General features: G+C 72.0%; 102 protein-coding genes and 2 tRNA genes (1 of these 104 cut by a window edge). 45 read left to right on the top strand and 59 right to left on the bottom strand.

Annotated features, from left to right (window positions below):
* Positions 1–4 precede the first annotated feature (4 nt).
* From CP981_RS32890 to CP981_RS32880, 3 genes are all read left to right on the top strand, one after another.
* Positions 5–466 carry a universal stress protein gene (locus CP981_RS32890; RefSeq protein WP_085922471.1) on the top strand — a complete coding sequence of 154 codons (462 nt, stop codon included), beginning with the start codon at positions 5–7 and terminating at the stop codon, positions 464–466.
* A 99-nt stretch (positions 467–565) separates the two neighbouring features.
* Positions 566–781: a dodecin gene (locus tag CP981_RS32885; protein ID WP_085922472.1), complete on the top strand. Its 216-nt coding sequence runs from the start codon at positions 566–568 to the stop codon at positions 779–781.
* A gap of 125 nt (positions 782–906) precedes the next feature.
* Positions 907–2,358 carry an amino acid permease gene (locus CP981_RS32880; RefSeq protein WP_085922748.1) on the top strand — a complete coding sequence of 484 codons (1,452 nt, stop codon included), beginning with the start codon at positions 907–909 and terminating at the stop codon, positions 2,356–2,358.
* A gap of 75 nt (positions 2,359–2,433) precedes the next feature.
* On the opposite strand, the gene CP981_RS32875 is transcribed toward CP981_RS32880, so the two are convergent.
* Complete coding sequence (locus tag CP981_RS32875) at positions 2,434–2,910, bottom strand: hypothetical protein (protein ID WP_085922473.1); 477 nt, start codon at positions 2,908–2,910, stop codon at positions 2,434–2,436.
* Positions 2,911–3,160: 250 nt separating this feature from the next.
* Positions 3,161–4,165, bottom strand: coding sequence for an ArsR/SmtB family transcription factor (locus CP981_RS32870; RefSeq protein ID WP_085922474.1), 1,005 nt, complete (start codon positions 4,163–4,165; stop codon positions 3,161–3,163).
* Positions 4,166–4,264: 99 nt separating this feature from the next.
* Here CP981_RS32870 and CP981_RS32865 point away from each other — a divergent pair, with 99 nt between their 5' ends.
* Both CP981_RS32865 and CP981_RS32860 read left to right on the top strand, forming a co-directional pair.
* Positions 4,265–5,539, top strand: a complete 1,275-nt coding sequence (locus tag CP981_RS32865) for an MFS transporter (RefSeq protein ID WP_085922475.1) — start codon at positions 4,265–4,267, stop codon at positions 5,537–5,539.
* A 148-nt stretch (positions 5,540–5,687) separates the two neighbouring features.
* Complete coding sequence (locus CP981_RS32860; protein WP_085922476.1) at positions 5,688–6,425, top strand: class I SAM-dependent methyltransferase; 738 nt, start codon at positions 5,688–5,690, stop codon at positions 6,423–6,425.
* Positions 6,426–6,471: 46 nt separating this feature from the next.
* Here the strand turns inward: CP981_RS32860 and CP981_RS32855 are convergent, their stop codons facing one another.
* Complete coding sequence (locus tag CP981_RS32855) at positions 6,472–7,413, bottom strand: LysR family transcriptional regulator (protein WP_085922477.1); 942 nt, start codon at positions 7,411–7,413, stop codon at positions 6,472–6,474.
* A 119-nt stretch (positions 7,414–7,532) separates the two neighbouring features.
* On the opposite strand from CP981_RS32855, the gene CP981_RS32850 reads away from it, so the two are divergent.
* Positions 7,533–7,973, top strand: coding sequence for a tautomerase family protein (locus CP981_RS32850; protein ID WP_085922478.1), 441 nt, complete (start codon positions 7,533–7,535; stop codon positions 7,971–7,973).
* Between the two features lie 328 nt (positions 7,974–8,301).
* On the opposite strand, the gene CP981_RS32845 is transcribed toward CP981_RS32850, so the two are convergent.
* Entirely contained in the window at positions 8,302–8,763 is a 462-nt protein-coding gene (locus CP981_RS32845; protein ID WP_085922479.1) for a glycine-rich domain-containing protein, read from the bottom strand.
* Between the two features lie 107 nt (positions 8,764–8,870).
* Between CP981_RS32845 and CP981_RS32840 the strand changes: the two genes are divergently transcribed.
* From CP981_RS32840 to CP981_RS32830, 3 genes are all read left to right on the top strand, one after another.
* Positions 8,871–9,608, top strand: a complete 738-nt coding sequence (locus tag CP981_RS32840; protein WP_341873694.1) for an NsdA family TPR-like regulatory protein — start codon at positions 8,871–8,873, stop codon at positions 9,606–9,608.
* Positions 9,609–9,622: 14 nt separating this feature from the next.
* Positions 9,623–10,105 (top strand): hypothetical protein, encoded by a 483-nt coding sequence (locus tag CP981_RS32835; protein ID WP_085922480.1) that lies wholly within the window; start codon positions 9,623–9,625, stop codon positions 10,103–10,105.
* 353 nt (positions 10,106–10,458) lie between these two features.
* Positions 10,459–12,837, top strand: coding sequence for a GH92 family glycosyl hydrolase (locus CP981_RS32830; RefSeq protein ID WP_085922481.1), 2,379 nt, complete (start codon positions 10,459–10,461; stop codon positions 12,835–12,837).
* Here CP981_RS32830 and CP981_RS32825 read toward each other — a convergent pair.
* Positions 12,808–13,446: a LysE family transporter gene (locus CP981_RS32825; protein WP_085922482.1), complete on the bottom strand. Its 639-nt coding sequence runs from the start codon at positions 13,444–13,446 to the stop codon at positions 12,808–12,810. The genes CP981_RS32830 and CP981_RS32825 overlap by 30 nt on opposite strands.
* A gap of 113 nt (positions 13,447–13,559) precedes the next feature.
* Between CP981_RS32825 and CP981_RS32820 the strand changes: the two genes are divergently transcribed.
* Complete coding sequence (locus CP981_RS32820; protein WP_085922483.1) at positions 13,560–14,519, top strand: LysR family transcriptional regulator; 960 nt, start codon at positions 13,560–13,562, stop codon at positions 14,517–14,519.
* Positions 14,520–14,528: 9 nt separating this feature from the next.
* On the opposite strand, the gene CP981_RS32815 is transcribed toward CP981_RS32820, so the two are convergent.
* The 4 genes from CP981_RS32815 to CP981_RS32800 form a co-directional block, all read right to left on the bottom strand.
* Complete coding sequence (locus CP981_RS32815) at positions 14,529–14,741, bottom strand: EF-hand domain-containing protein (protein WP_042160858.1); 213 nt, start codon at positions 14,739–14,741, stop codon at positions 14,529–14,531.
* 82 nt (positions 14,742–14,823) lie between these two features.
* Positions 14,824–17,277, bottom strand: a complete 2,454-nt coding sequence (uvrA, locus tag CP981_RS32810; RefSeq protein ID WP_107429485.1) for an excinuclease ABC subunit UvrA — start codon at positions 17,275–17,277, stop codon at positions 14,824–14,826.
* Positions 17,278–17,395: 118 nt separating this feature from the next.
* Complete coding sequence (locus CP981_RS32805; RefSeq protein WP_085922485.1) at positions 17,396–18,565, bottom strand: CapA family protein; 1,170 nt, start codon at positions 18,563–18,565, stop codon at positions 17,396–17,398.
* A 108-nt stretch (positions 18,566–18,673) separates the two neighbouring features.
* Positions 18,674–19,762 (bottom strand): tetratricopeptide repeat protein, encoded by a 1,089-nt coding sequence (locus tag CP981_RS32800; protein ID WP_085922486.1) that lies wholly within the window; start codon positions 19,760–19,762, stop codon positions 18,674–18,676.
* Between the two features lie 216 nt (positions 19,763–19,978).
* On the opposite strand from CP981_RS32800, the gene CP981_RS39290 reads away from it, so the two are divergent.
* On the top strand, positions 19,979–20,110 hold the full coding sequence (locus tag CP981_RS39290) for an alpha/beta fold hydrolase (protein ID WP_280117050.1): 132 nt from the start codon (positions 19,979–19,981) through the stop codon (positions 20,108–20,110).
* A gap of 58 nt (positions 20,111–20,168) precedes the next feature.
* Here CP981_RS39290 and CP981_RS32790 read toward each other — a convergent pair whose 3' ends face one another.
* Positions 20,169–22,247 carry a restriction endonuclease gene (locus CP981_RS32790; RefSeq protein ID WP_085922487.1) on the bottom strand — a complete coding sequence of 693 codons (2,079 nt, stop codon included), beginning with the start codon at positions 22,245–22,247 and terminating at the stop codon, positions 20,169–20,171.
* A gap of 570 nt (positions 22,248–22,817) precedes the next feature.
* Between CP981_RS32790 and CP981_RS32785 the strand changes: the two genes are divergently transcribed.
* Positions 22,818–24,926: an alpha-galactosidase gene (locus tag CP981_RS32785; RefSeq protein WP_085922488.1), complete on the top strand. Its 2,109-nt coding sequence runs from the start codon at positions 22,818–22,820 to the stop codon at positions 24,924–24,926.
* Positions 24,927–25,505: 579 nt separating this feature from the next.
* Positions 25,506–26,348 carry a nitroreductase/quinone reductase family protein gene (locus CP981_RS32780; protein WP_085922489.1) on the top strand — a complete coding sequence of 281 codons (843 nt, stop codon included), beginning with the start codon at positions 25,506–25,508 and terminating at the stop codon, positions 26,346–26,348.
* Positions 26,349–26,378: 30 nt separating this feature from the next.
* Here CP981_RS32780 and CP981_RS32775 read toward each other — a convergent pair whose 3' ends face one another.
* Positions 26,379–27,941 (bottom strand): AMP-binding protein, encoded by a 1,563-nt coding sequence (locus CP981_RS32775; protein ID WP_085922490.1) that lies wholly within the window; start codon positions 27,939–27,941, stop codon positions 26,379–26,381.
* A gap of 308 nt (positions 27,942–28,249) precedes the next feature.
* Between CP981_RS32775 and CP981_RS32770 the strand changes: the two genes are divergently transcribed.
* Both CP981_RS32770 and CP981_RS32765 read left to right on the top strand, forming a co-directional pair.
* Complete coding sequence (locus CP981_RS32770; RefSeq protein ID WP_085922491.1) at positions 28,250–30,079, top strand: alpha-L-fucosidase; 1,830 nt, start codon at positions 28,250–28,252, stop codon at positions 30,077–30,079.
* A gap of 121 nt (positions 30,080–30,200) precedes the next feature.
* Positions 30,201–30,776 carry a TIGR03086 family metal-binding protein gene (locus CP981_RS32765; RefSeq protein ID WP_085922492.1) on the top strand — a complete coding sequence of 192 codons (576 nt, stop codon included), beginning with the start codon at positions 30,201–30,203 and terminating at the stop codon, positions 30,774–30,776.
* 53 nt (positions 30,777–30,829) lie between these two features.
* Here the strand turns inward: CP981_RS32765 and CP981_RS37940 are convergent, their stop codons facing one another.
* Positions 30,830–31,000: a hypothetical protein gene (locus tag CP981_RS37940; RefSeq protein ID WP_158092607.1), complete on the bottom strand. Its 171-nt coding sequence runs from the start codon at positions 30,998–31,000 to the stop codon at positions 30,830–30,832.
* 391 nt (positions 31,001–31,391) lie between these two features.
* Between CP981_RS37940 and CP981_RS32760 the strand changes: the two genes are divergently transcribed.
* Positions 31,392–32,816 carry a lipase maturation factor family protein gene (locus CP981_RS32760; RefSeq protein ID WP_085922494.1) on the top strand — a complete coding sequence of 475 codons (1,425 nt, stop codon included), beginning with the start codon at positions 31,392–31,394 and terminating at the stop codon, positions 32,814–32,816.
* Here the strand turns inward: CP981_RS32760 and CP981_RS32755 are convergent.
* Positions 32,710–33,798, bottom strand: coding sequence for a tetratricopeptide repeat protein (locus tag CP981_RS32755; RefSeq protein WP_085922495.1), 1,089 nt, complete (start codon positions 33,796–33,798; stop codon positions 32,710–32,712). The genes CP981_RS32760 and CP981_RS32755 overlap by 107 nt on opposite strands.
* Positions 33,799–34,094: 296 nt before the next feature.
* Here CP981_RS32755 and CP981_RS32750 point away from each other — a divergent pair, with 296 nt between their 5' ends.
* Positions 34,095–35,297 (top strand): lactonase family protein, encoded by a 1,203-nt coding sequence (locus CP981_RS32750; protein ID WP_085922496.1) that lies wholly within the window; start codon positions 34,095–34,097, stop codon positions 35,295–35,297.
* Positions 35,298–35,407: 110 nt separating this feature from the next.
* Here the strand turns inward: CP981_RS32750 and CP981_RS32745 are convergent, their stop codons facing one another.
* Positions 35,408–36,676 carry an aspartate aminotransferase type Ic gene (locus CP981_RS32745; RefSeq protein WP_085922497.1) on the bottom strand — a complete coding sequence of 423 codons (1,269 nt, stop codon included), beginning with the start codon at positions 36,674–36,676 and terminating at the stop codon, positions 35,408–35,410.
* Positions 36,677–36,976: 300 nt separating this feature from the next.
* Between CP981_RS32745 and CP981_RS32740 the strand changes: the two genes are divergently transcribed.
* Positions 36,977–38,395, top strand: coding sequence for a hypothetical protein (locus CP981_RS32740; RefSeq protein WP_085922498.1), 1,419 nt, complete (start codon positions 36,977–36,979; stop codon positions 38,393–38,395).
* Between the two features lie 259 nt (positions 38,396–38,654).
* On the top strand, positions 38,655–40,061 hold the full coding sequence (locus tag CP981_RS32735) for an alpha/beta hydrolase family protein (protein WP_085922499.1): 1,407 nt from the start codon (positions 38,655–38,657) through the stop codon (positions 40,059–40,061).
* 73 nt (positions 40,062–40,134) lie between these two features.
* On the opposite strand, the gene CP981_RS32730 is transcribed toward CP981_RS32735, so the two are convergent.
* A complete protein-coding gene (locus CP981_RS32730) occupies positions 40,135–40,908 on the bottom strand; it encodes a PaaX family transcriptional regulator C-terminal domain-containing protein (protein ID WP_085922500.1) in 774 nt (257 codons plus the stop codon).
* A gap of 83 nt (positions 40,909–40,991) precedes the next feature.
* Between CP981_RS32730 and CP981_RS32725 the strand changes: the two genes are divergently transcribed.
* The 5 genes from CP981_RS32725 to CP981_RS32705 all read left to right on the top strand — a co-directional run bounded on the left by CP981_RS32725 (position 40,992) and on the right by CP981_RS32705 (position 46,532).
* Positions 40,992–42,656: an acyl-CoA dehydrogenase family protein gene (locus tag CP981_RS32725; RefSeq protein WP_085922501.1), complete on the top strand. Its 1,665-nt coding sequence runs from the start codon at positions 40,992–40,994 to the stop codon at positions 42,654–42,656.
* Complete coding sequence (locus CP981_RS32720) at positions 42,656–43,507, top strand: crotonase/enoyl-CoA hydratase family protein (RefSeq protein WP_244329888.1); 852 nt, start codon at positions 42,656–42,658, stop codon at positions 43,505–43,507. Before CP981_RS32725 ends, CP981_RS32720 begins: the two co-directional genes overlap by 1 nt.
* 113 nt (positions 43,508–43,620) lie before the next feature.
* A complete protein-coding gene (locus tag CP981_RS32715; protein ID WP_085922502.1) occupies positions 43,621–44,130 on the top strand; it encodes a DUF1990 family protein in 510 nt (169 codons plus the stop codon).
* Between the two features lie 237 nt (positions 44,131–44,367).
* A complete protein-coding gene (locus CP981_RS32710; RefSeq protein WP_085922503.1) occupies positions 44,368–45,591 on the top strand; it encodes a metallophosphoesterase in 1,224 nt (407 codons plus the stop codon).
* A 98-nt stretch (positions 45,592–45,689) separates the two neighbouring features.
* Positions 45,690–46,532 carry an SMI1/KNR4 family protein gene (locus CP981_RS32705; protein WP_085922504.1) on the top strand — a complete coding sequence of 281 codons (843 nt, stop codon included), beginning with the start codon at positions 45,690–45,692 and terminating at the stop codon, positions 46,530–46,532.
* A gap of 56 nt (positions 46,533–46,588) precedes the next feature.
* On the opposite strand, the gene CP981_RS32700 is transcribed toward CP981_RS32705, so the two are convergent.
* Positions 46,589–47,020, bottom strand: coding sequence for a DUF2000 domain-containing protein (locus CP981_RS32700; protein ID WP_085922505.1), 432 nt, complete (start codon positions 47,018–47,020; stop codon positions 46,589–46,591).
* Between the two features lie 333 nt (positions 47,021–47,353).
* On the opposite strand from CP981_RS32700, the gene CP981_RS32695 reads away from it, so the two are divergent.
* Positions 47,354–49,498, top strand: a complete 2,145-nt coding sequence (locus CP981_RS32695; RefSeq protein ID WP_085922506.1) for a SpoIIE family protein phosphatase — start codon at positions 47,354–47,356, stop codon at positions 49,496–49,498.
* A gap of 285 nt (positions 49,499–49,783) precedes the next feature.
* Here the strand turns inward: CP981_RS32695 and CP981_RS32690 are convergent, their stop codons facing one another.
* The gene (locus tag CP981_RS32690) at positions 49,784–51,181 is read right to left on the bottom strand and encodes an NADP-dependent succinic semialdehyde dehydrogenase (RefSeq protein ID WP_085922749.1); all 1,398 of its coding nucleotides are present in this window, start codon (positions 51,179–51,181) and stop codon (positions 49,784–49,786) included.
* 479 nt (positions 51,182–51,660) lie between these two features.
* Here CP981_RS32690 and CP981_RS32680 point away from each other — a divergent pair, with 479 nt between their 5' ends.
* Positions 51,661–52,542 carry a L,D-transpeptidase family protein gene (locus tag CP981_RS32680; RefSeq protein ID WP_341873693.1) on the top strand — a complete coding sequence of 294 codons (882 nt, stop codon included), beginning with the start codon at positions 51,661–51,663 and terminating at the stop codon, positions 52,540–52,542.
* A gap of 142 nt (positions 52,543–52,684) precedes the next feature.
* On the opposite strand, the gene CP981_RS32675 is transcribed toward CP981_RS32680, so the two are convergent.
* The 3 genes from CP981_RS32675 to CP981_RS32665 all read right to left on the bottom strand — a co-directional run bounded on the left by CP981_RS32675 (position 52,685) and on the right by CP981_RS32665 (position 57,689).
* A complete protein-coding gene (locus CP981_RS32675) occupies positions 52,685–53,974 on the bottom strand; it encodes an MFS transporter (protein WP_085922507.1) in 1,290 nt (429 codons plus the stop codon).
* Positions 53,975–54,140: 166 nt separating this feature from the next.
* Entirely contained in the window at positions 54,141–55,541 is a 1,401-nt protein-coding gene (locus CP981_RS32670) for a glutamine synthetase family protein (protein ID WP_085922508.1), read from the bottom strand.
* Positions 55,542–55,625: 84 nt separating this feature from the next.
* On the bottom strand, positions 55,626–57,689 hold the full coding sequence (locus tag CP981_RS32665; RefSeq protein WP_085922509.1) for a SpoIIE family protein phosphatase: 2,064 nt from the start codon (positions 57,687–57,689) through the stop codon (positions 55,626–55,628).
* Between the two features lie 205 nt (positions 57,690–57,894).
* Between CP981_RS32665 and CP981_RS32660 the strand changes: the two genes are divergently transcribed.
* The 6 genes from CP981_RS32660 to CP981_RS32635 all read left to right on the top strand — a co-directional run bounded on the left by CP981_RS32660 (position 57,895) and on the right by CP981_RS32635 (position 62,480).
* A complete protein-coding gene (locus CP981_RS32660) occupies positions 57,895–58,764 on the top strand; it encodes a TetR/AcrR family transcriptional regulator (protein ID WP_085922510.1) in 870 nt (289 codons plus the stop codon).
* A gap of 50 nt (positions 58,765–58,814) precedes the next feature.
* Entirely contained in the window at positions 58,815–59,702 is an 888-nt protein-coding gene (locus CP981_RS32655; RefSeq protein WP_085922511.1) for a beta-keto acid cleavage family enzyme, read from the top strand.
* A 61-nt stretch (positions 59,703–59,763) separates the two neighbouring features.
* The gene (locus CP981_RS32650) at positions 59,764–60,735 is read left to right on the top strand and encodes a 3-hydroxyacyl-CoA dehydrogenase NAD-binding domain-containing protein (protein WP_085922512.1); all 972 of its coding nucleotides are present in this window, start codon (positions 59,764–59,766) and stop codon (positions 60,733–60,735) included.
* The gene (locus tag CP981_RS32645) at positions 60,732–61,202 is read left to right on the top strand and encodes a thioesterase family protein (protein WP_085922513.1); all 471 of its coding nucleotides are present in this window, start codon (positions 60,732–60,734) and stop codon (positions 61,200–61,202) included. Before CP981_RS32650 ends, CP981_RS32645 begins: the two co-directional genes overlap by 4 nt.
* A gap of 112 nt (positions 61,203–61,314) precedes the next feature.
* Complete coding sequence (locus CP981_RS32640; protein ID WP_085922514.1) at positions 61,315–61,647, top strand: DUF427 domain-containing protein; 333 nt, start codon at positions 61,315–61,317, stop codon at positions 61,645–61,647.
* A gap of 245 nt (positions 61,648–61,892) precedes the next feature.
* Entirely contained in the window at positions 61,893–62,480 is a 588-nt protein-coding gene (locus tag CP981_RS32635) for a DUF309 domain-containing protein (RefSeq protein ID WP_085922751.1), read from the top strand.
* 53 nt (positions 62,481–62,533) lie between these two features.
* Here the strand turns inward: CP981_RS32635 and CP981_RS32630 are convergent, their stop codons facing one another.
* The 6 genes from CP981_RS32630 to CP981_RS32605 form a co-directional block, all read right to left on the bottom strand.
* The gene (locus CP981_RS32630; RefSeq protein ID WP_244329886.1) at positions 62,534–63,694 is read right to left on the bottom strand and encodes a D-alanyl-D-alanine carboxypeptidase family protein; all 1,161 of its coding nucleotides are present in this window, start codon (positions 63,692–63,694) and stop codon (positions 62,534–62,536) included.
* 209 nt (positions 63,695–63,903) lie between these two features.
* Complete coding sequence (locus tag CP981_RS32625) at positions 63,904–65,127, bottom strand: cytochrome P450 family protein (protein WP_085922516.1); 1,224 nt, start codon at positions 65,125–65,127, stop codon at positions 63,904–63,906.
* A 154-nt stretch (positions 65,128–65,281) separates the two neighbouring features.
* The gene (locus CP981_RS32620; RefSeq protein ID WP_085922517.1) at positions 65,282–66,502 is read right to left on the bottom strand and encodes an MAB_1171c family putative transporter; all 1,221 of its coding nucleotides are present in this window, start codon (positions 66,500–66,502) and stop codon (positions 65,282–65,284) included.
* Entirely contained in the window at positions 66,495–67,103 is a 609-nt protein-coding gene (locus tag CP981_RS32615; protein WP_085922752.1) for a hypothetical protein, read from the bottom strand. The genes CP981_RS32620 and CP981_RS32615 overlap by 8 nt, the downstream gene beginning before the upstream one ends.
* 79 nt (positions 67,104–67,182) lie before the next feature.
* Positions 67,183–67,671 carry a helix-turn-helix domain-containing protein gene (locus CP981_RS32610; RefSeq protein ID WP_085922518.1) on the bottom strand — a complete coding sequence of 163 codons (489 nt, stop codon included), beginning with the start codon at positions 67,669–67,671 and terminating at the stop codon, positions 67,183–67,185.
* Positions 67,672–67,978: 307 nt separating this feature from the next.
* A tRNA-Pro gene (locus tag CP981_RS32605) sits at positions 67,979–68,052 on the bottom strand.
* A 161-nt stretch (positions 68,053–68,213) separates the two neighbouring features.
* Here CP981_RS32605 and CP981_RS32600 point away from each other — a divergent pair.
* From CP981_RS32600 to CP981_RS32590, 3 genes are all read left to right on the top strand, one after another.
* Positions 68,214–68,507, top strand: a complete 294-nt coding sequence (locus CP981_RS32600; protein WP_085922519.1) for a YiaA/YiaB family inner membrane protein — start codon at positions 68,214–68,216, stop codon at positions 68,505–68,507.
* Between the two features lie 83 nt (positions 68,508–68,590).
* A complete protein-coding gene (locus CP981_RS32595; protein WP_425282182.1) occupies positions 68,591–69,334 on the top strand; it encodes a transketolase in 744 nt (247 codons plus the stop codon).
* A gap of 52 nt (positions 69,335–69,386) precedes the next feature.
* Positions 69,387–70,295, top strand: a complete 909-nt coding sequence (locus CP981_RS32590) for a transketolase family protein (protein ID WP_085922520.1) — start codon at positions 69,387–69,389, stop codon at positions 70,293–70,295.
* 48 nt (positions 70,296–70,343) lie between these two features.
* Here the strand turns inward: CP981_RS32590 and CP981_RS32585 are convergent, their stop codons facing one another.
* A complete protein-coding gene (locus CP981_RS32585) occupies positions 70,344–71,267 on the bottom strand; it encodes an alpha/beta fold hydrolase (RefSeq protein WP_085922521.1) in 924 nt (307 codons plus the stop codon).
* A 600-nt stretch (positions 71,268–71,867) separates the two neighbouring features.
* Between CP981_RS32585 and CP981_RS32580 the strand changes: the two genes are divergently transcribed.
* Positions 71,868–73,202 (top strand): acyl-CoA dehydrogenase family protein, encoded by a 1,335-nt coding sequence (locus CP981_RS32580; RefSeq protein WP_085922522.1) that lies wholly within the window; start codon positions 71,868–71,870, stop codon positions 73,200–73,202.
* 117 nt (positions 73,203–73,319) lie between these two features.
* On the opposite strand, the gene CP981_RS32575 is transcribed toward CP981_RS32580, so the two are convergent.
* From CP981_RS32575 to CP981_RS32550, 6 genes are all read right to left on the bottom strand, one after another.
* Positions 73,320–73,925, bottom strand: coding sequence for a GAF domain-containing protein (locus CP981_RS32575; RefSeq protein WP_085922523.1), 606 nt, complete (start codon positions 73,923–73,925; stop codon positions 73,320–73,322).
* Positions 73,922–74,542: a GTP-binding protein gene (locus CP981_RS32570; RefSeq protein ID WP_085922524.1), complete on the bottom strand. Its 621-nt coding sequence runs from the start codon at positions 74,540–74,542 to the stop codon at positions 73,922–73,924. The genes CP981_RS32575 and CP981_RS32570 overlap by 4 nt, the downstream gene beginning before the upstream one ends.
* Positions 74,520–74,918 carry a DUF742 domain-containing protein gene (locus CP981_RS32565; protein ID WP_085922525.1) on the bottom strand — a complete coding sequence of 133 codons (399 nt, stop codon included), beginning with the start codon at positions 74,916–74,918 and terminating at the stop codon, positions 74,520–74,522. The genes CP981_RS32570 and CP981_RS32565 overlap by 23 nt, the downstream gene beginning before the upstream one ends.
* 2 nt (positions 74,919–74,920) lie before the next feature.
* Entirely contained in the window at positions 74,921–75,370 is a 450-nt protein-coding gene (locus CP981_RS32560; protein ID WP_018088399.1) for a roadblock/LC7 domain-containing protein, read from the bottom strand.
* On the bottom strand, positions 75,360–77,477 hold the full coding sequence (locus tag CP981_RS32555) for a sensor histidine kinase (protein WP_244329885.1): 2,118 nt from the start codon (positions 77,475–77,477) through the stop codon (positions 75,360–75,362). The genes CP981_RS32560 and CP981_RS32555 overlap by 11 nt, the downstream gene beginning before the upstream one ends.
* Before the next feature lie 303 nt (positions 77,478–77,780).
* Positions 77,781–78,719 (bottom strand): GlxA family transcriptional regulator, encoded by a 939-nt coding sequence (locus CP981_RS32550; RefSeq protein WP_085922526.1) that lies wholly within the window; start codon positions 78,717–78,719, stop codon positions 77,781–77,783.
* A gap of 218 nt (positions 78,720–78,937) precedes the next feature.
* Here CP981_RS32550 and CP981_RS32545 point away from each other — a divergent pair, with 218 nt between their 5' ends.
* From CP981_RS32545 to CP981_RS32535, 3 genes are read left to right on the top strand one after another with little or no spacing between them, the layout of a single operon-like run.
* Positions 78,938–79,621: a DJ-1/PfpI family protein gene (locus CP981_RS32545; protein ID WP_085922527.1), complete on the top strand. Its 684-nt coding sequence runs from the start codon at positions 78,938–78,940 to the stop codon at positions 79,619–79,621.
* A gap of 49 nt (positions 79,622–79,670) precedes the next feature.
* Positions 79,671–80,153: a DUF2269 family protein gene (locus CP981_RS32540; protein ID WP_085922528.1), complete on the top strand. Its 483-nt coding sequence runs from the start codon at positions 79,671–79,673 to the stop codon at positions 80,151–80,153.
* A 2-nt stretch (positions 80,154–80,155) separates the two neighbouring features.
* Positions 80,156–80,443, top strand: coding sequence for a DUF3817 domain-containing protein (locus CP981_RS32535; RefSeq protein WP_085922529.1), 288 nt, complete (start codon positions 80,156–80,158; stop codon positions 80,441–80,443).
* 11 nt (positions 80,444–80,454) lie between these two features.
* On the opposite strand, the gene CP981_RS32530 is transcribed toward CP981_RS32535, so the two are convergent.
* Positions 80,455–81,645, bottom strand: coding sequence for an FAD-dependent oxidoreductase (locus tag CP981_RS32530; protein ID WP_085922530.1), 1,191 nt, complete (start codon positions 81,643–81,645; stop codon positions 80,455–80,457).
* A 233-nt stretch (positions 81,646–81,878) separates the two neighbouring features.
* On the opposite strand from CP981_RS32530, the gene CP981_RS32525 reads away from it, so the two are divergent.
* Positions 81,879–82,499, top strand: coding sequence for a TetR/AcrR family transcriptional regulator (locus tag CP981_RS32525; protein ID WP_085922531.1), 621 nt, complete (start codon positions 81,879–81,881; stop codon positions 82,497–82,499).
* A 3-nt stretch (positions 82,500–82,502) separates the two neighbouring features.
* On the opposite strand, the gene CP981_RS32520 is transcribed toward CP981_RS32525, so the two are convergent.
* Both CP981_RS32520 and CP981_RS32515 read right to left on the bottom strand, forming a co-directional pair.
* Positions 82,503–83,366: an alpha/beta fold hydrolase gene (locus tag CP981_RS32520; protein ID WP_085922532.1), complete on the bottom strand. Its 864-nt coding sequence runs from the start codon at positions 83,364–83,366 to the stop codon at positions 82,503–82,505.
* A gap of 117 nt (positions 83,367–83,483) precedes the next feature.
* Positions 83,484–84,659 (bottom strand): MBL fold metallo-hydrolase, encoded by a 1,176-nt coding sequence (locus CP981_RS32515; protein WP_167536174.1) that lies wholly within the window; start codon positions 84,657–84,659, stop codon positions 83,484–83,486.
* Positions 84,660–85,492: 833 nt separating this feature from the next.
* Here CP981_RS32515 and CP981_RS32510 point away from each other — a divergent pair.
* A complete protein-coding gene (locus CP981_RS32510) occupies positions 85,493–86,509 on the top strand; it encodes a carbohydrate kinase family protein (RefSeq protein WP_085922534.1) in 1,017 nt (338 codons plus the stop codon).
* A gap of 41 nt (positions 86,510–86,550) precedes the next feature.
* Here the strand turns inward: CP981_RS32510 and CP981_RS32505 are convergent, their stop codons facing one another.
* From CP981_RS32505 to CP981_RS32495, 3 genes are read right to left on the bottom strand one after another with little or no spacing between them, the layout of a single operon-like run.
* Positions 86,551–87,456 (bottom strand): SAM-dependent methyltransferase, encoded by a 906-nt coding sequence (locus tag CP981_RS32505; protein WP_208853014.1) that lies wholly within the window; start codon positions 87,454–87,456, stop codon positions 86,551–86,553.
* The gene (locus CP981_RS32500) at positions 87,453–87,731 is read right to left on the bottom strand and encodes a DUF397 domain-containing protein (RefSeq protein WP_085922535.1); all 279 of its coding nucleotides are present in this window, start codon (positions 87,729–87,731) and stop codon (positions 87,453–87,455) included. The genes CP981_RS32505 and CP981_RS32500 overlap by 4 nt, the downstream gene beginning before the upstream one ends.
* 3 nt (positions 87,732–87,734) lie before the next feature.
* The gene (locus CP981_RS32495) at positions 87,735–88,601 is read right to left on the bottom strand and encodes a helix-turn-helix domain-containing protein (protein WP_085922536.1); all 867 of its coding nucleotides are present in this window, start codon (positions 88,599–88,601) and stop codon (positions 87,735–87,737) included.
* 110 nt (positions 88,602–88,711) lie between these two features.
* Here CP981_RS32495 and CP981_RS32490 point away from each other — a divergent pair, with 110 nt between their 5' ends.
* Positions 88,712–89,200, top strand: a complete 489-nt coding sequence (locus CP981_RS32490; protein WP_229893787.1) for an ATP-binding protein — start codon at positions 88,712–88,714, stop codon at positions 89,198–89,200.
* Between the two features lie 69 nt (positions 89,201–89,269).
* On the opposite strand, the gene CP981_RS32485 is transcribed toward CP981_RS32490, so the two are convergent.
* Positions 89,270–90,070, bottom strand: a complete 801-nt coding sequence (locus tag CP981_RS32485) for an SGNH/GDSL hydrolase family protein (protein WP_085922538.1) — start codon at positions 90,068–90,070, stop codon at positions 89,270–89,272.
* Positions 90,071–90,325: 255 nt separating this feature from the next.
* Here CP981_RS32485 and CP981_RS32480 point away from each other — a divergent pair, with 255 nt between their 5' ends.
* On the top strand, positions 90,326–91,135 hold the full coding sequence (locus CP981_RS32480) for a tyrosine-protein phosphatase (RefSeq protein ID WP_085922539.1): 810 nt from the start codon (positions 90,326–90,328) through the stop codon (positions 91,133–91,135).
* A gap of 407 nt (positions 91,136–91,542) precedes the next feature.
* Here CP981_RS32480 and CP981_RS32470 read toward each other — a convergent pair whose 3' ends face one another.
* From CP981_RS32470 to CP981_RS32400, 15 genes are all read right to left on the bottom strand, one after another.
* Positions 91,543–92,925, bottom strand: a complete 1,383-nt coding sequence (locus CP981_RS32470; RefSeq protein WP_085922540.1) for an aspartate aminotransferase family protein — start codon at positions 92,923–92,925, stop codon at positions 91,543–91,545.
* Between the two features lie 110 nt (positions 92,926–93,035).
* Complete coding sequence (gene hpnH, locus CP981_RS32465) at positions 93,036–94,061, bottom strand: adenosyl-hopene transferase HpnH (RefSeq protein WP_085922541.1); 1,026 nt, start codon at positions 94,059–94,061, stop codon at positions 93,036–93,038.
* Between the two features lie 5 nt (positions 94,062–94,066).
* On the bottom strand, positions 94,067–94,744 hold the full coding sequence (locus CP981_RS32460; RefSeq protein WP_085922542.1) for a phosphorylase family protein: 678 nt from the start codon (positions 94,742–94,744) through the stop codon (positions 94,067–94,069).
* On the bottom strand, positions 94,744–96,762 hold the full coding sequence (shc, locus tag CP981_RS32455) for a squalene--hopene cyclase (protein WP_085922543.1): 2,019 nt from the start codon (positions 96,760–96,762) through the stop codon (positions 94,744–94,746). Before shc ends, CP981_RS32460 begins: the two co-directional genes overlap by 1 nt.
* A 107-nt stretch (positions 96,763–96,869) precedes the next feature.
* Positions 96,870–97,991: a polyprenyl synthetase family protein gene (locus tag CP981_RS32450; protein ID WP_085922544.1), complete on the bottom strand. Its 1,122-nt coding sequence runs from the start codon at positions 97,989–97,991 to the stop codon at positions 96,870–96,872.
* Positions 97,988–99,445 (bottom strand): hydroxysqualene dehydroxylase HpnE, encoded by a 1,458-nt coding sequence (gene hpnE, locus CP981_RS32445; protein ID WP_085922545.1) that lies wholly within the window; start codon positions 99,443–99,445, stop codon positions 97,988–97,990. The genes CP981_RS32450 and hpnE overlap by 4 nt, the downstream gene beginning before the upstream one ends.
* Before the next feature lie 100 nt (positions 99,446–99,545).
* Positions 99,546–100,499: a presqualene diphosphate synthase HpnD gene (gene hpnD / locus CP981_RS32440; RefSeq protein WP_425282181.1), complete on the bottom strand. Its 954-nt coding sequence runs from the start codon at positions 100,497–100,499 to the stop codon at positions 99,546–99,548.
* Positions 100,496–101,362: a squalene synthase HpnC gene (gene hpnC / locus CP981_RS32435; protein ID WP_085922547.1), complete on the bottom strand. Its 867-nt coding sequence runs from the start codon at positions 101,360–101,362 to the stop codon at positions 100,496–100,498. The genes hpnD and hpnC overlap by 4 nt, the downstream gene beginning before the upstream one ends.
* 449 nt (positions 101,363–101,811) lie before the next feature.
* Positions 101,812–102,615, bottom strand: coding sequence for an ABC transporter ATP-binding protein (locus tag CP981_RS32430; RefSeq protein WP_085922548.1), 804 nt, complete (start codon positions 102,613–102,615; stop codon positions 101,812–101,814).
* Entirely contained in the window at positions 102,608–103,537 is a 930-nt protein-coding gene (locus tag CP981_RS32425) for an ABC transporter permease (protein WP_085922549.1), read from the bottom strand. Before CP981_RS32425 ends, CP981_RS32430 begins: the two co-directional genes overlap by 8 nt.
* 78 nt (positions 103,538–103,615) lie before the next feature.
* The gene (locus CP981_RS32420) at positions 103,616–104,488 is read right to left on the bottom strand and encodes a glycosyltransferase family 2 protein (RefSeq protein WP_085922550.1); all 873 of its coding nucleotides are present in this window, start codon (positions 104,486–104,488) and stop codon (positions 103,616–103,618) included.
* A 14-nt stretch (positions 104,489–104,502) separates the two neighbouring features.
* The gene (locus tag CP981_RS32415) at positions 104,503–105,282 is read right to left on the bottom strand and encodes a CDP-alcohol phosphatidyltransferase family protein (protein ID WP_085922551.1); all 780 of its coding nucleotides are present in this window, start codon (positions 105,280–105,282) and stop codon (positions 104,503–104,505) included.
* Positions 105,260–106,321, bottom strand: coding sequence for an iron-containing alcohol dehydrogenase family protein (locus CP981_RS32410; protein ID WP_085922552.1), 1,062 nt, complete (start codon positions 106,319–106,321; stop codon positions 105,260–105,262). Before CP981_RS32410 ends, CP981_RS32415 begins: the two co-directional genes overlap by 23 nt.
* Positions 106,309–107,046: a phosphocholine cytidylyltransferase family protein gene (locus CP981_RS32405; protein WP_085922553.1), complete on the bottom strand. Its 738-nt coding sequence runs from the start codon at positions 107,044–107,046 to the stop codon at positions 106,309–106,311. The genes CP981_RS32410 and CP981_RS32405 overlap by 13 nt, the downstream gene beginning before the upstream one ends.
* Positions 107,043–108,848: a DUF5941 domain-containing protein gene (locus CP981_RS32400; protein ID WP_085922554.1), complete on the bottom strand. Its 1,806-nt coding sequence runs from the start codon at positions 108,846–108,848 to the stop codon at positions 107,043–107,045. The genes CP981_RS32405 and CP981_RS32400 overlap by 4 nt, the downstream gene beginning before the upstream one ends.
* Positions 108,849–109,395: 547 nt before the next feature.
* Between CP981_RS32400 and idi the strand changes: the two genes are divergently transcribed.
* Complete coding sequence (gene idi / locus CP981_RS32395; RefSeq protein ID WP_085922555.1) at positions 109,396–110,007, top strand: isopentenyl-diphosphate Delta-isomerase; 612 nt, start codon at positions 109,396–109,398, stop codon at positions 110,005–110,007.
* Here the strand turns inward: idi and CP981_RS32390 are convergent.
* The 3 genes from CP981_RS32390 to CP981_RS32380 form a co-directional block, all read right to left on the bottom strand.
* Complete coding sequence (locus tag CP981_RS32390; protein WP_085922556.1) at positions 109,982–110,473, bottom strand: ATP-binding protein; 492 nt, start codon at positions 110,471–110,473, stop codon at positions 109,982–109,984. The genes idi and CP981_RS32390 overlap by 26 nt on opposite strands.
* 215 nt (positions 110,474–110,688) lie before the next feature.
* Positions 110,689–110,762, bottom strand: a tRNA-Met gene (locus CP981_RS32385).
* Between the two features lie 86 nt (positions 110,763–110,848).
* The gene (locus tag CP981_RS32380) at positions 110,849–112,492 is read right to left on the bottom strand and encodes an ABC-F family ATP-binding cassette domain-containing protein (protein WP_085922557.1); all 1,644 of its coding nucleotides are present in this window, start codon (positions 112,490–112,492) and stop codon (positions 110,849–110,851) included.
* 54 nt (positions 112,493–112,546) lie between these two features.
* On the opposite strand from CP981_RS32380, the gene CP981_RS32375 reads away from it, so the two are divergent.
* Positions 112,547–113,317 carry an enoyl-CoA hydratase/isomerase family protein gene (locus CP981_RS32375; RefSeq protein WP_085922558.1) on the top strand — a complete coding sequence of 257 codons (771 nt, stop codon included), beginning with the start codon at positions 112,547–112,549 and terminating at the stop codon, positions 113,315–113,317.
* A gap of 35 nt (positions 113,318–113,352) precedes the next feature.
* On the opposite strand, the gene CP981_RS32370 is transcribed toward CP981_RS32375, so the two are convergent.
* A protein-coding gene (locus CP981_RS32370; protein WP_085922559.1) for a DJ-1/PfpI family protein crosses the window boundary here: on the bottom strand, positions 113,353–113,680 show its 3' portion. It continues 317 nt past the right edge of the window; the window shows 328 of its 645 coding nt (coding positions 318–645); its start codon lies off the right edge, out of view — the gene reads right to left on this strand; the stop codon is at positions 113,353–113,355.

Genomic DNA, 113,680 nt, shown 5'->3' with positions numbered 1-113,680 from the left:
TGGTGTGGACGAGAACACAGCCGCGCAGTTCGAGCGCGGAACGGACGGCCCGAAGGTCATCGTCGTCGGTATCGACGGCTCCGACTCGTCGTGGCGCGCCGCCGCCTATGCGGCGGGACTGGCCAGGCGCCAGGCCTCGAAGCTCGCCCTGGTCTACGTCCAGCCGGTGCTGCCGGCCGGTGCGTCGATGGGGGCTCCGGTGGTGGATGCCACGAACGAGGTGGCCGAGGAGCTGATGGCCGAGATCCGCAGCGCGACCGAGCGGCTCCAGGGGATATACCAGGTGCGCTGGGAGTTCCACACCCTGCGGGGCGACCCGTACAACGGCATGGTGCAGATGGCCGACGACCTGAAGGCCGATGCGGTGGTGGTCGGCGCCTCGGAGTCCGCCGGGCACCGCATCATGGGCTCGGTCGCGGTGCGGCTGGTCAAGGCCGGCCGCTGGCCGGTCACCGTCGTGCCGTAGATCCCCGGGCCCGCCCGCCGCTCCGCTGGTGGGCTGCCGCGCCCTGATGCACGGTGGAAAGTGGACGGGCGGAGCGCCGCCCCGGCGAGGGAGACCACCGTGACCGACCGCACCTATCGTGTGACCGAGATCGTCGGTACGTCCCAGCAGAGCATGGACGCCGCGGTCAAAAATGGCATCAAGCGCGCCTCGGAGACCCTGCGCAATCTCGACTGGTTCGAGATCACCCAGGTCCGCGGGCATATCGTCAACGGCGAGATCGACCATTACCAGGTCGGCCTGAAGGTCGGTTTCCGGCTGGAGGACGCCGATTGAACACCTCTCCCGTGTACGTCTCCCGGCGAGTCCCGACAGTACTAGGGAGTCGCCTTCCTTAGTCGCCCCCGAGGGTCCATGATGATCCGCCGTCGGACCACGACGGAGCGTACGGAGGGATGACGATGGGCCTGCGCGCGGGACAGGGCGTATTGCGCCGTAAACCGATCGAACACATTGAAGAGGCGGAAGGCACCGCGAGCGAGCAGCTCACCCGGGCGCTCGGCCTGTGGCAGCTGACCGCCATCGGCGTCGGCGGGATCATCGGCGCGGGAATCTTCACACTGGCCGGCACCGTCGCGAATGAGAAGGCCGGACCGGCGGTGCTGATCTCCTTTCTCATCGCGGGCATCGCGAGCGCCGCGGCGGCGTTTTCCTACGCCGAATTCGCCGGGCTGATCCCGAAGGCGGGCTCGGCCTACACCTATGGCTATGCGGTCCTCGGTGAGGTGGCGGGCTGGTTCATCGGCTGGGATCTGCTGCTGGAGTACACCGCGATCGTGGCGGTGGTCGCGATCGGCATCTCCGGCTATTTCGGCTTTCTGCTCGGCGAAATGGGCGTCGATCTGCCCGCCTGGATGCTGGGCGCGCCGGGAACGGGGCCGGGGCACCGGGTGGACCTTTTCGCCGCGGTGCTCTGTCTGCTGATCGCCTATCTGCTGACGCTGGGCATCAAGAACGCCGCACGCTTCGAGACGATCGTGGTGGGCCTGAAGGTCCTGGTGGTCATCGTGGTGATCGCGGTCGGCTTCTTCCACATCAACACCTCGAACTACCACCCGTTCTTCCCGTTCGGGGTGACCGGTGCCTTCACCGGCGCGGCCACCGTCTTCTTCGCCGTCTTCGGCTATGACGCGATGAGCACCGCGGCCGAGGAGTCCAAGGACGCCCAGCGCCATATGCCGAAGGCGATCATGTATTCGCTGGCGATCTCGATGGTGCTGTATGTCCTCGCCTGCCTGGTGCTGACGGGTATGCAGAACTACAAGGACATCGACCCGGAGAGCGGATTCTCGTCGGCGTTCAAGTCGGTGGGGCTGAGCAGCCTCGCGGATGTCATCGCGGTCGGCGCGATCATCGGCATTCTGACCGTCATGTTCACCTTCATGCTCGGGGTGACCCGGGTGTGGTTCTCGATGAGCCGCGACGGTCTGCTGCCGAAATGGTTCGCCAAGACGAGCCCCAAGCACCATGTGCCGACCAGGGTGACCTGGATCGTCGGCTTCGCCTCCGCGGCCATCGCGGGCTTCCTGCCGATCGGTGAGGCCGCCGAGCTGACGAACATCGGCATCCTGCTCGCGTTCGTGGTGGTCTGCATCGCGGTGATCGTGCTCCGCTACAAGCGCCCCGACCTGCCGCGGACGTTCCGTACGCCGGGTATGCCGGTGGTGCCGGCGATCGGGGTGTGCTTCTCGATCTGGCTGATCACGTTCCTGGCGTGGCAGACCTGGGTCCGGTTCGCGGTGTGGTTCGTGATCGGCATGGTCATCTACTTCACCTACTCCTACCGCCGCTCGAACCTGGCGCGGGCGGAACGGGAGGCCTCCGGCGCGGGGGACGGCCCGGGGATGCTGTGAGCCACGCCCGCTGACCGGGCGGCGGTCGTACGGCGGGGGCCGGCGGGCGTGGGTCCGCCGGCCCCCGCCCGTCTCTCAGAAGACGAACGGTCCGGGCGACTGCTTGGACGTGGCGTTGCAGGTGGCCGTGATGCCCAGCACCACGACCTTCAGGGACGTGGCCTCCAGGCGGTCGCCCGCGGCGACCGTACCTTTCAGCGGTCCGGTGGAGACCGGACTGCCGGCCGGGATCGCCGGGTTGGCCTTGCCGGTGAACTGTGTGGTCCCGGAGCCGTTCTTGGTGAGGGTGAGGGTGGACGCCACCGAGTTCGCACCGATGGGTATGGGTGAGGTGATCGCCGAGGTGGAGAGGCTGATGGTCGCGGCCGTGCCGTTCTGGGTCGCGGTGAGCGTCCCCGTACCGGAACCGTAGAAGCCGCAGTTGAAGGAGAGGGTGGCGGTGCCGGGGGTCACCGCGGGGGCGGCCGGTGCCATCGCGAGGGTGCCCGCGGTGGCGACGGCGACGACAAGTGCCGTACGGAAGCCGAATCTGCCGGGTCTGAGGTGCTTCATAGGGGGGTTACCGCCTTCATGAGGGGGGTGCAGGTCCATGGCACCGGCCGTCGAGGGGTGCGGGAGGAACGACAGGCAGCCACCCGGGGGCCGCGGTCGGACCCCGTGCCGACACACCGTCCAGATCTGACGGACGGTCAGCGACCTGAATCGCTGCCCATTGAGGCACGCGCCCCTGAAGAGAGCAAGGCAGAACCCCATGATTTTCGGGGTGCCGGGCCCATGGGACGACGCGGCAGGAACACCCTTCTCATGCGTCACACTGCGCTGCCACCAGGGCCTCGCCGACCGCCGTCCGGAAGTAGAGCACGGACCGTCCGGCCCGGCGGCGGCCGACCAGCCGGGCCTCCGACAGCACCTTGAGGTGCCGGCCGACCGACCCCAGCCCCTGACCGGTCAGCGCCACCAGCTGAGTGGTGCTCTTGGGCGTGCCGAGGAGGACGAGAACGCCCGCCCGCGCGGGGCCCAGCAAGGCACCCAGCTGCTCGGGCGCCGCCACCCGGCCGGTCCCGGCCAGCGCGCCCGAGCAGGGATACACCACGGCGGAACGGTGTCCGCCCGCGGCCGGGCGCACGTCCCACGAGACCCAGCTCTGACGCGGGGTGACCGGGACGAACAACAGCTGCGCCCCGGCGAGTTCCCGCGGCGGGTGGTCGTCGGCCGCCGTGATCTGCAGCCGGTTCGCGCCGAGCCAGCGCATCCCGGGGCGCATCCCGTCCAGCGCCGCGGTCCAGCCGCCCCGGCTCAACTGCGCGCCGCGGGCGAGGACATCGGCCTCCAGGACCCGCCGGCGCCGTGGCCAGTACGGCAGCACCGCTTCCTGCCACACCCACTCCAGCAGACCGGCGGTGCGCTCGGGCAGATCGTCGGCGCGGCGCAGCGGGCCGGGGAGCGGCCGGCCGCCCAGGGACACGGCCAGATCGGCGCGGGCGATATCGGGCGAGGTCGCGCGGACGGCCGCCAACTCGTCGGTGAAGGACGGCGCTTCCCCGGCGCCTTCCGCGGCCGGGGTGGGGGTCAGGAAGGTCGCGTTCCAGCGGTGCCCGAGAGCGGCTCGGACCAGGACGGCGGTGACCGGGTCATCGGCCAGCCGTCCGCGATAGGCGGGCCCATGGCGCGCGAGCCAAGCACTCTCCCCCGGATGCGCGGCCGAGCCGCGGTGCAGGGTCTTCAGCGCGGCGATGGTCTCGGCCAGCGGGGAGAGTACGAAGCGGCTTCCGGCGAGGGTGTCCGCGCTGACCTCCCACCAGCCCATCTCCTCCGCCCTCTCCCCCGCCCCGCGCGGCTCGCCGTGGTTTCGCCGACCCGCGAAACAGTAACGCCCCGGCCGCGCGGCCCCCGAGACTCCCGAACCGTGCGTACCTACCGACAGCTCTTCCGTACACCGGAGTTCACCCCGTTCTTCCTCACCACCGCCCTTCAGGTGGCGGCCCAGACCATGAGCGGACTGGCCCTGGGCCACCGGGTCTACGCCGCGACCGGCTCGCCGCTGCTCTCCGCCCTCGCCATGTTCGGGCCGGCCCTCGCCCAGGTGATCGGTGCGGCGACCCTGCTGTCGGCGGCCGACCGGATGCCGCCGCGTGCCGCGCTGACCGGCCTGGCGCTGCTCCTCGGCCTCGGCACCGCCGTCCAGGCCCTCCCGGGGCTGCCCGTGTGGGCGGCCTTCGCCGTCCTCCTGGCGCTGGGCCCGGTCTCGTCGCTGGGCGGCGGAGTGCGCTACGGGCTGCTCCACGAGATCCTCGCGCGCGAGGGCTATCCGCTGGGCCGCTCGGTGCTCAATATGTCCGACGGGCTGCTACAGATCTGCGGGTTCGCGGTCGGCGGGGTGCTGGTGACCGTCCTGTCGGCACGCGGCACCCTGCTCGCCGGCGCCGCGCTGTACGCCGCCGCCGCGGTCGTCGCCCGGTGCGGTCTCGGCCCGCGGCCCCCGCGCGCCGCGGGCCGGGCGTCCGTGGCCGACACCTGGCGGAACAACGCCCGCCTGTGGTCCGCCGGCCCCCGCCGCACCGTCTATCTCGCCCTGTGGGTGCCCAACGGGCTGATCGTCGGCTGCGAGTCCCTCTATGTGCCCTACGCGCCCCGGCACGCGGGCCTCCTCTTCGCCTGCGGCGCCCTCGGCATGCTGACCGGGGACGTCCTGATCGGCAGATGCGTCCCCCGGCGGTGGCGACCACGGCTCTGCGTCCCGCTGTGTCTGCTGCTCGCCGCGCCCTATCTGCTGTTCGCCGTCCGCCCGGCGCTCCCCCTCGCGGTGGCCGCGGTACTGCTCGCCACCGTCGGCTATGCGGCGAACCTCCCGCTCCAGGAGCGTCTGCTGTCCCTGACCCCGGACGAACTGAGCGGCCACGCCCTGGGGTTGCACTCCTCCGGCATGCTGACCCTCCAGGGTGTGGGCGCCGCCCTGGCCGGTGCCATCGCCGAGCGCACCTCGCCCGCGACCGCGATGGCGGCGATGGCGGCCGCGTCGGTCGCGGTCACACTCGCCCTGGCACCCGGGCTGCGCCCGGTGGTGCCGGAACGTCAGACGGCGCAGGACGAAGACAGCACCCGGGCCGACCGGAAACCGGCCGGAAAACTCGCCCCGGCGCACCGGGAATTACCCCCTCCCCGGACCTCGACAGGGGCGTGAGAGCCACCGCACCCCAGGCCATAGGTGACACCCTTCACCCCCTCACCCCAGCCGCGCACACCGCCGGTGACAGCATCCCGACATCCCCTCCGATCTGGGCTTTTGTCCTCATCGACCCTACGATCGCCGCGGAGGAAAGGGGGACCGGATGGACCGGGACATCCGCACCATGGACGACGTACTCCGGCTTCTGGACGGCCTGTTCGCGCCGGAAGCCGACCGCTGGACGAGCGAGGGGGCCGCATGGTGGGACGGCTTCTACGCGGACCGGGACAGGGCGGTGCCGTTCTTCGTGGCGAAGCCGGACGAGCACCTGGTCTCGTACCTCGAACGCGGGCTGATCGCCCCGGGCCGGGCCCTCGACCTGGGCTGCGGGCCGGGCCGCAATGCGCTGCACCTCGCCTCGCTGGGGTTCGAGGTGGATGCCGTCGACCTCGCGCCGGCGGCCGTGGCCTGGGCCGAGGACCGTGCCCGGGAGGCGGGCGCGCAGGTCGCCTTCCACTGCGGCGACGCCTTCGGGCCGGCCGGTGACGCACTCAGCGGTCCGTACGACCTGATTCACGACTCCGGCTGCTTCCATCATCTGCCGCCGCACCGCCGCATCAGCTACCTCGCCCTCCTCGACCGGCTGCTCGCACCCGGCGGCCATCTCGTGCTCACCTGCTTCGCGGCCGGCGGGATGGGCTCCGAACTCCCCGACGTCGAGTTCTACCGCCAGTCCCGCCTGCACGGCGGCCTCGCTTACAGCCCCGAGTCGCTGCGCCGGATCTTCTCGGACCTGACGGAGGTAGAGCTGCGGCGTATGCATGACGAGCCGCCGGAGTCCCCGTACTTCGGCGAGGCCTTCCTCTGGGCGGCGCTGTTCCGCCGCGACGCCCGGGCATGAACCTCAACGGGCCGTGGGGCGCGGCCGGGCGCGGCGCCCCGAGTGCTCAGCGGCTGCCGCTGGGCAGGGGGTGGCCTTCCGCCGCCCGGGCGGCAGTGTGGGCCAGATGACCGGCGGCCGACTCCGCCAGGGTGCGCAGCGCCGGGTGCCAGGGGCGGGCCTGCGGTCCGGTCAGTACGAGGCGGCGTGAGGTCTGCGGCGTCAGCGGGAGCAGGACCAGGTCGGCGGGGATCAGCGAGCGGGAGACCTCGGACAGGACGGTCACGCCGATCCCGGCCTGCACCATGCGGATCAGCGTCGCCAGGTCCCGCACCCGGTGCGTGGGGGAGAAACGCAGCCCGGCCCGGCGGTGGAGCGTACGGACCCGGGCCTCGCAGCCGTTGGGTGAGGTCAGGAACGGGTCGTCCTCCAGGTCGCGGAGGTCGACACCGGGTTCGTCCGCGAGCGGGTGGTCCCGGGGCAGCAGGGCCCGGTACTCGTCCGTGGCGAGCTGGATGCCGGGGTCGGCCTGGGGCCGCCTCCCGGCGGCGGCCGGGGCAGGGTCGATCAGGATGGCGGCATCGGCCGTCCCGTCCTCCAGCCAGGCCGCGACCTCGCCGCTGTCGCCCTCGAAGACCCGCACGGTGATCCGGGGCTGATCCTCGCGCCAGTGCCGGAGCAGGCCGGGGACCAGCCCCTGGCAGACCGTCGGTGTGGCGGCCAGCCGCACGGTGCCGGTCATCGTCCCGGTGACATCGGCCGCGATCTCCTCCACGGCCCGGACCGCCGACAGCGCCATACGGGCGTGCGGCAGGACCCGTTCACCGAGCGCGGTCGTCCGCACGGGGTGGGCACGGATCAGCAGCGGGGCGGCCAACTCGCGTTCCAGGGAGGCGACGGCGTGCGACACCGCCGACTGGCTCATGCCCAGGTCGGCGGCGGCCGCACTGAACCCGCCCGCGTCGACGACGGCGAGGAAGGCCCTCAACTGGGGCAGATTCAGGGTCATGCGGGGGCCTCATATCCCTATGACGGCTATGCGTTGGATCAATGATGCCCGGTTCGGTGACGCTGGCTCCGTGCCGCCGGTTCCGGCGGCGACACCCCGAGCAGATGCCGAGGAGAGCCATGCCGTACTTCCGGGTCACCGTCCCCGACCCCGACCTCCCCACCGACGTCCAGCGCGCCCTGGCCGAGGGGCTGACGCGGCTGGCGGTCACGGTGCTGCGCAAGTCCGCCGCGCGCACCATCGTCCACCTCAACCTGGTGCCGCCCGGCCGCTATTACATCGACAGCACGCCCCTGACCGACGGCCGTGACGCGCATGTGGAGGCGAGCCTCACCGCGGGCACCAACAGCGCCGCGGAGAAGGCCGCCTTCATCGCCGCGGCCGATGAACTGCTGACGGACCTCCTCGGCCCACTCCCCCGGTCCGGTGTCGCGCTCCACGAACTGCACCCGGAGAGCTACGGCTACAACGGGGTGACGCAACTCGACTACTACCGGCGGGCCGCGGCCGCGCCGGCCACTTCGGAAGCCGCCGCCACACCCGCCGTCGCCGCCCGCTGAAGCCTTTCGCCCAGTTGTGCGCTCGTAACGGATCCGTAGCCGAGCGCCCGGCGGATGAGCAGAAGCAACAACGTCCCGCCCGCTCTCACAGGAGAGCGGGCGGGACGCACACGGTTCGCTCCAGGTTGCGCCTATCACTCGGAGGGGTGGTGGAAGCTGGGGCCCTGCTGGTCCCCGTCGCCTGCGCTGCCCGGGATGAGGAAGCCGCGGAGCGGGGGACGATCATCACTGCCGATAGCCGCTTCCGCGATCCGCATGGACCTTACGAGATCGGCGTACTCAGGGTTGATCCACTCCATGGCTTTCCCTCTCGTCGCGGAATGGCAGGCTAGCCCTTGGGCTTAGGGATGGTCACGATCGGCCCGCTGTCGTCCGAGTGCTGGCACTTGGCGGCCACCGACACCAGATCACCGTCCGGCGGTCCCCACAGATCAACATTGACGCTGTACCCGGCTTCCTCGACCAAGGCCGTGGTGCGGTCGATGACGTCCTGGTCATAGCGGGCGGGGTCGGGTTCCTCGGGCCGGTGGTGAACGAAGGCACCGAGCCTCGCGCACAGTTCGGCGTAGGTCTGGGTGTGCAGGATGAGCGCATGCCACCCCGCGTCGACCACGCGGGACGGGGCCAGGCGCGCGGTGGGAAACAGGGCGCAGGTGGCGACGAACGCCAGTGCCTCGGAGACGATTACCGCAGCGTCGTCCTCCGAGACGTCGGGGTTGTCGGTCTGGACGGTGGAGCTGACGGCGTCGAACTCCACCTGGGTCAGTAACGATCGGGCAGACTTGTCCATGGTTCTCCTTGGATGAGGTGCGATGCCTCGCTGTGGAGGCCGAACCCTGTCCCGGCCGAGCAGTCCGGCCAAGGAGTTTCGGCCGGGACGGGGGTATAGGTGCGGTTATGGCACAACTCGCCGGCAGCGCCGCCACCATGGCATGGGATGCCGGACAACAGCGCCGGGCGCAGGACTACTACCGCGTGGCGCTCCGAGCCGCGCACGCAGCCGGCGACACCCACTTCGGGGCCAACGTGTTGGCCGGCATGGCGCGGCAGATGCTGTACGTCAACCATCCACAAGACGCCCTCGAACTGGTCCGGCTCGCCCAGGAAGGCGTCCGCACCTCGGCAGGACCGCGGCTGCGCGCGATGCTCCACACCCGCGAGGCGTGGGCCTACGCGGCGATGGGGCGACATGCCGCCTTCCATCGAGCGACCAGGCACGCCGAAGACGCCCTGTCGTCAGCAGCCGGAGTCGAAGAGCCCTACTGGATCCACTACTTCGACACCGCCGAATTGGCCGGCGTGACCGGCGGACGGCTGGACCTTGCCCGCACCGATCCTCACGAGCACGCCGCGGCCGCATCGCAGGAGATCCTGGCGGCGCTCGCCCAACGCGGACCGGACGCCGGCAGGAGTCACGCCCTCGACTGGATCGGGTTGGCCGAGTGCAGCTTTCTGCTGGGTGACGTCACCGGCGCCGCGGAGACCACGCACCATGCGGTGAGCGCTGCTGCGCGCACCCAGTCGGGGAGGGTCCGGCAGCAGCTCGCGCAGCTCTACCCCTATACGGTCGGCAAGGGCGTACCCGGGCCAGTGCGTGAGGCCCGGGACAAGATCCGCGATCTGCTGGCAAGGTAGGGAGACGCAAGGGAATGACCACCATCGCCGTGACTGGCCACATGGACCTCGCGGAAAGCACCGTGCCGCTCGTGCAGGAAGAACTCAGAGACCTGCTACGCGACCACCAGGGCGATTTGGTCGGCGTCACCTGCCTCGCGCGTGGTTCGGACACACTGTTTGCCGAAGCTGTGGTTGAGGCCGGCGGCCGACTGGTCGTCATCCTGCCCTCGCGGGACTACCGGCAGGCCAAGGTCAAGCCCGATCACGCTCCTGCATTCGACCGCCTCGCGGCTGCGGCCGAGGTGGTCACGATGCCCTACGACACGGCAAACCGTGCGGCGTATGAGGCAGCGAATGGTGAGCTGCTGAAGCGCGCCGATCGGCTCGTTGCCGTCTGGGATGGCGCGCCGCCATCGGGGAAGGGCGGGGGCACGGCGGACACAGTCGAGCAAGCGCGCAGCGCTGGCGTGCCGGTGGACGTCATCTGGCCGAGGGACGCCCGGCGTGGCTCCTAGCGCCGCATCATCCGCATCAGGACGACCACCTGCGCCCCCACCTCCGCCCCCGACCGCTTTGTGCAGTCGGTCCATCTGGACTGCGCCGGCCACGACCTGACCTACCTCACCAACCGAGGATCCGCGCTCGGGTCGTGAACTGGCCTTCACCGTTCGCTCCCGGGAGGGTGCGCCCGGCTCCTCGACAGGAGCCGGGCGCACCGGAGTTACTCCCGCGGCACCTCTTGACGCGCAGTGGGCCGCCGCCAAGAATGAGCGCGCTCTGACAACGTTGTCGGCCGTGCAGGCCGTGTGTGCTCGTCCGCACGGGCCGGCCGGCAGTCCGGCGACCCAACCCCCGGAGGTCCGGATCCATGCCATGGCTCAGTCGTACCCGGCTGCGTACCGCGGGCGCGGTGCTGGCGGCCGCGCTCATCGGGAGCGTGCTCGCGGTCCCCGCCGCGCAGGCCGAGCCGCCCGGCGGCCCGCTCACCGACCTGGTCAACCCGTTCATCGGCAGCCAGAAGGACGGCAACACCTACCCGGGCGCCGCCGTACCGTTCGGCATGGTGCAGCTCTCCCCGGACACCGGGCACACCACCGGCTACGGCTACGACGACGACCACATCCGCGGCTTCAGTTCGGTGCACATCTCGGGTGTGGGCTGCGGGCTCGGCGGTGATCTGCCGGTACTGCCCACCACGGGCGACATCACCGAGACCGACTATGCGAAGTACGCGGCCGGCTACCGCCACGACGACGAATCGGCCCGGCCCGGCTATTACCGCGTCGGCCTGACGTCCTACGGCGGGATCACCGCCGAGCTCACCGCGACCGCCCGCACCGGGAAGCAGCGCTACACCTTCCCGGCCACCGACAAGGCCAATGTGCTGCTCAATACGGGCCAGTCGCTGCACAAGACGGTCTCGACCCGGGTCGAGGTACTGGACTCCCGCACCATCCGCACCGCTATCACCGGCCGTGGCTTCTGCCAGGACACCAAGCCGTACACCGTCTACACGATCACCCGCTTCGACCGGCCGTTCACGTCGTACGGGACCTGGGACGGCGACAAGGTGACGGCCGGGTCCAAGGAGTCCACCGCCACCGGTCGGCACGGGGCCTACGCCCGCTTCGACACCCGCACGGACCGTACCGTCGAGGCGACCACGGCCCTCAGCTATGTGGACGCGGCGGGCGCCGCCCGCAATCTGCGGGCCGAGGGCGGCAGTTCCTTCGACCGTACGAAGGCCGCGGCCGACAGCGCCTGGGAACGGCGACTGGGGCTGGTGAAGGCCCGGGGCGGCGACCGGACACTGCGCCGGACCTTCTACTCCTCGCTCTACCGGTCCTTCCTCGCGCCGAACATCGGCAGCGACGTGGACGGCCGCTATACGGGCTGGGACCAGCGGACCCACCGTGCCGAGGGCTTCACGTACTACCAGAACTGGTCGTTGTGGGACACCTATCGCACCCAGGCGCAGCTGCTGGCGCTGCTGGCGCCGGGTGAGTCGCGCGATATGGCGGTGTCGGTGCTGCGGATCGCCAAGGAGAGCGGCTGGCTGCCCAAGTGGGGTTACGGAACGGTCGAGACGAACATCATGACCGGCGATCCGGTCACCCCGTTCCTGACCAACGCCTATCAGCAGGGGCTGTTGCGGGGCCATGAGGAGGAGGCGTACGCGGCGCTGAAGAAGAACGCCGACGGAGTGCCACCGGCCGATTCGCCGGCCGTGGGCCGGGAGGCCAACGCGCCCTACCTGAAGGCCGGCTTCGCCCCGTACGTCAAGGGCCGTCCGCACACCAAGCCCGGCGACTCCGACTTCGACCACGGTGCGTCGGCGACCCTCGAATACGCCCTGTCGGATGCGATGCTGGCCCAGATGGCGCGCGACCTGGGGCACGGCAAGGACGCCGACCGGTATGCGGCCCGCGCCCAGAACTACCGCAAGATCTTCGACGGTTCGACCGGCTTCTTCCGGGCCCGCGACGCGCAGGGTGCCTTCACCGGCCCGGCCGACCCGGCCAAGAGCGAGGGTTTCCACGAGGGCACGTCCTGGCAGTACCAGTGGCTGGTGCCGCAGGATCTGCCGGGGATGCTGCGGCTGATCGGCGGCAGGGACCAGGCCGATGAGCGCCTGGATGCGTTCTTCGCCTACCAGAAGCTGCTGAAGGACCCGGAGAAAACGGCCCGCGAGGTGTGGGTCAACGGGCCCTACGACTACTACAACGCCGACAAGTACAACCCGCAGAACGAGCCGGATCTGATCGCGCCGTACACCTATCTCTCCACCGGCCGCCCTTGGAAGACGACGGATGTGGTGCATGCGGCGCTGACCCTGTTCACCGATGCGCCGTCCGGGATGACCGGGAACGACGATCTGGGGACGATGTCGGCGTGGATGGTGCTCTCCTCGATCGGGGTGTTCCCGGTGCAGCCGGGCACCGACAGCTGGGGGCTGAGCACCCCGGTCTTCGACCGGGTGGATCTGACGCTGGACCGGCGCTACTACCCGTCAGGGCACTTCACGGTCACGGCGCCCGGCACCTCCGCCACCGACCGCTATGTGCAGTCGGTCCGGCTGGACGGCGCCGGCCACGACCGGACCTACCTCACCACCGAGGATCTGCGCTCGGGTGGTGAACTGGCCTTCACCGTGGGACCCAAGCCGTCCGGCTGGGGTACCGGTGACCAGGCCGCGCCGCCGCCGGTGGGCACCGCCTCAGCCGCGCAGCAGCAGTCCGGCCGCTAGGGCTGAGATGACCACGGCGGAGAGCAGCGCGGTGACGACGCGCCCCCGTGGGCCGGTCAGCGTCCTGCCCAGCACGGTTCCGCCCGCGGCCAGGAGCAGTTGCCAGCTCACGGAGGCGGTGAGCACGGCCGCCACGAAGGCGGCGGGGCCGGCGGCGCCGTCACCCAGGGCGTCCGCGCCACCGGCCAGCACCAGCGCGGAGAAGTAGAGAATCGCCCAGGGGTTGATCAACGTCAGCCCCAGGAAGGCGAGATAGGCCCGGCCGGGGCGTCCCAGGACGTCCCGTTCCGGGCCTTCTTCCTCGCCGCGGTGGCGCAGGGCCCGTACGGCGGTCCGGAGCGCCATGGCGAGCAGGACGACGGCGGCGAGCTCGCGCAGCGGGACCGCGACGGGGGCGAGCGCACGGGAGAGGGCGGCGCCGCCGGCCACCGCGGCCAGCGCGTAGAGGCCGTCGGCGGTCGCCACCCCGAGCGCGGCCGAGGCACCGACCCGGAACGAGGTCCGGGCGGTCACGCTCACCAGCAGTACGGCCAGCGCGCCGACGGGAACGGCCAGCGCATAGCCCGCCCACAGGCCCGGCAGAAAGGCATCGGTCAGGATCTCGGTCATGCCGTCCACCTTCGGGCGGGCGCATGTGGTGGGTCCATCGAAAGTTTCCACAGCGAACCGTGTGGCATCTCCGCACGGTGGGAGCGGGGGTCGGGCGTCTACGCTTTCCCCGCATGATCGATCCCCGGTTACAGACCCTGCGCGTCCTGCATCAGCGGGGCACCGTCACCGCGACCGCCGAGGCGCTGCATCTGACCCCGTCGACGGTCTCCCAGCAGCTGCGGCAGCTGTCGGCCCGGCTGGGGCTGGAGCTCCTGGAGCCGGCCGGCCGCAACGTACGCCTGACTCCGGCGGCGTTGGCGCTGGTCGAGCACGCCGATGCGCTGTTCGCGCGCTGGGAGGAGGCCCGTGCGGATCTCGCGGGATACGGGGACGGGGTGGCCGGGCGGCTGCGGATCACGGGGGTGGCGACGGCGATCGCCGGGGTGATCGCACCGGCGGTGGCGCGGCTGCGCGAGGAGCTGCCGCGGCTGGCGGTGGAGATCGGCGAGGACCCGGGCGAGAACCGCTTCGAGCTGCTGCTGACCGGCCGGGCGGATATCGCCGTGGTGATTCCGGCGCCGGGCGGCCCTCCCCCGGGCTCTCGGCGTGCGGACCGGGAGCTGCCGCCGTCGGACGATGCGCGCTTCACCCAGCGGCCGGTGCTGGAGGAGCCGCAGGACCTGTTGGTGCCGGCCGGGCACCGGTTCGCGGGGCGGGTGGCGCACGGCGTGACGCTGGCGGAGGCGGCCGGGGAGAGCTGGATTCGTGCCGGGGATCCGGCCGATCAGCATCAGCTGCTGTTGACCGCGTGTGCCTCGGCGGGCTTCACCCCGCGGGTGCGCCATGACGCGGTGGACTGGTACGCGGTCGCCGCCCTGGTCGCGCACGGCTTCGGGATCTGTCTGATACCGAGGCTGGCGCCGGTGCCGGAGCGCTGCCCGGTCGTACGGGTGCCGCTGCGCGGCGAGCCGCTCCCGGTACGGCGGTTCCTGGCGGCCGTGCGGCGCGGCAGTGAGCGCCGGCCCCCGGTCGCCCGCGGGCTGGCGGCGCTGCGCGCGGCCGCGGGCGAACGGGAAGCGAAGGGGGTGTGAGCGGGCGGGTCAGGCCTGAAGGGCCTGCCAGAACTCGTCGAAGGACATCCGGCCGTCGCTGTCGGTGTCCTTGGCCTTGATGACCGCCTCGGCGACCGGGCCGGTGACGAACGGGTCGCCCATCTCGGCCATCGCGTGCTTGAACTCCTCCGGCGTGACCTGGCCGTCGCCGTCCGCGTCGAACCGGTCGAACGCCGCCCTGGCCTTCTCCATGTCTGCCATGTGAGGTGCCCCCTTCGTGGTGCTGCGCAGTGCTGCGCGGTGGTGATACCTGGTGATCTGACCTGCGTACATTAGCGGACCGTCAACAAGCGTCCGGCCGCGCCCTCCGCCGGGCCAGGTAGGGGGCGGTCCGGCTCCCGGGCGCGTCCGCGACCTCGGCCGGGGTGCCCGTCGCCACGATCCGGCCGCCGTCCGCGCCACCGCCGGGACCGAGGTCGATGACATGGTCGGCGCCGGCCACCACCCCCATGTCGTGCTCGACGACCACCACGGTGTGGCCGGCGTCGACCAGACCGTGCAGCTGGCGCAGCAGCACCTCGGTGTCGGCGGGGTGGAGGCCGGTGGTGGGCTCGTCGAGGAGGTAGAGGGTGTGGCCGCGGCGGGTCCGCTGGAGTTCGGTGGCGAGCTTGATGCGCTGGGCCTCGCCGCCGGACAGCTCGGTGGCGGGCTGGCCGAGCCGCAGATAGCCCAGGCCCACTTCCTGGAGGGTGCGCAGACTGCGGGCGGCGGCCGGGATGTCGGCGAGGAAGTCCGCGGCCGTGTCCACGGTCATCGCGAGGACCTCGGCGACGGTGCGGTCACGGTAGGTGATCTCCAGGGTTTCGGGGTTGTAGCGGGCGCCGTGGCAGGCGGTGCAGGGCGCGTACGTACCGGGCAGGAAGAGCAGTTCGACGGCGACGAAGCCCTCGCCCTGGCACGTCTCGCAGCGGCCGCCGGTGACGTTGAAGGAGAACCGTCCGGCGGTGTATCCGCGGGCGCGGGCCGCGTCGGTGGCGGCGAAGACCTTGCGTACGGCGTCGAAGAGGCCGGTGTAGGTGGCGAGGTTGGAGCGCGGGGTCCGGCCGATCGGCTTCTGGTCGACGCGCACCAGCCGGTCGATCGCCGCCAGGCCCTCGGCGCCGGCGAGTTGTGCGCGGGCCATCGGCCCGGCCTCGGCCGCCTCCTCGCCCGCCTCGGGCGCCCCCTCGCCGACGTGCTCCCGCACGGCCTCCGCGAGCACCCGGGTGACCAGCGTCGATTTGCCCGACCCCGAGACGCCGGTGACGGCGGTGAAGACGCCGAGCGGGAAGACGGCGTCCAGACCGCGCAGATTGTGCAGGCTGACGCCGCGCAGCGTGAGGGTGCCCGCGGGGCGGCGTACCGTGCGCGCGGCGGGCGGTGCGGTGTCGAAGAGGAAGCGGCGGGTGGCCGAGGCGGTGGCGTCCGCGAGCCCGGCGACCGGCCCGCTGTGCAGCACCTGACCGCCGTGTTCCCCGGCGCGCGGGCCGATGTCCACGATCCAGTCGGCGCGCCGCACCACGTCCATGTCGTGCTCGACGACGAACAGCGAGTTGCCCGCTTCCTTGAGCCGGCCGAGCACCGTGAGCAGGGCCTCCGTATCGGCCGGGTGCAGGCCGGCGGACGGCTCGTCCAGGACGTAGACGACGCCGAAGAGGCCGGAGCGCAGCTGGGTGGCCAGCCGCAGCCGCTGGAGTTCACCGGCGGACAGGGTGGGCGAGGGCCGGTCCATGCTGAGGTAGCCCAGCCCGAGTTCGGTGAGCACCTCGATGCGGGCCACCAGGTCGCGGGCCAGTGTGGGGGCCACCTCGTCGTCGGCCCGTGCGGCGGTGGGGCGCAGCAGCTCGGCGAGGGCGCCGAGCGGCATCCCGGCGAGGGTGGCGATGTCCTGGCCCTCGAACGTCACGGCCAGCGCCTCGGGGCGCAGCCGCCGCCCGGCGCACACCGGGCAGGGCTCGGCGACCATGAACCCCTGGACGCGCTTGCGCAGCGTCTCGCTCTTGGAGTCGGCGAAGGTGTGCAGCACATAGCGCCGGGCGCTCATGTACTGGCCCTTGTAGGGGCGTTGGATGCGGCCCACGTCGCGTACGGGGTGGACGGTGACGACGGGCTGTTCGTCGGTGAACAGGATCCAGTCCCGGTCGGCCTGCGGCAGCTCGCGCCACGGCCGGTCGATGTCATGGCCGAGGGCCGCGAGGATGTCGCGGAGGTTCTTGCCCTGCCAGGCGCCGGGCCAGGCGGCGATGGCGCCCTCCCCGATGGAGAGCGCCGGGTCGGGCACGAGGGACTGCTCCGTGACGCGGTGGACGGTGCCCAGGCCGTGGCACTCCGGGCAGGCCCCGGCCGCCGTGTTGGGCGAGAAGGCGTCGGAGTCGAGCCGTTCCGCCGTGCCCTCCGGGTAGTCGCCGGCGCGGGAGAAGAGCATCCGCAGGGTGTTGGAGAGGGTGGTGACGGTGCCGACCGAGGAGCGGGAGGTGGGCGCGGAGCGCCGCTGTTCCAGGGCGACGGCGGGCGGCAGTCCGGTGATGTCCTCGACCTTGGGCGCGCCGACCTGGTGGATCAGCCGCCGGGCGTAGGGGGCCACCGACTCGAAGTAGCGGCGCTGCGCCTCGGCGTAGAGGGTGCCGAAGGCGAGGGAGGACTTGCCCGATCCGGACACCCCGGTGAACGCGACCAGCGCGTCCCTCGGGATGTCCACATCGATGGTGCGGAGGTTGTGCTCACGGGCGCCGCGCACCCGTACATACGAGTCGGCCATCCCTCCATGATCGGGCACCGCCGGCGGTGATCGGTCACCGCCTCGGGGTGTCTCAGCCGGCGGCCGTGGCGGCGCCGATCGCCGGGAACCGCCCCGGCACCGGCCCGGAGCCGCGTGGTCACCGTCCCATCGTCAGCCCGTCGGCCCCGGCGCCCCGGCTCAGCACCGCCTTGCCGATCTCTTTGCGGATCCGGTCGTGCCCGCCGGTCCTGGTGAGATCGCGTACCCGGACCCGTGCCCCCTGCTGGGCGAACTGCGGGACGTACTCGGCCGCGGTGACCCGCCAGCGCTCACCGGCGCGGTGCGGCGGGGCGAACCGGAAGCGGGCGATGCTGCCCCAGTTGCCGCTCGGCTGCTTCATGACGCCGGAGAGCTGGTCACCGAGGCCGTAGACGACCCAGGTGCCGTTGACCTTCTCGTACGGCTGCGGGGTGTGCGCACGGGTGCCGACGATCAGATCGATATCGGGCCGGCCGCCGGTCTCGGAGGCGGTGAGCAGCCGGGCCAGCCGGATCTGCCGCGCGTCGGGGGCCGTTCGGTACTCCGTCCCCCAGTACGGACTGACGACCACGACATCGGCCCCGGCCCGGCGGGCCGCCCGGGCATCCTTGACGATCCGCTTGGCGTCGAGCAGATTCACCGCCCATGGCGCGTACGCCGGACGCCGCCCGCTCCCGGTGCCGTAGGTGTACGCGAGCTGGGCCACCCGTGCGCCGCCCGGAGCCCGCAGCAGCGCCGGACGGGCCGCCTCGGCGGCGTCCCGGGCCGAGCCGGCATGGCGCAGCCCGACCGTGTCCAGCGCCTCCAGGGTGCGCCGCACACCCGGCACACCGCGGTCGAGGGCATGGTGGGAGGCGGTGGCACAGGAGTCGTAGCCGGTCGCCTTCAGTGCGGTGGCGATCTGCGGGGGCGCCTGTAGGACGGGGTAGCCGGTGAAGGGCCCGGTCAGCGGTCCGAGTGGCGCGTCCAGATGACACAGCGCCAGATCGGCGGCGGAGATGACCGGCCGCACGCCCTTGAGCATCGGCCGGTAGTCGTACCCGTCGTGCGCTGCGTCCCGCCGGGCCGTGGCGAGCACCTCCCGGTCGGAGGGGTGGACGTCCCCGGCGGCGACCAGGGTGAAGGGCTGCCTGTCGGCGGCCCGGGTGACGGGGGCGCCGGCATGGGCCCGCGGGGTGGGTTCCGGGGAGGGCCGCAGGGCGGGCCGTGGGACGGGGTGCGGGCGGGTGCAGCCCACGGCCAGCGCGGCGAGCAGGACGACGGCTGCATACCGGGTGTGCGCGCTCATCCCCGACAGATATCAGCAGGGACATGACCGGAAATGCCGCGAGACGCCGGTGTCCGCGGCTCTCCCCCGTACGGATTCACCACTGCCGCCATCGGGCGGCCGGACGGCTCACGGCGTGTCCGCTTCCGTCTCCCCATCGAGGGCCGTCGCCTCGTCCTGCGCCGCCTGTGCCTCGGCCGGGCGGTCCAGCGCCGCCAGCACGTCACCGAGGGTGCGCAGGGCGCCCGCGAGACGGTGGCGGCCGAGGAGGCCGATACCCGCACGGTGGAGGTCGACGGCTTCCTCGGCGTACGGCAGCGCCTCGGCCGGCCGGTCCAGCTTCGCCAGCAGCTCGCCGAGGGTGTGCAGCGAGACGGCGAGACCGGCCCGGTAGCGGCGGTCACCGGCCTCGGACTCCGCCACCCGCCGCCAGAGACGGACGGCTTCCCGGGCGAACGGCAGCGCCTCCGCAGGCCGGTCCAGTTGCAGCAGCAGCCGGCAGTGGGCGCGCAGGAACAGGGCGAGCGCGATACCGCGGCGCGGGTCCGCGTCGGCCGCTGCCAGGTCACGACGGAGCTCGACGGCTTCCGCCACCAGCGGCAGCCCCTCGGCCGGCCGGTCCAACTGCCCCAGCAGCTCGCCGAGGAAGCACAGGGACCGGGCGAGCGCGATACGGCGGAGCGGGTCCGCGTCGGCCTCCGCCAGACCGCGGCGGAGCGCAATGGCTTCCTCGACGAGCGGCAGCGCCGCATCCGGCCGGTCGTGCTGCTTCAGCCAGGAGGCCTGGTAGTGCAGGGCGGCGGCGAGCGCGGGGCGGCCGCGGTCGGGGTCGGCCTCGGCCAGCTCGCGGTAGAAGGCGACGATGTCCGCGGGCTCCCTCTCCAGGGCGGCGGCTTCGTCCTTCGCGGCCTGCGCCGCGGCCGGCCGGACCAGCGCCGTCAGCAGTTCGCCGAGAACGCCCAGACACATGGCGAGGACGGCGCGATGACGCGCGAGTTCGGTGTCGGCCAGTGGACGACAGAGGTCGACGGCCTCCTCGACATGCGGCAGCGCCTCATCCGGCCGGTCCACCTTCGCCAGCAGCTCACCGAGGGCGCACTGGGACCGCGCGAGCGCGAGTCGGTAACGAGGGTCCGCATCGGCCTCCGCCTGAGCACGGTGCGTGGCGACGTCCCTCCTGGCCGCCCGCAGCTGCCCGCCCCACCGCAGCCTCGCCACCCTCGCGCCCCACCGGCGCCCTTCTTTCCGCACCATCACGTCACCGTTCCCACCACCGTCGTCCCTCCGGCCAGCCTTGATCACCCCCACGGCCCGCAGCGACCGCCATGCGGGTAGTTCCGCGCGCGGGCCCGGCGCGTCACGTCCGGCCCACCCACCACAATCGGCCATCCGGGGACACTCCCCGGCGTCGGTCGAAGGGCGCGCCTCACGCTGATGGCCTGCGGCCAATACCTCGCCGGGGCGATCGGCGCCCGTCATGTGCGGGTGTCCGGCGCCGGCCACGCGCCGCATCAGGACCGGCCGGACGAGGTGAACGCCGTTCTCGCCCGGCTGTGGGAGAGCTGACCCGGGCCGACCGCGAGGGGGCCGGGGCGTGCCGGGAGCCGGACCGCGGCCGCGGCCGTCAGGCGACGTCGATGCCGTACTCCTGCACCAGTGCCTCCAGGCCGCCGGGGAAGCCCTTGCCGCCGCCTACGAAGTCCCAGTCGCCGCCCGCCCGTTGGCGGAACGAGCCGAGGACGAGGGCGGTCTCGCCGCGGCGTCCCTCGGAGACCTCCAGCTGTCCCAGCTCCTCCCCCGACGCGTCCAGCAGCCGGATCCGGGCGTCGGTGAAGCCGGAGAGGTCGGCGTCGGGGTTGACCTGGGGGTCGATCGCCGCGACCAGGACCAGCCGGTCGGCGTCCGGCGGCAGCGCCTCGAAGCGCACCTGTATCGCGGCCCGGTCGGGTGCGAAGCCGGGCAGTATCCGCACCGAGCCGTCCGGGTTGCGCGGGTTGTTGTAGAAGACGAAGTGGTCGTCGCTCAGGACGCTGGTCCCCTTGCACACCAGGGCGCAGACGTCGAGGGCTACCTCGCCGGACCAGTTCATGCCGAGGATGTTGTGGTCCGGCGCCTCCTCGGCGACCGCGGAACCGGCCGGAGCGTCCGTGCCGAGCCGTCCGCGCAGCCCGTACCGGCCGAGCAGATCGACGAGTTCGGAGCCGGCGATCAGGCTGAGGGGTTTGCCGTTGGCGAAGGTGTGGGAGCCGGGGCCGAAGCGGGAGGTCGTCACCAGCACGCCCTTGTTGGCGCCTTCGGCCTGGACCGTGCCGTAGAGATCCCGCACGGCGGTCGGCGGGACGGTGTGGCGGTAGCGCTTGACCTGCACCACGATCTTGCCGCCGCGGATCGGGTCGGGGTCCAGCGCGTCCACATCGACCCCGCCGTCGCCGGAGCGCTGGGTGGTCACGGCCTGCATGCCCATGGCGCGGAACAGCTCGGCGATCAGGTTCTCGAAGGCCAGAGGGTCCATCTCATACAGATCCGGTTCGCTGTCGGTGCCGTGGGCGACGACCTCGCCCCCGACGTCGCCCGGCAGGCGTCCGGGGCGGACCGCGGTCCGCTGGTCGGGGCGCGCGGCGAGCTGCCCGCGCAGCCCCTCGGTCAGGCACTCGACCGCGCTGACCTGCGCGAGGTGGAACGCGTCGAAGGCGCCGCGGGCCGCCATGACGGTCGCCAGATACACCTGGGCGGGGCGGCCGGTCACCGGGTCCACATCGTCCACGAACCCGTTGAGCGCCACCGAGTCCAGCGTGCCGTAGGTGTCCGCGGCGAAGAGGTCACGCAACACCAGCAGCACGCTCTGGGCCAGGACATCGCGGTAGAGCGCCCGGCGCTGCGCGGCCGGCCGGGCGGTCTCCTTCTCCTGGTCGGCGGTGGGCATGTACCGGACGGATTTGGTCTCCGGCACGATGTCGTAGCCGGGGAGCTCCCAGTCCAGGACGAGCTGGCGGGCCGCCGGGTCGTACGCGGCGGCGACCTGCCGGGGAAAGCCCTCAGGCCAGGCGGTGGAGGAGTACAGCGCGGCGGAGAAGTATTCGACGGCGGCGTCCGGGTCACCGTCGCGCAGGCCGGACAGCAGCTCCGCCATCCCGGCGTTGTGCTGCCGGATCCCGGCGAGGGTGCCCGTGGCCCACTGGTCGTACTGCTGCCGGTAGGCCGCGAGTTGGGCCTGCCGCCGGCTCTCGGCGGCCTGTGCGGCATACCAGTCCTGCTCGTAGCGGGCGCGGGCCTCCCCCTGGGCGCGGTCCCGGCGGACGCCGACCTGCCAGCCGCCCGGCGGGGCCTGATAGCGCGCCGGGTCGGGCATCGGTACCGGGGTGGCGAGAGCGCCGGGCGCGAACTCCTCGATGCGCTCGCGGCGCAGCAGCGCGTCCGGGGAGAACGCGGGGGCGCGGCAGCCCTCGGCGAGCAGGCCGGTCAGTGCGGCGACCCGGCTGTCCAGCTCCTCGGTGCGGCGGCGGGCGTCGGCCTCGCGCTGCTGCCGGTAGGCCGTCTGCCGCTCGCGGTGCATCCGCGCCATGGCCCGTTCCGCGTCCCTGGCCTGCCGTTCCTGGTCGCGCTGCTGCTGTGCTCGCGCGCGGCGCTGGGCTTCCTGCTGGCGCTGCTGCTGCCGCTGCGCCTCGGCCCAGATGGCCATTAACCCGTGGGAACGGCGGCTCATGTCGCTCTGTGTCCTCCCCCCGGGGCGGCTGCCCCCGGACCCTGTGGAAGCGGTTTCACCTGCGCTGTTGGTGAGACTTTAGCGGGGGAGGGAGCGGCCGGTCACGGTCGGGTAGGAAGAATCGGCCCCCTTTGCGGGAGCCTTCGCGGGGGCTTCGCGGGTGCCTTCGCGGGTGCCTTCGCGGGTGCCTTCGCGGGTGCCTTCGCCGGGCGTGTGTCGGCGCCGCTACGGGCGTCGCCCGGCCGCCGCCCCGGGCCCCCGGCCGGGCTTCATCCGACCGCCGCCCGCAGCTTCGGCGAGGCCGTATGCGGTCGTGGGACGTCCTTCCGGTGCGTCGGTGGTGCGGTGCCCCGCACGTTCCAGCCCTCGGGGTACGGGTCGATTACCTGCGGGTGCATCGTGGCGGCCCGAGGCCCTCTGGTGCGCCGGGTGGTACGTCCGGTACCTCTCGCAGCGGGGACGCGCCGTTTCGTCCCACCGCCCGCGCCGTTCCGTCCGTCCCACCGCCCGCGCTCTACCGCCCGCACCCGGTACACCCCGCCCTCCCGGCCGTCACGAAGGGATCCCGCCATGGACGACCTCCTGCACTTCCGGGCCGCCGGCACCAGCCTGGTGCTGGACGTGTCCGGTACCGGTCTGCCGCGCGTCGTGCACTGGGGCGCCGACCTCGGTGCGGTCGCGCCCGCCCGGCTCAGCGGGCTGCGCGCCGCCGACGTCCCCCAGACCGTCCCCAACGCGCTGGACGAGCCGGTTCCGGTGAGCGTGCTGCCCCAGCAGTCCGCGGGCTGGCCCGGCACCCCGGGGCTGAGCGGGCATCGTGCGGGCCGTACCGCCGCGCCCGCCTTCACAGTGCGTGGCGGGTCCGTGGAGGACGAGAGCCGGCGGCTGACCGTCGAGGCGGTGGACCCGGACGGCGGTCTGGCGCTCACGCTGAAGGTCGGGCTGACGGATGCCGGGCTGGTGCGGATGCGCGCGGCGGTCACCAACACCGGCGACGGGCCCTACCACCTCAATGGGCTGACGCCCGCGCTGCCGCTCCCCGCGCAGGCCACCGAGCTTCTCGATCTCACCGGACGGCATCTGCGCGAACGTGCCCCGCAACGACATGCGTTCACGCTGGGCACGCATCTGCGGGAGGGCCGGCGCGGGCGCACCGGCAGCGATGCGACGCTGCTGCTGACCGCCGGGGAGGCGGGTTTCGGCTTCCGGTCCGGTGAGGTGTGGGGGCTGCATGTGGCCTGGAGCGGCAACCATCGCACGCTCGCCGAACGCACCCCGGCCGGGCAGGCGGTGCTGGCCGGCGGCGAACTGCTGCTGCCGGGCGAGCTCCGACTGGCCCCGGGAGCGACCTACCACTCCCCCTGGCTCCACGGCTCCTACGGACGCCACGGTCTGGACGAGCTGGCCGGTCGCTTCCACCGCGAGTTGCGGGCCCGCGACGGACACCCGGCCTCGCCCCGGCCGGTCACCCTCAACACCTGGGAGGCGGTCTACTTCGACCAGGACCTGGCCACGCTGGAGCGGCTGGCACGGGCCGCGGCCGAGGTCGGCGCCGAGCGGTTCGTGCTGGACGACGGCTGGTTCCGGGGACGGCGGGACGACCATGCCGGGCTCGGTGACTGGTATGTGGACCCGTCGGTCTGGCCGGACGGGCTGCGGCCGCTGATCGACACCGTGCGGGGGCTGAGGATGCAGTTCGGGCTGTGGGCCGAGCCGGAGATGATCAACCCGGACTCCGATCTGGCCCGTGCACACCCGGACTGGATCCTGGCCGACTCCCCGTCACGGCTGCCACCGGCCTCCCGCCATCAGCAGGTCCTCGATCTGGCGCGCCCCGAGGCGTACGCCTATGTCCGCGAACGGCTGGACACCCTGTTGCGCGCGCACCCCATCGACTATCTGAAGTGGGACCACAACCGGGACCTCGTGGACGCCGCCGCACACCACCAGACGACGGCCACCTACCGGCTGATGGACGAACTGCGGATGCTGCACCCGCAGTTGGAGATCGAGTCCTGTGCGTCCGGTGGCGCACGGGTGGATCTGGGCGTACTGGAGCGTACCGACCGGGTGTGGACCAGCGACTGCATCGATGCACTGGAGCGGCAGCACATCCAGCGCTGGACCGGGCTGTTGCTGCCGCCGGAGCTGCTCGGCGCGCATGTGGGGGCGCCGGTCGCGCATACGACGGGACGGCGGCACACCCTCGATTTCCGGGCGGGGACCGCGCTGTTCTGTCACTTCGGGATCGAGTGGGACCTGACGGCGGCGAGCGCGGCGGAACGGGCGCGGCTGGCCGAGTGGGTGGCGCTGTACCGGGCGCTGCGGCCGTTGCTGCACAGCGGGACGGTGGTGCGCGGCGACCATCCCGACCCGGCGCTGTGGGTGCACGGTGTGGTGGCCGGGGACGCCGGGCGGGCGGTGTTCGCGCTGGTGCAGATGGCCACGAGTGTGCAGTCCCCGGCCGGGCGGGTGCGGCTGCCGGGGCTGGAGCCGGACGCGGACTACCTGCTGTCGCCGCTGGCGCCGGGGGACCGCCCGGAGGGTCCGGTCACTTCCCCGCTGCCCTGGTGGGAGCGGGGCGTGACCCTGCCGGGACGGGTACTGGCCGAGGTGGGCGTGCAGGCGCCGACGCTCTTCCCGGAGCGGCTGGTGCTGCTGGAGGCCGTACGGCAGTGAGCCGGTGACGGGAACGCGATCGGTCATCCGTGGCGGGGATGCAACCGGCCGTCCGTGGCGGGGATACAACCGGCTGTCCGTGGCGGCGAGTTCGACTCCCCTGTAGGGGCGCCGCCCGCTCCGGCACCGAAAGTACGGGCCCCTGGCACTGATTTCGCCTGCGCGTTGCCTTCTTTCCTTTATGGCATTACCTTTGTCGCGTGACTACCGGGTCGGCCATGTGCCATGAGCGAGTGAGGTTCCCGGTCACCACGTGACCGCCAGGCGGGCGCCAAGAGGCCCGCCCCCTCCGCTCTTTCAGCTTTCGCGCGCTGCGCGCTCTCCTTTTCCTGCGGGTTCGGCTCGCGTACGGGTTCCACCCTGCCCGCGCCCCGCTTCCGCACGCATCTTTCGCGCAACCGCGCGCCCTTTCCGTATCCGCCTTTACGGCGCCCGCGCCCCGGACGAATGCTTTTCGCCCGAGGTCAATTCGCCCTGCCCGATGAGCGGCTCCCCGTCTCCCCCGCAGGGTTTCTTCGCGCTGCCCGCATACCTCGGCGGGCTCACCCGTACTTTCCCATCCTGGAGAAAACACCGAATATGCCGATCGATTTCAACCGACAGATCATCGAGGAGTTCCGCGCCAACGGCGGGCGTGTCGGCGGCCCCTTCGAGGGCGGCCGACTGCTTCTGCTGACCACTACGGGTGCGCGGTCCGGCGCCCCGCACACCACTCCGCTCGGTTACCTTCCCGACGGCGGTGGACGGGTCCTGGTCATCGCCTCGGCCGCCGGCGCCCCGAAGCATCCGGCCTGGTACCACAACCTGGTGGCCCATCCCCGTGTCACCGTCGAGGCCAGCGTCTTCACCTATGAGGCGCAGGCCGTTGTCCTGGAAGGCGCCGAACGCGACCAGGCCTTCGCCCGCGCGGCCGCGACCGATCCCGGTTGGTCCGACTACCAGGAGAGGACGGAGCGCATCCTTCCGGTGGTGGCCCTGGAGGAAATCCCGGCCGGGCCGCCGCAGATCAACGCGTCCTCGGCGGGCGCGGCACTCAAGGCCGTACACGACGGATTCCGCCAGGAACTCGCCCTGATCCGCAAGGAAATCGCCGCATCGGGCCCGGGGCTCGGCGCCCAGCTCCGGGTGAACTGTCTGACCCTCTGCCAGGGGTTGAACAATCACCACACCGGTGAGGACGCCGGAATGTTTCCGATGCTCGGCCGGAACCACCCCGAACTCGCACCGGCCCTTGAGCGACTTCAGGAGGAACACCAGAAACTCGCGGTCCTCCTCGCCGCCCTCCAGAAAGCCATCTCCACCCAGGACGCGGATCCCCAGCAAGTGCTCGCCGAAGTCGAGCGCCTCACAAAGGAGGTGGAAGACCATCTCACCTATGAGGAAGAGCAGTTGATTCCGGTCCTCGACGGCGGAATGTGCTGAACCGCGGGATCCGCCGGGCGGGCACGACGGTCAGATGACGCCGTCGTGTCCCGCCCAGTACGGATCCCGTAGCAGCCGCTTGAAGAGTTTTCCCGACTCATCGCGCGGCAGCCGCTCCTCGAAAACCACGGCCCGGGGGACCTTGTACCCGGCGAGCCGCGCCGCGACATGGGCACGTACCGTCTCGGCGCTCAGCAGCACGCCGGGTTCGGTCTCCAGATGCACGGCGAGGACCTCGCCGAACTCCTCGTCGGGGATGCCGAAGACCGCCACGTCCTGGACCCCGTCGAGGGCCAGCAGACAGCCCTCGATCTCCGCGGGGTAGATGTTGACCCCGCCGGAGATGACCATGTCGTTGCGGCGGTCGCTGAGGTAGAGATAGCCGTCGGCGTCGAGATGGCCGATGTCGCCGATGGTGACGTACCCGGGCAGGCCCGCCGCTTCCATGGCGGCGCGCTTGTCCGGGTCGCCGAGGTAGGTGAACCGGGGCCAGTCCTCGGCGGGTTTGAGGTAGATGTCGCCGGTGGCGCCGGTCGGCAGCGGCTCCCCGTCGGGGCCGAGCACCTCGACCCCGCAGGTGCCGGTGGCCCGTCCGACGGTGCCGGGGTGGGCCAGCCACTCCGCGCTGTCGCACCAGGTCACGGCGCCGGTCTCACTGCCGCCGTAGTACTCCCGGAGCACCGGTCCCAGCCAGTCGATCATGGCGTGTTTGATATGCGGCGGGCATGGCGCCGCGGCATGCACGACCGAGGTGAGCGAGGACAGGTCGTAGCGCTCACGGACGTCCTTGGGCAGTCGCAGCAGCCGTACGAACATCGTGGGCACCACCTGCACCTGCTCGATGCGGTGGTGTGCGATCAGCCGGAGGAACTCCTCGGCGTCGAAGCGCGGCATCAGCGTGATGTCCAGCCCGGCCGCGAGCGCGAGGACGGCGTGCTGGCTGGGCGATGCGTGGTAGAGCGGGGCGGGGATGAGCGTACGGCCGCCGGGGGCGACGGCGAAGTACTCCAGGAACCGCAGCACCGCCTCCTCCAGCCGGTCAGCGGCGACGGGTTCGCGCAGCACTCCCTTGGGGCGGCCGGTGGTTCCGGAGCTGTAGATGATGGTGGGCGGGCGTTCCGCGGCGGCCTCGGGCAGCGGTGCGCGGCCCTCCAGCCAGTCGTCAAGCAGCGGGTGTGCGCCGGTGGGCGGCGGCAGGGCGATCCCGCAGGCGGCCGCGACACCGGCCGGGACGGCCACCTCGACGATCCGTACGCCGTCGGGCAGCACGGCGGACACCGCGGCCAGCAGATCGGTGTGTACGAAGACGACCTTGCTGCCGCTGTCGGTGAGCACATGCCGCAGCTCGTGGTGGCGGAAGTGCCAGTTGACGGGTACCGCCGAGGCACCGAGGAGCGCGGCGCCGGCGGTGATCTCCAGATGGGCGGGCTCGTTGCGCAGCACCACGGCGATCCGGTCGCCCGGCTCGACTCCCCACTCCACCAGGCCGTTCGCTATCCGCGCCGCACGGTCGAGGAAGGCCGGATAGTCGCGTTCATGGCCCGCACAGCGGATGGCCGGGGCCCCGGCGGCGGATCGGACGACGGCTTCCATGGTGCCTCCAGTGAGTGCGACCGGCTCGCTCATTGAACCGGCAAGGGGCGCTACCCGCCAGGGCACTGACCATGCGTCAGCACCGGTTCCGGCCATCGAACGCCCCCTTCTCGGCCACTCCCCCGCACCCCTCTTAGATCCGAGGTCTCCCGGCTCACCAGCGGTCAACTCCCCCAACTCTGCGCCTCTTTCCCCAAGGTGCTCCGATGTTTGTGGCGCCCGGGGTCTTCCGGTCCGGGTGCGGGGGCTGCACCATGCGGGATGGCACAGGAGGCACGTACGTGACCAACTGACCCGAGGAGCGAGCGATGCACAGCCGCACAAGACGGTTCGGGCTGCTGGGACTGACGGGGGCGCTGGGCGCCCTGCTGCTGACCGCCGGCGGCCCCGGGGCCGCCGCGCAGCCCCCGCCCCGGCCCACCGCCGGCCCCGGCACCAACCACGCCACCGACGACCCCTTCACCTCGGCGCGCACCTCGTGGTGGCGGCAGAGCCGCTTCGGGATGTTCATCCACATCGGCGCGTACTCGAATCTGGAGGGCGAGTACACCCGGCCCGACGGCACGGTCTGCCGCAACGCGGAGTGGATCAAGCGCGAGTGCCGGATCCCGGACGAGGAGTACGAGCGGCAGGCAGCCACCTTCAATCCGTCCGCCTTCGACGCCCGCGCGATCGTCCGGGCGGCGCAGGACGCCGGTCAGCGCTACATAGTCATCACCGCCAAACACCATGACGGCTATGCGATGTGGCCGACGCGGCAGAACACCTGGAATCTGCGCGATCACTCCGCCTTCGACCCGCGGCGCGACCTCCTCGCCGAGCTGAAGAAGGCCGCCGACGCCGCCGGGATCAAGCTCGGCTTCTACTACTCGATCTGGGACTGGCACGACCCGGACTTCGCCGGCCCGGGCACCTTCCCGCGCTACCAGAAGCGGATGTACGCCCAGCTCAAGGAGCTGATCGACACCTATGACCCGGCGCTGCTGTGGTTCGACGGCGAGTGGGACACGGACAACCCCACCAACCCCTGGTCCCGCCGGGACGGTGCGGACCTCCAGGCGTATCTGCACACCCTGAACCCGCGTCTGATCGTCAACAACCGCGTCGGCAAGCGCGAGGTGGTCGACGGCGATTTCGGCACGCCGGAGCAGGAGATCCCGGCGGAGCCGGTGGACGGGCAGCTGTGGGAGAGCTGTATGACGCTCAACGACCACTGGGGCTTCGCCAAGTACGACACCCACTGGAAGTCGTCGGAGACCGTGCTGCGCAATCTGCTGGACGTGGCCGGCCGCGGCGGCAACTATCTGCTCAACGTAGGGCCGGACCGGCTCGGGCGCATCCCGCAGCCGTCCGTCGACCGGCTGCGCGAGACCGGCCGCTGGCTGGCCGCGCACGGTCAGGGCGACGCGGTGTACGGGGCCGGGCACACCGGGCTGGTGGCGGACCCGCCCTGGGGCGCGGTCTCCCGCCGGGGCAACGAGCTGTATGCCTCGGTCACCTCCTGGCCGGCTGCCGGCGCTCCCCTCCACCTCACGGCCAGGGCGCCGTTCGACATCACCGCCGCCCGGGTGCTGGGAAGTTCCCAGCAGGTGAAGATCGCCCGCTCCGGGGACGGCTTCGACCTCACTCCGTCCGGCGCGGCCACCGATGCGCGGGCGAGCGTCATCCGGCTCACCATCCGGCCGCCGGCCGCGGCGCCCGCCGGCAACGGCACCGGGCTGACGGCACAGAGCTGGGCCAATGACTCCTTCTCCGGCCCGCCCGCGGCGACCGCCGTCGACCCGACGGTGAACAAGTCCTACCGCTTCGACGGCTCACCGGCCCCGGAGATCCCCGCCGATCACTTCAGCACCCGCTGGACCGGCAGCATCCAGCCGCGCTACGACGAGACGTACACCTTCACCACGGTCTCGGACGACACCGTGCGGCTGTGGATCGACGGCAAGCCGGTGATCGACAGCGCCACCCCACACGGCCCGAAGGTCGACAAGGGGACGGTCACCCTGAAAGCCGGTCACCGGCACCGTATCCGGATCGACTACACGGAGCAGACCGGCGAGGCCCATATGAAGCTGCTGTGGTCCAGCCCGAGCCAGGACCGGCAGATCGTGCCACGGGGTCAGCTCTACGCCGACTGACCTCGGCCGGGGACGGGAAATCGACCGCCCCCGTTGGGCCGTTCGGGTCACCGCGGGCCCTGAGGTGACCGGCCCTGCGTCGGGGCGCCGTTGTCGGTGCCCGCTCCTATGCTCGGGGAGCATGGACAACGACGAGATCCTGCGAAGCCATGGCGAGGCTCTCGCGCTCTTCGGGACCCGGGTGCATGCCGTCCGCGACGACCAGTGGGACGGCCCCACGCCGTGCACGGACTGGTCGGTGCGCGCGCTGGTGAACCACCTCACCGCCGAGCAGCTGTGGGTGCCCCGCCTGGTGCGCGACGGCGCCTCGATCACGGACGTCGGCGCGGAGTATGACGGCGATGTGCTCGGGGACGACCCGGCCGGAGCCTGGGACCGCGCGGCGGTGGCCGCCGTGGCGGCGTTCGCCGAGCGCGGTGCGCTGAACCGCCCGGTCCAGCTGTCCTACGGCACCCAGCGGGCCGGCGCGTACTGCACCCAGATGATGGCCGACGCGGTGGTGCACACCTGGGATCTGTCCCGGGCGATCGGCGCCGAGGAGCGGCTGCCCGACCACTTGGCCGCGGCGGCGCTGCGTGAGGTGGAGCCGTATGCCCCCGGGCTCTCCGCTTCCGGGCTGTTCGCCCCCGCGGTCGAGCCGCCGGCGGACGCCGACGCGCTCACCCGGCTGCTGTGCCTGCTCGGGCGCCGGCCCTGACCCGGGAGGGAGGCCCACGGGTCAAGGCCGGCGCCACACCTGAGATCAGCCGATCAGTCGATGCCGCGGAAGATATTCGGCTCGGCGGGATCGTCGTCACAGCCGGCCAGGCGCACCGGGGCACAGCGGTCCCAGACTTCCAGATTGCGGACTTCCTTGATCCGGCCTGGCCGCTCGCCCCGCTTCAAACGGGGCTGCTTGTGTTGAGCCTTATGCACAGCCACCACGCACTCCTTCATCGAGGTATTGGTTCCGACGCGGTGGCGCCTCTTTCACAAACCGGGAGGTCAGCCAAGGTTTGTGGCGTTCCCGCGACGGGCCAATGGTGTTGGCGTCTCCCAGAAAGGTCGTCCGTCGCCCCTCAGAGTAACGACGCCGCACGCGGCGCGCTCGACGTTTTCCGTTGCGGAAGTCAAGTCCTCGGAAAGCGCGAATAACGCCCCCCTCAATGACGGGGCAAAAGGGTGAGTTTTGTGATGCACATCACTCACTCCAACGGCCCTGCGGTTGCTGCATTCGCCTCGCTCCTCAACGCTGGGAAGGAGCGAAGGATCCAGCCACCGAAGCCGCGCGCCATGCCGCGGAGCGCGCGGCCGCGGTGCTACCCATGGGCGGGTGGCATGGTTCTCCGATTCCGGTTACTGGCTCGGGCGGCTGGTCTTCCAGCGCACGCTGGCCGTTCTCTATGTGGTCGCGTTCCTCGCGGCGGTGCGGCAGTTCCGGGCACTGATCGGTGCGCGCGGCATGCTGCCGGTGCCCGCTTACGTGGACATGGTGCCGTTCCGCGCGGCGCCCTCGGTCTTCCACTGGCACTACTCGGACCGTTTCTTCGCCCTGTGGTCGTGGAGCGGGGTCCTGCTCGCCGCGGCGGTGGCGGCGGGGGCCGCGGACGCCGTGCCGCTGTGGGCGTCGATGGTGCTGTGGGCCGCGCTGTGGGCGATGTATCTGTCCATCGTGAACGTCGGGCAGACCTGGTACGGCTTCGGCTGGGAGTCGCTGCTGCTGGAGGCGGGCTCGCTGGCGGTGTTCCTCGGCAATGCCGAGACCGCTCCCCCGGTGACGGTCATGTGGCTGCTGCGATGGCTGCTGTTCCGGGTGGAGTTCGGGGCCGGGCTGATCAAGATGCGCGGCGACACCTGCTGGCGGGATCTGACCTGCCTCTACTACCACCATGAGACCCAGCCGATGCCGGGGCCGCTGAGCTGGTTCTTCCACCATCTGCCCAAGCCCCTGCACCGGGTCGAGGTGGCCGCCAACCATGCCGCCCAACTCGCCGTGCCGGTCCTGCTGTTCACCCCGCAGCCGATCGCGGGGTGGGCGGCGCTCGTGATGGTGGTCACCCAGCTGTGGCTGGTGCTGTCCGGCAACTTCGCCTGGCTGAACTGGGTGACCATCGCGCTCGCCCTGTCGGCGGCCGCCCCGCTGTGGGCGCAGCCCGCCGCGCCGCTGCCGGCGCCGCCCGTCTGGTTCGAGGTCCTGGTCCTCCTCGCCACCGCCGGGGTCCTCGCGCTCAGCTACCGCCCGGCCCGCAATCTGCTGGCCCGGCAGCAGCTGATGAACACGTCCTACGAGTCGCTGCATCTGGTCAACTCGTACGGGGCGTTCGGCAGTATCACCCGGGTCCGCCGGGAGATCGTGGTGGAGGGGACGGCGGACGCGGTGACCGGGCCGGACACCACCTGGCTCGCGTACGAGTTCCACGGCAAGCCGGGTGCGGTGCGCCGGCTGCCGCGCCAGTTCGCGCCGTATCACCTGCGGCTGGACTGGCTGATGTGGTTCGCCGCGCTGTCCCCGGCCTACGCACAGGCGTGGTTCGTGCCGTTCGTGGCCCGGCTGCTGGAGAACGACCGGGATACGCTGCGGCTGCTGCGCGGCAATCCGTTCCCCGATCTGCCGCCGGCCCGGATCCGGGCCCGGGTCTTCCGCTACCGCTTCACGTCCTGGCGGGAACTGCGGGATACCGGGGCGTGGTGGCATCGCACCGAGGAGCGGGAGTTTCTGCCGCCTCTGGCGCGGTCAGCTCTGCGCGGAAGGCGATGACCATATCGCGGGCATGGCGCAGTCCGATGCGCGTGAAGTCCTTTTCCAGCGCGGCGAGTTCGGCCAGGGTCTCCTGCTCGTCGCGGCCGAGGCGGGCACGGGACTTGGCGAGGCCGAGCCGGGAGAGCGCCACGCCGCGCGGCTCCTGCATCTCGCGGAACTCCGCCAGCGAGAGGGTGTAGGTCTCCCGCGCCGACTCGTAACGGCCCGCCCGGTAGAAGACGTTGGCGCGCATCTTGTGGTTGTACGCGAGCGCGCTCGCCAGGTCCATCGTGCGGCAGATGGTCTCCGCCTCCGACAGCAGCGCCAGCGCTCGGTCCGTCTCGCCCTGTACGGAAAGGACATCGGCGACACCGCGCAGCGACCAGGCGCGGCCGCGGGCGTCATCGGCCTCGGCGGCGATCCGGGCGGACTCCTCGAACAGCTCCAGGGCCTTGTCGTAGCCGCCGGTGTTGCGGTGCATCTGGGCTATGCCGGACATCGCCCAGACCATGTGGCGGGCCTCGCCGTGCGCCCGGCCCTGTTCGAGCAGTTGCTCATGGAGCTCGGCGACCGCGGCGTAGTCGCCCTGTATGCGACCGGTCTCGGCGAGGCCGGCGAGCGAGTAGCCGTGGGCGAGGCGGTCGCCGCTGCCCTCGGCCAGCGCGACGGCGTGGGTGAGCAGCCGGCGGGCGAGCGGCAGGGTGCCGCACTGGCGGGCCAGGGTGCCGCCGCTCCACAGGGCCCAGGCCATGGCGCCCGGGTCGCCGGCGGTGCGGGCGCTGCGGTAGCTCTCCCGCCAGGCGTCCCCCGCCTCCGTCACCCGGCCGAGCCGGCGGTTGGCCTCGGCGACCGCGAGTGCGGCCCGGGACCGCTCCAGCGGTGTGCCCGCGTCGGCGTGTGCCCGGCTCGCCGTCGCCAGCACCTCCTCGTAGGAGGAGTTCACACCCAGGGCCGCGCCCAACTCGCCCTGATATTCAGGGGCGAATGCCTTGCCGTACATAGATCCGTGGCCCTCTCGACTCATCTCCGTGCCTTGATCAACAACCTATGGGCGGTGGGGGGTCCGGCGAATCCGCCCGCGTATGGGTTGTGCCGTACGACTCGAGTGCTACGGATGAGGACCATGGTCATCTTGAGGATGTACGGGTCCGTCAGGGTCATCCCACCTAAGGGAGACCCGCGAGCCCGGCGCGCCGCGCCCCGCGGGGTGCGCTGCTTGCCCGAGCGGGCCGGGACGGGACACCCTGCTGACAACCACCCGAGCACGGACCACCGACCGCGAGCACGAGGTGTGGCATGGAAGCAGAAGACACCGGAACACCGGCCGGGACCGGGACCGGACGCCGGCGGTTCCTCGGCACCGTCGCGGGGCTCACCGCGACGGCCGGGACGGGGCTGCTGTCGATCCGGGACCCCGGACCGGCCCGGGCCACCCACCGCCCGGAACCCCGCCCGCCGCGCATCCGTCCGCTCTTCCTGGGGACCTACACCTCGGTCCCGGGCGGCGGTACCGGCGTCGGGTTCGGGACGTATGACACGGTGACCGGGCAGATCACGGCCGGCGGGGTGGTGGCGGGGGTCGCCGACCCCTCGTACCTCGCCCTGGCGCCGTCCGGCCGGACGCTCTACGCGGTCGACGAGCAGGAGCAGGGCGGGGTGACCGCCATGGCGCTGGGGCCGGGCGGCCCGCCCGCGGTGCTGGGCACCCGGTCCACCGGCGGCGCGGGCCCCTGTCATCTGTCGGTCCACCCCGGCGGACGCTGGCTGCTCAGCGCCAACTACCTCTCCGGCAGCGTCGCCGTGCATCCGGTCGACCGGGCCACCGGCGCCCTGGGCGAGCGCACCGATCTGGTCACCCACTCCAGCCCACCGCCCGGCCCCGGCCAGGACGGGCCGCACGCCCACCAGGTCCTCACCGCCCCGGACGGCCGCCATGTGCTCGCGGTGGACCTCGGCAATGACACCGTCTACACCTACCGGCTCGACACCTCGGCCGGAAAGCTGACCGAGGTGTCGTCCGCGTCGCTGCGCCCCGGGGCCGGCCCCCGGCATCTGACCTTCCATCCCTCCGGCGACTACGCGTACCTCGCGAACGAGGTCGACAACACGGTCGTGGTCTGCCGCTACGACCGCCGCAGCGGACGGCTCACCCCCGGTGCGCCGCAGTCCACCGGCACCGGTCCGGGCACCAGCTATCCCGCACAGCTCCTGGTCACCCGGCGCGGCGACTTCGCCTATCTCGCCAATCGGGGGCACAACAGCCTGACCCGCTATGCCGTGGAGGCGGCCGGGGCCCGGCTGCGGCTGCTGGACACCGTGCCCGTGGGCGGGGACTTCCCCCGGCAGATCGCCTTCTCGCCGGATCAGCGCTGGCTGTTCGCGGCGAACCAGAAGTCGGGTTCGGTGACGGTGTTCTCGGTAAACGCCGGGACCGGGGAGCTTCGGCGCGCGGGTGCGCCGTTCACGGCTCCGGTTCCGGTGTGCGTACTGCCTCGGTGAGCCCGGCGCACGGGTCGACGGTGGCCGTGCTGCCGGCCGCTTACGAGCTGCGGCGGCGGAAGGGGCCGGCCGGCCGACGCGGTCCGAGCCGCGTCGGCCGGCGGAGATTCCTAGGCGGCCTGCTGCTCGTAACCCACGAGCCGGACGCAGACGGCGAGGCCCTCGATGGCCTGCTCCAGCTCCGCGAGGCCCGGGTAGCTGGGCGCGATCCGTATGGTGGCGTCACGCGGGTCGTCGCCGTACGGGTGGGTGGCGCCGGCCGGGGTCAGCACGATGCCCGCCTGGGCGGCCCGGCGTACGACCTCCTTGGCGCAGCCGTCCGGCACTTCGAGGGTGACGAAGTAGCCGCCCTTGGGGTCGGTCCACCGGGCGAGGCCGGTGCCGCCGAGCTCCGTCTCCAGGATCCGGGCCACCATCTCGAACTTCGGCTGGAGCAGGGCGCGCTGGCGCTCCATGTGGGCCCGCACCCCGTCGGCGTCCCGCAGGAACATCGCGTGCCGCAGCTGGTTGACCTTGTCCGGGCCGATCGACCGCTTGGCGTTGTTGCCCAGCAGCCACTGCACATTCGCGGGCGACGAGCCGAAGAAGGCGACACCGGCGCCCGCCGCGGTGATCTTCGAGGTGGAGCCGAAGACGAACGCACGGTCCGGGTTCCCGGCCTCCGCGCAGGCGGCGAGCAGGTCGGCTATCTCGGCCGGCTCGTCGGTGAGGTGGTGGGCGGCGTACGCGTTGTCCCAGAAGATCCGGAAATCGGGCGCGGCGGCGCTCATCGCGGCCAGCCGGGCCACCGTCGCGTCGCTGTAGCAGACCCCGTCCGGGTTGCTGTACTTCGGGACGCACCAGATGCCCTTGACGGCCGGGTCCTCGGCGACCAGCCGCTCCACGACCGCCATGTCCGGCCCCTCGGCCGTCATCGGCACCGGGATCATCTCGATCCCGAACCGCTCACAGAGCGCGAAGTGCCGGTCGTAGCCCGGGACGGGGCACAGGAACGCGATCCGCTCCTGGTCCACCCAGCGCGACTCGGCGCCCGGCAGCACGCTCAGCAGGGCGTGCACCAGGCAGTCGTGCATCAGCTCAAGGCTGGAGTTGCCCGCCGCGAGAAGCTGCCCGACCGGGACCTGGAGCACATCGGCGAAGATCTCCCGGATCTCCAGCAGTCCCTGAAGACCACCGTAGTTGCGCACGTCCGTGCCGTCGGCGGCGGTGTGCCGCCCGGCCGGCAGGCTCAGCAGGTCCGCGGAGAGGTCGAGCTGCTCGGGCGCCGGCTTGCCCCGGGTGAGGTTCAGCGAGAGCCCACGCCCCGCGAGATCCTGATAGTCCTTGCGGGCCTGCTCAAGGAGCCCGCTCAGGGCGTCGGCGCTCAGCTCGGTGGTCATGGTGTTTCCTCTCAGGCCGGTGGCGCCGCGGGGACGGTGCCCGGGGCTTCGGTACTGCCTGCCGAGGATACAAACCGCCGTTCGAACGCCCCGGCCAGCCCCAGGCGGATCTTGCTAGGGCCCGGCATGACGGGGTTCCGGGCCTCTTCGCTGTACCCGTTCGCGGCTTTACACCCGTTATGGGCTTCGATGAGCGCTTTCCGAGGTGTGCGCAGATGGTCGCCGCTCCCGGCCACGAGGCACCGGCCCGCCGCCGGACGGCGAGGAACCCCGCACGGGCACCGCATCGTCGTACCGAGCATGATCGACACTCCTGACACCCGGAACCGGCGGCTCATCGAGGCGTGGGGGCACGTCTCGGCGGCCTCGGACGGCGCCGCAGCGGATCCGCTCGTACGGGACTGCGCCCGCCGCCTGCTTGCCGACCCTGGCGGCGAGCAGGCGCAGCTGTGGACGTTCGGGCTGGTGCGGATGGCCGGCTACCTCGCCTGGCGGCCGGGACCGGAGGCTGCCCGAAGTGCGCTGGACGCGCTCCTCGCCGTCGACCGGGCCCTGAAGGAAGTGCCGTGCCCCCATACCTCCCACCCGTATGAGGACGCCTTGAAGGAGCTCCTGGCGGACGAGGTGTGGCTGGCCGGGCCCGAGCTGAAGAGCCTGGTAGGCCCGGCGCCCGAGGGCGACACCTGGCGCTGCCCGGCCAACGTGGCCGGCTTCGCCCGGCTCACCGCCGACGTCCTCGACCCGTTCACGGTGGGCGGCCTCCCCGAGCGGATCCCTGCCGCCCACACGAGCCGCCTGAGCAGTCTGTCGTCGCTCCTCAACGGCTACCCCTACGGCGTCCCCGGCGAGGAGCTGTCCTTCCAGGCCGGCGCCCTCCCCCGCCGGCCGACGAAGGGGGTGCTCGCCGGGTATGTCGTCACCCTGCACGCGAGCCAGTGGTACGCGGCCTCCGGCCTGATCACCGAAAAGCCCGTGCTGGACGACATGATCACGGGCCTGGAGGCGGCGCTGCCGCTCCTGCGCGACACCTCCTGCCCGCACACCGCCGCCGAGCACCCGAAGCCGTCCGGCGACCCGAGCGGCGACGCCATGACCGGCTACTTCCTGCGCAGTCCCGGCGGCCGGGCCCAGCTCCGGGCAGGGAGCGCCGACGAGCTCCTGAAGGGGTGGCTGTGCCACGGCTTCCTGCGCGGCCTCGCCGAGGAGGCACTGAGCAATCTGCGCTACGCGCGGGACTCGCTCGCCGGCACCCGGGACGACCGTCTCCTGGACGGCACGTACACCCGCGCCGACGGACGGCTCGACATCGGCGCGCTCACGGACTGCTTCGACGCGGCGGAGTACGACAAGTCCTGGGAGGCCGAGAACGCCGTGCGCTGGGCCGCGCGGCGGTACGCGGCCACCGGGGACGACAGCCCGCGGGAGCGTCTGGTGCTGCTGCTCCTGGTCCTGTGGTGCGCGGAGGCCGTCGACCTGGCCCCGGACGTCGGCGAGGAGATCCGGGAGGTGCTCGTCGGCGTCCGGACCGCCGCGCCCGACGCGGCATGTGCGCACGACGAGGCCCATCCGCCCGCCTACCCGGACTTCCAGGCGCACCTCAACCACCTCTACGCACCGTCCGAGTTCGCCGCCCCGGAGGAGGCCCGGGGCGCCGAGGCCTGGGGCTGTCCCCGGTATCTGGCCGGCCTGGCCGAGGACGCGCTCGACACCCTGGCGTGACCACCGGGCCCACCAGGCGGGTCAGCCGGAGGTGATCACCCCGGTGGCGACCCGCACCGCCCACGCCGGTGGAATGAGCACCACACGGCCCAGCGGCCGCCGCGGCACGGGCACGCCCTCGTCGGGGCTCCTGGGCCGGGCGGGGTCCGGCACGCTCCCGGCCCGGCGGTGGCAACCAGGGCCGCGGGGCGTGGCGTTCGGGGGAAGGCCGGGTGTCGCAGAGGGGGGCCGGGGGGCGCGGCTCGTACGTTCGGGCGGCATGACGAACGCATCGGCTGATCGCGCTTCCGGCCCCACCCGCCGCACCACGCTGACCGGGCTCGTCGGCGGGGCCGGGGCCCTCCTGGCCGCCGGGTGCAGCGCGTCGCCCGCGACGGCGCCCACGACCCGTCGGACGGCCCGGGCCTACGCCTCGGCGAGCGATCCGACGCCCGGCGTGATGACGCTCTTCAAGGACCCCGCGTTCAACTTCAACGGGCTCCTCGCGCTCGGCGGATCCGGTTACGGCTCCGCCGAGGTGGGCGAGGTCCTCACCGCCGTGAACACGATCAACAAGGCCGGGCTGTCCGCGCAGTCGTACACCGAGACCTTCAAGACGCTCGGCGATCAGCTGCGGAAGCCGCCCAGCAGCGGAAAGCCCGACACCCAGACCACCCGCTTCCGTGCTCTGCGGGCCGCGCAGTACTACGCACAGGCGCTGTTCTTCGTCCTCGGCTCCGATACTCCCGGCAGCGAGGAGGCGCTCTACAAAGCGGGACGCGGCGCCTGGGACGCCTTCTGCGAGCGGTGCGACCCGGTTCCGGTGACGGCGCGCGTCCCGTATGGGAAGACCCCGTTGCCCGTGTGGTTCTTCCGGCCGGACAGTTCCGGCGAGCGGCGCCCGACCGTGATCCTCACGAACGGCAGCGACGGGCAGAACGTCGACATGTGGACCTACGGCGTGGCGGCCGCTCTTCAGCGCGGCTGGAACGCCCTGGTCTACGACGGGCCCGGCCAGGGCCAGTTGCTCTTCGTCGACCAGGTGGTCTTCACCCCGCGCTGGGAGAACGTCGTCACCCCGCTCGTCGACTGGCTGTCCGCCCGCCCGGACGTGGACACCGGCAAGATCGCCCTGACCGGGCTGAGCATGGCCGGGGATCTGGCTCCCCGGGCGGCGGCCTTCGAGCACCGGATCGCCGCTCTGGCGGCGATGCCCGGTGTCCTCTCCCCCTGGCTGGGCTTCCCGCCGGAGATCCGGGAGATCCTCATTCCGGGCAACAAGGAGAAGACCAACGCCATCTGGAACAAGGAGGTCGTCCCGGGGCTGTCACCGGCCGAGGCCGCGACGCTGAAGAAGCGCTTCGAACCCTTCTCGGCGCCCGCGATGCTCGCGGCCCGTGCGGGCAAGATGTTCACCGACTTCTACACCCCGGCCACCCTCATCACGTCGCTGGACATCACGGACGTCGTGCGCCGCATCAAGATGCCCACACTGGTGCTCGACTACGAGTTCGAGCAGTTCTATCCGGGGCAGCCGCGCCAGATGTTCGAGAAGCTGACGGCTCCCAAGGACTATGTGAAGCTCACCGCGGCCACCGGCGCACAGCTGCACTGCTCCCCGATGGCTCCGCAGCAGCACTGTGAGGTCGTCTTCGACTGGCTGGACGAGAAACTGTCCGGCAGCTGAGCGCCGCTGCGGGCTGCGCCCCGGGCCCCGTCGGTGTCCGGGCGCAGCCCGTACGGGGCTCCGCACAACGGCTCTAACCGGCCAGGTACTGCCGTAGCAGATCACCCAGCTCGGTCTCGAACTCGGCGTAGTTGCGGCGGAGTTGTTCACCCGGCCAGTTCTCCGGCAGGAGTTCGGCGGGCAGCAGCGGGTCGGCGAGGAGATGCCGGAGCGCGGCCGCCGCGACCGTGAAGCGGTCGGCGTGGGTGCCGGCGCGGTCCAGCGCGGCCGACAGGGCGCGGGCCCGCCCGGCCCAGCCGGTCAGGTCCCACAGCCGGCCGGCGAGGGCGGCCGGGTCGTCGTCCGGGGTGCCGGTGAACCAGGTGCACTGGTCGGTGACGACGGCGGGACGCGGCCGGTCGAGGTTGGCGGGGCGCAGCCAGCTGCCCTCGCGGAGCTCGGCCAGCCGCAGCGCGGCCATGGCCTGGCGCAGCGCGGTGCGCTCGGCCGCCGGGCGGCGTTCCGGGGTGGCGACGACGGCGATCTCCCAGCCGCCGCGCCAGGGGACGGTCCGCGGGGTGCGGCTCTCGTCCTGCCGGGTCTGGCGGGCCAGCAGCCGGGTGGTGAGGGCGTACGAGCCATCGGTCTGCCGCAGATCACCGGCGGCCACCATCCGGGAGAGCGCGACCCGGACGGTGCCCTCGGCGATGCCGAAGAGTTCGCCGACCCGCACCAGGGCGCGTGCGGGCAGCCGCGGCGGGTGGTGCCCGAGGAGGGTGCTCAGCACGATGGAGCGGGCGGTGAGCGGGCGCAGCGCGAGCGCGGCGGCCCCGGTGTCGTCGATCGTGCGGATGCGGTCGTCGTTCATATGTGCCGGAAATTCTAGCGAGGGCGGCTCCGGCCGGCATTACAGTCTTCCCACGGCTGTTCGGCTTCTGTAACGTCAACGGTATGACCGCCACCCATGAAGTCGTGAATCAGGCCCCGCCGCTGACCGGGTTCAGCACGGCGGACGAGCCGGCCCTGCTGGAGGCGCTGCGCCGGGACGGCGCCGAGTGGGGCGTGCGGGAGGTGACCGAGCTCGGCACGCTCGCCGGTTCCGCGGCGGTGCAGGAGCAGGCCCGCTGGGCGGAGGAGCAGCCGCCGCGGCTGCACACCCACGACCGCTTCGGGCACCGGATCGACGAGGTCGCCTTCCACCCGGCCTGGCATCAGCTGATGACCGTCGCGGTGGAGCACGGGCTGCACGCCGCGCCCTGGGCCGGCGGCCGCTCCGGGGCGCATCTGGTGCGCGCCGCGAAGTTCTATGTCTGGTCACAGGCCGAGGCGGGGCACGGGTGCCCGATCTCGATGACGTACGCCGCCGTCCCCGCGCTGCGGTCCGCTCCGGAGCTCGCCGCGCAGTACGAGCCGCTGCTCGCCGCGCGCAGCTACGACTTCGGGCTGCGGGCGCCGCTGACCAAGTCGGGCCTGATCGCCGGGATGTCGATGACGGAGAAGCAGGGCGGCTCCGACGTACGGGCCAACACCACGCGCGCGGTGCCGGCCGGCGACGGCACCTACCGCCTCACCGGCCACAAGTGGTTCACCTCGGCACCGATGAGCGATGTCTTCCTGGCACTGGCGCAGACCGAGGAGGGGCTGAGCTGCTTCCTGGTGCCCCGGGTGCTGCCGGACGGCACGCTCAACGGGATGCGGCTGATGCGGCTCAAGGACAAGCTGGGCAACCGCTCCAACGCGTCGTCCGAGATCGAGTACGACGAGGCGGTGGCCTGGCCGGTGGGCGAGCCGGGCCGTGGGGTGCGGACCATCGTCGAGATGGTGAACATGACGCGGCTGGACTGTGTGCTGGGGTCGGCGGCCGGGATGCGGGCCGGGCTGCGGCAGGCACTGCACCACACCGCGCACCGCCGGGCGTTCGGGCGGGAGCTGGACCGCCAGCCGCTGATGCGTTCGGTACTGGCCGATCTGGCGGTCGAGTCGGAGGCGGCGACCCTGCTGGGGATGCGGCTGGCCACGGCGGTGGACCGCTCGCAGGCCGGGGACGCCGGGGAGAGCGCGCTGCGCCGGCTGGCGCTGGCGGCCGGCAAGTACTGGGTGTGCAAGCGGGGCAGCACCCACGCGGCGGAGGCGCTGGAGTGCCTGGGCGGCAACGGCTACGTCGAGGATTCCGGCATGCCGCGGCTCTACCGGGAGGCGCCGCTGCTGTCCATCTGGGAGGGCTCGGGGAATGTCGCCGCGCTCGATGTGCTGCGCGCGCTGGGCAAGGAGCCGGCCGCGCTGGATGCGTTCCTCGCCGAGGTGGACACCGCGGCGGGCGCCGACCGGCGGCTGGACGCGGCGGTGGCCGGGGTCCGCAAGATGCTCGGCGGGCTCGCCGATCCGGAGCGGGCACAGCTGATGGCGCGGTCGCTGGCGGAGCGGATGGCGCTGGTGCTCCAGGGTTCGCTGCTGGTGCGGCACAGCCACCCGGCGGTCGCCGACGCGTTCTGCGCCTCGCGGCTCGACGGGGAGTGGGGCCATGCCTTCGGCACCCTGCCGGCCGGCGTGGATCTGACCTCGATCCTGGAGCGGGCCCGGCCGGGTGCGCCGGACGCGGCCGGGAACGCGTCCTGATGGCCGTACGGGTGGAGCGCGCCGGGCCGGTGACGACGGTGGTGCTGTCCCGGCCCGCCGCCCGCAATGCCGTGGACGGCGTGACCGCCCGGCAACTCGCCGACTCCTTCCGCGAGTTCGACGCCGATGACGGTGCCCGGGTCGCGGTGCTGTGGGGCGAGGGCGGGACGTTCTGCTCCGGTGCCGATCTGAAGGCGATCGGCACCGAGCGCGGCAACCGCGTGGCCCCGGACGGGGACGGGCCGATGGGGCCGACCCGGATGCGGCTCGGCAAGCCGGTGATCGCGGCGGTCGCGGGGCATGCGGTGGCCGGCGGGCTGGAGTTGGCGCTCTGGTGCGATCTCCGGGTGGCGGAGGAGGACGCGGTGTTCGGGGTGTTCTGCCGGCGCTGGGGCGTACCGCTGATCGACGGCGGTACGGTGCGGCTGCCGCGGCTGATCGGCGCGAGCCGGGCGATGGACCTGGTGCTGACGGGGCGACCGGTCCCGGCGGCGGAGGCGCTGGACATCGGGCTGGTCCACCGGGTGGTGCCGGCCGGTTCGGCGCGGGCGGAGGCGGAGTTGCTGGCGGCGGAGCTCGCCCGCTTCCCGCAGCCATGTCTGCGCAGCGACCGGGCCTCCCTGCTGGACCAGGAGGGCCGGGACGAGGAGTCGGCGATGGCCGAGGAACTCCGTTACGGACAGTCGGTGCTGCCCGAGGCGGCACAGGGCGCGGCGCGGTTCGCCGCGGGGGCGGGGCGGCACGGTGCGCCGGACGGCAGCCGGGATCCGGGCGCCCTCGCGCCCACGGAGCGGGTCCGCCCCGGGACCGCGCCCGACTCCTCCCGCTCCGGCCCAGGTCGCAGCAGCTGATGGCAGCCGCGGGGCCCGCCACCCCGCGGACGGCCGGTGTCGTTGAACGCCCGCGGCTGTCCGCGTACCGTCGCTCTGCCCCGCCGTCGCCGCCCGCCTTCCAGGAGCCCGCCATGCGCGATCTGAACTACCCCGAGGAGGGCGGCACCCGTCGCACCCCGCTGCCGCCCGGCTACCACCACCTCCGCGAGGAGCTGCCGCTGGGCCACGGCCGCGCGGTGCTGACCGCGGCGGGCGAGGCGATCACCACCTTCCGGATGCATCGCGCGGCGGGCACCGGAATCCGCGCGGACGCCCCACGGGCCGCGCCGGGCGTGCACGTCGAGGTGTCGCTGGGGTTCGGCCCGCTGCGGCTGCGGGCGCCGTGCACCGTGGTGTGGACGGTGGCCGAGGAGAACCGCATCGGGTTCGGATACGGGGCCCGGCGGGGGCATCCGGAGTGCGGCGAGGAGGCGTTCGTCGCCGAGCTGCGCGCGGACGGCTCGGTCTGGTTCACGGTGACCGCCTTCAGCCGCCCCGCCCGGACGATCACCCGCCTCGGGGGCCCACTGGTCCCGGTCTTCCAGCGCCAGTACGTCCGCCATCTCGGCCGGACCCTCCGCCGCCTCGCGAACCGTTCGTGAATTCCGCGTGACGGGAACCGGCCACCGCCGCCCGTCGCGCCGCCCACCGTGGTACCCGTCCGGCCGGGCCGGCTCCGGGAGCGGCGCGCTCGCCGCGGCCCTCGCTCACGCCCTGATAGCCCCCGGAATACGGGTAGTTACCGACGCGTAGCATTGCGGCTGCCGATCGCCATACGTCCACCTCTGCTTCATCTTTTCGTCACCATCACCTCTGGCGACCATGAAAGAAATCCAGACATGTGTGATGACGAACTGATCCCGCCGCAGGCGGATTTGACCGAGCGGGAGTGGCTGCGGGCCGGGTCGGAGGCGACGGCCGGGGGGCCGCCGATGCGGACGACGGGGCGCGTTCCGCAGTGGGTGAACCGGCGGACCCTGCTGGGCGGCGCGATGGCCGGTGCGGCGCTCACGATGCTGCCGTCGCCGGCCCAGTCGCCCGCGTCCGCCGCACCCCGCCTCGGGGGCCCGGGAGCCTTTCCGTTTCCCGAACACCCCAATGGCAAGGGCGAGTTCGCCATCCTGGTGACCGGTGACGCGGGCACGGGGGACGAGGCCCAGTACGCGGTGGCGGCCGCCGCCCGGGACCTCTGCCGTTCCGAGGGGATCGGCCTCGCGGTCGGCCTCGGCGACAACATTTACGAGAACGGGCCGGAGTCCGACGACGACTCGGAGTTCCAGGACAAGTTCGAGAAGCCGAACAGCGGTATCGATGTGCCCTGGCTGATGGTGCTGGGCAACCACGACTGCTCGGGGCTGATCCCCGGCAGCGGCGGCGACCCGTCCCGCGGTGACCGCGAGGTCGCCTATGCCGCCACCTCACGGCGCTGGTACATGCCGAGCCGCTACTACAGCGTGCCGCTGCCCGCCGCCGATCCGCTGGTGGAGTTCTTCGCCATCGACACCATTCCCTGGTCGTCGTATGTGGCCCAGCTCGACCCGCACTACCGCTGGGACGGGCCGTACATGCGCGAGCAGCGGAGCTGGCTGGACGGTGCGCTGCGCGCCTCGCGGGCCCAGTGGAAGGTGGTGATCGGCCACCACCCGTACCTCAACAACGGCAAGCACGGCAGCGCCGGTTCCTACGACGGTTTCAAGATCGGCAACTACACCAGCGGTGTCCACCTCAAGGACATGTACGAGAACGTGGTCTGCGGACGGGCCGATCTGATCCTGTCCGGTCATGACCACACCCTTCAGATCCTGGAGCCGACGGCCCGTACGGGCGGCACCCGGCAGGTGGTGTGCGGCGCGTCGGCCAAGACGGAGGACGGCACGGCACACTTCGGGCACCCGGCGGCCTGGCAGAACTTCTCCGACCACGGGTTCATGGTGCTGAAGGTGTCCGGCGCCCGGCTGACCATCGACGCGTACACCGTCGATGTGGCGACCCGGAAGGCCACCCTGGCCCACCGCACCCGCCAGACCCGGCCGGTGGCGGCCCCCGCCGGGGCGCACGCCTGACGACCGCGGCCGTCCCGGGGCGCACCCCGGGACGGCTGACTCGTACGGCGACCAGGGGCAGTTGCGGCCGGCTCGCCCGCCGCTTCTAGGGTGTGCCCATGATCGACTCACCTGATCCGCTCACCCGCATCATGGAACGGGTACCGCCGCCGGTCGAAGCGGTGAACGGCTCCGGCGACTGGGGCGCCGCCGAGCGGATGCTGGGGACCCCGCTGCCGGAAGACTTCAAGCGGGTGGTGGAGGCGTACGGGCGCGGCGACTTCTGGGGCGCGCTCTGCCTGTGCACGCCGTTCGGTGACGACAATCCCGTGCCGCTCACGGCGGATCTCCTGGAGGACTTCGGTCCGTTGCGGGACCACTGGCCCGAGCAGTACCCCTACCCGCTCTTCCCGGAGCCGGGCGGGCTCCTCGCCTGGGCGGTCACCGACACCGGAACGCACCTGTGCTGGCTGACCGTCGGGCCGCCCGCGTCCTGGCCGGTGGTCATCTGGTCCCGCGACGACGACTACGAACGCTTCGACCGCGGGGTCGCCGCCTTCCTCGACGAGTGGCTCAGCGGCCGCCTCACCTCGGAACTCCTGCCCGCCGACCCGGACCTCGCCCCCTGGTTCGACGCGGCCGTCGACCGCGACCACATCTACCTCCAGCTCGACGAAGGGCCCCTCCCCTACTCCGAACGGCTGCGGATCCTGCGCGAGACGCTCGGCCCCACCACGGACCGCGGCTCGTACGAGCACCAGGGCAGCCGACAGGACCACTTCGTCGTCACGGAGACCGGCTGGCAACTGACCTATGAGACGGCCTGCGGGCACCAGCTCCGCGTCGCCTTCCCGCCCGCGGACAGCGCCCGGGCCCGCGACGCGGTGCGCACCGCCCTCGCCCGCATGGGATGCGCCGTCCAGTCCGTCTCCCCGGTCCACGGCACCTTTTCCTGGACCTGAGCCCGCCGGCCACGTGCTGATGGGCGCGGCCGGCGGGCGCGGGTGCCGGGTGGCGCTCAGGGGTGCATACGGGCGCCCTTGAGCACCTTGTCGACCGCGTTGCGCGGTCCGTACACGGCGAGACCCACCAGGTCCAACCCGTCCTTCGGCACCGCCCGCACCGCCGCGCGGTTGTCCCGGTCGTTGCCGGTGGCGAAGAGGTCGGAGGTGAACACCGACCGGGGCAGCGCACGGGACAGGGCGCGGCCGTGTGCGGCGGTCAGGGTCTCCTTCGTGCCCTCGAAGACCAGAACGGGCTGGCGGAACATGGGCAGATACGGGGTGCCGTCGGAGTCGGCGTACGGTTCCCCGATGACTTCGGGGAGCTCGGAGCCGAGGCCGCTGACCAGGAACGCGGTCACATTCAGCCGCTGCCAGGACTCCAGATCCTCGCGCAGCAGCACGGCGATCTTGTTCTCGAAACGTACGGCGGTGTTCTCGTTCGACATGCCTCCGAGACTGCCGCCCGCCCCGTCCCACCTTCTTGTACGTTCTTGGCATCCTTGCTGGTCAAGGCAAGAACGGGGCGGGAGGACCGGTGCCGGCCGGCGCTCCCCACCGGCCTGGTCTCCCCGGCGTCCCGGAAATGCGGGGCCTGCGGCCCGCGCCTAGGGTGTTCGCATGGCCGCGTTCCGGTGGATATCGGCCCCGGTCAACGGCCCGCGACCGAGGGCACGAGGGGTGCTCGGCGCGGTGTCGCGGGCTGCCGTCCCGATGCGCCGCCGCCCGCGAGAAGCGGGCTCCCACGTCCCGCGCGGCGGGGTCACGAGGCACGGCACACCATGACCGGCCCGCCCCAGGAACCCTCCGACAAGGACTATGACCCCCGGGCCGACCGGGCGTGGCGGCATGTCGCGGAGGACGCCCCCGGGGTGTCGCACCGGGAACCCATCGGACTGCGCGAGCGGCTCTCCCTCAACCGGATGGGCACCTTCGACTGGGATCTGGACCGCGGTTTCATGGACCTGGACGCCGGTGCCATGGAAGTCTTCGACCTCCGCCCGGACGAATACGACGGCGCACCGATGTCCCTGGTCACGCGCGTACCGCCGGAGGAGGGGCTGCGGCTCGACGAGGCGCTCTCCCAGGCCCTCCAGGACGGCCACTCGTCGTACGGCTCCTACTTCCGGCTCCAGTGCCGCGACGGGACCCAGCGCTGGACGCATTCGCAGGGGCGGATTCTGCACGACGCGGACGGGAAGCCGTACCGGATCATCGGCATCGTCCGGGAGGCGACCAGCGAGCTGGCCGACTCCGCACTGCTGCGTTCGCTCCAGCAGGAACGGCAGCGGCAGACCCTGATGGTGCAGCAGACCACCGCCGCGCTGGCCCGTGCGCTGTCCGTCAGGGATGTGACCCGGGTGCTCACCGGGGCCGGCGGCGCCCGTCGGTTCGGCGCGGACGGGCTGGTCCTGGGGCTGGTCGAGAACGAGGAGTTCGAGGTCATCGCCACCGCCGGGCTGGACGGCGAGGTGCCCGACGACATGATGACCTCACGGCTGGACGACACCCTGCCGCTGGCCGACGCGGCACGCTCCCGGCGGTCCATCTTCCTCAGCAGCCGTGGCGAGCTGATCGCCCGGTATCCGCGGCTGCGGCCGTACACCGAGGTGCTGCCGGCGGGCAGCGCGGCGTTCCTGCCGCTGGTCGCGCAGGACACCGTCATCGGTGCGCTGGGGCTGTTCAACGCCGACCCGGCGGTGCAGTCGCCGGAGGCCAGAAACCTGGCGCTGGCGCTGGCCGGTGTCGTCGCGCAGTCGGTGCAGCGGGCGACCCTCTTCGATCAGGAGCGGGAGTTCGCGACGGGCCTTCAGGCGACGATGCTGCCGCGGCGGCTGCCGCCCCTCACGGGCGGTGCGGTCACCGTGCGCTACCACCCGGCGAGCGTCGGGCGGGACATCGGCGGCGACTGGTACGACGTGATCACGCTGCCCCAGGGACGGACCGGGCTGGTGGTGGGCGATGTGCAGGGCCACGACACCCACGCGGCCGCCGTGATGGGCCAGCTGCGCATCGCGCTGCGCGCCTACGCCAGCGAGGGGCACTCCCCGGAGACCGTGCTGGTGCGGGCCTCCCGCTTTCTGGCCGAGCTGGACACCGAGCGCTTCGCGACGTGTACGTACATCCAGGCCGATCTGGAATCCGGGGCGCTGCACCTCGCGCGGGCCGGCCATCTCGGCCCGCTGATCAGCAACAGCTCCCGGCACATCGACTGGCCCGAGGTCCGCGGCGGGCTGCCGCTGGGCCTGGCCACGCACTTCGGGCACGACCACTTCCCGGAGACCCAGCTGTTCCTGGAGCCGGGGTCGACGCTGCTGCTGTGCACCGACGGCCTGGTGGAACAGCCCGGCCGGGACATCTCCGCGGGTATCGACGCGCTGTCCGCGGCGGTCCGCGCCGGGCCCACGGACCTGGAGGCGCTCGCCGACCGGCTCTCGGACCATCTGTGGGCCGATCCCGGCTCGGAGGACGATATGGCCCTCCTGCTGCTGCACCGGCTGCCCGGCCCCGGGGGCGCCACCACCCCGCGGCTGCGGCTGCATGTCCATCAGGCCGATCCGTCGGGCACCGCGGAGGTCCGCTCGGCGCTGCGCCGCACACTGGACCAGTGGCGGGCGGGCGCCGTGATGCACAACATCGAGGTCGCCGCCTCCGAGCTGATCGCCAACGCGCTGACGCACACCGAGAGCGGCGCCCTGGTCTCCGTGGAGCTGCTGCCCGGCACCCCGCGCCGGATCCGGCTGGAGGTCGAGGATCGCTCCAGCCGGTGGCCACGGCGGCGCAGCCCCGGCGAGACCGCCACCTCCGGCCGGGGCCTGATGCTGGTCGAGGCACTCGCCGACGAATGGGGCGCGGAGCCACGGGGCGCGGGCAAGGCCCTGTGGTGCGAGTTCGCGGTGCCGGACACGGCGGATCTGGCGCACTGAACTGCCGTGTCGGGAAAGGTGATTGGGGGTCGGCCGCGCGCTCTCCCGCAGCTCCGCCGAAGGCCGTCCACCGGCCCTCGGACCGCCGGCCGGCCGGACCGTCGTCGAGTGATGGCGCCGGCGCCGCGGCCGCTGCGGCCCGCCCCGGACCGCAAGGGGCCGAGCCGACCAACCTGGCCGTTGGCCGACTCGGCCTAACCGGAACGTACCCGCTCACGTCCCCGGCGAAAACCGCTCCGGCAGGCGCCCCCGTAGGGGCCAACTCCGGTGCGGCGGCCGGGTTTCTCAGTCCTCCGGCCCGTACCACAGCGTCGTCATATTGCAGAACTCCCGCATGCCGTGCCCGGAGAGCTCCCGTCCGTAGCCGGAGCGCTTGGCGCCGCCGAACGGGAGACCCGGGTGGGAGGCGGTCATCCCGTTGAAGAAGACCCCGCCGGCCTGAAGATCGCGGGCCAGCCGTTCCTGTTCGTCGGGGTCCCGGGTCCAGGCATTGGAACTGAGCCCGAACGGTGTGTCGTTGGCGACCCGCACCGCCTCGTCCAGGTCGGCGACGCGGTAGAGCGTGGCGACCGGCCCGAACGCCTCCTCCTGGTCGATGCGCATCTCGGAGGTGATGCCGGACAGCACCGTCGGCTCATAGAACCAGCCCGCGCGGTGCTGCGGGGGCCGCCGGCCGCCACACAGGGCGGTGGCGCCCTTGTGGACCGCGTCATCGACGAGCTCCTCCAGGTCGGAGCGGCCCTGTTCACTGGAGAGCGGCCCGATATCGGTGTTCTCGTCCATCGGGTCGCCGACGGTCAGCGCGGTCATACGGCCGGTGAACCGCTCGGCGAACGCGTCGTAGACGTCCTCGTGCACGATGAACCGCTTGGCCGCGATACACGACTGCCCGTTGTTCTGGACGCGCGCGGTGACGCCGACCCGGGCCGCCTTGTCGAGGTCGGCGGAGGGGAGCACGAGGAACGGGTCGCTGCCGCCGAGTTCGAGGACGGTCTTCTTGACCTCGTCGCCGGAGACCGCGGCCACCGCGCGGCCGGCCGGTTCGCTGCCGGTCAGGGTCGCGGCGGCGATCCGCGGGTCGCGCAGGATGTCCTCGACGGCGCCGGACCCGATCAGCAGGGTCTGGAAACAGCCCTCGGGGTAGCCGGCGCGGCGGAAGAGTTCCTCGATATAGAGGGCGGTCTGCGGGACGTTCGAGGCGTGCTTGAGCAGCCCGGTGTTGCCCGCCATCAGGGCGGGCGCGGCGAACCGCACGACCTGCCAGAGCGGGAAGTTCCAGGGCATCACCGCGAGTACGGTGCCGAGGGGGCGGTAGCGCACCACGGCGCGCCGCGCGCCGGAGTCGCTGACGTCCGCGGGGTCGGGGTGCTCGTCGGCGAGCAGCGCCTCGGCGTGGGTGGCGTACCAGCGCATGGTCTTGGCACACTTCGCGGCCTCCGCGCGCGCCTGGGCCAGCGGTTTGCCCATCTCCGTGGTCATGGTGCGGGCGATGCCGTCCTGGTCGGCGTCGAGCAGATCGGCGGCCGCGAGGAGCAGTTCCCTGCGGCGGGCGAAGGTCGTGGTCCGGTGCTCCTGGAAGGCCTGCTCCGCCCGGACCAGATGATCTTCGATCTCGCCCGCGTTGAGCGCGTCGAAGGTCTTCAGGGTCTCGCCGGTGGCCGGGTTGACCGTGGCGATGGCCATGATCAGCACCTCCTTGGTGGTGCGGGGACGTGGTACCCGCGGTATACGGGGCGAAAGTCCGGCGGCTCCTAGGAGAGCGGCGAAGGAGCCGGGGACGGCTCCGGGACCGGGTCGGGATCGGGTCCGGGCGGACGGGGTATCGGCGACGGTTCCGGCGGGATGGGTTCGGGCGGCGCGGGCGGGACCGGCGGGCCGGGAAGCGGGTCCGGGACGGGGTTCGGCGGTGGTCCCCCCGGATCCGGCGTGGGCTGCGGATCTCGGTCGAGCGTGCGCTCACTGCACGTAAACGGTTGCCGCTGCACTGCGGGCCTCCAGAATGAGACGGCTAGTGGCACATCAGCCCCCGTACCCGAGTTTCGCCCGTCCATGGCCCCGGCGCACGGCGGATTGCCGCGGACGGGTTGCGCACGGGCGGGGCACGGCGTATATGACCCGATCGGGCGTCGCCGGGCACACCGGTCACGCTCTACGGTGCCGTCATGCCCATGACGTGGACCGGGACGCTGAAGAGGATGTGGACGCGGGCGAGGGCGAGGATGCGCCTGGCGGGGGTCGGGAGCGGGGTCGTGGCGCTGCGGGCGAGGGGCCGGAGCGGGGGCGGGAGTGGGGCGCTGCCGGAGAGCGCCCGGCGCAGGCTCGGCCTCGGGGTCGTGGCGCTGCTGTCGGCGGTCGGTGTGGCGCTGGGTGCGCCTGCCGCCCCCGGTGTGGCGGCCGCCGTCTCCCCCGCCCCGGGTATCCCCCTCCCCGCCGCCATGGCCGACACCGGCGGCGGCACCCAGCTCATCACGGCCCGTGCGCGCACTCTGAGCTCCACCACGGGGACCGTGCAGTGGTGGCAGCGGCACAACGGCCGCTGGCAGCTGAGGGGTTCGGCGCCGGCCCGCTTCGGAGCCGGCGGGCTTGCCGAGGGCGGCAGCCGCGTGCAGGGCACCTCGACCACCCCGACCGGCCTGTACGACCTGCCGTTCGGCTTCGGGACCGCCCCGGCACCGCCCGGCACCACGGTCCCGTACCGCAGGGTCGGCGCTCACTCCTGGTGGTGCGAGGACAACGCCTCCGCCTCCTACAACCGCTGGGTGGACCCGCTGCCCCCGGACTGCGCGGCCGCTGAGTCCGAGCGGCTGGCCGGCTACCCGACCCAGTACAGCCGGGCCCTGGTCATCGGCTTCAACTACCACCGCCCGGTGCGTGGCCGCGGTGCCGGGATCTTCCTCCACGTCAACGGGAAGGGCGCCACGGCCGGCTGTGTCTCCGTACCGGCCGGGGCGATGGCGCGAATCCTGTCCTGGGTACGGCCGTCCGCGCATCCGCATATGGCCATCGGCACGGCGTCCGGGGCGACGGCGCTGACGCGCTACTGACCGGAGTGAGCCCCCTGTCCACCCCGGCCAGCTCCCGGCTCCGTATCGGCATCGGCGGTAGGGCCATCGAGTCCGGCCCGTTCTGCCCGCACCGTGGGCGCAAAGCCCGGACCCTCACGCCTCCGGGCCCTGCCCAGCCCCCTCACGGCTGGGGGTCGCGGGCGTCGTAGCGGGCGAAGGCGCGGCGGCCGAGGCCGAGGGCCGTGACGGTCAGGATGCAGGCCAGGCCGCCGCCGATGATCGCGGTGGCCGGGGAGGTCAGGTCGGCCGCCGAGCCGGCGAGGAAGTCGCCGAGGCGGGGGCCGCCGGCGACCACGACGATGAAGACGCCCTGGAGCCGGCCGCGCATCGCGTCCGGCGTGGCCGCCTGAAGCATGGTGCTGCGGAAGACCATCGAGACGGTGTCCGCGCAGCCGGCCACGGCCAGGAAGAACAGCCCCAGCCACAACTGCCGGGAGAGCCCGAAGCAGGCGATGGCCGCGCCCCAGGACGCCACCGCGATCAGGATGGCCAGCCCGTGCCGGCGGATCCCGCCGAGCCAGCCGGAGAACAGCCCGCCCAATACGGCGCCCGCCGCCGGCGCGGCGACCAGCAGGCCGACGGTCTTGGCGTCCCCGCCGAACCAGAGCGCCGCGACCGCCGGGAACAGTGCGCGCGGCTGGGCGAGCACCATCGCCGCCAGGTCGGAGAAGAACGTCATCCGCAGATTCGGACGGGTGGCGAGGAACCTCAGGCCGTCCAGTACGGAGGCCCGGCGCCGCGGCCCCTCCCCCTGGTCGGGTCGCATGGACGGCAGCCGCCACATCGCGTAGAGCGAGCCGCTGAAGGCCACCACGTCGATCAGATAGGCGGTCTGATAGCCCCACAGCCCCACGATGACCCCGCCCAGCATCGGCCCGCCCATCAGACCGAGGTTGCCGGTCAGGGAGTTGAGGGCGTTGGCGGCCGGGAGCTGCTCGGTGGGCAGCAGCCGCGGGATCATCGAGCTGCGGGCCGGTGAGTTCATCGCGAAGCAGACGGCCTGGCAGGCGACGACGGTGTAGAGCAGCCAGACCCGGTGGTATCCGGCCAGCGCGGCGGCGGCCAGGGCCAGGGACATCACCGTCGCGCCCAGGGCGCTGTAGAGGCCCAGCTTGCGGCGGTCGACGGTGTCGGCGATGGCGCCGCCGTACAGCCCGAAGATCACCAGCGGCACCAGGGAGCACAGACCCACCAGGCCGACCGAGAAGGTGGAGTGGGTGATGGCATAGACCTGGAGGGAGACCGCGAGCGCGGTCATCTGCTGGCCCATCCAGGAGATCGTGTTGCCACACCAGAGACGGCGGTAGTCGGGGGAGGTGCGCAGCGGGGTCAGATCGGCGAATATCCGGGAGCGCAGCGGTATTTCGCCCTTTTCGGAGGTCGTTGTAGGGGGCACGCGGCAGTAAAGCATGTGACGGGGGCCTGGTGGGCTCCGGGGCGGGAAGCGGCGCTCCGGCGGCTTGCCCCTTACGCCGGAGCGGGGAGGGGAAGGGGCAGCAGCCCCCGTGAGGCGAGGGACCGGCCCCCGTCCGACGAGAGGGCGGGGACGGTCCGTCCCCCACCCGCAAGAACTCCCCTCACCACCGCCAGCGAGTGGCCGCGGCGATCTCCTCCGGCTCGCAGTCGGCGAAGTGGGCCTCCTCGGCGCGCCGGACCGCGAGGACCGCGCCGTGCAGGACCTCGCCCATCGCCTCGTACAGCGGGGCGGACTTCTCCAGCCGGTCGGCCGCCTCGGTGAGGGTGGCGGGGAGCCGTACGATGCCGCGCCGGGCGCGTTCGCGGACGCCGAGGGTGCCGGGGTCGCCGGCGTGCGGGGCCGGCAGCTGGGCCGCGGTCTCGATGCCGTGCAGTCCCGCGGCGAGCACCGCGCCGACCGCGAGATACGGATTGGCGGCGGCGTCGAACGTCTTGACCTCGGCATGGCCGCCGTCCGGGTCGTCGGGTGCGCCGGTGATCAGGCGCAGCGCCGCCTCCCGGTTCTCCACGCCCCAGCACTGGTAGACGCCGGCCCAGTGGGAGGGCTGAAGCCGCAGATAGCTGGCGGGCGAGGGGCAGCCGATGGCGAGCAGGGCGGGCAGCGCGTTCAGGACGCCGCCGAGGAAGGCCACGGCGTCCGGTGCCAGGCCCCAGGAGGCGTCCGGCGTGCGGTGCAGGCTGCTGCCGTCGCGGTACAGACCGAGGTGGAGGTGGCAGCCGTTGCCGACCTGTCCGGCGACGAACGACGGGGCGAAGGAGGCGCGCAGGCCGTGCCGGACGGAGACGGCGCGGACGGTCTCGCGGACCAGCACCACATCGTCGGCGGCGCGGACGGGGTCGGCCGCGGCGGTGGTGACCTCGAACTGGCCGGGCGCGTACTCGGGGTGGAGCTGGAGGACGTCGAGGCCCTGGACGGCCAGCGCCTCGGTGACATCCCGGAGGTAGTCGGAGAGTTCCACGACCCGGGTCATGCCGTACGCGGGGCCCGCGCAGGGGTAGTCGAAGGTCTCGTCGGGGCCGGTGGCGGCCGGGTGGGTTCCGTCCGGGGCGCGGGTGACCACCCATTCCGTTTCGAAGCCCATCCGCAGCTCCAGCCCGGCCGCGGCGGCCCGTTCCACCATCCGCCGGGCGAACTGCCGCTGGCAGGCGGGGTGCGGCCGGCCGAGCTGGTCGTAGCGGTCCGCCGGGGCCCAGGCCCAGCCGGGCTGCGCGGCGAGTACGGTGACGCGGTCCAGGTCGGGGATGAGCCGCAGGTCACCGTCGGGCCCGCCGAGGTGCTCGGATTCGGTGATGGCGTCGTCGGAGGTGAAGACGTCGAAGACGGGCGACATCCCGACGCCGCGCTCCGCGGCCGCCGCGAGCCGTTGCGCCGGAATGGTCTTGACGCGGGTGACGCCTGCGTTGTCCACCCAGGTCAGCGCCACGTTCCGGACGCCTTCCGCCTCCAGCCGCGCCGCCGACTGGCGGGCTTCCTCGTGCTGTTCCGCAGCCCGCGTTCCCATAGAGCCGTCCTCACTCGACCGTGCCGAGGCCTCGGCACCCGTGCCCGCTGATCGCCCTTTCCGGTGCGCCTCGACGCCGACCGGTCAGGAGCAGTTGAACTCGCACCATACGCACTTTCCGCTGCCGCGCGGTTCCACACCCCAGACGTCCGCCAGGCGGTCCACGAGGAGCAGGCCGCGGCCGGAGACGCCGGCCTCGCCCGGTTCGCGGCGTCGCGGCAGGCTGCTGGAGTGGTCCTCGACCTCCAGCCGCAGCAGCCGCCCGACGCTGTGCGGCATACGGATGTTGACGACGGCCTCGCCGTCGGTGTGCAGCAGCGCGTTGGTGATCAGCTCGTCGGCGACCAGCTCGATCTCCTCGGCACGGTCCGCCGCGCCCCAGGCGCGTACCGCGGCCCGGATCATGTGCCGGGCGGCGGAGAGGCCCTCGGGGTCGGCGGGCGCGATGTGCTGGCGGAACCGTCCGACGATGTCGTGCTCCGGGGCGCCCAGTCGGCGCAGCAACAGCAGCGCCATGTCGTCCTCACCGGTCCGGTCGCCCGCCGATTCGCAGAGCCGGTCGGCGAGTTGCTGGACGTCCTGGGGGCCGTCGCGGACCTGGCGGGCCAGCTCCCGCATCCCGATGTCGAGGTCGGTGCCGGGCTGTTCGACGATGCCGTCGGTGCACAGCAGCAGGGTGTCGCCGGGGGCGAGCTGGACGGTGGTGACCGGGTAGTCGAGCCGCCGGAATTCGGAGGAGATCCCGAGCGGCAGCCCGCCGGCCACCGGCAGCCGGCGGCAGATGCCCTCGGCGTGCCGCAGCAGCGGGTCGATATGGCCGGCCCGGACGATCCGGGCCGAGCCGGTGCTCAGGTCGGCGTCGACGTAGGTGCAGGTGGCGAAGCGGTCGGCGTCCAGTTCGTTGAGGAAGGCGGAGGCGCGGCCCATGACGGTGGCCGGGGCGTGCCCCTCGGCGGCGTAGGCGCGCAGCACGATCCGCAGCTGGCCCATCAGCGCCGCGGCCTGGGTGTCATGGCCCTGGACGTCGCCGATGACGGCGGCGACCCGGCCGTCGGGGAGCGGGATCACGTCGTACCAGTCGCCGCCGATGTCCCGGCCCATCCGGGCGGAGCGATAGCGGACGGCGATCTGGGCGCCGGGGATGCCGGGGATCCGGCGCGGCAGCATGGCCTGCTGGAGGCCGGCGGCGAGATCGTGCTCCTGGTCGTAGAGCATGGCGCGGGCCAGACTCTGCGCGATGCTGCTGCCGAGCGCCACCAGGACGTTGCGCTCCTGGTCGCGGAAGTCGCTCTCCCGCTCGAAGAACAGGCCGATCACCCCGATGGGGCGGCCCTGTGCGATCAGCGGCAGATAGGCGGCGGAGTTGACGTTCAGCGGCTCGATGGCCGGCCACAGCCGGGGGTACTTGTGCCGGAATTCCGCGCGGCTGCCCACATAGCGCGGGGTGAGGGTGCGGACGACTTCACTCATCGGGAATTCATCGCCCACCCGCGTGTATTCGAGGTCGGGTACGAAGCTGCCCGCCTTGCCCTCGGAGATCAGCCGGATGCGTCCCGCCTCGACCAGGCCCAGAATCACGTTCTCCGCGCCCAGCCGGCTCAGCCCCTGCTCATCGGCGAGCACCGCGATGACTTCACCGACCGTCCTGGCGTGGGCCAGGGCGGCGGTGGTGCGCTCGACGACGCTGGTGTGCCGCCGGCGCTCCTCATCTCCGGCGAGCCGCTCCGCCGCGTGGGTGTATTCGTGGCTGGCGTCGCGGACCACCCCGATGATCCGGCGCGGCCGGCCGGTGCTGTCCCGGCGGATGCTGCCCTGGCTGTGCGTCCAGCGCAGCTCGCCGTCGCGCAGCCGGACCCGGAAGTAGGCGCCGTAGGAGTCGCTGCCGTCCTTGAGCGCCCGGGCGACCAGCGCGTCCAGACGGGCCGCCTCATGGGCCGGGACGCGCGTGTTGAGGGTGGCCGGGCGGTCGTCGTACTCCGCCGGAAGCATGTCGAAGACCTCGAGGGCGGGCGGGTCCATGTGCATCAGCCCGCTGTCGAGGTCCCAGTCGAAGCCGCCCATGCCGTTGAGGGCCAGGGTCAGGTCCGGGTGGGCGGGCCAGTCGTCCGGCACCGACACGGCGGGCCGCTTCGCTCCCCGGTCAGCCATGTCGTCACTTTGCCACATTCACCCGGATTGCGGCGCTCCGGTCCATTTATCCCCGGCCGCCGCAGCAGGGGGCGCCATCCCACTGACTCTCCTCTCAGATTGCCCGCACCATCGCACCCTGACCCCAGTCGTACCAGGCTCATACATCTGCATCCACTCCCCCGACCGTTGCGATGTTCTCAACACGCTGTTACGGTCCCGGGCCATGGAGGACACCCCCGGAGACCGGGTCACCGACGAAGGCGGAGAAGTCACCGACCGTGTCCGGCAGGTGATCGGCCGGCTCGGATGCAGCCAGCGCGAGTTCGCCCGCCGGATCGTGATGGACCCCTCGAAACTGTCCAGGTCACTGGGGGGCACCCGGCGCTTCACGCTGGCCGAGATCGTGCGGATCGCCGATATCGGGGCGGTCGACACCGGCTGGCTGCTCGGCGCCCCGGAGCGGCCCGCGGCCCCGGCCGGCCGCGAGCCGGTCGCCGTGCCCGAGGGCGGCCGGCCGCTCCAGCTCGTGCGGGAGACCGTCCGGCTGATCGCCGAGCACGGCTTCCACGGCGTACGGGTCGCCGATATCGCCGCCGCCTGCGGCACCAGCCCGGCCGCCGTCCACTACCACTTCCCCGGCCGCGACGAGCTGCTGGAAGCGGCGGTGCGCTGGTGCATGGACGAGGACACCGCGCGCCGCGCCGCCGAGTCGGCCGCGGCTCCCGACGCCCGTGCCGAGCTGCTTCAGCTGATCGCGCTACAGATCCCGCGCACCGGGCAGCAGCGCCGCCAGTGGCTGGTCTGGCTCGATCTGTGGGCTCAGGCCGCCCGCTCCACCGCCGTGGGGCGGCTGCACGAGCACTACTACCGGCAGTGGCGCACCACCGTCGCCGAGGTCGTACGCCGCGGCGTCGACCAGGGCGTCTTCCGCACCGTCGATCCGGAGTTCACCGCGCTCCGGCTGACCGCGCTGATCGACGGCCTGGCCACCCAGGTACTCGCCACCGCTCCGGACAGCACCGGCCCCGACACCATGCACTCCGCGCTGCTGGCCTTCGTGGAGAGCGAACTCACCCCCGCCCCCACGGTCTGAACGCCGTTTTCCGCCGAGCCCGAGGCACCCACCCCGTAGAAGGGACCCCCGTGAACCACGAGGTCATCATCACCTGCGCGCTCACCGGCGCCGGCGACACCGTCCGCCGCTCCCCGCACGTCCCCGTGACGCCCGAGCAGATCGCCGCGTCGGCCGTCGAGGCGGCGGCCGCGGGCGCCGCGGTGGTGCACATCCATGTCCGTGACCCGGAGACCGGCGAGCCGTCGCGCGACCCGCGGCTGTACGCCGAGGTGGTCGGGCGGATCAAGGAGACCGGCACCGACGTCGTCATCAACCTCACCGCCGGTATGGGCGGCGACCTGGTGATCGACCCCGACCGGCCGCTCCGGCAGCTGCCCGGTACGGACCTGGTGAGCGGCCTGGAGCGGCTGCCGCACGTGGAGGAACTGCTGCCCGACATCTGCACCCTGGACTGCGGCTCGCTCAACTTCGGCGACGGCTCCAACCTCTATGTCTCCACCCCCGACATGCTGCGGGCGGGCGCGAAGCGCATCCAGGAGCTCGGCGTACGGCCCGAGTTGGAGATCTTCGACACCGGTCAGCTGTGGTTCGCCAAGCAGCTGCTCGCCGAGGGGCTGCTGGACGACCCGACCGTCTTCCAGCTGTGCATGGGCATCCCGTGGGGCGCACCGGCCGACCCGGGGGTACTTCAGTCGATGGTGCACATGCTGCCCGAGGGCGCCCGGTGGGCGAGCTTCGCGCTCGGCCGGATGCAGATGCCGTGGGTCGCCCAGTCGATCCTGCTCGGCGGGCATGTACGGGTGGGCCTGGAGGACAACCTGTACCTCAGCAAGGGCGTCCGGGCCACGAATGGGCAGCTCGTCGAACGCGCCGTCCAGATCACCGAGTTGCTCGGCGCCACGGTCGCCACCCCCGACCGGGCCCGTGCCCTCCTGGGCCTGAAGCCCCGCACCTGACCCGCGGGCGCACGCCCCCGTTTCCCCGCCCTCTCCGCCCACCCTCTGGAGCCGCTGCCCCATGCCGGAAAACACCCCTGCCCCCTGCGCACCCGAGGACGTACGCCGCGTCGCCTGTATCGGCGCCGGAGTGATCGGCGGCGGCTGGGTCGCCCACTTCCTCGCCCGCGGCTACGACGTCACCGCCTGGGACCCGGCCGCGGACGCCGGGGACCGGCTGCGCCGCCTGGTGGCCGCCGCCTGGCCCGCGCTGGAACAGATAGGCCTGGCCGACGGCGCCTCGCAGGACCGGCTCACGCTCGCCCCCACCCTCGCCGAGGCGGTCGCCGACGCCGACTTCGTCCAGGAAAGCGCCCCCGAGCAGCTGGAGTTGAAGCGCTCCCTGCTCGCCGAGCTGGCCGCCGCCACCCGGCCGGGCGTGGTCATCGCCTCCTCCACCTCGGGCTACCCGATGACCGATATGCAGACGGAAGCGGAGAACGCCGGCCGCCTCGTCGTCGGCCACCCCTTCAACCCGCCGTACCTCATCCCGCTGGTGGAGGTCGTCGGTGGCGAGCAGACGGACCCCGGGGCCGTCGCCTGGGCGTCCCGTTTCTACGGCGTGGCCGGCAAGTCCGTGATCACCATGGACCGCGAGCTGCCCGGCTTCATCGCCAACCGCCTCCAGGAGGCACTCTGGCGCGAGGCGCTCCACATGGTCGCCAACGGCGAGGCCACAGTCGAGGACATCGACGCCTCGATCACCGAAGGACCCGGCCTGCGCTGGGCGTTCATGGGCCCCTGCCTGACCTTCGCGCTGGCCGGCGGCGAGGGCGGGATGGCCCATATGCTCGACCACTTCGGCCCGTCCCTGAAGTCGCCGTGGACCCGTCTGGAGGCGCCCGAGCTGGACCGTGCACTGCGCGACGCCATGGTCGACGGCTGCCGGGAGGCCGCGGGCGACCGTACGTACGCGGATCTGGTCGCGGCGCGCGACCAGGGCGTCATCGACGTTCTCCGCGCCACGGGCCGGCTGGGGAGCACTCGCCGATGACCGACCACACCACGGGCGGTCCGCCCCTCTTCCGCCAAACGGTCCGGGACGAGTGGATCGACTACAACGGCCATCTCAGCGAGGCCTACTACGTCCTGATCTTCGGCTTCGCGACCGACGCCCTGATGGACGCGGCCGGCCTCGACGCCGCCTACCGGGAGCGCACCGGCTGCTCCCTGTACACGGTCGAGGCCCATGTCCGCTATCTCCGCGAGGTCGCCCGCGACAGCCAACTGTCCGTCCGTACGACCGTGTTGGGCGTGGACGGCAAGAAGCTCCGCTTCCTCCACGAGATGTTCGCCGGGGACCCCTCCGGCGAACCGGCGGCCACCGAGGAACTGTTCGCCCTGCACATCGACCGGGCCACCGGCCGCTCGGCGCCGCTGCCCACAACGGCCCGCGTGCGCCTCACCGGCCTCATCGCTCCGGCGCCGGCGTGGGCGGGGCGGGGTATTCGCGAGGTGTGAGACGGCGACGGGCGGGGCGGGCGTCGCGTCGTCGCGCCCGCCCCCGCTCCCTCCCGGTGCGATGCTGGACCGGGAGGGAGCCACCTCCCCCGCCCACCGAAGGGAAGTGACCATGAGCACCACCCGAGGCCACCGCATCGACGTCGAAGCAGGCACCGACCACGTACGCGTCGAGATCGGCGGACAGCTGATCGCCGAGAGCCGCCGCCCGCTGCTGCTCTCCGAGACCGGCTACCCGGTGCGCTACTACCTCCCTCCCGAGGACGTACGCACCGAGCTGCTCACCCCGTCCGGGACGCATACCGTCTGCCCCTTCAAGGGCACCGCCTCCTACTGGTCGCTCACCGGCGGTCCGGAGGACATCGTCTGGGCCTACCCCGAGCCGCATCCCGAGGTCGCCCGGATCAAGGACCATTTCTGCTTCTACGCGGCCGAGTTGGTCTGACCGGCGGCAGCCCCGGCGGGAAATAGGAAGGAAGCCTAACAATTGCTGGGCGCCGCCGGTACGGCAGCGCGCCCGCCCCCCGGCGACGCGCACCCGCCCGCACGGCGCACAATCGAAGCGTGAACGACGCGGACAGCCCCGACGACCGGCCCCTCACGCCCCGCCCGTCCGCCCCGCACCGGGCGGTCGACGAAGGCGGCGATCCGGCCTGCTGGCTGGACCAGGTGTGTGACGCCTGCGGCCGGATCAGAGAACGGCCCGGCAGTGCGGTCTGCGAGCACTGTGGGGCCCCGACGCCAACCCCGCCCCCGACCCCGACCGGGAATCCCAGCGGCCCCGCCCCCTCCGCCCCGCGCCGCCGGGACCGTGACGAGGAAGGGCGGGCCCGTAACGCCCGCCCGCGTGACGGGCTCGGCCGGCCGCTGCCGTACGGCTCCCCCGGTGTGGCCCGGCAGCCCGAGGGCGTACCCCGGACGCCCGCGGAGTCGCTGACCGAGGCGCAGCGGCTGCTCGACGACGGGATGCCGTTCCATGCCCATGAGGTCCTGGAGGACGCCTGGAAGGCGGCGCCGGAGGCGGAGCGCGAGCTGTGGCGGGGACTCGCCCAGCTCGCGGTGGGACTCACCCATGCGGCACGCGGCAACACGGCGGGCGGCGCGACGCTGCTCGACCGGGGCGCGACGGCCATCGCGCCGTACGCGGAGACCGCCCCCTACGGGATCGACATCACGGGACTCATGGCCTGGGCCCAGGAACTGACCGGGCGTCTGACCGGCTCCGGGGCCGTCCCGGCGGCGGAGACCGCACCCCGGCTGCGGCGACGGGAGACCTGACCGAAAACCGCCCCACCGGGGATGATCAGGGCCGGGGCCTGGCCCCGATGGGCCTACGCCGCCCCTCCCCTCCGTCCACCGCGGCCGCGGGCCTGCCGCCACCTGGCGAGCAGGGGGCCCAGGCCGAGTGCCGCGACGCCGGCGCCGCCCGCCCCGAGGACGAGGGTGGTGCGCCAGGGGGAGCCGACGCGGGCTGCCGCTTCGGTGACCTCGGCAGCCACCGGGCGCATCGGGCCGGCGCCGTCGTCGGTGGCGCGTACGGCGTGCAGGGTGCCCACCGGCTGGGCCGTGCCGGCGGTGCGGAAGCCCCAGTCCAGCAGGGCAGCGGCTTCCTTGTAGACGCCGTTGTACGCCTGCGACTGGGGGTTCAGGACGGTGACCAGGAGGGTACGGCCGTTGCGGCGCGCGGCGGCGATCAGGGTGTTGCCGGCCTTGCTGGTGTAGCCGTTCTTGACGCCGATGATGCCGGGGTAGCGGGGCATCCCGTGCGAGCCCGCCAGCAGACGGTTGGTGTTCTCGATCTGCGTGGCGCCGCCCGCGCCGGGGAACGTGGCGCGGGTGGTGGCGCAGTAGCGGGCGAAGTCCTCGTTGGCGAGCCCGGCGCGGGCGAAGACGGTCAGGTCGTGGGCGGAGGACACCTGACCGGGCGCGTCATAACCGTCCGGGGACTTGACGGTGGTGTCGCGTGCGCCGAGCTTCCGGGCGGTCTCCTGCATCTCCTCCGCCGTGGTCCGCCAGCCGCCGTTCATCGCGGCCAGTACATGCACCGCGTCGTTGCCGGAGCGCAGGAAGACCCCGCGCCACAGGTCGCCGACGGTGTAGCGGCGGCCCTGCCGGACGCCGACGACACTGCTGCCGGCCCCGACCCCCGCGAGGTCGGCGGAGCTGACCCGGCGCACCGTGCCGGCCGAGAACTTCGGCAGGACGGTGACCGCGAACAGCGTCTTGAGGGTGCTGGCCGGGGCGAGCTTGCGGTGCGGGCTCTTCGCGGCCAGCACGTTGCCGGTGTCTGCGTCGGCCACCATCCAGGACAGCGCGCTCAGGCCGCTGGGCAGCCTCGCCGTGCCGGGGTCGGTGGGCGCCTGCACTCCGGCGGCGGGCTGACGGGCCGTCGCCCCGTTGGCTGCGGCCGGTATGGACGTCAGCGACACACCGGCGGCAGCGATCAGCGCCACCGCACCGGCCTTCCTGGACACACGCGCGTCAATTGCCATGCCGCCACGCTAAGAAGGGGTGCCGCGGACCGCAGCGCGGTTGAGCCAGACGGCTCAGGGCCGCGCCGAACCACCGGGCGTGTCGCAATTGCAACAGGTGCAAAGAAGGACCCGCCCGGTGCGACGGGGGATGCACACCGGGCGGGTCTCAGGAACCTTTCTACCGCATGAGCGAACGGTTACGCCTCAAAAACTTGTTCGTTTGCCGATTACCAGGCGACGGGCAGCGAAATCAGGCCACGCGCCCGCAGCGCCCGACGATGCCGCAAATCACCACGCGGGACGGCCAGTCGCAGCTCCGGGAAGCGGCCGAGAAGCGCTTCGAGCGCGGTGACGACCTCCAGCCGGGCCAGGGCGGCGCCGAGGCAGTGATGGATGCCGTGCCCCATCCCGAGGTGCCCGGAGAGGTCCCGGCCGCGGTCCAGCGCGTCCGGTTCGGGGAAGCGTGCGGGGTCGCGGTTCGCGGACGCGATCGACAGCAGCACACTCTCCCCGGCCGGGATCCGTACGCCACCGATCTCCATGTCCTCCATGGGGAAGCGGCGGATCGCCACCGGATACGGGTTGTCGAAGCGGAGGAACTCCTCCACGGCCGTCGGCAGTTCGGCCGGATTGCGCTGCAACTCCCCGAGCTGGTCCGGGTGGTCGAGCAGGGCGAGCACCGCATTGCCGATGAGATGGGCCGTGCTCTCGTATCCGGCGAAGAGGATGAGGAAGGCGAGCGAGGTCAGTTCGTCCTCGGTGAGCCGGTCGTCCTCCTCGCCGGGGGCCGCCTCGTCGCGCACCGCGATCAGATCCGAGAGCAGATCGTCGCCCGGCTCCGCGCGCTTGGCGGCGATCAGACCGGTGTAGAACTTCAGCATCGCCCCGATCGCCTCCTTCATCAGCTCCGGCCGGCTCGGGTCCGGGGTGATGAGGGCGTCCGACCAGGCCAGGAAATCGGGGCGGTCACGGTGCGGGATGCCCAGCAAGTCGCAGATCACGGCGATCGACAGCGGCCCGGCGTAGTCGGCGATCAGCTCCGCACGGCCGCGCTCCGCCATCGCGTCCAGCAGTTCGTCGGCGATCCGCCGTGCGGGCGCGCGCAACGCCTCGACCCGGCCCGTGGTGAAGGCCTTGACCACCAGCCGGCGCACCCTGGTGTGGTCCGGCGGGTCCATGTTCAGCAGATTCGCGTCCAGCGCGGGCGGCAGCGCGAAACCGCGGTAACCGTTGGGCGTGGCATGCCGCTTGTCCAGGGAGAGCCGGGGGTCGGCGAGGGCGCGGCGGACGTCGTCGTAGCGGGTCACCAGCCAGGCGGGGTGCCCGTCGGCTCCGGTGATCCGGTGCACCGGTCCGGCGTCCCGCAGCGCGGCGTAGGCGGCGTACGGATCGTCGAGCAGGGGCGTCATATCGATGGGGGCGTCGGGGCCGGTCTCGGCGGTGTTCTGCATGGGCCCGACCCTAGGGCGTCTCCCCCACCTCCCGTCCGGCGCACGCCATCCGAAGGCGGCCCCGAGGGCGGCACCGGTCTCATGGGCCGGTGCCGCCCGGGTGGTTCGGGCGGCCCGGACCCCCGTGCCGGGCCACCCCGTCTGTGGCGCTTCTTCAGCCGTGCGCCACCGAGCTCCGCTGGCGCAGTTCGGTGAGCACGGTGTCGATCAGCGGTGAGTGGTAGACATCCGCGACCAGTGCCAAGTGCTCGTATTCGGCGGCGAGTTCGGCCGGGTCGGTGCCATTGGCGACCACCACGCTGTCGGCGCCGTGGTCGGGGACATGGCCCACCGCCCGGTTCTCCAGGCCACGGCGGAGCGCGGCGGCCTCCGCGACGGCGGCCAGCTGCCGGTCGTCGAGGGCGACCGCGCGGGCCCGCTCGCGGGCGATGTCGACGGCGTCGGACTCCACATGGCGGCGGATACCGCGCTGTACGTCCCGGATCTCGGCCATCTGCCGGTTGGCCCGCCACTCCAGGTCGGCGAACGGCCAGCGTACGGACCACGCCGGGGAGCCCATCGTGACCTCGGGGGTCTGTGCGGTGACGGTCCGCCAGAGCGGGGAGAGCCGGCGCAGTCGGCGCCAGGCGGCGACCCGGGGGCCGGCCGCGGGCAGCGCGAACCCGGCGAGGACCATCAGCGCCGCGACCGAGGCGCTCAACGGGGCCACGCCGTTGGAGAGCCACAGTGCCGGGTGGCCCGTCCAGGACAGGACGAAGCCGATGACCTTGCAGGCGCAGTAGACCAGGCCGAGCCAGCAGCCCGCGGCCAGTACCCGCAGACCGCGCGCCAGGTGGGTGCCGCCGAGTTGTGCGGCGTAGCGGGGGCAGAGGGTCCCCAGGGCCGCCGAGCTCAGTCCGAAAATGGCCAGATACAGCACCAGGAAGAGCATGACGCCCGGGGAGTCGGTGTAGGCGGTGCTGAAGTCGCGGGGGTGCTCGACGGCGTCCGGCCGGCCGACCGCGAAGCCGCAGATCGCCACCGCCCACAGCGCGGCCACACTCGCGACGGCGATGCGCGCCCGGCGCCGGACACGGGCCCGCGCGTCCGCGCCCTCGCCCCCCGTCCAGCGCAGCAGCAGCACCAGCGCACCGGCGGCGAACACCACGACGGAGGAGTAGAGGAAGACCATGGCGAGGTTGGCCACGCCCGTCAGCCGGTCGAAGGCGCGGTAGACGCTGGGCGCGGAGAAGAGGAAGACCGTCGCCACCCCGCCGGTCATCACACAGGCCAGTCCCAGGTCCGCGTTGCTGCGGTCCCGGAACCACGCGACGGATTTGTACCCGACGATCGCCCAGGCGGCGACGCCGAACGACAGATAGATGACGTCAAACACGCGGGCCCCCGTCCTGCGCCGCGCCCGCTCCCGCGCCGTCGGGCCGCTCGTCCCCGGCCGGGGTCTCCTGCCGCCGGATGTGCTGGAGCGCGGGCCCGAGCGCCGCGGCCAGCTCGGCCGCCTGGCCCTCCAGGGGCAGGGCACGTTCGGCCGCGGACGGCGCCACTCGCTCCATCAGGAGCGTGCCGAGCACTTCGGTCTCCCGCTCGGCGAGGTTGTCATAGCCGTGATGCCGGGCGAAGCCCATGGTCAGGCCCATCCGCCGCATGGCGGTGGCGACATCGACGGACGGCGTCCACAGCTTCAGCGCGTCCTCGGTGACCGCCGGATCCTGGCCGTGTCCCAGCAGGAGGTGGCTCAGCTCGTGCAGCACGATGTGCGCCTGGTGCCACGGTGAGGTCTTGAGCTCGTAGAAGACCCAGTAGTCGTCGTCGGTGACGGCCGTCATCCCCGAGACCACCCCGCCCAGGCTCATCGGCACCAGATGGACGGGCCGCGCCACCCGCGCGGCGACGATGTCGCACATCCCGCGCAGATCGGTTGTGGCCGGCAGCGCCAGCTCCTTGATGAGCCGCTTGCACCGCCTGCGCATCTGCCCCACTCGCATGCTCGTCCCGTCCTCGTCTCCGACCCGCTGCCAGGAAGAGAAGATCTGGCCGCGCTCAGCGGTCCGCATCGGTTCACTCACCGCGTCGGTCACCGCCCTGCTCCGGCGGATCGGCCGGCAGGTTCATCTGCTGCCGGAACTGGGAGATGATCGTCGTCAGACTGTCCTGCACCTCCGGCGGCAGCCCGACGGAGCGCAGCGCGATCGCGCGCACCCGCTGGTCCCGCATCGCGGCCAGGAAACGGACCTCTTCCTCCACCCGCGCGGCCTGCGGCTGCGAGAGGTCCCCCAGCAGATAACCGACCGGCACGGCAAAGAACTTGGCCAGCGCGCGCAGCAGCTCCGGGCTCGGGTTCGTACGCCTACCGTTGCGCAGCATCGACAGATACTGCTCGGTGACCTTGACCCCGCCGTACTCCTCCGCTCCCCCGCTGATCTCCTCGGCCACAAAGGCGTTGGTGTACGGGGCCCCCGGCGGATGCATGTTGGCGAAGAGATGGTTCAGCCGCTCCGCGAGCACACTGCCCGCCCCCTTGGACCGGCTTTCTCCCCCCACGTTCATGTCTACCGTCCCCCGTCGATTGAGCCCAACGAACAGTTAAGGCTCCGTCACCACCCGCTCATCCTGACACGCCAGGAACGCGGTGCACCAGTCCACTTACGGACAGTAGGGATCGCTGGACTTAACCGGGAGTTGAGCGATGAAGGCACAGGCCGTACGGAGCGTCACGGGAGACCTGTCATGCGGGGGCTCCACGGAGCGCGGCTGCCCGACAGCAGGCGGCGCATCCAGCGACGGGACACACCACGGCACAGCAAAAGACCCGCCGGCTCGGGATTTCTCCCGGCCGACGGGCCTTTTCGCACCGTCGGGACGACAGGATTTGAACCTGCGACCCCTTGACCCCCAGTCAAGTGCGCTACCAAGCTGCGCCACGTCCCGGTGCCCGATCCGGCCGGGATGTCCCGGCTGACCGCGCACGAGAACAATACCGCATGTCAGAGGGTGGGGGCTGCCACTTTCCCGTCTCGCGGCGGGGCGGCGGGTGCGAGATGAGTAGCTGTACTCATGCGCCGGTGTCACGGTGCCGCCACGCTACGCGCATGACTACTCCATCGATTCAGCGGCCGACGACCACGGCCTTCTTCGTACAGGCCGCGATCTCCTTCGGGCTGTCGCTGGTGGCGCTGGTGATCGGGATCATCAAGCTGCCGGTGGGGCCGTGGGAGCGCGGTTTTCTCGCCCTCGGGCTGATTTTCGTGGTGTCCTCGGCGTTCACGCTGGCGAAGTGCGTGCGCGACCGCCAGGAGGTCGAGGAGGTGACGAACCGGGTGGACAAGGCCCGGATCGACAAGCTCCTCATCGAGCAGGACGTCTTCAAGCCGGGGCAGGTCTGACCCGGCGGCCGCGGGCCGTGGATCTTCCGGCCCGCAGCCCCACGCTTGACCTCAAGCGCGCTTGAGGTTGCAGGCTCTGTCGTATGACGCATCTGACGACAGCCCCTACGGCGGGCACCCCGGCGGGGTCCGCTCCGCACGGCGACCGCATCGGTTTCGCCGAACTGCCGGACCTGATGAGCCTGATGACGGGCGATGAGAAGCACGGTCCGGCCGCCACCTCCACGCTCGACGCCCTCTGGGTCCTCTACGACCGGGTGCTGCGGGTCTCCCCCGGCACCGTCACGGCCCCGGACCGGGACCGTTTTCTGCTCTCCAAGGGCCATGGCCCGATGGCCTACTACGCGGTGCTGGCCGCCAAGGGCTTCTTCCCCACCGAGTGGCTGCCGGGCTTCGGCTCGTACGACTCACCGCTCGGCCACCACCCCGACCGGATGCTGGTGCCCGGCGCCGAGATCGGCAGCGGCTCGCTGGGCCACGGGCTGCCGCTGGCCGTCGGCACCGCCCTCGGTCTGCGGGCGCAGGGCCGGCCCGGACCGGCCGTATGGGTGCTGATCGGCGACGCCGAACTGGACGAGGGCAGTAATCACGAGGCCCTGGCCTACGCGGCCGCCGCGGGCCTGGACCGGCTGCACACCCTGGTCATCGACAACGCCTCCGCCACTCATGGGTGGCGCGGCGGGATCGCCTCCCGCTTCGAGGCCGCGGGGTGGTCCGCGGCCACCGTGGACGGCCGCGACCACGAGGCGCTGTACGCGGCCTTCAGTACGCCGCATCCGGGCCGTCCGCATGCGGTGATCGCCCGTGTCGAGCCCAAGGGCGCCTGAGCGGCCGCCCCGTCTTCCCGTATACGACCAAGACTTCGAGAGGGTTTCAGTGATGGACACCATGCGTGAGCGCTTCACCTCGGTCACCTCGCGGATGCTGGCGGAGGACCCGCGGCTGGCACTCGTCCTCGCCGACATCGGGGCGGCCGGCTTCGCCGAAGCGGAACAACGACATCCGGACCGGGTGGTGAACGTCGGCATCCGGGAGCAGTTGCTGATCGGTGTGGGCGGCGGGATGGCGCTCACCGGGCTCCGCCCGATCATGCACACCTTCGCCAGCTTCCTGGTGGAGCGCCCCTTCGAGCAGCTGAAGCTGGACCTCGGCCACCAGGGCGTGGGCGGTGTGCTGGTGAGCGCCGGGGCCTCCTACGACTGGCCGAGCGGCGGCTTCACCCATATGGCGCCCGGCGACGTGGCGCTGCTGGACACACTCGACGGCTGGACCGTGCACGTTCCCGGGCACCCCGACGAGGCCGAGACGCTGCTGCGGCACGCCGCGGCGGCCGGTGACGACAAGGTCTATGTCCGGCTGTCCATGCAGAGCAACGCCGCGCCCCGGTCGGTGGACGGGGCCCGCTTCCGGACCGTACGGGAGGGACGCGGCGGGGTGGTGATCGCCGTCGGCCCGATGCTGGACAGCGTGCTCGCCGCGACCGAGGGGCTGCCGCTGACCGTGCTCTACGCGACGACCGTGCGGCCCTTCGACGCCGCCACACTGCGTGCCGCGGCCGACGCCGCCGGTACCTCGGATGTGGTGATCGTGGAGCCGTATCTCGCGGGGACCTCGACGCGGCCGGCGGCCGAGGCGCTGGAGGACCGGCCGCACCGGCTGCTGGGGCTCGGCGTCGGCCGCCAGGAGCTGCGCCGCTACGGCCAGCTCGACGAGCACCTGGCGGCACACGGCCTCGATCCGCGCGGCCTGCGCGAGCGGATCACCGGGTTCCTGACGGGACGGGCCTGACCGGCCCGAGGGGTACCGGGGCGGGGGGTCCGGCGGGGGCCCGGCGGCTCAGATGTGCTTGTCGAGCCAGGCCAGCAGGTCGTCCTGGACCTCCTCGCGGTTGGTCTCGTTGAGGATCTCGTGGCGGGCGTCCGGATAGGCCTTCCACGTCAGATCGCGGGTGCCCACATAGCGGAAGTCCTCCAGGAGTTCATGGACCAGGGTCATCCCCTGGTGGCAGGGGTCCAGCTCACCCACGGCGACATGGACCGGCAGGCCGCGCGGCACACGGGCGAGGTTGTCCGGGTCGTTGATCTTGCGGATGGCGCCCACCCAGTCGGCGGCGAGGCCGGCGGAGAAAGCGAAGCCGCAGTCCTCGTCGGCGACATAGGCATCCACCTCGGCCGCGTCGCGGGAGAGCCATTCGTAGCCGGTGCGGTGGGTGAAGGCGTCATTGAAGGAGCTGAAGGTGCGCGGGATGAAGGCGGAGAGCGCGCTGCGGCCGCGCTCGGCGATCTCCTCCTCCAGCCCGGCGAGGGCACCGTCGATGTCCAAGCCGGGCAGGGTGCGGAAGGTACCGGTGAGGATCAGCCCGGCGAGGTCGGCGCCGTACTCCTGGGCGTAGTCGCGGGCCAGCATCGCGCCCATGCTGTGGCCGAGCAGCACCAGCGGGAGGCCGGGGTGGCCGGCGGCCGCGTGATCGCCGATGCCCTTGAGGTCGCTGACGATCGCCCGCCAGGCGTCCTCGCCGACCACCCCGCGGCCGCCGGTGGTGGCGGCGGTGGCGCCGTGGCCGCGGTGGTCGGAGGCGATGACGGCATAGCCGTGGCCGGCCAGAAAGCGCGCGAAGCGGTCATAGCGCCGGCCGTGTTCCGCGGCGCCGTGGGCGATCTGGACGAGGGCACGCGGGTGGCCGGACTCCGGGAGCCAGGTGTAGGTGGCGATCCGGGCGCCGTCCGGAGCCTGGTGGAAGTCCTGCTGCATGGCCTGCATGGCGTCGTCTCCTGACTGCCGGGGCGGTGGCTGACGAGTCGTCGCCGCCCACTCTTCCGCGCCGGGCGGCAGTGCGCCATGGGGCGCGCGTGGCGGAGAACAAGGCAGCTTCGGCGAGCCTTCCGCGTTCGCGCGTACTAACGGTCAGGGGTACGCCCTCCGGCTGAAGGCGGGCCTCCCGCGCCGCGATTCCTGCCGCGTGCGCAGCGCCGGGCTCGGGCGGGTCGATGAGTTCCACCGGCTGCCCGGTTGGCCGCAGTCGGTCGACCCTGTCGGCCCGGCAGGTCCGCCGGCGCTTCCTTCCCAGTCGCCCCCGCCGCAGCGCCCGGGAGGCGTGGGGTGGCGCGGTGCCGGGGGCCTCGGGACGGCGCCACGGTCGTTGCGGCGCGGGGGGTGGTGCGCGTGTACTTCGCGCTTCAACTCCGCGTCCGAACACACCCAGTTGATGTTTCATGCGCCCCGCAGTAGGTATGCCAACGGGTATTGCACGGGGTAAGCGAAAGATCACTTTCCGGAACGTTCGCTGGAGACGGCACCGCCGGTGCCGTCCCAAGGCGGGGTGCGACCAGCGCGGGGAAGATCGCGAAGGAGGGACTCGTCTTGCATCGCTATTTCACGGACCAGAGACATGAGGCGCTCCGGCACCGGGTGCGGGACTTCGCCGAGAGCGAGGTCCGCCCCCGGATTGCCGAGATGGAGGCGAGCCGTTCCGTCTGCCATGAGCTGTCTCGTCTGATCGCCCGTCAGGGGTGGATAGGCGCAACCGTGCACCGCGCCTACGGAGGGATGGGCGCCGGGCATGTCGCCAAGACTCTGATCATCGAGGAGCTCTCGCGGGTGAGTGCCGCGATGGGCGCCATGGTGCAGGCGTCCCAGCTGGGCGTCGCGAAGATCGTCCACTTCGGCAGCGAGGAGCAGAAGAAGACCTGGCTGCCGGCCATAGCCTCCGGCGACTGCCTGCCGACCATCGCGGTCACCGAACCGCAGTCCGGCGGCCATGTGCTGGGTATGTCCTCCACCGCGGTCCGCGACGGCGACGACTATGTCCTCAACGGCCGGAAGATCTACGTCGGCAACAGCCATGTCGGCGATCTGCACGGCGTCGTGGTCCGCACGGGTGAGGGCTCCAAGGGCCTCTCGGCGTTCCTCGTGGAGTCCGACACCCCCGGCTTCCGGGTCGGGCCGCAGCAGCCCGCGATGGGCCTGCACGGCTTCAGCTTCGGTGAGCTGTTCTTCGACAACTGCCGGGTCCCGGCGGCGAATCTGCTGGGCCGGGAGGGCGACGGACTGGCGGTCGCCTACTCCTCCAGCGTGCTCTACGGACGCCCCAATCTGACCGCCGTGTCACTGGGCATCCACCAGGCGGTGCTGGACGAGACGACGAAGTTCTGCACCGAGCGGCAGCGCTACGGCAAACCGCTGGCCGACCTGGGCAACATCAAGCTGAAGCTCGGGCGCATCCAGTCACGGCTGCTGCTGGGCCGGCTGTCCGCGTACCACGCGGTGCATCTGCTGGACCAGGGCCTGCCGTGCGACGCGGAGCTGATGAACGCCAAGCTGGTCAATGTGGAATCGGCGCTGGAGTCGGCGCGTGACGCGATGGACATCCACGCCGCGTGCGGGCTGTTCACCGACCGGCCGGTGGAACGTTTCTTGCGCGACGCCCACCACATCTTCGCGCCGGCCGGCACCTCTGACATCCAGCTGCTGCGCCTGGGCGAACTCGCCCTGGGCCGGGCGCAGGGCGACTGGTCCAGCCGGCTCGCGGATCTGCTGCGGCTGGAGCCTTCGGAATGGCCCGACGAGGACGAGGCCGCCGACGAGGCCCCCGCGGACCCGCCCGTCACGGTACGGCCCGAGGACCCCACGCCCACGGTGCCGGGCCAGCGCACCGGACCGACGTGCCGGCCCGCCTGGTTCGCCCGGCCGAGGTGAGCGGCCGGCCCTGACCCGACCCGCGGCGGCCGGGTCAGGGCCCATGCCGCGGCCCCGGGCCCGCCGTCCGGCACAAAGGCCGTCCGCCGGACACCGGGGCCGGGAGTCGGGGCCGCGTCAGAGCGCGCCGCTCTGTTGCTTCTCCATCCGGTGGATCTGCTCGACGAGTTCGGCGGCCATCGACTTGATGGTCTCCAGCCCCTCCCGCCCCCAGGGCCGCGGTTCGAGGTCCACGACACAGACGGTGCCCAGCGCCGTCCCCGTACGGTCGATCAGCGGCGCACCGAGGTAGGAGCGGATGCCGATCTCATCGACGACGGGGTTGCCGGCGAACCGCGGATAGTCGCAGACGTCCTCCAGCACCAGGGCCTTGCGGCGGACGATGACATGCGGGCAGTAGCCGTGGTCCCGGTCCATCACCCGGCCCGGCTGGGCACTGGCGGGCGCCGGTCCCAGCTCGACGGCCTGGTCCTGGGAGGGCGTGTAGAGACCGGCGAAGTACTGCCGCCGCTCGTCGATGAAGTTGACCATCGAGTAGGGCGCCCGGGTGGTCCGGGCGAGCTTGCGCGCGAACTCGTCGAACGCGGGCAGCGGGGACTCGCCGATCCCCAGGGCCCGCAGCCGGGCGACGCGCGCCGGCGCCTCGTCGTCCTGCGGGGTGAGCAGCAGATGGCGCGTCGGGTCGTAGGAGATGTACGGGACGCGGGAGGCGGGGTGGTTCATGGCAGCTCCGGGGTCGCGGCGAGGGCGGGGGTGAGCAGATGCTGGACGAGCGAAACCAGGACTTGGGTGGCCGAGCCGCCCCGGCGGGCGTCGCAGAGCACGATGGGAATGTCCGGGGAGACATCTATGGCGCTGCGGACCTCGTCCGGGTCGTAGCGGTAGGAGCCCTCGAACTCGTTGACGGCGACGATGAACTGGATGCCGCGCCGCTCGAAGAAGTCGACGGCGGCGAAGCACTGGTCCAGGCGCCGGGTGTCGGCGAGGATGACCGCGCCGAGCGCGCCGTTGGACAACTCGTCCCACATGAACCAGAAGCGCTGCTGCCCCGGCGTCCCGAAGAGGTAGAGGACGTGCGCCGCATCGAGGGTGATCCGGCCGAAGTCCATGGCGACGGTGGTGGTGCTCTTCTCCTCGACGCCGGCCAGATCGTCCGTCCCCACGCTGATCTGGGTGAGGAGTTCCTCCGTGCTGAGCGGCTCGATCTCGCTCACCGCCCTGACGAAGGTGGTCTTGCCGACCCCGAAGCCACCCGCGACCAGGATCTTGAGCGCGGTGGGGAAGAGGTCGGCCGCGGAATCCCCCTGGGTTCGGGGCTCACAGTCGTTTGCGAAGTCCATTCAGCACCGCCTCCAGCAGGGCTCGGTCGGTACGGGACGCGGGCCCTGCCGAAACGGCTGCGGGGGCCCGCGCGGTGATCGCCCCGCAGTCGACGAGGTCGGCGAGGAGCACTTTGGTGACCACGGCGGGCAGCCGTATGTGGGCGGCGATCTCGGCGACCGAGACCGGCCCGCCGCACAGCCCCAGCACCTGGGCGTAGTCGGGGCCCTGGCAGGAGACGGGCGGCCGGCCGGTGGCCATCACCATGGTCAGCAGGTCCAAGTGCGCCGTCGGACGGGTCCGGCCGTTACTGATGGTGTACGGACGGACCAGCCGGCCGGCCGCGTCGTCGTACCACGGCTCCCCGCCCTGCCGCCGTAGGCGACGCACGGTCATGGTCAACGACCGCCCGCGGGCGCCTGCTGGCGTGCGGGGGTGGACAGATACGGCCGGACGCTCTTGACCAGCATCGACATTTCGTAGCCCAGCACCGCCACATCGGCCTCCCGGCCGGCGAGCACGGCCAGACAGGCGCCCGATCCGGCGGTGGAGACGAACAGGAAGGTGGACTCCAGCTCGACGACGACCTGGAGGACGTCGTCGCCCTCCCCGAAGCGCACACCGGCGCTGCGGGCGAGGGAGTAGAGGCCGGAGGACAGGGCGGCCATGTGGTCGGCGCTGTCCGGGTCGAACCCATGGGCGGCCTTGACCAGGCCGTCCGACGACAACAGTAGCGCGCTCCGGGCGTGCGGCACCCGCTGTACGAGCCCGGTCAGCAGCCAGGACAGGTCGGTGTGCTGGCCTCCCTGCGGCTGCAAATGCGCCTGCGCACGCACATCACTCACCATGGTTACGGTCGTCTCCTCGGGGGCGGGCCATCGGGGCGTCGTGGTCACGGTCGTAGAGCAGGTCGTTGCCGGCCGGGCTGCTGGGGTCGCCGCCCTGGGCCGGGAGGATGCCGTGGCCGCCTGCGGTGTCCTCGGCGTAGCTGTCGTCGCCGAGGCTGAAACCGCGTCGGAAGGCGGCCATCAGGCCGGGGTCGTGCTCGGGTTCCGGGCCCGTACGGGGTGTCGTGGACGGCAGGATCGGATCGCCGCGCAGCTCGGGAACGAGATGCGTCTGCTTGTGCCGCCGGGGCAGCCGCGGGCGGGCGGCGTTGTCCACGGCGGGCGGGGCGGGCGGCAGCACGACTGGGCCGGAACGGTCGGCGGGCGCGGGATCGGGGGTCTCGTGGGGGTGCGCGTCGGGCAGGTGCGCGTCAGGCAGGCGGACTTCGGGAGTGTGGGCGCCGGACGCGCGGACCAGCCGGCGCCGGGTGGCACCGAAGTCGGGATCGGCGTCCGCGGGGGCCGGGTCCGGGTCCGGGCGGCCGTCGTAGCCGCGCGGTGCCATGTCGAGCGCGTGGTCGGGAGCGGGCGCGGGGGCGGGAATGGCGAGCGTGCGTGAGGCCGCGGGACCGGGGTCATGGCGGTCGTGCCGCTCCTGCCCGGCGTCGGCGGCGACGGCGTGGTCGCCGGGGTATCCGCTGTGGTCCCCGGGGAATCCGCTGTGGTCGTCGAGGGGGAATCCGCTCTCGTACGTCCCCTCGTCAAGTACGTCGTGCGCGGGGGCCGGGCCGGTGTCCGGCGATCCGGTGGGGGTCGGTGCCGCCGCCGCGTTCGCGTCGCCCTTGACCGAGTCCGCGCCGAGCAGCCCCTGGGGCACGATCAGCACGGCCTGCACACCGCCGTAGATATTGCTCTGGAGCCGGACCACGATGCCGTGCCGCCGGGCGAGCGAGGAGACCACGAAGAGCCCGATCCGGCCATCGCTCAACAGCTCGGCGACATCGATGTGTTCGGGGTCGGCCAGCAGCCCGTTCATCCGCGACTGCTCTTCCGCGGACATCCCCAGGCCGCGGTCCTCGACCTCGACCGCGAGTCCGGCGGTGACGAGTTGGGCGCGCAGCAGGACCGGGGTCTGCGGGGCGGAGTAGATCGTGGCGTTCTCGACGAGTTCGGCGAGCAGGTGGATCACGTCGGCGACGGCATGGCCGCGCAGGGTGCCCTCGATCGGCGGCACCAGCTTGATCCTCGGGTACTGCTCGACCTCGGCGATCGAGGAGCGCAGCACCTCGGTCAGGGACACCGGACGGCTCCACTGGCGGCGCGAGATGGCGCCGCCGAGGACGGCGAGGTTCTCGGCGTGCCGGCGGATGCGGGTGGCCAGGTGGTCGACGTGGAACAGGCCCTTGAGCAGGTCGGGGTCCTCGACCTGGTTCTCCAGCTCGTCCAGCAGCTCGATCTCGCGGTGCACCAGGGATTGCAGCCGGCGGGCGAGGTTCACGAAGACCTCGACCTTCTGTTCGCTGCCGCTGGCGTTGCTGCGGGCGATGGCGACCGCGTCGATGACGGCGGACTCGGCGGCCCGGCCCGCGCCGGCCACCTCATGGGCGAGCAGGTCGAGGGTGTCGCCGGTGGGCACCGGCCCCGGTTCGGGCTCGCGGCGCTGGATCCACTCACCCTGCCGTACGCGGTCCAGGAGGTCGTACAGATCGGACTGGCTGCGGGCGCAGACCTGGCGCAGCCGGGCGTAGCGGGCGACGGTGGCCCGGGCCTCGGAGCTGGCGGCGGAGCCCGCGGTCAGCACGATGACGCAGACCAGGGCGAGTCCGCCGCACAGCACCACCCACTCGCGGCCGGTGATCCGGGCACCCCCGGCCTGCACCACGAAGGCGGCGACGGCCGTGCAGAGGACGGCGACCAGCAGACAGGGGACGGCTGCGAGCCTGACCAGACGGGACCGTATCGCCGAGTCGGCGGCCGACTCGGGGAAGGCGGCACGGCCGTGTCGTCCGCCCTCACGCTCCCGCCGCCGGGCGGCGGGTACGGGGGCGGCCCCCGGGGAACCCTGGGACCCGGGGGATCTTTGAGCCTCCTGGGACAGCTGGGTCCCCTGGGGGAATGCGGTAGGCATCGGCGCCCTCCGGATCGGCCGTGGCAGTTCGCGGAGCACGCACGCTAGTTGTTGCCGGGGTGGGGTCCGGAGCCACTTCGGGGTTTCGCTACCCCTCGCCACCTCCCTGAGTGGGCGCCGCCCGGACATCAGTGCGACCCGATCCGAACCTCCGTTCCCTCAGGGAGAGTTGAGCCATCCGAGGGGGTTCCTTCCGGTGGCTCGTCAACGGCGCTCGCGAACCCGACGCGCGCCGGGGAGCATCGGTCCGGACACGCTGCGTCAGGCACCGGCGGCCGCCCGGCGCCGGTCGCTGCCGGGCGCTCAGCGGAAGGTGCGCCGGTAGGTCTGGGGGCTGACGCCGGTGGTGCGTTTGAAGCGGTCGCGGAAGGCCGTCGGTGAACCGAAACCGACTTGCGCGCCGATGCGTTCGACGGAGTGCGTGGTGGTTTCCAGCAGATGCTGGGCCTGGCGCACCCGGGCGCGGTGCAGCCACTGGAGCGGAGTGGTACCGGTCTGTTCGCGGAAGCGCCGTATCAGGGTGCGGGTGCTCATACCGGCCCGGGCGGCGATATCGGCCAGCGCGAGATCGCGGCCCACGTTGTCCTGAAGCCAGGCGAGCAGCGGTTCAAGGGCGGAGCCACGGGGGGTGGACGGGTAGGGCTGGACGATGAACTGCGCCTGGCCGCCCTCCCGTTCGAGCGGCATGACGGACAGCCGGGCGGCGTCGGCGGCGACCGCGGAGCCGTAGTCGCGGCGGATCAGGTGCAGACACAGGTCCAGCCCGGCGGCGGCTCCGGCGGAGGTGAGGAGCTGGCCGTTGTCGACGTAGAGGACGTCCGGGTCGACATCGATGGCCGGGTGGGCGGCGGCCAGCTCACCGGCCGCGATCCAGTGGGTGGTGGCGCGCAGCCCGTCGAGCAGGCCGGCGGCGGCCAGCGCGAAAGTACCCGTGCAGATGGAGGCGATGCGGGTGCCGTTGGCGGCGGCCGCGGTCAGTGCCTCGTGGACGGCGGGCGGGAGGGGCGCGGCCGGGTCGGCGGTCCCGGGGACGATGACGGTGTCCGCGTCCGCCAGCCCGTCCAGTCCCCATGGCGCCCGCAGCAGGAACGAGCCGGCGTCGACCTCTGGCCGCTCGGCGCAGACGCGGACCTGGTAGCCGGCGCGGCCGTCCGGAAGGCGGGTGCGGGTGAAGGCCTCGATCGGCGTGGACAGATCGAACGGGATCACCTTGTCGAGAGCGAGGACGGCGACGGTGTGCATGGCCGTAAATTACCCGGCCCTCGGAATCCCGCCAGAGGGCAAGAGGTGGCCATCCCAGACGGACTCCAGCTGATTTCCCCTGGTCAGCCGCCCGGGAAGTATTTGGCAATATTCCGTTGGGAGTTGTCGATAGTGCCACTGGGGCAGGAGGGCACGGCGGGCTAGCTTCGCTGGTGAACCCGGCACGGGGCCGGGCCGAACCCCCCGAAGGACTGCCCATGCATGCTCAGATCGTCCTGTTCGACGGCTTCGATCTGCTCGATGTCATCGCGCCTTACGAGGTGCTGTACGCCGGAGGTGCCGCCTCGGACGGGGCGGTGGACGTGGAGCTGGTGTCCGCCGAGGGGCGGCGCGAAGTGGTCGGCGGCACCGGCGGCGTGACGCTGTGGGCCACGGCCGCCCTCGACCCGGAACGGGCCGGCCTCGTCGTGGTGCCCGGTGCGGCCGGCCGCGTCGGCACACCCGGTGAGACGCCCGATGAGGACGCCGGTGCCCGGACGCCGGACGAGTTCCTCTCCGTATTGCTGGGCCGCGCCGTGCAGACCGGTCTGCCGTCCCTGCTGAAGGCGGCCATGGACCGCCCCGGGCTGACGGTCGCCACGGTGTGCGGCGGCTCGCTCCTCCTCGGCCTCGCCGGCCTTCTGAAGGGACGCCGTGCCACGACCCACCACCTGGCGCTGGAGACGCTGGCGGAGACCGGTGCGCAGGTGGTGCCGGCCCGGGTGGTCGACGACGGCGACCTGGTCACCGGGGGCGGTGTCACCTCCGGCCTGGACCTGGGGCTCTATCTGCTGGAGCGGGAGGTGGGGCCGAAGATCGCCCATGCCGTCGAGGAGTTGTTCGCCTACGAGCGGCGGGGCGTCGTCTGGCGCGACCGGGGACCGGCACCGTCGGCTCCGTGAACCACTCCCCCGCACCCGCCACCGCATTCAACCTTGAGGCCCCACCTCCGTGACCAAGCTCTTTCTCGCCCTGCATGTCCTGGCCGCCATCCTGGCCGTGGGACCGGTCACCGTCGCCGCCGGGATGTTCCCCAGGGCGCTGCGCCGCGCCCAGGCCGATCCGCCGGACCCCGCCGCCCGCGCGTCTCTGCGCACCCTGCACCGCATCTGCCGCGTCTACGCCGCCGTCGGCCTCGCCGTACCCGTCCTGGGGTTCGCCACCGCCGGCAGTCTCGGTGTGCTGGGGAGCGGCTGGCTGATCACGTCGATCGCCCTCACCGCGGGCGCCGCCGCGATTCTGGCGCTGCTGTTGCTGCCCGGCCAGGAGGCCGCGGTCGGCGTGGTCGAGGCCGCGGCGGACGGTTCCCGGGCCCCGGTGGCCGATGAACGGACCGCCCGCCGGCTGACGATGCTGACCGGCCTCTTCAACCTGCTGTGGGCGGCCGTCACCATCCTGATGATCATCAGGCCCGGCTCCACCACGGGAGCCTGACCATGCGCCGAAGGTATCTACGGGTGGCCGCGCACGGGGAACTCGTTTCGCTGATCGTGCTGCTGGTCAACCTCGCCACCGCCCACCTCAAGCCGCTCAGCTCCCTGATGGGCCCCCTCCACGGCTGCGCCTACCTGTTCGTCGTGATCGCGGTGTGGCGGCTGGACCGTATCGACACGGCTGCCAGGGCGATCGCCGTCCTTCCGGGCATCGGCGGGCTCCTCGCCCTGCGCCGGATCGGCCGCCTGGGCATGCACGCCCACCCGGCGCCTCAGGACAGTGTCGGCTGACCCACGACGGGTCACCGGCTGCGATATGCGGCGGCCCCCTGCCGGTACCGCTCCTTGGCCTCGGCGAAGTCGGGGACATCGGAGCGGTCGCGGTCCCCCGGCCCGAAGACGCCCGCCAGGGCCTCGGCGCCGTCACCGACCGCGGCGGCGCGGGACATCATGGTCCGTTCATAGACGGTGACGGCCTCGTCGTGGGTGTCATGGCGGGCGAGGGCCAACGCGAGTTCGCAGCCGTCGAGCATGGCGAAGTTGGCACCGTAACCACCCAGGGGAGCCATCAGATGGGCGGCGTCCCCGAGCAGGGTGACGCCCGGGGTGTGGGGCCAGGTGTGCGGGGCCGGGAGGACGAACAGCGGCCGGTTGACGTACGGGCCGTCGTTGTCGGTGATCAGGACGAGGAGCCGCTCGTCCCAGCCGGTGAAGGCCCGGAGCAGCGCGGCGCGTACGGCGTCGGTGTCATCGAGGTCGATGCCGGCGGCGCGGTACCAGTCCGCGTCGTCCTTGAGGGCGATGTACGCGCGGACGTGCTGGTTGCTGTTGCGCTGGCCGATCAGGCCCTTGTGGTCGCCGGTGGCGAAGACGTTGCCGTCACCGACGAGTTCGGCGACGGCGGGGTGCGCGGTGTCGACCTCGTCGTAGCGGGCCTCCAGGAAGGTCACGCCGGTGTAGACGGGCGTGGCGTCGCTGACCAGCGGTCGCACCCGGGACCAGGCGCCGTCCGCACCGATGACGAGGTCGACGTCCCTGGTGACGCCGTGGTCGAAGGTGAGGCGGTGGGTACCGGCCGGGCCCGGGGTGGCGGAGGTGAGGGTGTGGCCCCACCGGAGGGTGCCGGGTGCGAGGGAGTCCGCCAGCAGGGTGCGGAGTTGCCCGCGGTCGATCTCGGGGGCGGCGTCCTCGTCGCTGGTGGGGCGGTAGTCGACGAGCACCTCGCCATGGCGGGTGAGCATCCGCTGGGCCTGGCCCTCGGGACGGGCCAGGGCGTGGAAGTCGTCGAGAAGTCCGGCTTCCCGCAGGGCGATCTGTCCGGAGTCCGCGTGCAGGTCCAGGGTGCCGCCCTGGTTGCGGGCGTCGGCGGAGGCGTCCCGGTCGTAGACGGTGACGTCGATGCCGTGGCGCTGGAGGACGCGGGCACAGGTCAGACCGCCGGGGCCGGCGCCGACGATGGCGATCTGCGGGGCGTGGGTGCGGGTGGTGGGCATGGGTGATTCCTCCGCTGGGTGCGGTCGGGTGGGATGAGCGGCTGCACGCCGGACCGTCGGACCGGTCTCGGGCGTCAACGGGCCGGTGGCAGCGCTCGGTTCACCGGGGCGGTGACTCCGGGGCCCGGTCGGGACCCGGCCTGTGCTCCCGGCTCACCCAGAAGAGCACACCGATTAAAAAAGTGCAACGAGTCAACTTTTTAACTCGGGCAACCAGAGGGTAGGGTGGAGCCGTGAGTGAGACGACACAGCCCCTCGGCCGCCGCGAGCGCAAGAAGGCCGCCACCCGCCAGGCGCTGGCCGACGCGGCACTGCGGCTGTTTCTCGAACGCGGCTATGACCAGGTCAGCATCAAGGACATCGCCGAAGCCGCCGATGTCTCCACCACGACGCTCTTCAAGCACTTCCCCGGCAAGGAAGCCCTGGTCTTCGACGCGGACAGCGACCACGAGGCCGCCCTGGTCGCGGCCGTCCGCGAGCGCCCCGCCAGCCGGTCCGTTCCCGCCGCTCTGCGGGACCACCTCCTGCGCTGCCATCTCGGCACCGCCACCGACCCCGCGTTCGCCCGGTTCCGACAGCTCGTCACGAGCACCCCGGCACTCCGTGACTACGGCCACCGCATGTGGATGCGGCACGAAACCACCCTCGCGCAGGCCATCGCCGCCGACGCCGGCGCCCCCGAGGACGACCCGGCCAGCGCCGCACTCGCGCACTTCGCCCTCGAAGCGCTCGCCCTCGCCCGTGGCCAGGAAGACCCCCGCGCGGCCCTCGACGCCGCCTTCGACCTGCTGGAACGCGGCTGGCAGCCACCCGCCCGGCGCGCCGCCCGCACCTCGGAACAGGGCGCCGAATAAGCGTCAGACGGCGAGCCCGGCAGGCTCCTGACCGAGGAACGCCGCGACGGTCCGGGTGAAGCGGCCGGGATCGTCGAGCCAGGGGTAGTGGCCGGCGCCCGGCTGAATGACCAGTTCGGCCCGGGGGATCAGCTGCGCGATGTCCGCCGCGATACGGGGAAGCGGGCCGCTGTCCACTTCACCGGCGAGCAGCAGGACCCGCGCGCCCATGCCCGCGACGGCGGCGCGGGCTTCCTCAGGGGCGAAGGCGCCACCGGACGCATAGATCTCCGCGGCCTCCTCGTGGGTCTGCGCCACCTCGGACGCGGCATGCGCCTGCGCGGCCGCGTCCCAACGGCCGTAGAAGAAGGGGGCGATGGCGTCCCAGTCGGCGTCGGCCACGGAGCCGGCCCAGACCCGTTCATAGGCGCCGTACGCGGCCCCGAACCAGGGCTCGGCGGTGCGCAGGGCGGCCGCCTCCCGGCGGTGCGCCTCGGTGAAGTCGACACCGAGAGCGCGGGCGCGCGCGGTGATCAGGGCGAGGGTACGGATGCGCTGCGGATGCCGGGCCGCGTAGAGGAGCGCCAGGTCGCCGGCCGCCGAGTGCGCGAGGAGGTCGACCCGGTCCAGCCCGAGGTGCACCCGGAGGGCTTCGACATCGGCGACCTGCCGGTCGCAGCGGTAGGTCGCCGGGTCGGCGGGGCGGGCGGAGTCGCCGGTGCCGCGCAGATCGAGCTTGATCAGCCGGCGGCGCTCGGACAGTCCACCGAGATCGCCGAGGTAGCCGGAGGCCCGCATGGGCCCACCGGGCAGGCAGAGCAGCGGCTCGCCCTCGCCCACGACGTGATAGGCGAGTTGGGTCCCGTCCGGAGCGGCGAAGGCAGGCATGGCGTCATCCTCATCGCCGTGTGGCGGGCACGGCAAGGGGGTTGTCTGGGGAGGCCGGGCAGGGCGAGCGCTATCTCCGGGGCGGGGCAGGGCGAGCGGGTGGTCTCCGGTGCGGGCTCAGCGGTCCGCGGCGAGGCCCACGTCGGTGGGGGACACCGCCGACGGCCAGGCGGGCCAGCCATGGACGGGCGGCACCGCGATCGCCCGCCACCACGGATAGACGGCCGCCGGCTCGGCGGGCTCGAAGGGCTCGCCGGGTCTGGGGTGGGCCGTGTCGACCCCGGACCTACGGCCGGCGGCCAGTGTGCGTTCGGCAGGCTCCGCCCAGGGGTGCGGGGCGAGGTTGAACGTGCCCCAATGGATCGGCAGCAGCACCCCGCGCGGCTCGCCGCCCTGGAGGTCGAGGTGGGCCCGGACGCCCTCTTCGGGGGTCATGTGGATGTCCGGCCAGAAGTCGCTGTACGCGCCGATCTGGATCATCGTGGCGTCGAACGGGCCGTGCGCCGCGCTGATCTCCGCGAAGCCGGAGAAGTAGCCGGTATCGCCGCTGTGGAAGATCCGGTGCTCGGGGCCCGCGACCACCCAGGAGGCCCACAGGGTGTGCTGCGGTCCGCGCAGCCCGCGGCCGCAGAAATGCTGGGCAGGGGTGGCCGTGAGGGTCAGGCCGCCGACGCGGGTGGACTCGTGCCAGTCGAGCTCGGTGATCCGCTCCGCGGGCACTCCCCAGAACTCCAGGTCGGCGCCGATGCCGAGCGGTACGACGAAGGCCGCGCCGGTACCGGCCAGGACCTGGACCGTCGACATGTCGAGATGGTCGTAGTGGTCGTGTGAGATCACCACGGCATCGACCGGGTCCAGCTCGTCCAGTGCGAGGGGCACCGGGTGCAGCCGCTGGGGACCGGCCCAGGTGAACGGCGAACAGCGCTCGCCCCAGACCGGGTCGAAGAGCACCCGCTGCCCGTCTATCTCGGCCAGCACGCTCGAATGGCCCATCCAGGTGAGCCGCAGCCCGGAAGCGGGCGGCTGGCCCCAGTCGGCGGCGGTCGGACGGTACACCGGAATCGGCCCGACCGGCGCCCGGCGCAGCCGGCCCTCCCGGCTCAGCTGGGTACGCGCCATCGGCAGCGCGGAGCCGTGCAGCAGCTGCCTGGTCGGCACGGGGTTGCGGAACTGGCCGTCCACGAACTGGGGCGACCTGCGCATCCTGGCCAGCCGCTCCCCGGTGGGTGCGATTCCGAAGCTCGCGGGCCGCAGCGCGGAAAGTCGAGTGCGGCGGGGTCGGGAACCGGTCACGGCACCTCCATGGTCAGGGCAGTCGCGAAGTGAACGGGCCGCATGGGCGGTGGGTTCCGGCACACCGCGCCACTCGGCACCGTCGTACGGTTTCCGCACCACGACGCCCGGACTCAACACCATCACCCGCAGACACAAACCGCGCGACCGGCCGTCGCATTCCTGGCGAACGGTGTGACCTTTCCCGGGCCTGCCGGTGGTCTCTTTCGCCGCGGCCACCGGGAGGCGTCCATTGCGGTGACGGGGGCGGGCGGGGCCGGGCCTGGACGCGGGGGTGGCGGGAGGCGAGCCGGGGCGTCGGGGGTCGGCGGGACGGGCGCCGGGCGACAGCGGCTCGACCCGGTCGAGCAGTGCGGTGACGGCCGGCATCCCGGCGGGCCCGCCGCCGATCACGATCGCGGTGCGCCCGCCATTGGAGTGCTCTGTCACCGTTGCCTCGCTCCCCCGACGGCGTGGTCCGGGAGCCGTACGGCCCGCTCGTTCCTGTCCCCGGCCCCTTACACCTGGCCGGCAGCTGCGCACCGTCCGCGGAAAAGATCACTGTCGGGCCCACACTTCAGTGCGCTCGGCGGCGGTGTCAACGGCCCGTTCCGCCCACCGATTCGCGGTGTTCCGGCCGCTCCCGCGGTCCTCCGCCGTCGCCCGTTCACCCTTGGCCACAGATCACCGACTCGGCTTCTTGTGCGTCCCTTCCTCCCTCGTGTCACCGGATTCTCTGACATCCCGTCATGGGACGAGCCTGCGTCTAGACTCCCGGCAGCGGATGCACCTCGTCCGCAAACGGTCTCACCAGCAGGGGATTCGTCTCACCAGCAAGGGATTCAGGGACGCTTGTGACATTCCAGCAGGTTTCTGAGCCGTATGACGCCTATGACGTCCTCGTCGTCGGCGGGTCGGGCGTGGACACCGTCGTGTCGGTCGGCGCGCTGCCGGTGCCGCTCGCCGATTCGTACGCGGTCCCGCCGCTGTACGAAGGGGCGGGGCACACCGGTACCGGTGTCGCGCTGGGCTGCGCGGCGCTCGGGCTCACCACCGGGTTCGTGGACTTCATCGGCGACGACCATCCGGGCACTCTGGTCCGCGAGCGGATGGCCGGCAGCGGCGTCGACTTCCGGCCGCTGATCTCTCCGCACGGCACCCGGCGTGCGGTCAACCTCGTCGCCCCGGACGGCCGCCGGATGTCGTTCTACGACGCCCGGGACCCGGCCGAGCTGCGGATGCCGCCGGAGCACTATCTGCCCCCGCTGCGCCGCGCCCGGCACGTCCACCTGTCGATCATGAACTTCGCCCGTTTCCTGTACGACGACATCGAGGCGCTGGGCCTCCCCGTCTCCACGGATCTCCAGGACTGGGACGGGCTGACGGACCATCATCGGGAGTTCGCACTCCGCTCCGACCTGGTGTTCCTCAGTACGGCCGGGGCGAGTGAACGGATCGCGGTCGTGATGCGGGAGATCCTGCACGAGGGGCGCGCCGAGGCGGTGATCGCCACGGCCGGGGCGGGCGGCGCCTACCTCCTCAGCGCCGACGACCGCACCCCACGCCTGGTGCCGGCCGTGGTCCCGCCCGGCCCCGTCGTGGACAGCAATGGCGCGGGCGACGCCTTCACCAGCGGCTTCCTCTACGGCAGGCTGGCGGGCCGGGACCTGGAGGAGTGTGCGCGCCTGGGCGCCGTCGCGGGGGCGTATGCCTGTACCTCGCGCGGCACCCACACCGCCCTCGTCGGGCCCGAGGAGCTGCACGCGGCCCTCCGCGCCAAGGCGACGGCCCCGCTCACGGCGCCGCCGGGCGGTGACGGGCACCGGATCCCGGGCCCGCCGGATGCCCAGGTGTCGCCCACGGGGGCGTAGCCGGGGCGACGGAGCGCCGACCGGCCGGGCGCCCCGGCCGGTCAGCTCTTGCGGCCCACTCCACCGTAGAAAACGGTGTCGTTGAGCTCCTTCGGGCCGGGCACCGGGCCGTCCGGCCGCCACAGCGGCACCCGTACGACACCCGGGTCCAGCAGGGCGAACGGCCCGAAGAGCGGCTCCACCTCGGCCTTCGACCGCAGATTGAGGGTGGCGGTGGCGCTCTTGTAGACGTTCACCACGCCGTCGCGCGCCCGCTCGTCCGTGCGGCCCGCGGCGTAGTCCTCATAGGGCTCACCGGTCGCATGGGTCAGGACGAGATGGCTGCCCGCGGGGAGTGCCTCGGCCAGGGTGGCGATGAGCGCGGCGGGTTCCTCGTCGTCCCGGATGAAGTGCAGTACGGCCACCAGCAGCAGTGCCACCGGCCGGTCGAAGTCGATCAGTTCCCGGACGGTGGGGTGGTCCAGCAGCGCCTTGGGGTCGCGGACATCGCCGAGCACGAATCCGGTGCGCTCGGTGTTGGTCAGCCGGGCGCCGGCGTGGGTGGCGACGATGGGGTCGTTGTCGACGTACACGACCCGGGTGTCGGGGGCGGTCTCCCGGGCGACCTCATGGGTGTTGGGCGAGGTGGGGATGCCGGTGCCGATGTCGATGATCTGGCGGATGCCGCCGGCGACCAGCTCGCGCACCGCCCGCCGCAGGAACGCGCGGTTGGCGCGGGCGCTGAGCCGTACCTGGGGGTGGACCTCGATGACCCGCTCCGCGGCCACCCGGTCGACCTCGTAGTTGTCCCAGCCGCCGAGGTAGTAGTCGTACATCCGGGCGGGGTGCGGCCGGCTGGTGTCGATCTCCGCGGCCGAGAAGCCCGAGTGCTCCGGCCCCTGGACGTACGGTCCCATCTCCGGGAGCTCACCGTCCGGCGCCCCCTGGGATATGCCCTGCTCGGTCATGCCGTCCTCCGTTCGGTGCACCGGCCCGGCGCCGCCGTGAGCAGGAAGTCGGCGTGGCCGGCCTTCGCCCCCTCGATGAAGCTCACCATTTCGTGGTGGGTGTAGATCAGGGCAGGGCCGTCCGGGTCGGTCGACTGCCGCAGCGCTATCCGGCCGTCCCCCAGCCGCATGGCCTCGACGCACTCGCCCCCGTTGCCGCCGCTCCACGGCTTGTGCCAGCCCTCAGAGCCCAGCTCTTTGGCGGGCATGCCGTTGTAGATGCGTATGCGATCCATGGTTCAGATCTCCTTGCGAAAGCCACCCAGAATGGCCTCGGTGGTGTGTGCCGGCGCGGCCTGTGCACACATCCGGTCCAGGGCCTCCAGGAACTGCGAGACGTCGTTGCGCTGGTCGAAGTACACGGCTCCGACGAGGCTTTCCGCGTACGCGATGTCCGGGAGTTCCGGGATCGGGAAGCGGAAGATGTGGAAGGGGCCGTACATGGCGGGGTGCGGGCCCGCGGCGAAGGGCATGATCTGGAGCCGGACGTTCGGCAGCGCGGTGGCTTCCATGAGCCGGGTGACCTGGTCGCGCATCACCTTCGGTCCGCCGATCGGGCGCCGCAGCACGGTCTCGTCCATGACCACCCAGAGCATCGGGGCGTTGTCACGGGTCAGCAGGGACTGGCGCTCCATGCGCAGCGCGACGATACGGTCGATATCCATCGCGGAGGCATGCGGCATCCCGGCCTTCAGGACGGCGGCGGCATAGTCCTCGGTCTGCAACAGCCCGGGGATGTAGTGCGGTTGGTAGGCCCGGATGAGGTTGGCTTCGCTCTCCAGGCTGACGAACGCGCTGAACCACTCGGGCAGGACATCGCGGAACCGGTGCCACCAGCCGGGCTTGTTGGCCTCGCGGGCGAGGGAGACGAAGCCCTCGATCTCCTTCTCGTCGGTGACGCCGTAGGTCGCCAGCAGCTTCTCGACGTAGGGGAGTTTGAGTCCGACCTCGGCCTTTTCCATCCGCCGTATCGTGGCGTGGGTCACATCGAGGGCCGCGGCGGCCTGCTCGAAGGAGAGGCCCGCTTTCTCACGCAGGTCCTGTAGCCGCTTGCCGAGCACCACCCGCAGGACGGTGGGTGCCCCTGCCGACCGTGGGTCCGCCACGTTCGATCGCCTCCAACTGACTTCAACGGTCAGCAGTGTGTCATGCCGTCAGCAACAACGAACAGACTGCACTTCCGATTCTGCAAATTACAGACTGATCCTTGCCATTGGTGACCGACATCGCACATAGTTACGACGTGGCTTCCTCCAACAACGCTCCTTCGTTAGGGCGCTGTGGCGGCTTTGTCGCCCAGTACCCGCAGGACGCGTTCCACTTGCCGGCGCGACGCACCTCCGTTCCCGAGGCGCGCAGACGCGTCAGTGCGCTGCTGCGCGAGTGGGGCGCGGATCAACAAGTCCGCGACGACGTGGAGTTGGTGGTCTCCGAACTGTTCACCAATGCGGTACGGCACACCGACAGCGAGAAGGTCGGCTGCGAGCTCGCACTCTTCGGCGCGCACATACGCATAGAGATCACGGACCAGGGCGGCCCGCAGGACTCGGCGCCGCACATCCAGCCCGGCAGCGTGGACCAGGAGTGCGGACGAGGGCTGTTCCTCGTCGGCGCACTGTCCGAGAGCTGGGGCTCGCGGCCCACCGACAGCGGTCAGGGCCGGGTCGTCTGGGCCGACCTGCCGTACTCCTCCCTCGCCCACTGAGGCCCCGCTCCGCATCCGCGGCATCGGGGCCTCAGTCATGCCAGGGGCCCTTCCCGGCCCGCGGCCGCCCTACAGCGGCAGCAGATCGGGCCGCTTGGGCTCGACATGATCGCCGGAGGACTCCCCGCGCAGCCGGCGTCCGATCCACGGCACGAGATGCTCCCGCGCCCAGTGGATGTTGTCCCGCCGCGCGTCGGCGGCCGAGCGCTCCGCCTCCGGGGGCCAGGGCTGGTCCGGATCGGCCGGCACCCGCAGCCCGAGCACCTGCGCCGCGCGCAGCGCCACCCGGGTGTGCCCGTCGGCGGACAGATGCAGCCGGTCATCGCTCCACGCCCGCCGGTCCTGCACCGACTTGAGCGACCACAGATCCAGGACCGGGCAGTCGTGCCGGTCCGCGATGGCCCGGACATGCGCCGTATACGTCGCGATCTTGCCGCGCAGATGCTTGAGGACGGGGATTCCGCGGGTGTCGAAACCGGTGCAGAGCAGGACCGCCCCGACCTCCTCCCGCAGATCGGCGACCGCCGCCTCATAGCGCTCGGCGACCGCGTCCGGGTCCGAGCCCGGCCGCAGGATGTCATTGCCGCCGGCGCAGAACGTCACCAGTGCGGGGGCGAGGGCTTTCGCCCGGGGCACCTGCTCCTCCACGATCTGGTCCAGGAGCCGGCCCCTGACCGCGAGATTCGCATAGCGGAAGTCCCCCTCCGCCTGTTGGTCCGAGAGCAGGACCGCGAGCCGGTCCGCCCAACCGATGTACGCCCCGTCAGGGCCGGGATCCCCGACCCCCTCTGTAAAGCTGTCCCCGACGGCTGCGTACGACCCGATGGCGCCGAGGGCGCCGTTGCTGAAGTACTTCGAATCGTCTGCCACGTCAGGACATACTTCACCTCAAGAAGTGACTTACGCCACCGTAACCAGGGGTTGACGAGGGGTGATTAATGCCACCAGGTCAAATTCTGCTCAAGTCGGAATAATGATCGATCGACTCTTGCTCCCCGGGCGCTCCATGACGCGTCGGAACATCACCGCAATGACCTGATTGCCTATTGCATCAATGTCGTATCGTCGGAGGTGCCCCGCCTCGTCGACGAGCAGCGTCGACAGCCGAACCCGAGGAGCGCGCCCGTGACGCAGCAGACGCCGCAGGTCCCACAGGCCCAGCCCGAGCTCACGGAGGTCCGCAACTTCCGCGATGTGGGCGGCCTGCCGACCGTGGACGGGCGTCGCGTACGGGAGGGCAGGCTGTTCCGCAGTGGCCACCTCGCCCATGCGACCGATACCGACGCCGCTTTTCTGGCCGGGCTCGGGCTGCACACCATCTTCGATTTCCGCAATTCCTCGGACATCAAGATGGAAGGCCCCGATGTCGCGCTGCCCGGCGTGCGCAATGTGAACATTCCGCTCACCGACCCGGCCGACGGCGCGGAATTCTGGGCGATGGTGCGCGACGGTGAACTGGAGCAGCTGCGCTCCGCACTCGGCGACGGCAAGGCCGCGGCCCGTATGGCCGCGACGTACCGCCACATCATCACCACCCGCACCGAAGACCACAGCAAGGTGCTGCATGCGCTCGCCGAGGACAGCGTTCCGGCGCTGATGCACTGTGCGGCCGGCAAGGACCGGGCGGGGCTGTCCGTCGCCGTGACCCTGCTCGCGGTCGGAGTCGAGCGGGACGCGATCGAGGCGGACTACCTCAAGTCCAACGATCCCCACCGCCGCTACAAGATCCGCCGCTCCGACAACTCCGCGGTCGGGATGTCGCAGGAGGTCATGGAGCTGCTCTCGCCGCTGTTCGGTGCGCACACCGACTACCTCACGGCCGCCTACGACGCGATCCACCAGACCTGGGGCTCGACGGAGAAGTACCTCACCGACGGTCTGAAGCTGACGCCCGCGGTCCGCGAGCGGCTGCGTGCCCAGCTCCTGACGGACTGACGGGACGGCGCCCGCTCACGGCGTGGCCACCCGCCCCGCGGCCAGCACCAGACCCGAGGCCCGGTGCACCGCGAGGAAGCCGAAGCCGACGCCCAGCGCCGAGAGTCAGCGTGCGGCGGGCCCACAGGCCCACCGCGGCATCGACGGCCGTCCGCCGCCGCCGGTGCGGCGAGCAGCTCCCGGCCTTCGCGTACGGCGTGCTCCGCATCGGTGCCGAGCGCTTCGGCCAGCTCCTTGCGGGCGGGGCCGGTGGCCGGTCCGGCGAGCAGTGCCAGCAGCGGCCGGACGCCGGCCGCGGTCAGCACGGCGTCCCGCTCCCCCACTGCCGCGCCTGCTCAGCGCGCCGTCATGTCGTTGACGGCCCGCGCCGTCGCCTCGGCCGCCATGTGCCCTCCCCCTCGGCGTGGTCAGCGGTTGGCGACCGCCTGTTTGACCAGCGTCCGCCCGAAGTCCCACATCAGGCCGCCGCCCCCATGGGCGTCGTCCATGACGGCCGTGAAGGCCTCGACGAAACGGTCCACTTCCCGCTCGCCGATGATCAGCGGCGGAATCAGCTTAATGACCTCCAGATGGTCCCCGGAGACCTGGGTCAGAATGCGGTGCCGCTGGAGCAGCGGCACCACGACCATCTGCGCGAACAGCCCCTTGCGGGCCGTCTGGAGCATCGTCCAGCGGCTGCGCAGACCGAGGGACTTGGGACGGCCGAACTCGATGCCGATCATCAGGCCGCGGCCCCGTACGTCGTGCAGCAGCTCGTAGCGGGGGATCAGCTCCGCCAGCCGGGAGCGCAGCAGTTCGCCGGTGCGCCGGGCGCCGGCCACCAGCTGCTCGTCCTCCAGCACCGAGAGCACCGCCAGACCGGCGGCCATCGCCTGGGCGTTGGCGCCGAAGCTGGCGGAGTGCACCAGCACCCGGTCCATGGACGAGTAGACCTTCTTGAAGATCCAGTCCTTGCCGAGCGTCGCCCCGACCGGCACATATCCGCCGGACAGCGCCTTGGCCACACACACCAGATCCGGCTCGACACCGTCCTCGTGCTGATAGGCGAAGAAGTCACCGGTGCGGCCCAGGCCGGTCTGCACCTCATCGGCGATCAGCAGGGCCTTGTGCCGGTGCAGCAGTTCCTGGGCGGCGCGCAGGAAACCCGGCGGGGTCGGGTGGACGCCCTTGCCCTGGATGGGCTCGATCACGAATCCCGCCACGTCGCCGCGCTTCAACTCCCGTTCCAGCGCGGCCAGATCGCCCAGCGCGATGGCGGTGTCCGGCAGTAGCGGGGCGAAGCCGTCCCGGAAGCCGTCCTCGCCGTTGACGGAGAGCGAGCCGGTGGTCAGGCCGTGGAAGGCATGGGTGCAGTAGAGGATGCGGGGGCGGCCGGTGGCGTAGCGGGCGAACTTCAGCGCGGTCTCGATGGCTTCGGTGCCGCTGTTGCCGAAGAAGACCCGGTCGAGATGGGGCGCGTGGGTCAGCAGCTTCTCGGCGAGCAGGCCGGGCAGCGGCTGGCAGTCGAAGCGGGTGAGATCGGCCAGTTGGGCGTCCAGGACGTCGTGCAGCGTCTGCCGGACGACGGGGTGGTGCCGGCCGAGGCCCATCACCCCGAAGCCCGCGAGCATGTCCAGGTAGTCCTGGCCGTCGGCGTCCCAGAAGTAGGCGCCCTCGGCCCGCTCGTAGACCTTGTCGAAGCCGATGGTGTGCAGCATCCGCGGCAGCTGGTGGTTGAGATGGCGGGTGTGCAGGTCGTAGCGCTCGCCGCCGCGCTCGGCGAGCAGCTTGGTCAGGTCGAATCCGGTCACGGCTGCTTCTCCTCACGGGACCGGCCCGGCTCACCCCGCAGGAGGCGGATGAGCCGGGCCGGACCGGTACGCCGGGGAGCCGTGGCGACGGGCTCCCCGCGCTCGACGGGTCAACTGCGGTTTCCCGCGACGGCCTCCCGGGCCGCCCGGAGGGACTCCTTCAGCGAGCCCATGGTGGCGAGGACGGCGGTCGGCTCGTAGCCGCAGTGCGCCATGCAGTTGGCGCAGCGCGGGTCCTTGCCGCGGCCGTACTTGTCCCAGTCGGTCTCGTCGATGAGCTCCCGGTACGTCGGGACGTAGCCGTCGCTCATGAGGTAGCAGGGGCGCTGCCAGCCGAACAGCGAGTAGTTGGGGATCGCCCAGGCCGTGCACGGGAAGTCCGCCTTGCCCTCCAGGAAGTCCAGGAAGAGCGGACTGTGGTTGAGCCGCCAGCGGCGCCGGTTGCCGCCGGCGAAGGCCTTCTTGAACAGCTCCCGGGTCTGTTCGACGCCGAGGAAATGCTCCTGGTCGGGGGCCTTCTCGTAGGCGTAGGCCGGCGACAGCATCATTTCGTCGACCTGGAGGTCGTCGTTGAGAAAGTTGAGGACCTCGATGATGGTCTGCGGGGTGTCGGTGTTGAAGAAGGTGGAGTTGGTGGTGACCCGGAAGCCGTGCCGCTTGGCTTCCTTGATTGCTTCCACCGCCTCGTCGAAAACGCCTTCCTTGGCGACGGATTCATCGTGGCGTTCCCGCATGCCGTCGATGTGCACCGCGAACGCGAAATACGGCGAGGGGGTGAACTTCTCCAGCTTCTTGCGCAACAGCATCGCGTTGGTGCACAGGAACACATATTTCCGCCTGGCCACCAACTGCCGCACGATCTCGTCGATCTGCGGGTGCATCAAGGGCTCGCCACCGGCGATGGAGACCATCGGCGCGCCCGACTCCAGCACCGCCCCGACCGCCTGGGCCACCGGCATCCGCTGCTTGAGCACGCCCGCCGGATGCTGGATCTTCCCGCAGCCCTCGCATTTGAGATTGCAGGCGAAGAGCGGTTCCAGCTCGACAATGAGCGGGAACTTCTCCCGCCGCCGGATCACCTTCTGTTCAAAGAGATAGGTACCGACCCGGATGGACTGACGGAGCGGCATGGCCATCTGGCTCACCTCCAGGGGAGCAGCAAAGAACGGTGCCATTCGTGGAAAACGGGAAGTACGGAGCGCAGCACTCGGAAGGCCGATATTCCACCGCGCACGGTGCCGATTCGTACGAGTTCATGTTCTGGAGCGTCCACGACCACCCGGACGGCCGCAACCGGACGGCGGCCGGCGGCCCGGGCGGCACCGAGGGTCGCGGCGGACTCCATGTCCACCGCGACCGCACCGGCGGCATGCAGCTCGGCCCGCTCGGCACCCCGTACGACGTGGTCGGAGCCGCACAGCAGCCCGCTGTGCACGGTCAGACCGCGCTCCCGCAGGGCCCGGAGCAGCGGGCCATTGTCACGGCAGGGCGTCTCCGGAGCGGCGGCGTGATGGCCGCGGGTGGCCTCGGCGACGACCACGTCCCCGGGGCGCATCCCGGGGGCGAGGCCGGCACAGAAGCCGCTGGCGATCACGGGGGAACGTTCGGTGACCGAGCCTGCACGCAATGCTTCCGCGAGGGCGCGTTCGGCCGCCTGGGGGCCCATGCCGGTGCGGAGCGTGACCACACGCGGGCCGGCTTCCCCCGCCGCTCCCGCGCGGCCCCCGCGGCCCCCGCGGCGCAGCGCGAACCGCTCGATGCCGAGCGCACAGGCGATCAGCAGCGGCGGTTCCGCGTCCGTCGGGGGCCGGCCCGTCATCAGGACTCCACCGGTGCGCCGTCCGGTCCCCCGCCGAGGTAGCGGCCCAGGGCCGTCAGCGGGAAGACCTGGCGGTACAGGTGATAGTTGATGGAGAAGTCCCAGGGGAAACCCGTGCCGGTGAAATACGGCTCGTCCCAGGACCCGTCCTCGCGCTGGGTCGCGGCCAGCCAGCGCACCCCGCGCCGTACCGGCTCACTGTCCCGCTCCCCGGCCGCGAGCAGCGCCATCAGCGCCCAGGCGGTCTGCGAGGCGGTCGAGGCACCGCGCCCCGCCCACCGCTCCTTGTCCTGGTAGGACCGCTGGTCCTCGCCCCAGCCGCCGTCGTCGTTCTGCACCCGCTCCAGCCAGCGCACGGCCCGGCGGACCGCGGGGTGCGAGCCGGGGACGCCGGCCGCGGCCAGCGCGGGGAGCACCGACCCGGTGCCGTAGAGGTAGTTGGTGCCCCAGCGGCCGAACCACGAGCCGTCGGGTTCCTGTTCGGCCAGCAGCCAGGCGATCGCGCGGCGGGTGCGCGGGTCGTGGGTACGGCCGACGTCGGCGAGCATCTCGACGACATGGGCGGTGACATCGGCCGACGGCGGGTCGATGACCTCCCCGAAGTCGCAGAACGGCAGCCGGTTGGGGAACGGGCTGGTGTTGTCGACGTCGAAGGCGCCCCAGGCCCCGTTCTTGGACTGCATGCCGAGGTTCCAGCGCACCGCGCGCCGGACCGCGGCGTCGACCCGCAGCGGATCGGGGTGCCGGACCCGGCGCAGCGCGAGTACCACCTCCGCGGTGTCGTCGATGTCCGGGTAGTTGTCGTTCTCGAACTCGAAACCCCAGCCCCCGGACGGGAGTTGGGGCCGTTTGACGCTCCAGTCGCCGGGCCGGTCGATCTGCTCGGCGAGCATCCACTCGGCGGCCTTGACCAGCTGCGGGTGGTCGGCGGGCACTCCGGCGTCGGCCAGTGCGATGGTCGCCAGGCAGGTGTCCCAGACCGGGGACTGGCAGGCCTCGATCATCCGGGTACCGTCCTCGCGCCAGACGGCGAACCGGTCGAGGGAGTCCAGACCGGCGCGCAGCACGGGGTGGTCGAGGTCGTAGCCGCAGAGGTGCAGGGCGATGACGGAGTAGACGGCGGGGGGCTGGATGCCGCCCCAGCAGCCGTCGTTCTCCTGGCGTTCGACGATCCAGCGGGCGGCGGAGCGCATCGCGGCCCGGCGCAGACCGGGCAGGGCGACCTTGTGGTAGACGTGCAGCGCCTTGTCGAGGCGCTGGAACAGACCGTCCCAACTGGTGGCGGGGGCGAGCGGCCGCGGCGGGTTGGGGCGGCGCGGATCGGTGTGCAGCTCATCGAGGGCGAACGGGGCCGGACGGACCGGGCGCTTGGCCGAGACGATGGTCAGCGGCACGATGGTCTGCCGCGCCCAGCACCCGAAGTCATAGATGTTGAGCGGGAACCACTTGGGGAAGTACAGGAGTTCGGGGGGCAGCTGGGGCAGGTCGTCCCACTTCCACCAGCCGAAGAGCGCCAGCCAGATGCGGGTGAAGACCCGGGCCGCGGCGATCCCGCCCTCGGCGCGGACCCATGCGGCGGCCTGGGCCATGTGCGGTGCGTCGGGGGCGTCCCCGGCGAGCCGCAGGGCGACATAGGCCTCGATGGTGGCGGAGAGTTCACCGGGCCCGCCGTAGAAGGTGGCCCAGGTGCCGTCCGCACCCTGTTGGCCGCGGATGTGCCGGGCGGCGGCTTCGGTGAGCTCGGGGTCCTGGATTCCCAGGAACTGACGGAGCAGCAGGTCTTCGGCGTCCATCGTGACGTTGGTCTCGAGGTCGCCCTTCCACCATCCGGCGGGGTCCTGCACGGACAGCAGATAGTCGGTGGCGCGTGCGGTCGCGCGCCGGGCGGCGTCCACCGTGTTCTGCCGTACGGCGGTGCGCGCGGGCGCTGGTGTGGCGGTCTTCTCAGCGGTGGCATCGCTGGCCGAGGGGGCCCGGGGCGGCAGTGCCCCGGTGCTTCCGTCGGTCGTCGCTGTCATGGCTTCCCCTTCGGCAGTGAACTGTGAAAAGCGTGCTCAGGGATTCCGTCGGCCGGCGCCCGGCTGGCACCGGCCGGCGACTGCGAACTATTCGGTGTCGATACTGCTCATCTCTGTCGTACGACGACGAAGTCCGCGAGCGCGACGAGCTGTGCGCGGACCTGCTCCGGCATGGCGATCTCGTCCAGGGCGGCGATGGCGGTGGCGTGCTGGCGGCGGGCCTCCTGAGAGGTCCACTCGCGGCCGCCGGCCTCCTCGATGAGGGCCGCGCGGGAGGCGAACTCTTCCTCGGTGAAGTCGGCAATCTCCGTCTCGCTCTTCTTCGCGTCGGCCGCCAGGATCCCGGCGAGACGCTCGGAGGCCGGGCCACCGGCCGCCAGCGCGGCGACGACCGGCAGCGACTTCTTGCGCTGACGCAGATCGCTCCAGGTCTTCTTGCCGGTGGCGTCCGGGTCGCCCCAGATACCGAGCAGGTCGTCGACGGCCTGGAAGGCGAGGCCGAGGTGGTAGCCGTACTTCTCCAGGGTGTCGGCGGTGCGGTCGTCGGCGCCGCCCAGGACCGCACCGATGGAGACGGCACAGGCCAGCAGCGCGCCGGTCTTGTTGCCCTCCATCTCCAGGCACTCCTCGACGGTGACCCGCTCGCGGTGCTCGTAGGAGATGTCCTGGGCCTGACCGTCGATCAGCTTACGGGTGGCCAGGGTGAGCCGGCGGGTGGCGCGGCCGGCGTCTACCGTGCCGAGCTCCAGCAGTATTTCGTTGGCGAGCGCGAACAGCGCGTCACCGACGAGGATGGCCTGCGCGGGGCCGTGCACCTTCCACACCGTGTCGCGGTGCCGGCGCTGCTCGTCACCGTCCATGAGGTCGTCGTGCAGCAGCGAGAAGTTGTGCACCAGCTCGACGGCGACCGCCCCGGGGATACCGACCTCGGGGGCCGCACCGGCGGCCTCGGCCGACAGCAGCGCAAGCGCCGGCCGCACCGCCTTGCCGCTGTCACCCGCGGTGGGGTGACCCTCGGCGTCGATCCAGCCGAAGTGGTAGGCGGCGACGGTGTCCATGGGAGGAGCGAGCCGGTCCACGGCCGCGCGCAGCACGGGGGTGGCGAGTGTCCGCCCGCGCTCCAGCAGCGCGGTGACGCCCTCGGTGTCGATAGCTGGGGAAGCCGGGTTCACGGTTTCTCCTCTGTTTCCGACGCTCGTGCTCGTGCGAGCGCTCGTACTCGTAGTCATGCCGCCTCCTGAGGCAACTGGCCCTGGGGGAAGCCGAGTTCGTTGAGTGCCTCGCGAGCGGCGGCAGTGCCGCTGCGAACAGCGCTTTCCATGGTCGCGGGCCACCCGGTGGCGGTCCACGCACCGGCCAGGAACAGGCCGGGGGCTTGAGTGCGGGCGGCGGGGCGGAGCCTGCCGACGCCCGGGGCGGGCGCGAAGGTCGCGGTGCGCTCGCGGGTGACGAAGAAGTCGACGATCCTGGCGCCCCGGGCGGCGGGCAGCAGCCGCTCCAGTTCGGGCAGATAGCGGGCGCGGAGCTTGGCGACCGGCTCGTCGATCTCCTCCTGCGCGGCGGACTGCGAGACCGCCAGATACTGGCAGCGCTCGTTCCCGGCGATCCGCGTCAGCCCCGAGGCGTCGGTGCGGTCGAAGACCCACTGGACCGGGGAGCCGACCGCGGCGAAGAAGGGGCGGCGCAGCACCTTGCGGTCGTAGACGACATGGAGGTTGAGGATCGGGGCGGTGCCGATGTCCAGCAGCCGGTCCTTGCCGTCCAGCGCCCCGTCGGGCAGCAGACCGTGCGCCTCGCGCTGGGGTACGGCGAGGACGACGGTGTCCGCGGTGAGCTGCTCGGTGCCGTGCGGGCCGTTCTCCACCGACACCTGCCAGCCGCCGTCCCGGCGGGTGACGGCACCGGCGCGGGTGCGCAGGGCGATGCGGACGCCGGCCTTCTCCAGGGCCGTACGGGCGAGGGTGTCGTGGACGTCGCCGAGCGGGACGCGGGACCAGCCGATGTCGGCGGCGCCGGGGGCGGACAGCAGCCCGGTCTTGAAGACCTTGGCGGCCAGGCCCAGCGAGGCGTCACCGGCCCGGGCGTTGAGGGTCGCGATGCCGACCAGGTCCCACAGCGCCTCGATCGCACGGGCCGACTGGCCGTACCGGCGCAGCCAGCTGCCGAAGTCCAGACCGTCCAGCGCGGGGTCGGCCGGGTCGAGGCCCTTGAGCGCGAGGGTGGCCCGCACGACCCCGGCGCGCTCGGCAGGGGACAGATGCGGGTAGCCGGCGAGGCTCCGGGCGAGGTGCAGCGGAACGGGCAGCGCGGTACGGCGCAGCCGGCCGAGCCGCATCCGGTCGGCGTCCAGGACCGGCACGTCCATCCGCTCCTGGAGGGGCACCAGATGTGCGGCGCCGGTCCGCTCCAGCAGCCGGCTGTAGGCGGTGCAGCAGCGCAGATAGACATGCTGGCCGTTGTCGACGGACAGTTCGCCGGCGGCGGAGTCGCGGCGGAAGGAGAAGACCAGGCCGCCGAGGCGGGGCCGGCCCTCGATCAGGGTGACCCGCAGCCCGGCGTCGGCCAGTGCGAGCGCCGCGGTCGTGCCGGCGAGACCGCCCCCGATGACCACCGCAGCCGCCCCTTCGGGACGGCCGGGCGGCAGCTCACGGTGCCGGTCGGTTCGGGTCGCTCCCGATGTCATGTGATCTCCCCCTGTACTGCTGTCTGGGACGCAGCCGGCCCGGGGAGGGTTGCCTGCCGCGCTGACGCGGGATCACCGCTGTCGTTCGCCGCCCGGCACCTCATCCGCGCCTCCGGACGGCCTGCCGCCGGCCGATCGCCCGTGCGTCGAGCCCGGACAGCCCGCGCACCGCGACGAAGGCCTTCTCCCGGCCGGGCAGGGAGACCCGGCCGCGCAGCACCGCCTCGGGGTCGGCGGCGATCCGCGTCAGCAGACGGTGGTAGATGCCGGCCATCGCGGCCACACAGGCGCCGCTGCGCCGGTCGAGCATCGGCAGCAGCCGGAAGCCGTCGGCGAACAGCGCACGGGCCCGCTTCACCTCGAAGTGCACCAGACCGGTGAAGTCGGAGCCGGGCGGCGGCACGGACCGGTCGAAACCGGCCGCGCAGCCGAACTTGGCGAGGTCCTCGGCGGGCAGGTAGGTGCGCCCGTTGCCGGCGTCCTCGCGAACATCCCGGAGAATGTTGGTGAGTTGGAGGGCCAGGCCGAGGGTGTCGGCGTACTCGGCGGCGCGCTCGGCGTCCGGCGCGCCCGGGACGGTGCCGAACACGCCCAGCGAGAGGCGGCCGATGGCGCCGGCGACGCAGCGGCAGTAGACCTTCAGCTCGTCCCAGGTCTCATAGGTCGCGCCGCGCACATCCATCAGCACGCCGTCGATCAGCTCGTCGAGCCCCTCCAGCGGCAGCGGGAAGCGGCGGGCGGCGTCGGACAGCGCGACGGCCACCGGGTCGGTGTCGTCCTCGTCGATCCGGCCGTCCTTGATACGGGCCAGCAGCGTCCGGGTGTCCTCCAGGCGCCCCTGCTTGGCGGCGGGCTCCAGGGTGCCGTCGCCGATGTCGTCGATCCGGCGGGAAAAGGCGTAGAGCGCCGACATGGCCTGCCGCTTGTCGGTCGGCAGCAGCCGGATGCCATAGGCGAAGTTGCGTGCCTGCTGCCCGGTGATGGCCTCGCAGTAGCGATACGCAGCGAGCACCGGCGCGGACGCGTGTGCAGATGCCTCCACGGTCCGACTCACCCCTTCCTTCGCAATGTCGCCCTTACCTCGCGCAGCAGGCTGAGCTTGGTCGGCTTGGGCGGTCCAGGGAGTACGTCGTGATCGGCGGCCGCGACCGCCTGGAGTGCAGCGCGTCCGCCGGCCACGAATCCGGCCAGCAGCAGCTTGAGTCTGCCGTGGACGCTACCCACCAGCGGGGTGCCTTCATTCAGCAGGTCACGGGCGCGTTCCGCCTCGTAGGCGATCAGCGCGCGCACCGATGCGCCCCCGCTGGGCGCGGCCAGATCCGCCTCGGTGACACCAAAGCGTTTCATGTCCTCGGCGGGGAGGTAGATACGGTCGCGCCCGCGGTCCTCGGCCACGTCCTGGACGTGTTCGACGATCTGCAGGGCGGTGCAGACCGCGTCCGAGCGGCGGATGCGTTCGGGGCTCGCGGTGCCGGTGATGCCGAGGACGAGGCGGCCGACGGGGTTGGCGGACAGCTCGCAGTAGGCGACGAGGTCGTCATAGGTGCCGTAGCGGCTCACCCGCTGGTCCTGCCGGTTGGCCTCGATCAGCCGGAGAAAAGGCTCGGGGGTCAGCGCGCAGCGGCGGACGGTCGGGCCGAGCCGGCGCAGCAGCGGATGCCGGGGGCCCGGCGCGCGGTCGCTGAAGACGCGGTGGAGGTCGGCCTCCAGCGCGTCCAGCAAAGCCGCCCGGTCATCTGCTTGCGCGCGCTCCAGCCCGAGGAGTACGGCATCGCCGCCGCCGGGTGCGAGATCGCCGTCGCCGATGTCGTCGACGAGCCGGGCGAAGCCGTAGACGGCCATCAGATCGGTCCGCCAGGCGCGGGGCAGGAAGAACGGTGCGACCGGGAAATTCTCGTGTGCGGCCTGATCGAGCACGGTGCGCGTCTGCTCCCGCCCGTCACCCGCCGCCCCCCTTCGGAGGAAGGCGCGACGCGCCTGCTCGTTGTCTCGGCTCACCGGGGGCTGCCCGGCGCATTTCGGTGCCGGAGCGAACCAGTAGCCATTGCCGTCACGTCTCCCGTTCTACACCGCCAAGCTAAAACATCCTATTTCGGACACGCCGCAGCAGGCGACGCGCCTCGATCGAGCCCACATCGCCCGCTTGGGTGAGCATTGCCCGACATATACCACTTGTGCTGTTCGGTACCCGTACAGCTTACGTCGTACATCTCACGCACGTCCGAGCGGGTCCCGAAGCGTGAGACGAAGATCAAGCCGGCGCCCCATATGCCCGAACTGATCCCGGGACCGTAGGAGTTGACCTGTCTGCACGCTGGAAGGCCCCCGCGAGGCGGACTCGCGGAGGCCTTCGAGTGCGGAGCGGACTACTTGCCCGTCTCCTTTTCATACGCCTTGATGACCTCGTCCGTCGGACCGTCCATCAGCAGCTCACCGCGCTCCAGCCACAGCACGCGGTCGCAGGTGTCGCGGATGGACTTGTTGTTGTGGCTGACGAGGAAGACCGTGCCGGCCTCCTTGCGCAGTTCGCGGATGCGGGCCTCGGAGCGCTTCTGGAAGCTGCGGTCACCGGTGGCCAGCGCCTCGTCGATCATCAGCACATCGTGATCCTTGGCCGCGGCGATGGAGAACCGCAGCCGGGCCGCCATACCCGACGAATAGGTGCGCATCGGCAGCGAGATGAAGTCGCCCTTCTCGTTGATGCCGGAGAAGTCGACGATGCCCTCGTAGCGGTCCCGGACCTGCTCACGGGACATACCCATCGCCAGCCCGCCGAGCAGGACGTTCTTCTCGCCGGTCAGATCGTTCATCAGGGCCGCGTTGACGCCCAGCAGCGAGGGCTGGCCGTGGGTGTAGACCTTGCCGCGCTCGGCGGGCAGCAGACCGGCGACCGCCTTGAGCAGCGTCGACTTGCCCGAGCCGTTGGACCCGATCAGCCCGATCGACTCACCCCGGTAGGCGGTGAAGGAGACGCCCTTGACCGCGTGCACCTCACGCACACCCGAGGAGGGCTTGCGGCGCACGATGCGGTTGAGGGCCGCGGTGGCGCTGCCCCGGCCCGCGCCGGTGCCGTAGACGCGGTAGACGATGTGCAGATCGTCCGCGATCACCGTCGGGATCCGCTCCGCGGCTGCCTCGGTCGGCTGGACGCCGTTCTTCTGCTCAGCCACGTCCGTACCGCTCCTCAGCCTTCCAGAAGTACACAAAGCCCACGACGCCCATCACCAGCGCCCAGCCCCCGGCGAACGCCCACACATGCGGCGGCAGCTGACTCGCGTGGAAGCTGTCGATCAGCGCGAACCGCATCAGGTCGATGTAGATCGCGGCCGGGTTGGCGTTGAGCACGATTTCCACGAACGCCGGGACGTGCTTGCCCTTGAGGATCAGGTCGATGCTGAACATCACGCCGGAGGCATACATCCACGTCCGCATGATGAACGGCATCAGCTGCGCCAGGTCCGGGGTCTTCGAACCCAGCCGCGCCATCACCATCGCCAGCCCCGTGTTGAACACGAACTGAAGCGCCAGCGCCGGCACGACCAGCAGCCACGACCACGTCGGCAACTGCCCGAAGCCGAGCAGAATGAGGACCAGCACACCCATGGAGAAGAACAGCTGCTGGAGCTGCATCAGGCAGAACGAGATCGGCAGACAGGCCCGCGGGAAGTGCAGCGCGCGCACCAGACCGAGGTTGCCGGAGATCGCCCGCGTACCGGCCATCACCGAGCTCTGCGTGAAGGTGAAGATGAAGACACCGGTCACCAGGAACGGAACGAAGTCGGGGACGCCCTTCCTCGTGCCGATCAGCAGGCCGAAGATCAAGTAGTACACGAGCGCGTTCAGCAGCGGTGTCGCCACCTGCCAGACCTGCCCCAGCTTGGCCTGGCTGTACTGCGCCGTCAGCTTGGCACTGGCGAAGGCGGAGATGAAATGCCGCCGGTCCCAGAGCTGCCGGACGTACTCCGGAAGGCCGGGACGGGCCCCGCTCTGCGAGAGCCCGTACTTCTGGGCCCGCTGGGCGGGCGTGAGCCCTTCGTCGGAAGATGGCGGGGCACTCATGGCGACCGCACTGTCGTGCGTGGTCTCGCTCACAGTTGACACTTTCGTCCTCAAGGTGCGCTGCCGGGGCCACGCCCCGGTTCGCGCCTGATGCTCTCAGATACGAGCTTGTCAGATGACGGGAGGGCGGCCCAGTCGGGTCAGTCGCCAAACCGTAGCCCACTTCATGGGGCGCCTGGGACCGCACGGCGTGACGCAGCCCTCCTTGAAGCCGCCCAGCCAGGCCCGCAGCGCCGGTCGCGACGGCCGCCGGGCGAGGGTGAGCAGGAACCAGACACCGAGATAGACCGGAACCAACAGCGCGGGGAGGTTGCGGCGGGCCAGCCACACACGGTTACGGGCCACCATCCGGTGGTAGACCGCGTGCCGGGCCGGTGCCGTCGTCGGGTGGAAGAGGACCATGTCCGACCGGTAGTCGATCTGCCAGCCGGCGTCCAGCGCCCGCCAGGCCAGATCGGTTTCCTCGTGGGCGTAGAAGAAGTCGTCGGGCAGCCCGCCGACCTCCTCGAAGACATGCGTCCGGACCGCGTTCGCGCCGCCGAGGAAGGTGGTGACCCGCGACGACCGCATCGGGTCCGAGGCACGCAGCCGCGGGACGTGCCGGCGCTGGGTCTCGCCGGTGTCCGGGTCGGCGATCCGGAAGCTGATGATGCCGAGCTCCCGGTCGGCGGCGAACGCCTCGCGGCACAGTTCGGCGGTGTCCTCCCTGGCCAGCAGCCCGTCGTCGTCGAGGAAGAGCAGCACATCGACGTCGCTGCCGCCGGGGCCGAAGGCCTCGATGCCGACATTGCGGCCCGCCGGGATACCGACGTTCTCCGGCAGCTCGACGGTCCGTACGCCGTCGGGGAGCTCGGGCAGCGGCGAACCGTTGCCCACGACGACGGTCTCGATCGGGTCGCCGTGCTGCTTGGCGACCGAGTCCAGCAGCGCGCGCAGCTCCTCGGGGCGGTTGCCCATCGTCAGGACAACCGCACCGATCCGCATTCGGGACGCCCCCGTCACTTGAGCCTGCTGGAGGCGAGGATGGACACGAGGTGGAGCAGCGTCTGGAGGATCGCGATACCGGCGAGCACGGCGACGCCGAGGCGGGAGAAGAACAGGTCGCCCCGGATCGAGTCCACGATCGCCAGGACCAGGATCAGCAGGGACGCCTCGATCCCGAGGACGAGCCGGTGGAACTTCAGCGCCGCGGCGGCCTTACGGGCCAGCGCCATACCGGACGAGCGCGGCTCGGACGCCGCCTCCTTGACCGGCGGCAGCCCGCCCTGGTGCCGGGCGACGCCGACGAGGTCGGTCTCGGCCTTGATCAGGATCGCGCCGAGGGCGGCGAGGGTGCCGAGGAAGGCCCACAGCCAGTCGATCCGGCCGGAGCCCCACAGGTCGGCGGCGCGCAGGCCGAAGCCGACCAGGACCGCGGCGTCGCACAGGTAGGCGCCGACCCGGTCCAGGTACACCCCGCCCAGCGAGAACTGCTTCTTCCAGCGGGCGACCTCGCCGTCGACACAGTCGAGCAGCAGGTACAGCTGGACCATCAGCACACCGAGCACGGCGCCCGCGATCCCCGGCACGAGCAGTGCCGGGGCGGCGAGGACGCCGAAAACGGTCATCAGGTAGGTCAGCTGGTTGGGCGTGACCTTCGTGTTCACCAGGTGACGGTCGATGCGCAAGGAGATCTCGCGCATATAGAGGCGACCGCCCCAGTGCTCACCGCTGCGCCGGTCCTTGACACCCTCGGGGTGCACGACCGGGCGGAGTTCAGCTACTGACGGCTTCTGCATAGTCGGCGTATGCGTCCCTGATCTGGTCGGCGGACAGGTCGAGGTGCTCAAGGATGGTGTAGCGCCCGGGGCGGGTCTTGGGCGCGTACGCGACGGCCTCGACGAACTCCTCGTCGGTGAAGCCGATCTCGCCGGGTGTGACCGGCAGACCGTGCCGGCGCAGCACCTCGACCATCAGGTCCCGGGTCTCCTTGTCCCCGCGCAGATGCGTGGCGAAGGCGGCACCGAGGCCGCACTGCTCGCCATGGCTCGCCGCGCGCTTGGGGAAGAGGATGTCCAGGGCGTGGTTGATCTCGTGGCAGGCGCCGGACGCCGGGCGGCTGTCGCCGGCCACCGACATCGAGATGCCGGTGAGGACCAGGCCCTCGGCCAGCACCTGGAGGAAGTTGTCGTCGCCGACGCCACCGGGGTGGCGCAGCACGGCCTCGCCGGCCTGGCGCGCCATGGCAGCCGCCAGTCCGTCGATGTCCTCGCCGGTCTCGCGGTGCGAGAGCTCCCAGTCCGCGACCGCGGAGATGTTGGAGATCGCGTCGCCGATGCCGGAGCGGACGAACCGGACCGGGGCCTCGCGGATGATGTCGAGGTCGATCACCACGGCGATCGGGTTCGGCACCCCGTAGGAGCCGCGGCCCGCGTCGTTGTCCAGGGTGGCGACCGGCGAGCACAGACCGTCGTGCGACAGGTTCGTCGCGACGGCGACCAGCGGCAGACCGATCCGCGCCGCGGCGAACTTGGCGCAGTCGATGATCTTGCCGCCGCCGAGGCCCACGACGGCGTCGTAGTGCCCCTTCTTCATGGCGTCGGCGAGCTTGATCGCGTCGTCCAGGGTGCCGCCGCCGACCTCGTACCACTCGGCGCCCGGCAGCGCGGGGGACAGCCGCTCGCGCAGCCGTGCCCCCGAGCCGCCGCTGATCGCGATGGCGAGCTTGCCGGACGCGGAGATGCGCTGATCGGCCAGCAGGCCCGCCAGGTCGTCCAGGGCGCCGGCGTTGATGTCAACGACGACCGGGGACGGGATGAGGCGGGTCAGTACTGGCATGCGATGTCACGGCCCTTCGCCAGGTCGTCGTGGTTGTCGATCTCGACCCACTTGACGTCGCCGATCGGGGCCACGTCCACCTTGAAGCCGCGGTTGACGAGCTCCTGGTAGCCGTCCTCGTAGTAGAGGTCGGGGTCCCGCTCGAAGGTGGTCTTCAGGGCGTCGGCCAGCTCCTCGGCGGCCTCGCCCTCGATGAGGGTGACACCGATGTACTCACCGGTCGCCTCGGCCGGGTCCATCAGCTTGGTGATCTTCTGGACGCCCTTGGCGGGGTCCACGATGACCTTCATCTCCTCGTCGGCCAGCTGCTTGACCGTGTCGAGGGCGAGGATGATCTTCTGGCCGTTGCCGCGGGCGGCAAGCAGGGTCTTCTCGACGGAGACCGGGTGCACGGTGTCGCCGTTGGCGAGGATCACGGTGTGCTTGATGGAGTCACGGCCGCACCACAGGGAGTAGGCGTTGTTCCACTCCTCGGCCTTGTCGTTGTCGATGAGGGTGAGCTTGAGGCCGTACTTCTGCTCCAGGGCCTCCTTGCGCTCGTAGACGGCTTCCTTGCGGTAGCCGACGATGATCGCGACCTCGGTCAGGCCGATCTCGGCGAAGTTGCCGAGGGTCAGGTCGAGGATGGTCGTGTCCCCGTCGACCGGCACCAGAGCCTTGGGCAGGGTGTCGGTGTAGGGGCGCAGACGCCGTCCGGCGCCGGCAGCCAGCACGAGGCCGATCATGCGGGTTCTCCTTCATCGTGTACGGCGGGTGCTTGGGAGGACACCCAGAAACGGATGCTCTCGATGAGCACCAGCAGCGCCAGGGCCACAGCGAGGGCCGTCAGCGCGATTGTGAAACCTGAGGGGGACAGCGCGGCGGCGAGGACGGTGATCACGAGGATCCGTCCCTCATGTCCGCCGGTCGCCCGGACCAGCCACCGCGGCGGGGCTCCGGTGCCGCCACGGATGCGGTAGACCGTGTCGTAGTGATGGTAGGCGACCGCCGCGACCAGCCCGTACGCCGCCGGAAGCGCTCCGGGGACGTCCGCGCGGGCGGCCAGCACCAGGATGGTGACGTATTCGCCGGCCCGGAAGAAGGGCGGGACGAGCCAGTCGAGGGCGCCCTTGAGCGGCCGGGCCACGGCCGCACCGGCCAGCAGCGCGGAACCGGCGGCGACGCCGACGGTCAGCCAGGACGCGGGGTCGTTCTCGAAGATCACCCAGACCAGCAGCACGGCGGCTGAGAGAAATGCCATGACGGGGGCCAGGAAGGAACCAGTCCGGCCGCGGCCCCGGGCGCTGCGGGCGATCAGCTCGGCGAGCGGCCCGGAGTCGGCGAGGTCGGCCAGCGCCTGGGCGGCCCGGTCGGTACGCCGGGCCCGACGGGTCAGCGAGCGCAGCACCCGGCCGGCCGTGGTGTAGCAGGCGGCCAGCGCACAGCCGATGAGCAGGGCGTAGAAGACGATGCGCGGGGTGGTCAGCGCGGTGAGCACCGCGATCATGGCCCAGCGTTCGCCGATCGGCAGCACGATCATCCGGCGCACCCAGACCGTCCAGCCGACGCTGTCGAGCTTGCCGGAGAGCGCGGCGGTGGGGCTGGTGTTGGCGGTGGCGTCGTGGTTCGCCTCGTTGAAGGAGAAGTCGACGACGTGGCGGCAGGTCATCAGGACCATCGCGCCGAGCGCCAGCGCCCAGACATCGTCCCCGCCACGGGCCGCCCCGAGGGCGAGGCCCGCGTAGTACGCGTACTCCTTGGCCCGGTCGAAGGTGGCGTCCAGCCAGGCGCCCATCGTCGAGTACTGGAGGGAGTAGCGGGCGAGCTGCCCGTCGGTGCAGTCCAGGACGAAGGAGAACAGCAGCAGGAAGCCGGCAGCGATGAAGCCGCCACGGGTTCCGGTCGCCGCGCAGCCGGCCGCGATCAGCGCGGTGAGCAGCGAGGCGGTGGTGACCTGGTTGGGGGTGAGCCCGCGCCGCGCGCACCAGCGGGCGAGGTAGCGGGAGTACGGGCTGATGCAGTACGTGGTGAAGAACCCGTCGCGGGACTTCACGGCGGTGCGCAGCCGGACGGCCTCGTCGTCGACGGCGGCGACGGCCTCCCGGGCGTCCTCGCGCTGCGCCGGGGTGAGCGCGACGGTGGCGACCAGGCTGCCCAGCTCGACGCGGTGCAGACCGGTCCCGTCGCGGTCGAGGGACTCGGTGAGGGTGTCGGTGAGGACGTCCGTGAGGTGGGCGGTGCCGGCGCCGACCGGGATCCGGCCGACCGCGCGGGTCAGCGCGGCGCGGGCCGCGGGCTGCGCGGTGAGCGCGCCGGGCACGGCCGCGGCCGGGAAGCGGGGGTCGGTCAGCGCCAGCCGCAGGGCGTGCAGATGGCCGACGAAGCGAGGGTCGACGACGGCGACCCGCTCCTGGGCGGGCACCGCGTTGATCAGCTCGGCGGCGGCCGTGGCATCGTCCGCCGTACGGACGTCAAAGCCCAGCGCGCGCAGGTCGGCTTCGAGCGGCGACCCGGCGACCGGCGGACCGGTGAGGATGGCGGTCGACAGACGAACTCACTCCTTGGATGCTGACAAGGCAGCGCCGGTCGGTCCGCATTCGATACGAACTACCCGGGCAGCGGGCGTGGCACACCTCGCCCCTGGGAGGGCCGGGTGGCACGTCGGCAGAGGCTATCGGATCGCCGGATGCGGCCGTTCACCGCGCATTCACCGCACGATCGAGTGACCGACGGCTGCGCCTGCCGCGATCATCATGGTGGATCGGGTGGCCCATGAACAACTGGCCCGCAGACCCGGGACCCGATCCGGTGCCGGTTATGAGAGGGCTGGTCACAGGGCGGGCGGGTTGTGCCGGGGCCGGTGTGGTGAGAGCCATCCCAGGTCCGGGGCGCCTGCCGTCCGCCGGTGGCGCCACGGCCGCCGGCCGGTATCCACCGGGCCGGGGGCCGAGGGCCCGGCGGCGGGTGTGGACCATCTCACGGCAGGCGCGCCGGGTGACCGGTGCACGGGCTTGTTGCGCCGCGCACCCGCTGTGCCGGTGATGCGGACCCGGCTAGGGCAGACTTGGCGTCGAAGACCGACGACAAGGATGGGCATGCCGATCACACCTGCCAACGGACAGACCGCCGGGGACCCGGCGGTGAGCACACCGGGCGGCACCGCCGAACCGATCATGCTGGAGCTGGTCGACGAGGACGGTACGACGATCGGCACCGCGGAGAAGCTCGCCGCCCATCAGCCCCCCGGGCAGCTGCACCGGGCCTTCTCGGTCTTCCTCTTCGACGAGAAGGGCCGACTGCTGCTCCAGCGCCGGGCGCTGGGGAAGTACCACTCCCCCGGTGTGTGGTCCAACACCTGCTGCGGGCATCCGTACCCGGGCGAGGCGCCGTTCGCGGCCGCAGCCCGCCGGACCGCGGAGGAACTGGGCCTGGCACCCTCCCTGCTGGCCGAGGCCGGCACGGTCCGTTACAACCATCCCGACCCGGACTCCGGCCTCGTGGAGCAGGAGTACAACCACCTGTTCGTCGGGCTGGTGCGGGCCGAGCCGGCGCCCGACCCCGAGGAGATCGGCGAGATCGCCTTCGTGACGCCGGAGGAGCTGGCCGAGCGGCATGCCGAGGCGCCGTTCTCCGCCTGGTTCATGACCGTGCTGGACGCGGCGCGGCCGGCGGTGCGCGAGCTCACCGGAGGAGCGGCGGGCTGGTAGCAGGCGGGGTGAGCGGCAGCTCGGCCCAGATGGCCTTGCCGCCGTTCCTCGTGTGTTCCACACCGCATGTGCCGCCCACCTCCGCGGTCAGCGTCTTGACCAGCCACAGTCCGCGGCCGCCGAGATCACCCTGGTCCGCCTCCAATGCCTTGGGGCGGTAGGGGTGATCGTCCTCGACCGCGACCCGTAGCCAGTTCGCCCCGAGGGCGACCTGTACGGCGATCTGGGGCGAGAGCAGGGCGGCGTGCCGGACGGCGTTGGTGACGAGTTCGGAGACGATGAGCAGCAGGCCGTCCATGATCGCGGCGGCGACGGGTACACACTGTTCGGCGAGCAGATCCCGGACCGCGTGCCGGGCCTGCGGCACCGAGGCCTCCAGTGCCGGGGCGGTGAACCGCCAGACACCTTCGTACGCGAGCGGGGAGGTCAGCTCTTCGGGGGGTTCTGCGGGGGGTCCGGAAGGCATCCTCACAGGAAGAGTGTTGGGAATGCATTGGTCCGGACCGGCCTGCTGACCACAAGTCAGCATCTATCGACGGCTTCTGGCCGATTCCGAGTGGTTGGCCCGGCCCGGGGACCGGACCTGTTCCCTTTGTGCCGCGTTCCCGGACCGCCGCGCCCTGGACCACCAAGAACAGCAGGTCCGGTGCCTGAGCACCGGACCTGCTGTTCTGTCTTCAGTAGCGGGGACAGGATTTGAACCTGCGACCTCTGGGTTATGAGCCCAGCGAGCTACCGAGCTGCTCCACCCCGCGTCGGTGAACACCACAGTACGGGTCGGCGGCCCCAGGGCCAAATCGATAATCACCACGGGTGCCGCGGGCCGCCGCTCCCGGGGTTCTCACACCGTCCGGTCGGTGATCCGTCCCCCGTCGACCTCGATGCGGCGGGTGGTGTGCACCGCTTCGAGCATCCGGCGGTCGTGCGTGACCAGCAGCAGGGTGCCCGGGTAGGAGGCGAGCGCGGACTCCAGCTGTTCGATGGCCGGCAGGTCGAGATGGTTGGTCGGCTCGTCCAGGACGAGGAGGTTGACCCCGCGGCCCTGGAGAAGGGCCAGCGCGGCCCGGGTCCGCTCCCCCGGCGAGAGGGTGCGCGCCGGGCGCAGCACATGTGCCGCCTTCAGCCCGAACTTCGCGAGCAGGGTGCGCACATCGGCGGGCGACAGATCCGGTACGGAGAGCCGGAAGGCGTCCATCAGCGGATCGTCGCCGAAGAACAGCCCGCGCGCCTGGTCGACCTCGCCGACCACCACCCCGGGGCCGAGCGACGCCTGCCCGGCGTCCAGCGGGAGCCGGCCGAGGAGGGCGGCGAGCAGGGTGGACTTGCCGGAGCCGTTGGGGCCTGTGATGGCGACCCGGTCCGCCCAGTCGATCTGGAGGTCCACCGGGCCGAGGCGGAAGTCGCCGCGCCGGACCCCGGCACCGCGCAGGGTGGCCACGACCGCGCCGGCCCGGGGTGCGGCGGCGATCTCCATCCGCAGCTCCCACTCCTTGCGCGGTTCCTCGACGACATCGAGCCGCTCGATCAGGCGCTGGGTCTGCTTGGCCTTGGCGGCCTGCTTCTCGGTGGCCTCCACCCGGCCCTTGCGGGCGATCTTGTCGTTGTCGGTGGCCTTGCGGCGGGCGTTCTTGACGCCCTTCTCCATCCAGTTGCGCTGGGTGTGCGCGCGGGTCTCCAGAGCGGCCTTGGTGTCGGCGTACTCGTCGTACTGCTCCCGCGCATGGCGCCGGGCCCGCTCGCGCTCCTCCAGGTAGGAGGTGTAGCCGCCGCCGTAGGTGTTGACCTGCTGCTGGGCCAGGTCGAGTTCGACGACGCGGTTGACCGTACGGGTCAGGAACTCGCGGTCGTGGCTGACCAGGACGGTGCCGGCGCGCAGCCCGGTGACGAAGTCCTCCAGCTGTCCGAGGCCGTCCAGGTCGAGGTCGTTGGTCGGCTCGTCGAGCAGGAAGATGTCGTAGCGGGAGAGCAGCAGGGAGGCGAGCGAGGCGCGGGCGGCCTGGCCGCCGGAGAGCGTGGTCATCGGCTGGTCGAGGCCGATGGTCAGGCCGAGCCGGCCGGCGATCTCCTCGGCGCGCTCGTCGAGGTCGGCGGCGCCCAGGGCCAGCCAGCGCTCCAGCGCGGTGGCGTAGGCGTCGTCCGCGCCGGGGCGTTCCTCGACCAGCGCCTGGGTGGCGGTGTCCAGGGCGAGCTGGGCGCCGGCGACGCCGGTGCGGCGGGCGAGGAAGGCCCGTACGGTCTCGCCCGGGCGGCGGTCGGGCTCTTGCGGGAGGTGGCCGACGGTGGCGGTGGGCGGGCCGAGCGCGAGCGACCCCTCCTCCGGGGTGTCCAGGCCGGCCAGCAGGCGCAGCAGGGTGGATTTGCCCGCCCCGTTGGCACCGACGAGGCCGATCACATCCCCGGGGGCGACGACCAGATCGAGACCGGAGAACAGGACGCGCTCGCCGTGGCCGGCGGCGAGGTCTTTGGCGACGAGAGTTGCTGACATCAGGCCGCCGATCGTATCGGGCCGGGAACTCGCGGGCGCTCTAATATCCGGGGCATGGAACCCGGTCTGAAGACGCATGTCAGCGACGGCACCGCGACCGTCACCATCAGCAACACCGGCAAGCGGAATGCGATGACGGTGCAGATGTGGCGGGATGTGCCGCCGTTGCTGGAGCGGCTGGCGGGTGATCGTGCCGTCCGGTCGCTGGTGCTGACGGGCGAGGGCGGGACGTTCTGCGCGGGGGCGGACATCGGCACGCTGCGGGAGGGGGCGGGTGAGTCGCAGGGCCTGGCGGTGGCGGCCGAGGAGGCGCTGGCGGCGTTTCCCGGGCCGACGCTGGCGGCGATACGTGGCTACTGCGTGGGGGGCGGGGCGCAGTTGGCGGCCGCGTGTGATCTGCGCTTCGCGGAGGAGGGCGCGCTGTTCGGGGTGACGCCGGCCAAGCTCGGGGTGGCCTATCCGGCGTCCGCCACCCGGCGGCTGGTCCGGCTGGTCGGGCTCTCCGCCGCCAAGTACCTGTTGTTCTCCGGGGAGTTGATCGACTGTGCGCGGGCGCTGCGTACGGGCCTGGTGGACGAGGTGCTGGCCGAGGGTGAGCTGGGCAAGCGGGTGGCGGAGTTCTCGGCCGTCCTCGCGAGCCGGTCGCTGCTCACCCAGACCGCGGCGAAGGAGCTGGCCAACGGGACCTGGGACGTACCGCCCGCCGAGGCCGAGGAGCGCGGCGCGTACTGGGCCGCGCAGGCGCGCGCGAGCGGCGACACCGCGGAGGGTGCCGCCGCCTTCCTGGAGCGCCGGGCGCCGCGGTTCACCTGGCCCACGGACTGACCGCCGGGGGCCCGGGGAGCCGGGCGGCGGCCGCCCTACTCCTGCCCGGTCAGCACGGACCGGCTCTGCTCTCGCAGCGCCGCGGTGACCTCGGCCGGCGCCTTCTCCGGGGAGCCCGCGTCGTAGGGCGGCTGCGGGTCGTACTCGATGCCGAGCTGGATCGTCTGGGCCACGGTGTCCCCGGCGATCCGGCCGGCCAGCGTCAGCCCCATGTCGATACCGGACGAGACACCGGCCGCCGTGACGTACTTGCCGTCGAAGACCACCCGCTCCCCCGTCGGCTCGGCGCCGAGGGCGGGCAGCTGGTCCAGTGCCAGCCAGTGGGAGGTCGCCCGGCGCCCCGTGAGCAGACCGGCGGCGGCG

The organism is Streptomyces platensis (genome assembly GCF_008704855.1).
In the GTDB taxonomy this organism is placed as follows: Bacteria; Actinomycetota; Actinomycetes; order Streptomycetales; family Streptomycetaceae; genus Streptomyces; species Streptomyces platensis.
This window is presented reverse-complemented; position numbering and strand designations above follow the sequence as displayed.

Coding starts and splice junctions, on each gene's coding strand:
- CP981_RS32675 (WP_085922507.1), bottom strand. CDS start 53,974: ATGCTTTACTGCCGCGTGCCCCCTACAACGACCTCCGAAAAGGGCGAA.
- CP981_RS32710 (WP_085922503.1), top strand. CDS start 44,368: ATGTGTGATGACGAACTGATCCCGCCGCAGGCGGATTTGACCGAGCGG.
- CP981_RS32700 (WP_085922505.1), bottom strand. CDS start 47,020: ATGTCGAACGAGAACACCGCCGTACGTTTCGAGAACAAGATCGCCGTG.
- uvrA (WP_107429485.1), bottom strand. CDS start 17,277: ATGGCCGACTCGTATGTACGGGTGCGCGGCGCCCGTGAGCACAACCTC.
- CP981_RS32695 (WP_085922506.1), top strand. CDS start 47,354: ATGACCGGCCCGCCCCAGGAACCCTCCGACAAGGACTATGACCCCCGG.
- CP981_RS32770 (WP_085922491.1), top strand. CDS start 28,250: ATGCACAGCCGCACAAGACGGTTCGGGCTGCTGGGACTGACGGGGGCG.
- CP981_RS32835 (WP_085922480.1), top strand. CDS start 9,623: ATGACCACCATCGCCGTGACTGGCCACATGGACCTCGCGGAAAGCACC.
- CP981_RS32735 (WP_085922499.1), top strand. CDS start 38,655: ATGACGAACGCATCGGCTGATCGCGCTTCCGGCCCCACCCGCCGCACC.
- CP981_RS32420 (WP_085922550.1), bottom strand. CDS start 104,488: ATGCGGATCGGTGCGGTTGTCCTGACGATGGGCAACCGCCCCGAGGAG.
- CP981_RS32715 (WP_085922502.1), top strand. CDS start 43,621: ATGCGCGATCTGAACTACCCCGAGGAGGGCGGCACCCGTCGCACCCCG.
- CP981_RS32450 (WP_085922544.1), bottom strand. CDS start 97,991: ATGACTACGAGTACGAGCGCTCGCACGAGCACGAGCGTCGGAAACAGA.
- CP981_RS32765 (WP_085922492.1), top strand. CDS start 30,201: ATGGACAACGACGAGATCCTGCGAAGCCATGGCGAGGCTCTCGCGCTC.
- CP981_RS32585 (WP_085922521.1), bottom strand. CDS start 71,267: ATGCAGGCCATGCAGCAGGACTTCCACCAGGCTCCGGACGGCGCCCGG.
- CP981_RS32755 (WP_085922495.1), bottom strand. CDS start 33,798: ATGTACGGCAAGGCATTCGCCCCTGAATATCAGGGCGAGTTGGGCGCG.
- CP981_RS32670 (WP_085922508.1), bottom strand. CDS start 55,541: ATGGGAACGCGGGCTGCGGAACAGCACGAGGAAGCCCGCCAGTCGGCG.
- CP981_RS32860 (WP_085922476.1), top strand. CDS start 5,688: ATGGACCGGGACATCCGCACCATGGACGACGTACTCCGGCTTCTGGAC.
- CP981_RS32555 (WP_244329885.1), bottom strand. CDS start 77,477: ATGCCTACCGCATTCCCCCAGGGGACCCAGCTGTCCCAGGAGGCTCAA.
- CP981_RS32640 (WP_085922514.1), top strand. CDS start 61,315: ATGAGCACCACCCGAGGCCACCGCATCGACGTCGAAGCAGGCACCGAC.
- CP981_RS32740 (WP_085922498.1), top strand. CDS start 36,977: ATGATCGACACTCCTGACACCCGGAACCGGCGGCTCATCGAGGCGTGG.
- CP981_RS32645 (WP_085922513.1), top strand. CDS start 60,732: ATGACCGACCACACCACGGGCGGTCCGCCCCTCTTCCGCCAAACGGTC.
- hpnE (WP_085922545.1), bottom strand. CDS start 99,445: ATGACATCGGGAGCGACCCGAACCGACCGGCACCGTGAGCTGCCGCCC.
- CP981_RS32625 (WP_085922516.1), bottom strand. CDS start 65,127: ATGCAGAACACCGCCGAGACCGGCCCCGACGCCCCCATCGATATGACG.
- CP981_RS32505 (WP_208853014.1), bottom strand. CDS start 87,456: ATGACCGAGCAGGGCATATCCCAGGGGGCGCCGGACGGTGAGCTCCCG.
- CP981_RS32730 (WP_085922500.1), bottom strand. CDS start 40,908: ATGAACGACGACCGCATCCGCACGATCGACGACACCGGGGCCGCCGCG.
- CP981_RS32745 (WP_085922497.1), bottom strand. CDS start 36,676: ATGACCACCGAGCTGAGCGCCGACGCCCTGAGCGGGCTCCTTGAGCAG.
- CP981_RS32570 (WP_085922524.1), bottom strand. CDS start 74,542: ATGGACTTCGCAAACGACTGTGAGCCCCGAACCCAGGGGGATTCCGCG.
- CP981_RS32545 (WP_085922527.1), top strand. CDS start 78,938: ATGCATGCTCAGATCGTCCTGTTCGACGGCTTCGATCTGCTCGATGTC.
- CP981_RS32880 (WP_085922748.1), top strand. CDS start 907: ATGGGCCTGCGCGCGGGACAGGGCGTATTGCGCCGTAAACCGATCGAA.
- CP981_RS39290 (WP_280117050.1), top strand. CDS start 19,979: ATGGCCTGCGGCCAATACCTCGCCGGGGCGATCGGCGCCCGTCATGTG.
- CP981_RS32530 (WP_085922530.1), bottom strand. CDS start 81,645: ATGCCCACCACCCGCACCCACGCCCCGCAGATCGCCATCGTCGGCGCC.
- CP981_RS32630 (WP_244329886.1), bottom strand. CDS start 63,694: ATGGCAATTGACGCGCGTGTGTCCAGGAAGGCCGGTGCGGTGGCGCTG.
- CP981_RS32380 (WP_085922557.1), bottom strand. CDS start 112,492: ATGTCAGCAACTCTCGTCGCCAAAGACCTCGCCGCCGGCCACGGCGAG.
- CP981_RS32520 (WP_085922532.1), bottom strand. CDS start 83,366: ATGCCTGCCTTCGCCGCTCCGGACGGGACCCAACTCGCCTATCACGTC.
- CP981_RS32650 (WP_085922512.1), top strand. CDS start 59,764: ATGCCGGAAAACACCCCTGCCCCCTGCGCACCCGAGGACGTACGCCGC.
- CP981_RS32850 (WP_085922478.1), top strand. CDS start 7,533: ATGCCGTACTTCCGGGTCACCGTCCCCGACCCCGACCTCCCCACCGAC.
- idi (WP_085922555.1), top strand. CDS start 109,396: ATGCCGATCACACCTGCCAACGGACAGACCGCCGGGGACCCGGCGGTG.
- CP981_RS32415 (WP_085922551.1), bottom strand. CDS start 105,282: ATGCAGAAGCCGTCAGTAGCTGAACTCCGCCCGGTCGTGCACCCCGAG.
- CP981_RS32725 (WP_085922501.1), top strand. CDS start 40,992: ATGACCGCCACCCATGAAGTCGTGAATCAGGCCCCGCCGCTGACCGGG.
- CP981_RS32405 (WP_085922553.1), bottom strand. CDS start 107,046: ATGATCGGCCTCGTGCTGGCTGCCGGCGCCGGACGGCGTCTGCGCCCC.
- hpnH (WP_085922541.1), bottom strand. CDS start 94,061: ATGGCCATGCCGCTCCGTCAGTCCATCCGGGTCGGTACCTATCTCTTT.
- CP981_RS32790 (WP_085922487.1), bottom strand. CDS start 22,247: ATGAGCCGCCGTTCCCACGGGTTAATGGCCATCTGGGCCGAGGCGCAG.
- CP981_RS32660 (WP_085922510.1), top strand. CDS start 57,895: ATGGAGGACACCCCCGGAGACCGGGTCACCGACGAAGGCGGAGAAGTC.
- CP981_RS32390 (WP_085922556.1), bottom strand. CDS start 110,473: ATGCCTTCCGGACCCCCCGCAGAACCCCCCGAAGAGCTGACCTCCCCG.
- CP981_RS32830 (WP_085922481.1), top strand. CDS start 10,459: ATGCCATGGCTCAGTCGTACCCGGCTGCGTACCGCGGGCGCGGTGCTG.
- CP981_RS32805 (WP_085922485.1), bottom strand. CDS start 18,565: ATGAGCGCGCACACCCGGTATGCAGCCGTCGTCCTGCTCGCCGCGCTG.
- CP981_RS32720 (WP_244329888.1), top strand. CDS start 42,656: ATGGCCGTACGGGTGGAGCGCGCCGGGCCGGTGACGACGGTGGTGCTG.
- CP981_RS32815 (WP_042160858.1), bottom strand. CDS start 14,741: ATGGCAGACATGGAGAAGGCCAGGGCGGCGTTCGACCGGTTCGACGCG.
- CP981_RS32775 (WP_085922490.1), bottom strand. CDS start 27,941: ATGGAAGCCGTCGTCCGATCCGCCGCCGGGGCCCCGGCCATCCGCTGT.
- CP981_RS32750 (WP_085922496.1), top strand. CDS start 34,095: ATGGAAGCAGAAGACACCGGAACACCGGCCGGGACCGGGACCGGACGC.
- CP981_RS32460 (WP_085922542.1), bottom strand. CDS start 94,744: ATGACGGGCCGGCCCCCGACGGACGCGGAACCGCCGCTGCTGATCGCC.
- CP981_RS32590 (WP_085922520.1), top strand. CDS start 69,387: ATGGACACCATGCGTGAGCGCTTCACCTCGGTCACCTCGCGGATGCTG.
- CP981_RS32870 (WP_085922474.1), bottom strand. CDS start 4,165: ATGGGCTGGTGGGAGGTCAGCGCGGACACCCTCGCCGGAAGCCGCTTC.
- CP981_RS32565 (WP_085922525.1), bottom strand. CDS start 74,918: ATGACCGTGCGTCGCCTACGGCGGCAGGGCGGGGAGCCGTGGTACGAC.
- CP981_RS32855 (WP_085922477.1), bottom strand. CDS start 7,413: ATGACCCTGAATCTGCCCCAGTTGAGGGCCTTCCTCGCCGTCGTCGAC.
- CP981_RS32825 (WP_085922482.1), bottom strand. CDS start 13,446: ATGACCGAGATCCTGACCGATGCCTTTCTGCCGGGCCTGTGGGCGGGC.
- CP981_RS32705 (WP_085922504.1), top strand. CDS start 45,690: ATGATCGACTCACCTGATCCGCTCACCCGCATCATGGAACGGGTACCG.
- CP981_RS32680 (WP_341873693.1), top strand. CDS start 51,661: ATGCCCATGACGTGGACCGGGACGCTGAAGAGGATGTGGACGCGGGCG.
- CP981_RS32410 (WP_085922552.1), bottom strand. CDS start 106,321: ATGCCAGTACTGACCCGCCTCATCCCGTCCCCGGTCGTCGTTGACATC.
- CP981_RS32535 (WP_085922529.1), top strand. CDS start 80,156: ATGCGCCGAAGGTATCTACGGGTGGCCGCGCACGGGGAACTCGTTTCG.
- CP981_RS32875 (WP_085922473.1), bottom strand. CDS start 2,910: ATGAAGCACCTCAGACCCGGCAGATTCGGCTTCCGTACGGCACTTGTC.
- CP981_RS32690 (WP_085922749.1), bottom strand. CDS start 51,181: ATGGCCATCGCCACGGTCAACCCGGCCACCGGCGAGACCCTGAAGACC.
- CP981_RS32780 (WP_085922489.1), top strand. CDS start 25,506: ATGCCGATCGATTTCAACCGACAGATCATCGAGGAGTTCCGCGCCAAC.
- CP981_RS32375 (WP_085922558.1), top strand. CDS start 112,547: ATGGAACCCGGTCTGAAGACGCATGTCAGCGACGGCACCGCGACCGTC.
- CP981_RS32665 (WP_085922509.1), bottom strand. CDS start 57,689: ATGGCTGACCGGGGAGCGAAGCGGCCCGCCGTGTCGGTGCCGGACGAC.
- CP981_RS32785 (WP_085922488.1), top strand. CDS start 22,818: ATGGACGACCTCCTGCACTTCCGGGCCGCCGGCACCAGCCTGGTGCTG.
- CP981_RS32500 (WP_085922535.1), bottom strand. CDS start 87,731: ATGGATCGCATACGCATCTACAACGGCATGCCCGCCAAAGAGCTGGGC.
- CP981_RS32840 (WP_341873694.1), top strand. CDS start 8,871: ATGGCACAACTCGCCGGCAGCGCCGCCACCATGGCATGGGATGCCGGA.
- CP981_RS32845 (WP_085922479.1), bottom strand. CDS start 8,763: ATGGACAAGTCTGCCCGATCGTTACTGACCCAGGTGGAGTTCGACGCC.
- CP981_RS32595 (WP_425282182.1), top strand. CDS start 68,591: ATGACGCATCTGACGACAGCCCCTACGGCGGGCACCCCGGCGGGGTCC.
- CP981_RS32560 (WP_018088399.1), bottom strand. CDS start 75,370: ATGGTGAGTGATGTGCGTGCGCAGGCGCATTTGCAGCCGCAGGGAGGC.
- CP981_RS32550 (WP_085922526.1), bottom strand. CDS start 78,719: ATGCACACCGTCGCCGTCCTCGCTCTCGACAAGGTGATCCCGTTCGAT.
- CP981_RS32820 (WP_085922483.1), top strand. CDS start 13,560: ATGATCGATCCCCGGTTACAGACCCTGCGCGTCCTGCATCAGCGGGGC.
- CP981_RS32575 (WP_085922523.1), bottom strand. CDS start 73,925: ATGAACCACCCCGCCTCCCGCGTCCCGTACATCTCCTACGACCCGACG.
- CP981_RS32610 (WP_085922518.1), bottom strand. CDS start 67,671: ATGAACGTGGGGGGAGAAAGCCGGTCCAAGGGGGCGGGCAGTGTGCTC.
- CP981_RS32600 (WP_085922519.1), top strand. CDS start 68,214: ATGACTACTCCATCGATTCAGCGGCCGACGACCACGGCCTTCTTCGTA.
- shc (WP_085922543.1), bottom strand. CDS start 96,762: ATGACAGCGACGACCGACGGAAGCACCGGGGCACTGCCGCCCCGGGCC.